This is a genomic window from Sandarakinorhabdus sp. (assembly GCF_987265915.1).
Genome location: NZ_OZ503948.1, coordinates 2306865 through 2422207, shown reverse-complemented (window position 1 = coordinate 2422207; position 115343 = coordinate 2306865). Strand labels below are relative to the sequence as shown.

99 protein-coding genes and 1 tRNA gene (2 of these 100 cut by a window edge) are annotated in these 115343 nt (G+C 65.1%); 44 read left to right on the top strand and 56 right to left on the bottom strand.

Annotated elements, in window-relative coordinates:
- From AC6UUM_RS11890 to AC6UUM_RS11815, 16 genes are all read left to right on the top strand, one after another.
- Positions 1-741 carry the 3' portion of a type VI secretion system protein TssA gene (locus AC6UUM_RS11890; RefSeq protein WP_500802492.1) on the top strand. It extends 441 nt beyond the left edge of the window, so only the last 741 of its 1182 coding nucleotides appear in the window; its start codon lies off the left edge, out of view; its stop codon occupies positions 739-741.
- Positions 742-807: 66 nt separating this feature from the next.
- Entirely contained in the window at positions 808-1317 is a 510-nt protein-coding gene (gene tssB, locus AC6UUM_RS11885) for a type VI secretion system contractile sheath small subunit (RefSeq protein WP_500802491.1), read from the top strand.
- A gap of 38 nt (positions 1318-1355) precedes the next feature.
- Positions 1356-2849: a type VI secretion system contractile sheath large subunit gene (tssC, locus tag AC6UUM_RS11880; protein WP_500802490.1), complete on the top strand. Its 1494-nt coding sequence runs from the start codon at positions 1356-1358 to the stop codon at positions 2847-2849.
- Between the two features lie 44 nt (positions 2850-2893).
- Positions 2894-3385, top strand: coding sequence for an Hcp family type VI secretion system effector (locus AC6UUM_RS11875; protein ID WP_500802489.1), 492 nt, complete (start codon positions 2894-2896; stop codon positions 3383-3385).
- Positions 3386-3544: 159 nt separating this feature from the next.
- Positions 3545-4258, top strand: a complete 714-nt coding sequence (locus tag AC6UUM_RS11870; protein WP_500802488.1) for a type VI secretion system accessory protein TagJ — start codon at positions 3545-3547, stop codon at positions 4256-4258.
- Between the two features lie 20 nt (positions 4259-4278).
- Positions 4279-4791, top strand: coding sequence for a type VI secretion system baseplate subunit TssE (locus AC6UUM_RS11865; protein WP_500802487.1), 513 nt, complete (start codon positions 4279-4281; stop codon positions 4789-4791).
- Positions 4788-6692, top strand: a complete 1905-nt coding sequence (gene tssF, locus AC6UUM_RS11860; protein ID WP_500802486.1) for a type VI secretion system baseplate subunit TssF — start codon at positions 4788-4790, stop codon at positions 6690-6692. Before AC6UUM_RS11865 ends, tssF begins: the two co-directional genes overlap by 4 nt.
- Entirely contained in the window at positions 6665-7771 is a 1107-nt protein-coding gene (gene tssG / locus AC6UUM_RS11855) for a type VI secretion system baseplate subunit TssG (RefSeq protein ID WP_500802485.1), read from the top strand. Before tssF ends, tssG begins: the two co-directional genes overlap by 28 nt.
- Positions 7768-10425, top strand: coding sequence for a type VI secretion system ATPase TssH (gene tssH, locus AC6UUM_RS11850; RefSeq protein ID WP_500802484.1), 2658 nt, complete (start codon positions 7768-7770; stop codon positions 10423-10425). The genes tssG and tssH overlap by 4 nt, the downstream gene beginning before the upstream one ends.
- The gene (locus AC6UUM_RS11845; protein ID WP_500802483.1) at positions 10422-10970 is read left to right on the top strand and encodes a hypothetical protein; all 549 of its coding nucleotides are present in this window, start codon (positions 10422-10424) and stop codon (positions 10968-10970) included. Before tssH ends, AC6UUM_RS11845 begins: the two co-directional genes overlap by 4 nt.
- Positions 10971-11055: 85 nt before the next feature.
- Complete coding sequence (gene tssK / locus AC6UUM_RS11840) at positions 11056-12390, top strand: type VI secretion system baseplate subunit TssK (protein ID WP_500802481.1); 1335 nt, start codon at positions 11056-11058, stop codon at positions 12388-12390.
- The gene (gene icmH / locus AC6UUM_RS11835; RefSeq protein WP_500802480.1) at positions 12387-13733 is read left to right on the top strand and encodes a type IVB secretion system protein IcmH/DotU; all 1347 of its coding nucleotides are present in this window, start codon (positions 12387-12389) and stop codon (positions 13731-13733) included. Before tssK ends, icmH begins: the two co-directional genes overlap by 4 nt.
- Before the next feature lie 5 nt (positions 13734-13738).
- Entirely contained in the window at positions 13739-17122 is a 3384-nt protein-coding gene (gene tssM, locus AC6UUM_RS11830; protein WP_500802479.1) for a type VI secretion system membrane subunit TssM, read from the top strand.
- Complete coding sequence (gene tagF / locus AC6UUM_RS11825) at positions 17122-17703, top strand: type VI secretion system-associated protein TagF (RefSeq protein WP_500802478.1); 582 nt, start codon at positions 17122-17124, stop codon at positions 17701-17703. The genes tssM and tagF overlap by 1 nt, the downstream gene beginning before the upstream one ends.
- Positions 17693-18436, top strand: coding sequence for a PP2C family protein-serine/threonine phosphatase (locus AC6UUM_RS11820; RefSeq protein ID WP_500802477.1), 744 nt, complete (start codon positions 17693-17695; stop codon positions 18434-18436). Before tagF ends, AC6UUM_RS11820 begins: the two co-directional genes overlap by 11 nt.
- On the top strand, positions 18433-20430 hold the full coding sequence (locus AC6UUM_RS11815) for a serine/threonine-protein kinase (protein WP_500802476.1): 1998 nt from the start codon (positions 18433-18435) through the stop codon (positions 20428-20430). The genes AC6UUM_RS11820 and AC6UUM_RS11815 overlap by 4 nt, the downstream gene beginning before the upstream one ends.
- Here AC6UUM_RS11815 and AC6UUM_RS11810 read toward each other — a convergent pair.
- From AC6UUM_RS11810 to AC6UUM_RS11795, 4 genes are read right to left on the bottom strand one after another with little or no spacing between them, the layout of a single operon-like run.
- Positions 20427-20714, bottom strand: a complete 288-nt coding sequence (locus tag AC6UUM_RS11810; protein ID WP_500802475.1) for a PAAR domain-containing protein — start codon at positions 20712-20714, stop codon at positions 20427-20429. The genes AC6UUM_RS11815 and AC6UUM_RS11810 overlap by 4 nt on opposite strands.
- 2 nt (positions 20715-20716) lie before the next feature.
- A complete protein-coding gene (gene tagH, locus AC6UUM_RS11805) occupies positions 20717-22285 on the bottom strand; it encodes a type VI secretion system-associated FHA domain protein TagH (RefSeq protein WP_500802474.1) in 1569 nt (522 codons plus the stop codon).
- A complete protein-coding gene (locus AC6UUM_RS11800) occupies positions 22282-22827 on the bottom strand; it encodes a DUF6931 family protein (protein WP_500802473.1) in 546 nt (181 codons plus the stop codon). Before AC6UUM_RS11800 ends, tagH begins: the two co-directional genes overlap by 4 nt.
- A gap of 35 nt (positions 22828-22862) precedes the next feature.
- A complete protein-coding gene (locus tag AC6UUM_RS11795) occupies positions 22863-24914 on the bottom strand; it encodes a type VI secretion system Vgr family protein (protein ID WP_500802472.1) in 2052 nt (683 codons plus the stop codon).
- A 130-nt stretch (positions 24915-25044) separates the two neighbouring features.
- Here AC6UUM_RS11795 and epmB point away from each other — a divergent pair, with 130 nt between their 5' ends.
- From epmB to AC6UUM_RS11775, 4 genes are all read left to right on the top strand, one after another.
- On the top strand, positions 25045-26100 hold the full coding sequence (gene epmB, locus AC6UUM_RS11790; RefSeq protein ID WP_500802471.1) for an EF-P beta-lysylation protein EpmB: 1056 nt from the start codon (positions 25045-25047) through the stop codon (positions 26098-26100).
- A 97-nt stretch (positions 26101-26197) separates the two neighbouring features.
- Positions 26198-26653: a glycine zipper 2TM domain-containing protein gene (locus tag AC6UUM_RS11785; RefSeq protein ID WP_500802470.1), complete on the top strand. Its 456-nt coding sequence runs from the start codon at positions 26198-26200 to the stop codon at positions 26651-26653.
- Between the two features lie 22 nt (positions 26654-26675).
- Positions 26676-27332, top strand: coding sequence for a glycine zipper 2TM domain-containing protein (locus tag AC6UUM_RS11780; protein WP_500802469.1), 657 nt, complete (start codon positions 26676-26678; stop codon positions 27330-27332).
- 92 nt (positions 27333-27424) lie between these two features.
- Entirely contained in the window at positions 27425-27922 is a 498-nt protein-coding gene (locus AC6UUM_RS11775; RefSeq protein WP_500802468.1) for a Dps family protein, read from the top strand.
- 6 nt (positions 27923-27928) lie between these two features.
- Here AC6UUM_RS11775 and AC6UUM_RS11770 read toward each other — a convergent pair whose 3' ends face one another.
- The 10 genes from AC6UUM_RS11770 to AC6UUM_RS11725 form a co-directional block, all read right to left on the bottom strand.
- The gene (locus AC6UUM_RS11770; RefSeq protein WP_500802467.1) at positions 27929-28555 is read right to left on the bottom strand and encodes a DUF1345 domain-containing protein; all 627 of its coding nucleotides are present in this window, start codon (positions 28553-28555) and stop codon (positions 27929-27931) included.
- Positions 28552-29727 (bottom strand): Na+/H+ antiporter NhaA, encoded by a 1176-nt coding sequence (gene nhaA, locus AC6UUM_RS11765; protein ID WP_500802466.1) that lies wholly within the window; start codon positions 29725-29727, stop codon positions 28552-28554. Before nhaA ends, AC6UUM_RS11770 begins: the two co-directional genes overlap by 4 nt.
- Before the next feature lie 61 nt (positions 29728-29788).
- The gene (rfbB, locus tag AC6UUM_RS11760; RefSeq protein WP_500802465.1) at positions 29789-30883 is read right to left on the bottom strand and encodes a dTDP-glucose 4,6-dehydratase; all 1095 of its coding nucleotides are present in this window, start codon (positions 30881-30883) and stop codon (positions 29789-29791) included.
- On the bottom strand, positions 30880-31743 hold the full coding sequence (gene rfbD / locus AC6UUM_RS11755; RefSeq protein ID WP_500802464.1) for a dTDP-4-dehydrorhamnose reductase: 864 nt from the start codon (positions 31741-31743) through the stop codon (positions 30880-30882). Before rfbD ends, rfbB begins: the two co-directional genes overlap by 4 nt.
- Positions 31740-32285: a dTDP-4-dehydrorhamnose 3,5-epimerase gene (gene rfbC / locus AC6UUM_RS11750; RefSeq protein WP_500802463.1), complete on the bottom strand. Its 546-nt coding sequence runs from the start codon at positions 32283-32285 to the stop codon at positions 31740-31742. Before rfbC ends, rfbD begins: the two co-directional genes overlap by 4 nt.
- Positions 32282-33157 (bottom strand): glucose-1-phosphate thymidylyltransferase RfbA, encoded by an 876-nt coding sequence (gene rfbA / locus AC6UUM_RS11745; RefSeq protein ID WP_500802462.1) that lies wholly within the window; start codon positions 33155-33157, stop codon positions 32282-32284. Before rfbA ends, rfbC begins: the two co-directional genes overlap by 4 nt.
- Positions 33158-33264: 107 nt before the next feature.
- On the bottom strand, positions 33265-34275 hold the full coding sequence (locus tag AC6UUM_RS11740; protein WP_500802461.1) for a hypothetical protein: 1011 nt from the start codon (positions 34273-34275) through the stop codon (positions 33265-33267).
- 148 nt (positions 34276-34423) lie between these two features.
- Positions 34424-35539: a glycosyltransferase family 2 protein gene (locus tag AC6UUM_RS11735; RefSeq protein WP_500802460.1), complete on the bottom strand. Its 1116-nt coding sequence runs from the start codon at positions 35537-35539 to the stop codon at positions 34424-34426.
- A gap of 2 nt (positions 35540-35541) precedes the next feature.
- Positions 35542-36480, bottom strand: coding sequence for a glycosyltransferase family 2 protein (locus AC6UUM_RS11730; protein WP_500802459.1), 939 nt, complete (start codon positions 36478-36480; stop codon positions 35542-35544).
- 167 nt (positions 36481-36647) lie between these two features.
- On the bottom strand, positions 36648-38318 hold the full coding sequence (locus AC6UUM_RS11725) for an AAA family ATPase (protein ID WP_500802458.1): 1671 nt from the start codon (positions 38316-38318) through the stop codon (positions 36648-36650).
- A gap of 34 nt (positions 38319-38352) precedes the next feature.
- Between AC6UUM_RS11725 and AC6UUM_RS11720 the strand changes: the two genes are divergently transcribed.
- The 6 genes from AC6UUM_RS11720 (at position 38353) to epsI (ending at position 44510) form a co-directional block, all read left to right on the top strand.
- Positions 38353-39732 (top strand): hypothetical protein, encoded by a 1380-nt coding sequence (locus AC6UUM_RS11720; protein WP_500802457.1) that lies wholly within the window; start codon positions 38353-38355, stop codon positions 39730-39732.
- On the top strand, positions 39732-40505 hold the full coding sequence (locus AC6UUM_RS11715) for a polysaccharide biosynthesis/export family protein (RefSeq protein WP_500802456.1): 774 nt from the start codon (positions 39732-39734) through the stop codon (positions 40503-40505). Before AC6UUM_RS11720 ends, AC6UUM_RS11715 begins: the two co-directional genes overlap by 1 nt.
- A 73-nt stretch (positions 40506-40578) precedes the next feature.
- Positions 40579-41973 carry a Wzz/FepE/Etk N-terminal domain-containing protein gene (locus AC6UUM_RS11710; protein ID WP_500802455.1) on the top strand — a complete coding sequence of 465 codons (1395 nt, stop codon included), beginning with the start codon at positions 40579-40581 and terminating at the stop codon, positions 41971-41973.
- The gene (locus AC6UUM_RS11705; protein WP_500802454.1) at positions 41970-42911 is read left to right on the top strand and encodes a hypothetical protein; all 942 of its coding nucleotides are present in this window, start codon (positions 41970-41972) and stop codon (positions 42909-42911) included. Before AC6UUM_RS11710 ends, AC6UUM_RS11705 begins: the two co-directional genes overlap by 4 nt.
- Entirely contained in the window at positions 42901-43815 is a 915-nt protein-coding gene (gene xrtV / locus AC6UUM_RS11700; RefSeq protein ID WP_500802453.1) for an exosortase V, read from the top strand. The genes AC6UUM_RS11705 and xrtV overlap by 11 nt, the downstream gene beginning before the upstream one ends.
- Positions 43812-44510 (top strand): exosortase-associated protein EpsI, V-type, encoded by a 699-nt coding sequence (gene epsI / locus AC6UUM_RS11695; RefSeq protein ID WP_500802452.1) that lies wholly within the window; start codon positions 43812-43814, stop codon positions 44508-44510. Before xrtV ends, epsI begins: the two co-directional genes overlap by 4 nt.
- 32 nt (positions 44511-44542) lie before the next feature.
- On the opposite strand, the gene AC6UUM_RS11690 is transcribed toward epsI, so the two are convergent.
- Entirely contained in the window at positions 44543-44800 is a 258-nt protein-coding gene (locus AC6UUM_RS11690; RefSeq protein WP_500802451.1) for an XrtV sorting system accessory protein, read from the bottom strand.
- 185 nt (positions 44801-44985) lie between these two features.
- Between AC6UUM_RS11690 and AC6UUM_RS11685 the strand changes: the two genes are divergently transcribed.
- The 3 genes from AC6UUM_RS11685 (at position 44986) to AC6UUM_RS11675 (ending at position 55734) form a co-directional block, all read left to right on the top strand.
- Complete coding sequence (locus AC6UUM_RS11685) at positions 44986-46386, top strand: undecaprenyl-phosphate glucose phosphotransferase (protein ID WP_500802450.1); 1401 nt, start codon at positions 44986-44988, stop codon at positions 46384-46386.
- A 187-nt stretch (positions 46387-46573) separates the two neighbouring features.
- A complete protein-coding gene (locus AC6UUM_RS11680) occupies positions 46574-52081 on the top strand; it encodes an AMP-binding protein (RefSeq protein ID WP_500802449.1) in 5508 nt (1835 codons plus the stop codon).
- A 5-nt stretch (positions 52082-52086) separates the two neighbouring features.
- Positions 52087-55734: an SDR family NAD(P)-dependent oxidoreductase gene (locus AC6UUM_RS11675; RefSeq protein ID WP_500802448.1), complete on the top strand. Its 3648-nt coding sequence runs from the start codon at positions 52087-52089 to the stop codon at positions 55732-55734.
- Between the two features lie 21 nt (positions 55735-55755).
- On the opposite strand, the gene AC6UUM_RS11670 is transcribed toward AC6UUM_RS11675, so the two are convergent.
- From AC6UUM_RS11670 to rpmF, 6 genes are all read right to left on the bottom strand, one after another.
- Positions 55756-56478 carry a ParA family protein gene (locus AC6UUM_RS11670; protein ID WP_500802447.1) on the bottom strand — a complete coding sequence of 241 codons (723 nt, stop codon included), beginning with the start codon at positions 56476-56478 and terminating at the stop codon, positions 55756-55758.
- Positions 56479-56485: 7 nt separating this feature from the next.
- Positions 56486-56845 carry a MerR family transcriptional regulator gene (locus AC6UUM_RS11665; RefSeq protein WP_500802446.1) on the bottom strand — a complete coding sequence of 120 codons (360 nt, stop codon included), beginning with the start codon at positions 56843-56845 and terminating at the stop codon, positions 56486-56488.
- An 8-nt stretch (positions 56846-56853) separates the two neighbouring features.
- Positions 56854-57159 carry an integration host factor subunit alpha gene (locus AC6UUM_RS11660; protein WP_500802445.1) on the bottom strand — a complete coding sequence of 102 codons (306 nt, stop codon included), beginning with the start codon at positions 57157-57159 and terminating at the stop codon, positions 56854-56856.
- Positions 57160-57299: 140 nt separating this feature from the next.
- On the bottom strand, positions 57300-58277 hold the full coding sequence (locus AC6UUM_RS11655; protein ID WP_500802444.1) for a beta-ketoacyl-ACP synthase III: 978 nt from the start codon (positions 58275-58277) through the stop codon (positions 57300-57302).
- Positions 58274-59335 carry a phosphate acyltransferase PlsX gene (plsX, locus tag AC6UUM_RS11650; protein ID WP_500802443.1) on the bottom strand — a complete coding sequence of 354 codons (1062 nt, stop codon included), beginning with the start codon at positions 59333-59335 and terminating at the stop codon, positions 58274-58276. The genes AC6UUM_RS11655 and plsX overlap by 4 nt, the downstream gene beginning before the upstream one ends.
- A 41-nt stretch (positions 59336-59376) precedes the next feature.
- The gene (gene rpmF, locus AC6UUM_RS11645) at positions 59377-59556 is read right to left on the bottom strand and encodes a 50S ribosomal protein L32 (protein ID WP_022680619.1); all 180 of its coding nucleotides are present in this window, start codon (positions 59554-59556) and stop codon (positions 59377-59379) included.
- A 248-nt stretch (positions 59557-59804) separates the two neighbouring features.
- Here rpmF and recN point away from each other — a divergent pair, with 248 nt between their 5' ends.
- From recN to AC6UUM_RS11630, 3 genes are read left to right on the top strand one after another with little or no spacing between them, the layout of a single operon-like run.
- Positions 59805-61457 (top strand): DNA repair protein RecN, encoded by a 1653-nt coding sequence (gene recN / locus AC6UUM_RS11640; protein WP_500802442.1) that lies wholly within the window; start codon positions 59805-59807, stop codon positions 61455-61457.
- Positions 61458-61460: 3 nt separating this feature from the next.
- Positions 61461-62786, top strand: coding sequence for a serine hydrolase domain-containing protein (locus tag AC6UUM_RS11635; protein ID WP_500802441.1), 1326 nt, complete (start codon positions 61461-61463; stop codon positions 62784-62786).
- A complete protein-coding gene (locus AC6UUM_RS11630) occupies positions 62783-63211 on the top strand; it encodes a DoxX family protein (protein ID WP_500802440.1) in 429 nt (142 codons plus the stop codon). The genes AC6UUM_RS11635 and AC6UUM_RS11630 overlap by 4 nt, the downstream gene beginning before the upstream one ends.
- Here AC6UUM_RS11630 and AC6UUM_RS11625 read toward each other — a convergent pair.
- Both AC6UUM_RS11625 and AC6UUM_RS11620 read right to left on the bottom strand, forming a co-directional pair.
- A complete protein-coding gene (locus AC6UUM_RS11625; RefSeq protein ID WP_500802439.1) occupies positions 63184-63519 on the bottom strand; it encodes a hypothetical protein in 336 nt (111 codons plus the stop codon). The two genes, AC6UUM_RS11630 and AC6UUM_RS11625, sit on opposite strands and share 28 nt — an antisense overlap.
- A gap of 35 nt (positions 63520-63554) precedes the next feature.
- Positions 63555-64175, bottom strand: coding sequence for a TetR/AcrR family transcriptional regulator (locus tag AC6UUM_RS11620; protein WP_500802438.1), 621 nt, complete (start codon positions 64173-64175; stop codon positions 63555-63557).
- A 164-nt stretch (positions 64176-64339) separates the two neighbouring features.
- Between AC6UUM_RS11620 and AC6UUM_RS11615 the strand changes: the two genes are divergently transcribed.
- The 3 genes from AC6UUM_RS11615 to AC6UUM_RS11605 all read left to right on the top strand — a co-directional run bounded on the left by AC6UUM_RS11615 (position 64340) and on the right by AC6UUM_RS11605 (position 69113).
- On the top strand, positions 64340-66667 hold the full coding sequence (locus tag AC6UUM_RS11615) for a TonB-dependent receptor (protein ID WP_500802437.1): 2328 nt from the start codon (positions 64340-64342) through the stop codon (positions 66665-66667).
- A 79-nt stretch (positions 66668-66746) separates the two neighbouring features.
- On the top strand, positions 66747-68825 hold the full coding sequence (gene ligA, locus AC6UUM_RS11610; RefSeq protein WP_500802436.1) for an NAD-dependent DNA ligase LigA: 2079 nt from the start codon (positions 66747-66749) through the stop codon (positions 68823-68825).
- 129 nt (positions 68826-68954) lie between these two features.
- Positions 68955-69113, top strand: a complete 159-nt coding sequence (locus tag AC6UUM_RS11605; protein WP_500802435.1) for a hypothetical protein — start codon at positions 68955-68957, stop codon at positions 69111-69113.
- Between the two features lie 28 nt (positions 69114-69141).
- On the opposite strand, the gene AC6UUM_RS11600 is transcribed toward AC6UUM_RS11605, so the two are convergent.
- From AC6UUM_RS11600 to AC6UUM_RS11575, 6 genes are all read right to left on the bottom strand, one after another.
- Positions 69142-70059 carry a 50S ribosomal protein L11 methyltransferase gene (locus AC6UUM_RS11600; RefSeq protein WP_500802434.1) on the bottom strand — a complete coding sequence of 306 codons (918 nt, stop codon included), beginning with the start codon at positions 70057-70059 and terminating at the stop codon, positions 69142-69144.
- Positions 70056-71150 (bottom strand): ATP phosphoribosyltransferase regulatory subunit, encoded by a 1095-nt coding sequence (locus AC6UUM_RS11595; protein ID WP_500802433.1) that lies wholly within the window; start codon positions 71148-71150, stop codon positions 70056-70058. Before AC6UUM_RS11595 ends, AC6UUM_RS11600 begins: the two co-directional genes overlap by 4 nt.
- Positions 71151-71410: 260 nt before the next feature.
- Positions 71411-72991 carry a phosphoglycerate dehydrogenase gene (serA, locus tag AC6UUM_RS11590; RefSeq protein ID WP_500802432.1) on the bottom strand — a complete coding sequence of 527 codons (1581 nt, stop codon included), beginning with the start codon at positions 72989-72991 and terminating at the stop codon, positions 71411-71413.
- Between the two features lie 138 nt (positions 72992-73129).
- Positions 73130-74251: a phosphoserine transaminase gene (locus tag AC6UUM_RS11585; RefSeq protein WP_500802431.1), complete on the bottom strand. Its 1122-nt coding sequence runs from the start codon at positions 74249-74251 to the stop codon at positions 73130-73132.
- A 207-nt stretch (positions 74252-74458) separates the two neighbouring features.
- Positions 74459-75322 (bottom strand): class A beta-lactamase, encoded by an 864-nt coding sequence (gene bla / locus AC6UUM_RS11580; RefSeq protein WP_500802430.1) that lies wholly within the window; start codon positions 75320-75322, stop codon positions 74459-74461.
- Position 75323: 1 nt separating this feature from the next.
- Entirely contained in the window at positions 75324-76652 is a 1329-nt protein-coding gene (locus AC6UUM_RS11575; RefSeq protein ID WP_500802429.1) for an APC family permease, read from the bottom strand.
- A gap of 87 nt (positions 76653-76739) precedes the next feature.
- On the opposite strand from AC6UUM_RS11575, the gene AC6UUM_RS11570 reads away from it, so the two are divergent.
- Together AC6UUM_RS11570 and AC6UUM_RS11565 are read left to right on the top strand one after the other, a co-directional pair.
- Entirely contained in the window at positions 76740-77540 is an 801-nt protein-coding gene (locus tag AC6UUM_RS11570; RefSeq protein ID WP_500802428.1) for an SDR family NAD(P)-dependent oxidoreductase, read from the top strand.
- A 68-nt stretch (positions 77541-77608) separates the two neighbouring features.
- Positions 77609-78460, top strand: a complete 852-nt coding sequence (locus tag AC6UUM_RS11565) for an LOG family protein (protein ID WP_500802427.1) — start codon at positions 77609-77611, stop codon at positions 78458-78460.
- Between the two features lie 24 nt (positions 78461-78484).
- Here AC6UUM_RS11565 and AC6UUM_RS11560 read toward each other — a convergent pair whose 3' ends face one another.
- Together AC6UUM_RS11560 and AC6UUM_RS11555 are read right to left on the bottom strand one after the other, a co-directional pair.
- The gene (locus tag AC6UUM_RS11560; protein ID WP_500804961.1) at positions 78485-79561 is read right to left on the bottom strand and encodes an NAD(P)-dependent alcohol dehydrogenase; all 1077 of its coding nucleotides are present in this window, start codon (positions 79559-79561) and stop codon (positions 78485-78487) included.
- Between the two features lie 268 nt (positions 79562-79829).
- Complete coding sequence (locus AC6UUM_RS11555) at positions 79830-80441, bottom strand: c-type cytochrome (RefSeq protein WP_500802426.1); 612 nt, start codon at positions 80439-80441, stop codon at positions 79830-79832.
- 133 nt (positions 80442-80574) lie between these two features.
- Here AC6UUM_RS11555 and AC6UUM_RS11550 point away from each other — a divergent pair, with 133 nt between their 5' ends.
- Positions 80575-81468 (top strand): prephenate dehydratase, encoded by an 894-nt coding sequence (locus tag AC6UUM_RS11550; protein WP_500802425.1) that lies wholly within the window; start codon positions 80575-80577, stop codon positions 81466-81468.
- On the opposite strand, the gene rsmD is transcribed toward AC6UUM_RS11550, so the two are convergent.
- Together rsmD and AC6UUM_RS11540 are read right to left on the bottom strand one after the other, a co-directional pair.
- A complete protein-coding gene (gene rsmD / locus AC6UUM_RS11545; protein WP_500802424.1) occupies positions 81465-82001 on the bottom strand; it encodes a 16S rRNA (guanine(966)-N(2))-methyltransferase RsmD in 537 nt (178 codons plus the stop codon). The genes AC6UUM_RS11550 and rsmD overlap by 4 nt on opposite strands.
- Positions 82001-82786: a pseudouridine synthase gene (locus tag AC6UUM_RS11540; RefSeq protein WP_500802423.1), complete on the bottom strand. Its 786-nt coding sequence runs from the start codon at positions 82784-82786 to the stop codon at positions 82001-82003. The genes rsmD and AC6UUM_RS11540 overlap by 1 nt, the downstream gene beginning before the upstream one ends.
- 573 nt (positions 82787-83359) lie before the next feature.
- On the opposite strand from AC6UUM_RS11540, the gene AC6UUM_RS11535 reads away from it, so the two are divergent.
- Positions 83360-83444, top strand: a tRNA-Leu gene (locus AC6UUM_RS11535).
- Between the two features lie 36 nt (positions 83445-83480).
- Here the strand turns inward: AC6UUM_RS11535 and AC6UUM_RS11530 are convergent.
- The 7 genes from AC6UUM_RS11530 to AC6UUM_RS11500 all read right to left on the bottom strand — a co-directional run bounded on the left by AC6UUM_RS11530 (position 83481) and on the right by AC6UUM_RS11500 (position 91490).
- Positions 83481-84161, bottom strand: a complete 681-nt coding sequence (locus AC6UUM_RS11530) for a response regulator (protein ID WP_500802422.1) — start codon at positions 84159-84161, stop codon at positions 83481-83483.
- Positions 84158-86812 carry a DUF4118 domain-containing protein gene (locus AC6UUM_RS11525; RefSeq protein ID WP_500802421.1) on the bottom strand — a complete coding sequence of 885 codons (2655 nt, stop codon included), beginning with the start codon at positions 86810-86812 and terminating at the stop codon, positions 84158-84160. The genes AC6UUM_RS11530 and AC6UUM_RS11525 overlap by 4 nt, the downstream gene beginning before the upstream one ends.
- Positions 86809-87387 carry a potassium-transporting ATPase subunit KdpC gene (kdpC, locus tag AC6UUM_RS11520; protein ID WP_500802420.1) on the bottom strand — a complete coding sequence of 193 codons (579 nt, stop codon included), beginning with the start codon at positions 87385-87387 and terminating at the stop codon, positions 86809-86811. The genes AC6UUM_RS11525 and kdpC overlap by 4 nt, the downstream gene beginning before the upstream one ends.
- Before the next feature lie 11 nt (positions 87388-87398).
- Positions 87399-89438, bottom strand: coding sequence for a potassium-transporting ATPase subunit KdpB (kdpB, locus tag AC6UUM_RS11515; protein WP_500802419.1), 2040 nt, complete (start codon positions 89436-89438; stop codon positions 87399-87401).
- Between the two features lie 11 nt (positions 89439-89449).
- Positions 89450-91153, bottom strand: a complete 1704-nt coding sequence (kdpA, locus tag AC6UUM_RS11510; RefSeq protein WP_500802418.1) for a potassium-transporting ATPase subunit KdpA — start codon at positions 91151-91153, stop codon at positions 89450-89452.
- A gap of 21 nt (positions 91154-91174) precedes the next feature.
- Positions 91175-91264: a K(+)-transporting ATPase subunit F gene (kdpF, locus tag AC6UUM_RS11505; protein WP_500802417.1), complete on the bottom strand. Its 90-nt coding sequence runs from the start codon at positions 91262-91264 to the stop codon at positions 91175-91177.
- Between the two features lie 97 nt (positions 91265-91361).
- Positions 91362-91490 carry a hypothetical protein gene (locus tag AC6UUM_RS11500; protein WP_500802416.1) on the bottom strand — a complete coding sequence of 43 codons (129 nt, stop codon included), beginning with the start codon at positions 91488-91490 and terminating at the stop codon, positions 91362-91364.
- A 173-nt stretch (positions 91491-91663) separates the two neighbouring features.
- Here AC6UUM_RS11500 and AC6UUM_RS11495 point away from each other — a divergent pair, with 173 nt between their 5' ends.
- Complete coding sequence (locus AC6UUM_RS11495; protein WP_500802415.1) at positions 91664-92587, top strand: ThuA domain-containing protein; 924 nt, start codon at positions 91664-91666, stop codon at positions 92585-92587.
- Between the two features lie 35 nt (positions 92588-92622).
- On the opposite strand, the gene AC6UUM_RS11490 is transcribed toward AC6UUM_RS11495, so the two are convergent.
- The 5 genes from AC6UUM_RS11490 to AC6UUM_RS11470 form a co-directional block, all read right to left on the bottom strand.
- Complete coding sequence (locus AC6UUM_RS11490) at positions 92623-94491, bottom strand: bifunctional sugar phosphate isomerase/epimerase/4-hydroxyphenylpyruvate dioxygenase family protein (protein WP_500802414.1); 1869 nt, start codon at positions 94489-94491, stop codon at positions 92623-92625.
- Between the two features lie 13 nt (positions 94492-94504).
- Positions 94505-95365, bottom strand: a complete 861-nt coding sequence (locus tag AC6UUM_RS11485) for a shikimate dehydrogenase (protein WP_500802413.1) — start codon at positions 95363-95365, stop codon at positions 94505-94507.
- 80 nt (positions 95366-95445) lie between these two features.
- The gene (locus tag AC6UUM_RS11480) at positions 95446-98433 is read right to left on the bottom strand and encodes a TonB-dependent receptor domain-containing protein (protein ID WP_500802412.1); all 2988 of its coding nucleotides are present in this window, start codon (positions 98431-98433) and stop codon (positions 95446-95448) included.
- A gap of 89 nt (positions 98434-98522) precedes the next feature.
- A complete protein-coding gene (locus AC6UUM_RS11475) occupies positions 98523-99800 on the bottom strand; it encodes an MFS transporter (protein WP_500802411.1) in 1278 nt (425 codons plus the stop codon).
- Positions 99800-100240: a type II 3-dehydroquinate dehydratase gene (locus AC6UUM_RS11470; RefSeq protein ID WP_500802410.1), complete on the bottom strand. Its 441-nt coding sequence runs from the start codon at positions 100238-100240 to the stop codon at positions 99800-99802. The genes AC6UUM_RS11475 and AC6UUM_RS11470 overlap by 1 nt, the downstream gene beginning before the upstream one ends.
- 127 nt (positions 100241-100367) lie before the next feature.
- Between AC6UUM_RS11470 and AC6UUM_RS11465 the strand changes: the two genes are divergently transcribed.
- Positions 100368-102389, top strand: coding sequence for a pyrroloquinoline quinone-dependent dehydrogenase (locus AC6UUM_RS11465; protein WP_500802409.1), 2022 nt, complete (start codon positions 100368-100370; stop codon positions 102387-102389).
- A gap of 216 nt (positions 102390-102605) precedes the next feature.
- On the opposite strand, the gene AC6UUM_RS11460 is transcribed toward AC6UUM_RS11465, so the two are convergent.
- The 10 genes from AC6UUM_RS11460 to AC6UUM_RS11415 all read right to left on the bottom strand — a co-directional run bounded on the left by AC6UUM_RS11460 (position 102606) and on the right by AC6UUM_RS11415 (position 111796).
- The gene (locus AC6UUM_RS11460) at positions 102606-102893 is read right to left on the bottom strand and encodes a c-type cytochrome (RefSeq protein WP_500802408.1); all 288 of its coding nucleotides are present in this window, start codon (positions 102891-102893) and stop codon (positions 102606-102608) included.
- The gene (locus AC6UUM_RS11455) at positions 102886-104466 is read right to left on the bottom strand and encodes a carboxylesterase/lipase family protein (RefSeq protein WP_500802407.1); all 1581 of its coding nucleotides are present in this window, start codon (positions 104464-104466) and stop codon (positions 102886-102888) included. The genes AC6UUM_RS11460 and AC6UUM_RS11455 overlap by 8 nt, the downstream gene beginning before the upstream one ends.
- Positions 104463-105491 (bottom strand): alpha/beta hydrolase fold domain-containing protein, encoded by a 1029-nt coding sequence (locus AC6UUM_RS11450; protein WP_500802406.1) that lies wholly within the window; start codon positions 105489-105491, stop codon positions 104463-104465. Before AC6UUM_RS11450 ends, AC6UUM_RS11455 begins: the two co-directional genes overlap by 4 nt.
- A 116-nt stretch (positions 105492-105607) precedes the next feature.
- The gene (locus AC6UUM_RS11445) at positions 105608-106279 is read right to left on the bottom strand and encodes a TetR/AcrR family transcriptional regulator (RefSeq protein WP_500802405.1); all 672 of its coding nucleotides are present in this window, start codon (positions 106277-106279) and stop codon (positions 105608-105610) included.
- A gap of 123 nt (positions 106280-106402) precedes the next feature.
- Positions 106403-107359 (bottom strand): Gfo/Idh/MocA family oxidoreductase, encoded by a 957-nt coding sequence (locus AC6UUM_RS11440; RefSeq protein WP_500802404.1) that lies wholly within the window; start codon positions 107357-107359, stop codon positions 106403-106405.
- Entirely contained in the window at positions 107356-108198 is an 843-nt protein-coding gene (locus AC6UUM_RS11435; protein WP_500802403.1) for a class III extradiol dioxygenase subunit beta, read from the bottom strand. Before AC6UUM_RS11435 ends, AC6UUM_RS11440 begins: the two co-directional genes overlap by 4 nt.
- Before the next feature lie 3 nt (positions 108199-108201).
- Entirely contained in the window at positions 108202-108606 is a 405-nt protein-coding gene (gene ligA / locus AC6UUM_RS11430) for a protocatechuate 4,5-dioxygenase subunit alpha (RefSeq protein WP_500802402.1), read from the bottom strand.
- The gene (locus AC6UUM_RS11425; RefSeq protein WP_500802401.1) at positions 108603-109637 is read right to left on the bottom strand and encodes an amidohydrolase family protein; all 1035 of its coding nucleotides are present in this window, start codon (positions 109635-109637) and stop codon (positions 108603-108605) included. Before AC6UUM_RS11425 ends, ligA (AC6UUM_RS11430) begins: the two co-directional genes overlap by 4 nt.
- On the bottom strand, positions 109634-110530 hold the full coding sequence (locus tag AC6UUM_RS11420) for a DUF1932 domain-containing protein (protein WP_500802400.1): 897 nt from the start codon (positions 110528-110530) through the stop codon (positions 109634-109636). Before AC6UUM_RS11420 ends, AC6UUM_RS11425 begins: the two co-directional genes overlap by 4 nt.
- Positions 110531-110596: 66 nt before the next feature.
- Positions 110597-111796 carry a LysR family transcriptional regulator gene (locus AC6UUM_RS11415; RefSeq protein ID WP_500802399.1) on the bottom strand — a complete coding sequence of 400 codons (1200 nt, stop codon included), beginning with the start codon at positions 111794-111796 and terminating at the stop codon, positions 110597-110599.
- Between the two features lie 99 nt (positions 111797-111895).
- On the opposite strand from AC6UUM_RS11415, the gene ligK reads away from it, so the two are divergent.
- Genes ligK through AC6UUM_RS11400 form a run of 3 tightly spaced genes read left to right on the top strand, consistent with a single transcriptional unit; the run spans position 111896 to position 114514 of the window.
- Positions 111896-112570: a 4-carboxy-4-hydroxy-2-oxoadipate aldolase/oxaloacetate decarboxylase gene (gene ligK / locus AC6UUM_RS11410; protein WP_500802398.1), complete on the top strand. Its 675-nt coding sequence runs from the start codon at positions 111896-111898 to the stop codon at positions 112568-112570.
- Positions 112563-113621, top strand: coding sequence for a 4-oxalomesaconate tautomerase (locus AC6UUM_RS11405; protein WP_500802397.1), 1059 nt, complete (start codon positions 112563-112565; stop codon positions 113619-113621). Before ligK ends, AC6UUM_RS11405 begins: the two co-directional genes overlap by 8 nt.
- Positions 113618-114514, top strand: a complete 897-nt coding sequence (locus AC6UUM_RS11400; protein ID WP_500802396.1) for an amidohydrolase family protein — start codon at positions 113618-113620, stop codon at positions 114512-114514. Before AC6UUM_RS11405 ends, AC6UUM_RS11400 begins: the two co-directional genes overlap by 4 nt.
- Before the next feature lie 12 nt (positions 114515-114526).
- Here AC6UUM_RS11400 and AC6UUM_RS11395 read toward each other — a convergent pair whose 3' ends face one another.
- On the bottom strand, positions 114527-115343 hold the 3' portion of the coding sequence (locus AC6UUM_RS11395; protein ID WP_500802395.1) for a transglutaminase-like domain-containing protein. Its footprint extends 32 nt past the window's final position; the window shows 817 of its 849 coding nt (coding positions 33-849); its start codon lies off the right edge, out of view; it ends in the stop codon at positions 114527-114529.

Here is a 115343-nt window from a genome sequence, read left to right as displayed (position 1 = left end):
GCGGCGACCGTCGAACTCGCCCTGGAACCGGTGAGTGCCTGGACCGAGGAAGACGACGAAAAACTGGAAGCACGTGTTTCCAGTGGCACGATCAATGCCACGGCAGCACGCAGCGCCAAGCTCAACCAGGAAACGGGCCGGCAATTGCGCGGCATCATGATCTGTCTGTCCGCGACTGAACGCCAGCGCGACGTGGATGCTGATTGTTTGCCAGAGGGCTTTGATGCGACGGCCGCGCGTCCGGCTGCGATCGCCTTGCGGTCCGCTGCGGTGGCGCGCCAGCAGCAATTGCAGGCCTTGTCTGACCAGATCTACACGCTGATCGATGTGTTCGAGCGCAAGATGGGCGATTCGCCCAGCCTTGGACCGGTGCTGAACCAGATCAAATCGACCATCGCCACCATCACGCGGTTTCTCGAGATTTTTCCTGATCCGGATGCGGTTTCGGATGCCGACGACCATGAAGATGCGGTTGCGGAGGATGGCGCGGCCGGCCCGGCCGGACCGGCGCCCACGCGGAAGCGCTTTTCCGGTGATACGCCGCAGTCGCGTGCCGAAGTGCAGATCGCGATCGATGCGATCGTGCGTTACTATACGGAAAACGAACCGACCAGCCCGGTGCCGTTGATGATGCGGCGGGTGCGCAACTGGGTCGAGATGGATTTCTACGCGCTGTTGGAAGAGATTTCGCCAGAAACAATTGGCGACGCGCGCCGGCTCTTGGCAATTGCTTCGGATTGACGCACACTCACCAATGCAGCCGGAGACGATTCCGGATTCAAGTCAGATGGTTAAGGGGGATTTTCGATGGCGCAGGACGGTCAGAAATTCATCAAGCGCAACCGCAGCCCGCGTGTGCATATTGAATATGAAGTGCAGACCTATGGTTCTGTCGAGAAAGTTGCCTTGCCGTTTGTGATGGGTGTGCTGGCCGATCTTTCCGGCAAGTCCGAAAAAGAAAAGAAGGAAATGGGCGAACGCGATTTCGTGAACGTCGATATGGACAATTTCGGTGAGTTTCAGAAATCCATTGCGCCCCGTGCCGCCTTCATGGCCGACAACACGCTGACCGGCGAAGGCAAGATCGCCGTCGACCTCACCTTCAACAGCATGAATGATTTCACGCCTGGCCGTGTTGCTGAATCTGTTCCGGCGACGGCCAAGTTGCTGGAAGCCCGGCGCGAGTTGTCCGATCTGCTGGCCTATATGGACGGCAAGGACAAGGCGCAGGACGTCATCGACCAGCTTTTGAAGAATCCGGATTTGCTGGGCACGCTGGCCGCCGAATCGAAGGCGCGTTCTGGCGGCGACGCCTGAACCTGGCCCATAAACCCGCGATTTTAGGATAAAGAGCCATGGCAAGTGATCCCAATGCCGTTCAGGGCGCCGCAGCAGCAGCGACCGAAGTCACGGTCGATGATTTTTCCAGTCTGCTGCAGAAGGAATTCAAGCCGCGCACCGATGAAGCCAAGTCGCGTGTCGAATCGGCGGTGCGCACGCTTGCCGAACAGGCATTGGCGGGCACCAATCTGGTGTCGGGCGATGTGATCGGCACCATCGAGAGCATGATTTCGGCGCTGGACCGCAAGCTGACCGAGCAGGTCAATGCGATCATCCATCACCCAGAATTCCAGGCGCTTGAAAGTGCATGGCGCGGCCTGCACTACACCGTGATGAATTCGGAAACGTCCACCGATCTGAAGATCAAGGTGATGAATGTTTCGAAGGAAGAGCTTCGCAAGATGTTCTCCAGCTATCGCGGTGCCGCCTGGGATCAGTCGCCACTGTTCAAGCGGGTCTATGAAGCGGAGTTCGGCCAACTCGGCGGGCAGCCCTATGGCTGTCTGGTCGGGGATTATTATTTCAGCCAGGTTCCGACCGATGTCGAAGTTCTGGAAGGCATGGCCAAGATCAGCAGCGCAGCGCATGCGCCCTTTATCTCGGGCACGTCGGCCACGCTGTTCGGCATGGATAGCTGGCAGGATCTCGCCAAGCCGCGCGATCTGGGCAAGATTTTCGACACGCCGGAATATGCCGCCTGGCGGTCGCTGCGGGCCAAGGATGACAGCCGCTACATCGCGCTGACCATGCCGCGCGTGCTGGCGCGCCGGCCTTATGGTGCCACGTCAGAGCCGGTGGAAGAATTCGCCTTTGAAGAAGACACGGCCGGTGACCACGACAAATATTCCTGGATGAATGCCGCCTATGGCATGGCGGTGCGCGTCAATGCGGCCTTCAAGGAATTTGGCTGGTGCACCCGCATCCGGGGTGTGCAATCCGGCGGCACGGTCGAAGGCTTGCCGGTGGCGATGTTCCCGACCGAGGATGGTGACACCGCGGTGAAATGCCCGACCGAGATCGCCATTTCGGACCGGCGCGAAGGCGAACTTTCGGCGGCCGGCCTGATCGGCCTGATCCACCGCAAGAACACCGACCAGGCGACGTTCATCGGCGCGCAGACCCTGCATCAGCCGAAGGAATATGTCGACAAGGGCGCCACCGCCAATGCCCGGCTTTCGGCGCGCCTGCCTTATCTGTTCACCAGCTGCCGCTTTGCGCATTATCTGAAGTGCATGGTGCGTGACTGGGTTGGCGGCACGCCGACGGCGGACCAGATGCAAGCCAAATTGACCAGCTGGATTTCGATGTATGTCGACATGATGCCGGAAATGTCCTCGGAAGAGGACAAGGCGCGCAAGCCGTTGAAGGCGGCGGGCATCACCATCGAGGAAGATGAGGAAAATCCGGGCTATTACCGGGCAAAGTTTGAGTTTGTGCCGCATTTCCAGATGGAAGGCATGGATATCAGCCTTGGCATGACTTCGGCGCTGCGTCAGGCTGGAAACTGATTACGTATCTGATCGGACGGCAAACCTAAAAAGGGAGACGACCAATGGCAATGGACATGTTTTTCAAGATTTCGGACGGGATCTCCGGCGAATCGATGGACAAGGAAAAGGGAACCGTTGGCGATATCAGCGTGTTGGCCTGGTCATGGGGCGCATCGCAGTCCGGCACCTTCCATCTTGGCAGCGGCGGCGGTGCCGGCAAGGCCAATGTGCAGGATCTGTCTTTCACCAAGTATATCGACAAGTCCTCCCCTCCGTTGCAGCTGGCCTGCCTGACCGGCAAGCATATCGGGACGGCTGTGCTCAGCGTCCGCAAGGCGGGCGACAAGCCCTATGTTTATCTGAAGATAACCCTGACCAAGGTGCTGGTCTCGTCGGTTTCCACCGGCGGATCGGGCGGTGAAGACCGGTTGACCGAGAACGTCACGCTCAATTTCGCCAAGGTGAAGGTCGAGTATTTCGTGCAGGGCGACAAGGGTGCCGTCAGCGCTGCCGGCGACTATACGTTCGACATCGAGGCCAACACGAAGAAGTGATGTGGCAGCGGGTGCCGGTCGATCCGGCACCCGCTTCTAAGCTTTTCGGCCGGTTGGCACTCATCTGTTTATGGTTGGGCGAGGGACGAGGCCATGGAAGCCGAAACGCTGCTGAAAAGTGGCGATATTGCAGGCGCTCGCGCTTCGCTCGCAGCGTTGTTGCGTCGTGAACCGGGCAACCCGCAGGCGCGGCAGTTTTTCTGGCAGCTGGTCGCCCTGCACGGCGAATGGGAAAAGGCTGGCAGCCAGCTGCAGGCGCTTGCCACTGCTGAACCCAAGGCCATGATGATGGCCGGCGTGTATAATCAGGCGCTGGCGGCCATGCTGGTTCGCGATGCCGTGTGGGCCGGGCGCGAACGTCCGCAATCGATCGTCGGCAGCGAACCCTGGGTGGAAGGGCTGCTCGACGGCCTGCATGCCACCACCATGCAACGCCCCGATGCCGAAGCGCGCGTCGCCGCTGCACTGGACGCCGCGCCGGCCAGCAGTGGCAGCCTGAATGGCACGCCCTTTGCCTGGATCGCCGATGCCGATCAGCGTTTCGGGCCGATGATGGAAGTGATCGTCGGCGATCAATATGGATTTTTGCCGTTTGCCGCCGTGCGCAAGGTGGTGGCCAAGGGGCCGGAGGATCTGCGCGATCTGATCTGGCTGTCGGCCGATATCGAATTGCGCTCCGGTCAGACCTCGGCGGCGATGCTGCCGGTCACCTATCCGGGCACCGGCGCCAGTGGCCAGGCCCCGCTGCTGCTGGCGCGGGCCACCGATTGGCGCGACCAGGGTGGCATCGAAGTCGGCCTTGGCCAGCATCTTCTCACCAGCGATGATCCGGAAGTCGGGCTCCTGGAACTGCGCCAGTTGACGATCGACTGAGGGGGGGAAGGACACCGGCCATGCGTGATGAACGGCCGTTGAAGCCATCCGTGCTGGACAAGTTGATTGCCCATCTCGGCCGCGTGAAAGGTGATGGCAGTCGCGACACGGCGCCCTGTTACATCGCGCCGGTCGAACAATTTGGTGAACGCGAATTGCGCCAGGTGGTGATCCGTGATGTCGCCTGGATCATCAATGATATCAATTTTGCCACCGCGGTGCCGATCGATGATTATCCCGAAATCGCGACCTCGGTGCTCAACCAGGGTGTGCCCGATCTTACCGCGTTGCAGGTGGTGCGCTCCAGCCTGCAGCGCCGATCGCACGATCTGACCACGGCGCTGCATGCGTTCGAACCGCGACTGGTGCCATCGACGGTGCAGGTGGAATATGACACCAGTGACGTGCAGAATGAAAACAAGGTCCGCTTTTCCATTCGGGGTGAATTGCGTGGCGCCATCGACATGCGTCACGTCGAGCTGAAGACAGCGGTGACGCTCGATTCCGGTGAAGTCGAGGTGACGGCGGCATGAGTGCCACCGACCCGCGGCTGCTTTCGGCCTACAACCGCGAATTATTGTATCTGCGCCGCCGCGCCGGCGAATTTGCCGAAGACAACCCGCAGGTTGCCGGCATGCTGGGGCTGGATGCCCCAACCGATCCTGATCCCCATGTCGAACGGTTGATGGAAGGCGTTGCATATCTGAACGCGCGGGTGCGCGTGAAGATGGAAGAGGAATTTCCGCGCTTTACCCAATCGCTGCTGGAGGCGCTGTACCCGCACTATCTGGCACCAACCCCGGCCATGGGCATCATCGCACTCACCCCGATGGCGGGCGATGCGACGCCGCCGACTGGTGTGTTGCATCCGCGCGGATCGACGCTGATCGCAACGCTCACCGGCGACATGACGGAACCGGTGCAGTTCACCACCGGGCAGGATGTGATGCTGCTGCCGCTGAAGCTGATGGCGCTGGAATATCTGCCGACGCGCGCTGCCATCGCCGCGGCCTGCGGGGAGGCGCTAGGCGAAGCCGGGCTGCGCTTTCGGATCGAGGCAACCTCTGCGGCCCCCTTGTCGGCGTTGACCATCGATCGGCTGCCGCTTTTTCTGGGCGGCGGCGGCGATGTGCCGGGCTTGCTCTATCAGCAATTGCTGGCGGATAATCTGGGCGTACGGCTGGTGGCCCCCGATCGTGGCCGCCGGCAAGCCTGGTTCGAAGCCGCGGGCCCGCCGGTGCCGATGGGTTTTGATCCCGAACAGGCGCTGTTGCCCGATGAGGCCCGCAGCTTTGGTGGCTATCGCCTGTTGGCAGAATATTTCGCCATGCCGCAGAAATTCCGTTTCGTCTGCCTGACCGGGCTGGCGCGCGGCTTTGCGCGGGCCGATCGCGCGCTGGATGTGGTGATTCCGCTGCGCCGCGCGGTGCCACAACTGGCAGCGGCGGTGGCCGATGATTCGTTGCAGCCCTTTGTCACGCCGGTGATCAACTTGTTCGAAAAGCGGTTTGATCGCGTGCTGGTCGATCATCGCCAGGCCGAACATATCGTGCTGCCCGATCGCACCGCCGCGCTCGACTTCGAAGTCTATCGTCTGGATAGCGTGACCGGTTATGGCGACGAAGATCTGATCGGCACGCCGGCCTTGCCGCTCTATGCCCGCCGGGTCGAGCGCGGCGCGCGGCCGCTTTATTACACATTGCGGCGGCGGTTGCGGCGGTTGACCGAGGCCGAAAGCCGCCGCCGGCGCGAAGGCGATTATATCGGCACCGAAACCTGGATCAGCCTGACATCGCCGGGCGATGCGACTCTGGCGGCGGGCGTGCAGGAACTGGGCGCCCGTGGCCTGGTGACCAATCGCGCGCTTGCCACAAGGCTGCGCCCCGGTGCGGCGATCCTCAACCTGACGATGATGGACATGAAGGCGATTCATGGCATCGACTTGTTGATTGGGCCAACGCGGCCGCACCCGCCGATGGGGCTGGTCGATTCGGGCTGGCGCATTGTCAGCCATCTGGCACCTGGCCGGGATGGGTTCGTGCGCACCGATGGCTCTGCAGATGCCCTTGCTGATCATCTCAGCCTGTATCTGCGCGATGAATCGCCGGCGATGCGCCGCGAGATCCAGGGATTGACCGGGCTCACCTCGCGGCTGGTGACGCGGCGCGCGACCGGCAGCAACCGGTTGGCTTTCCTGCGCGGGCAGCGGTTGACGCTGGAATTGGCGTGGAACAGCTATGAAGCCGGCACCGCTTATCTGTTTTCCACGGTGGTGGCGCGCTTCTTGGCGGATTTCGCCACTATCAACAGCTTTGCCGAATGCGAGGTGAAGGCTGACAATGGCCTGAGCTGGAACTGGCGGCATTGGGAGGGCCTGGCAGCGGCCATGGGCAGCGGGGAGGGGGCATGGACGGGCCGTCGACCGACGATCTGAGCCGCTTGTTCGCTGAACTGGCTGCCGATCCGGAGCGTTGGGATTTCTTTGCCGCCGTTGCGGCCGTGGAAGCCGCCGATCCGGAACGACCGCGCGTGGGCGACGCATTTGAACCCGCGCAGGAAGCCATTGATCTGGCCCATGTCGCCGATTTCAGCTTTCCGCGGACCACCATTGCCGGCTGGCAAGCCGACGGGCGGCGGCCGATCCTGTGGTCGCGCCACCTCGGGCTGACCGGACCGATGGGGCCGCTGCCCAGCCACCTCACCGAAATCGCCTTTTATGAACGCGCGCGGCGCGGCCCGAAGCCGTTCAACCAGTTTCTGTCGCTGCTGGGCGCGCGGCCGTTGCAGTTCTTCTATCGCGCCTGGGCCAATGCCCGCCCTGTCGCCAATGCCACGCGGCCGGCGGACGATCGCTTCGCCGGCTATCTGGGCGCTGTTGCGGGCGCCACCGCGCTGAGCTTTCTGGCACCAACATCGCGCCCGGCCATGGGCGATGGTGCCAGCTTCGATGATTGGCGGCGCTTGCCCTACGGCGGCCACCTGGCCGCACTGCGGTCGCCGATGGCGATCGGGTCGTTGCTGTCGGAGCTGCTGCGTCGCCAGGTCACGGTGCGGGAAGCGGTGGGCCGCTGGCGAGAGGTGCCCGTGGAACAGCGCACCCGGCTGGGCCGCGCCGATGCCGTGCTCGGTCGCGGTGCCACGTTGGGCGGCCGGTTCTGGAGCGTGGAATATGATGTTGCCTTCGCCATCCGGGCGCGATCGATGGCCGATCTGGAGGATCTGCTGCCCGGCGGGCGCAGCCACCAGTTGCTTGCCGAAGCGGCGAGGGCGGCCTTGCCGCATCATGTGAACTGGCGGGCGCATGTCGCCATTGCCGAACATCTGATCCGCCCGGCCGCGCTTGGGCATGGGAAAGGCGGCGCCAAGGGCATGGCCCTGGGCGGCGGCACGCGGTTGGGCTGGACCAGCTGGATGGCGCCGCGCGGCCGTGCACGCCTGCGCCGCGACCTGACGATTCACGAACGCAGCATGCCGATGTCCGAAGGGATCGGCGAACCAAAGGAAGCAACATGACCGAAATCAGCCGGGCCGCCCTGTTTGGCCGACTTGCCCCCAGCGCTCTCAAAGCGATCGAGACTGCCTTTGGCTTCTGCAAGCTGCGCGGCAACCCCTATGTCGAAGTGGTGCATTGGCTGCACACGCTCAACGCCGATCCCAAGGGTGATCTTGCCGCGATACGCGCGCATTTCGGCCTGGATGAAGGCCAATTGGCGCGCGACACGGTGGCCGCGCTGGACAAGCTGCCGCGCGGCGCCTCCAGCGTTTCAGATCTGTCGTCGCATGTCGAGGAAGCTGTTGAGAAAGGCTGGCTTTATGCCAGCCTGATGTTCAACGCCGGCAAGGTGCGCAGCGGCCATCTGCTGTTCGCCATGTTGAAGACGCCCAATCTGAAGAATGTGCTGACCGGCGTGTCGAACGAGTATCGTAAGATCGATGCCGACAAGCTGGCCGCCGGCTTTGCCAGCATCACCGGAGCGAGCAGCGAAGCAAGTGAAGCGGGCGGGCTTGCCACCACCGGCGGCGGTGGCGGCGGTGACGGCGAACCTGGGCTGGAGCCGGCGCAGGAAGGATCGGCGCTGGCCAAGTTCAGCGTTGACCTGACGGCCAAGGCTCGCAGCGGCGAGATTGACAAGATCGTCGGCCGCGACGCCGAAATCCGCCAGGTGGTCGATATCCTGCTGCGCCGCCGGCAGAACAACCCGATCCTGACCGGGGAGGCCGGGGTCGGCAAGACGGCGGTGGTGGAAGGCTTTGCCCGCCGGATCGCCGACGGCGATGTGCCGCCGCAACTGAAGAATGTCACGCTGCGCAGCCTCGACATCGGGCTGTTGCAGGCCGGCGCCAGCGTGAAGGGCGAGTTCGAAAAGCGGCTGCGCCAGGTGATCGACGAGGTGGAGGCCGCCACCAGCCCGGTGATCCTGTTCATCGATGAAGCCCACACGCTGATCGGCGCCGGCGGCGCGGCCGGCACCGGCGATGCCGCCAATCTGTTGAAACCGGCGCTCGCGCGCGGCAAGCTGCGCACCATCGCCGCCACCACCTGGGCCGAATATCGGCTGTATTTCGAAAAGGATCCGGCGCTCACCCGCCGTTTCCAGACGGTGAACGTGGGCGAACCGGAAACCGACAAGGCCATCGCCATGTTGCGCAGTGTGTCGGACGCCATGGTCAAGCACCACCAGGTCATCGTGCTGGATGAAGCGCTGGAAGCGGCAGTGAAGCTGTCGCAGCGCTATATCCCGGCACGCCAGCTGCCTGACAAGGCGGTGAGCCTGCTCGACACGGCCTGCGCGCGCGTCTCGGTGAGCCAGCACGCTACGCCGGCACCGGTGGAAGATCGCCTGCGCCGGGTCGAACTGCTGGAGGTGGAGCGCGAGATCGCCGTGCGCGAAGCCGGCAGTGGGCTGGCCAGCCCCAAGCGCATCGGGGAAGTCGATGAAGCCCTGGTCGAGGCCCGCGCCGCCCTGGCCGAAGCGACGGCCAAATGGGAGGCCGAGAAGGCTGCGGTGGCCGCCGTGATCGCTGCCCGCACCGCGCGTGCCGATGCCGCCGAGAAAGGCGAGGAAAACGAGGCGCATGACACGGCGCTGCATGCCGCCATGGCCGATGTCGAGACCGCGCAGGGCGATGCGCCGATGGTGTTTGCCCAGGTCGATGCCAATGCGGTCGCGGCCGTGGTCGGCGATTGGACCGGGGTTCCGGTCGGCCGCATGGTCAAGAACGAGATCGCCGGCGTGCTGACCATGGCCGATGGCCTGAAGAAGCGGGTGATCGGCCAGGATCATGCTATGGAAGCCATTACCAAGCGCATCCAGACCAGCCGCGCCAAGCTCGACAATCCCAACAAGCCGGTGGGCGTGTTCATGCTGTGCGGGCCGTCGGGCGTCGGCAAGACCGAGACGGCGCACGCGCTGGCCGAGATGATGTATGCTGGGGACGACAGCATGATCATCATCAACATGAGCGAGTTTCAAGAGGCGCATACCGTCTCGACGCTGAAAGGTGCGCCGGCCGGTTATGTCGGCTATGGCCAGGGTGGTGTGCTCACCGAAGCGGTGCGGCGCCGGCCCTATTCCATCGTGCTGCTCGATGAAGTCGAAAAGGCTCACCCGGATGTCCACGAGATGTTCTTCCAGGTGTTCGACAAAGGCTATATGGACGACAGCGAGGGCCGCTACATCGATTTCAAGAACACACTGATCCTGCTGACGTCGAATGTCGGCACTGATCTGATCATGGAATTGACCGCCGATCCCGAAACCGCGCCCGACACCGAGGCGCTGGCCAAGGCATTGCGCCCGGAACTGCTCAAGGTGTTCCCGCCCGCGCTGCTCGGCCGCCTGATTGTGCTGCCCTATTTCCCGCTTTCGCCGGAAATGCTGGGTGGCATCGTGCGCTTGCAACTGGGCCGCATCGTCAAGCGCGTGCGGGAAAACCACAAGATCGCCATGAATTACGATCAGTCGGTGGTCGATCACATCGTGTCCCGCTGCACCGAAATCGCCAGCGGCGGCCGCATGATCGACAATATCCTGACCAACGACATGCTGCCGACGCTGTCGACCGAACTGCTCGGCCGCATGGCGGATGGCGTGACGGTGGAGCGCATCGACGTGACTGCACCGGGGGATGCGCTGCATTATGATTTTGTGGGGGGATTACAATGACAAACTTTACGCAAGATGATCTGCGAATTGCCCTGAAATTTTCACCAGATCAAAAAATTCAGAAACTGGCGGATGAAGCTGAGGTCGTTTCTGGCTCTTGGAAAATTCTGGCTGCGACTGTCCAGTTGATGGAAGATGGACCCAGCGGTGGCTCAGCTGTAATGTTTGCTGCCAATAAATCGGTTGCCATAGCAGGCGTGGCAGGATCTGCCAGTGGAGGCCAAGGAGTAAGGATCGCTACATTTGTGGCTGGCGCGATGCTTGCAACTGCAGAAATGGGTATCGAAGGTGCTAAGGTGATGAAAGAAGTTTCGTCCCCAGCAAAGTTTGGCGTTTTTGTAACACTCAAGACCGCAGAAAAAGTCATCGGAGCTGCTGGTCTTGCGGATAAGCACAAGTGTCAACTTGCAATTGCATCTTTAGTTGCTACCGGCGGACTCGCCGGTCTTTCCTGCGTTGCCACAGTTGGAGCCATGTGTATGTTTGGCGCAGCCGGGGTGGCGCTAGAGCTTTACAACACCTACCGTCAATGCGAACTCCCATGAATGGATCACAGACTCTGAGAATGACACTTGATAATAGCTCTGCTTCCTCCGACGTTGCCGGTCGGCAGGTGGGGGGTAAAGTGACGTGACGCATCCTGTCTGGTCTGAAGGTCTGTTCCTGCGGCCGCAGCATCTGCAACTGTCTGGTGATGCGGCTGCGGCTGCGTTGCATGCGCGATTTGCCGGCGCTGTTGCTCACCCCTGGGGGCTGATCGAACTCACGCTCGATGAGGATCTCGCCAGCGGCGCGCAGGTCGGGGTGCGTCGGTTGGTGGCAGTGATGCCCGATGGCGAAGTGGTCGCGGTCCCCGGCAGCCTGCCGCCGCCTCCACCCTTCGATGTCGATGATCAGGTGCGCGGCGATATCGTCTATCTCACCCTGCCGGCGCGGCAGGATGGGGCCGTGGTCTATACCCGGCCCGACAGCGCTGATGCCAATGTCACCCGCTATCTGGTCGCCGAACGCGAAGTCGTTGACCAGGCCGATCCCGATCGCAACGCCGAACTGATTGAAATCGCGCTGCCCAACCTGCATTTCGGCATCGATGCGGCCGATCTTGCCGGGCGCACCCGCATCGGCATTGCCCGCATCCGCGAACGGGTTGGCCGCAAGATCATCTGGGATGAAAACTATATCCCGCCGGTACTCGATATCCGGGCGTCGCCGACATTGGCCGGCTTTCTGGTCGATATTCTGGGCCGTCTCGAACAGCGGCAAGACGAATTGTCTATGCGCGCGGTCGAAGGTGCCGATGGCGGCAGCGAGACCTTTGCCGCCTATCTGCTGCTGCAACTGCTCAACCGCTGGCAGCCCGAACTCAAACATCTGCAACGTCTGGAACGGGTTCATCCCGAGCGCCTGTTCACCGGGTTCGTTTCCTTCGCCGGCGAACTCGCTACCTTCACCCGCGCCGATCGCCGCCCCGGCGATTTTCCGACCTATGATCACGAGGATCTGGAAGCCTGCTTCAAGCCGGTGGTCGATGCATTGCGCGCGGGCCTCTCCACCGAATTCAGCCGTTCCGCGGTGCAGCTTGAACTCAAGCTGATTCAGCCTGGTGCCTATGTGTCCACCATTACCGATCGCGGCCTTTATGATCAGGGGCGTTTCTATCTGGCCGTTTCAACGCGCCGGCCCGCCGAGGACGTGCGCCGTGCGCTGCCGTCGGTGACCAAGATCGGCGCCGTCACCAAGATGCAGCAGTTGGTGCAGGCGGCGCTGCCCGGCGTGCCGCTGGCCCCGGTGGCGGCACCGCCCAGCCAGATCCGCGCCATGGCCGGTTATGTCTATTTTGAACTTGATCGCAGCCATCCCGATTGGAAAGACTTTGCCACGGCGCCGGCATTGGGCTTGTATATCGCTGGGGAATGGCCTGATCTTGCCATGGAATTGTGGTGCGTGCGGAGGACAACGCGATGAGCGGGGAAAAGACCGTGTTTCGCCCATCGCCGCTGGCTGCGGCGCAAGGTGGCGGCACGCCGCCGCCACCGCCACCCTCTGGCGGCGGTGGCCCACCGTCGGGCGGCGCCCCGCCACCGCGATCCTGGGCGGCCGACGATGTGCCGGCGATCGATGTGCCGATGCGGGTGCGCAACCTGCTCACCGCCGCTGCGGCCCGGCTGCTGGCGCTGGCCGCCGCCGTGCAGGCGGATCGTCAGGTCAATGATGTCGCCGCGCTGCGCGCCCGTGCCGGCGAAGAGGCCAAGGCGTTTGAGAAACTGCTGACGGGGATGAATCTGTCCGCCGAAGACAATGCCCGCGCGCGCTATGCTGCGCTCGCCACGGTCGATGACATTGTGCAGAATCTGCCCGGCGGCATGCAATCGGATTGGGCGCGATCGAGCCTTGTTGTGCAAAGTTTCGGCCAGGCCTTTGGCGGCGACCAGTTCTTCACCATCCTCGATACGATGTTGCAGCGCCCAGCGGCAAATCTCGACATGCTGGAACTATATCACGCCTGCCTGGCCGTGGGCTTTCTGGGCCGCGCCCGGATTGCGCCGGATGGCCGCCAACAGGTTGATGGCCGCATGTCGGCCATCCACAACGCGCTGTCCGGCATCAGGCCGCGCCCGGAAACCGATCTGGTGCCGCAATGGCAGGGCAAGCCCACGCCGATGCCGCGAGTCGGCTGGCTGGTGCGCGCCGTATTGGCCGCCGCTGCCGCTGCCGCGCTGCTGCTGATCATTTTCTTGGTGCTGAAACTGTGGCTGGACAGCCGTGATGAACCGGCCCGCACGGCACTGCGGCCCTTGCCGCCGATCGTTGCCGGCCGCATTGATCGGCTGGGCGCCGATGTGCCGCAACAGCAATCCACCCAGTTGGAACGCATCAGGGCCCGGCTGCGCAATCCGTGCATCGAGGCGCGCGATGATGGCGCCACCATAAGGCTGATCATTTCCGCTTGCCCCGGGCTGCAATCGGGCATGTTCACGGCCGGCGCGTCGCTGCTGGCGCTGGACTATGTGCCGTTGATCGAAGATGCCGGACGCGCGCTGGCGCCGGAATCAGGCCCTATCGCCGTGGTCGCCCACACCGACAGTGATCCGATCCGCGGCGCGCTGGCCGCATCCTATCCGGACAATCTGGCGCTCAGCCAGGCGCGCGCCGAAGATGTCGTCTCGCTGCTGGCGCCGCTGGTTGGCGATGCGGCGCGATTGTCGGCCGAAGGGCGCGGCGATCAGGAACCGGTGGATCGTGCCGACACACCGGAGGCCAAGGCGCTGAACCGGCGCGTCGAACTCGTGCTGCCGCGGAGCGAATGATGGCCATGATTCGCAAGATATTCGGCAATTGGTGGGTGCTGGCGGTGGGTTCCGCCGTGCTGATCAGCATCGTGCTGTTCCTGGTGTGCGGGCCGCTGATCGCATCGGCGCTGTTCCTGCGCTGGTGGCTGATCGCGCTGGTCTGGCTGGTGCTGGCTGGCGCTGTCGGCTGGCGCCTGTGGCGGCGGCGCAAGGCCGATGCAGCCTTGACCGAAGCCATCGCCAAGCCCGCCGATCTCGAAGGCGACGCGATGGCCGCCAAGATGCGCGCCGCGCTCGATCGGGTGAAGGCCGACGGGAAAGGCGCGCTCTATGCCAAGCCCTGGTATGTGATCATCGGGCCGCCTGGCTCTGGCAAGACGACGCTGATCCAGAAAAGCGGGCTGCGCCTGCTGAATGACGAAGCGGCGGCCGGCGTGGGCGGCACTCGCAATTGCGATTGGTGGTTTGCCGATGAAGCCGTGCTGATCGACACGGCCGGGCGCTATACCAGCCAGGACAGCAGCGCGAACGCCGATGCACAAGGCTGGCGCAAGTTTCTGGGCACACTCAAGAAAGCCCGGCCGCTGCAACCCTTGAACGGCGTGATCGTCGCCATCGGCCTCGATGAACTCGGCAAGGCCGGCGCCGAAGCGCTCGACAAGCATGTGGTGACTCTGCGCGCCCGCATTGCCGAACTGTCGCGCGAACTCGGCCTGGAATTGCCGGTCTATGTGCTGTTCACCAAGGCCGATCTGCTCGTCGGCTTCACGGAGTTTTTCGACGATCTGTCGGTGGAAGGCCGGCGTTCGGTTGTGGGCCATACGCTGGCCTTCGGGCCGGATCGCCCGACCATGGCCAGCCTGGCCGCCGGCTATGACGATGCCGTGCAGGCGCTGGCCGATCGGCTGCCGTCGCGGTTGCAAGCCGAAGGCGATCCGGTGCGCCGCGGTGCCGCCTTCACCGTGCCGGCGCGCTTCATCGATTTGCGGTCGCGGCTGATCCGGCTGCTCGATGGCGTGTTCGGCAGTGGCGCTGCGGCCACGCCGCATGCGGCAACTGCGCGGTTGCGCGGCTTTTATTTCACCAGCGGGGTGCAGCAGGGCACACCGTTCGATCGCCTGCTCGGCAGCCTGTCGAGTGCGATCGGGCAGGGCCAGCGCGCCCGGCCGTCCAATCCGCGCGCCTTTTTCGTCAATCGCCTGCTCGCCGAAGTGATCATCCCGGAAGCCGGCCTGGCCGGACCTGATCTGGCGCGGCGCAAGCGGGTGCGCAATCTGCAGATCGCGGCGGGTGTTGCCGGCGGGCTGGTCGTTCTCGGTCTGGCGGGCGCGATGATTGCCAGCTTTGTCAGCAACCGTGGCGGCCAGGATTCAACGCTGGTGGCGGCCGATGGCATGAAGTCATTGCAGGCCAATCTCGATCCGGGTGATCGGGTGGCCTTGTCGGCTTCGCTGGCCGAACCGCTCGATCTGCTCGACGCATTGCGCGATAAATTGCCTTATGGCGTCACCCCGGCAGCCGCTCCGCCGCTTGGCCAGCGTTTTGGCCTTTATCGTACCGCGCTGGCCGATGAATCGGCGCGTGCCTATCGCGATGGCTTGCAGCGCTATCTGTTGCCGCGCCTGATCGTTGCGGCCGAAAGCGCCTTGCGCGCTGCTGGTGATGATCCGGTGGCGGTGTATGAACCGCTGAAGGTCTATCTGATGCTGGGCAACCGCGCCGGGGCCAAGCGTGATGATGCCTATGTGTTGCAATGGCTCGAAGCCGATCTGGTGGCACGGGCCTTTCCCGGTGAGGAAAATGCCCCGACGCGCCAGCGCATCCTCGCCCATGCGCGGGCGCTGCTGGCCGATGAAGGCCGCTTTGGCCGGCAATTGACCGGCGCCCTGCTCGATGGCCCGCTGGTGACGGCGACGCAGGGCATTGTCGCGGCGATGACCCCCGAACAGCGCGCTTTGGCGCTGATGAAGCAGCAAGTGACGGGCCAGGCCTGGCGCATGGTCGGCAATGCCCTGCTGCCTGGCGAGGCGCAGGCCTTTGCCAATCCGGCCGAGCTGGAAGCACTGTCGGTGCCGTCCATCTTCACCAAGGCGGGTTTCCAGGCGGGCTTTGTCGGCAATTTGGCTACCATCCGGGCCGCGCTGGATCGCGACAGCTGGATGCTGGGCAGCAGCGCCGCCGCCCAGGTGCCGTTGAATATGGAGCAGCTGGGCGCGCTTTATGCCGATGAATATTCGCGCCGCTGGAAGGCCGTGCTGCAGGCGCCGCAGCCCGGCGATTATGCGCAAGACACCACGGCGCTGGCGCGGCTGGCCAACAAGGGGTCCTCACCGCTGAAGAAGATCAGCGACCAGGTGGTGGCCAATGTCATCGGCCTGTCGCCAAAGCTGGCGGCGCCGACCGTGCCGGGCGGCGTGCTGGGCCAGGCCGCCGGCAAGGCGCTGGCAGCCGAAGCCGGGCGCGGTGCGGCGGCAACCGCGGCACGCATGATCGAAGCCAATTTCCAGGGCCTGCGCGACTATGCCGGCGGGCCGACGCCGCAGATTGGCCAGCTGCTGGATGCGCTGGGCCGCTACCAACTGGCCTTGGCGCAGGCCAAGGTGGCTGGTGGCGGTGGCGGCGGTGGTGCTGGGGCAATCGCGGCGGCGGCGGCCGAGCTGCAGGTGGCGGCGCAGAATGCCAGCGCAGGCGCGCCGGAACTGGGCGCTTTCGTGGCGCAAGTGGCGAGCGGATCGAGCAACGCCGCGGAAACGCAGCGCACCACTGAATTGCGTGGGGCTTATGCAGCTACGGTAGCGGCAGATTGTGCGCGTGTGTTTGGCGAAGGCTATCCATTCGGCACCGGTGCCGATCTGGCCCCGGCCGATGTCAGCCGCGCGGCCGCGCAAATGGCGGGCTTCGCGCGGGACACGCTGGGCAGCTATCTGGTGCGCCCGGCCGGAAACAAGCCGTGGACCTGGGTCGCCGAACCCACTGTGCGCAGTTTCCGCGCCACATCGGCGCGGCAGTTCCAGCGTGCCAGCGATGCCGAAGCGTTGATGGGCGGCAATCTGGTGCTGCGGGTCAGCGCGGTGCCGGGCATCAAGGGCGGCGTGCGGCTGCGCGTCGGCGGCGCCCCGATGGATCTGATGCCGGGCAATCCGCCGGAACGCTTCGGCTGGTCCGCGGCCGGTTCGCAGATTGCCGAGCTGGCGCCCTTGCAGGGCGGCAGTGCGCCGAGCTTGCGCGAGGAAGGGCCGTGGTCGCTGTTCCGCCTGTTGGCCAAGGGCCGCAAGCAGTTGCTGGGCGCCGGCCGTTACCGCTTTGCCTATGGTGCTGACGCCGCCATTGACGTCGAAGTCGTTGCCGGCCCGGATCCCTTTGCTGCCGATGGCGTGTTCGCGCTGCGGTGCCCGGCGGCGTTGTGATGCTGACGGGCCTTTACGGCAAATTGCCGGCGCACGGCGATTTTATCTGGCGCGGCTGGCCCGATGCGCTGGTGGCACGCATCGATGCCTGGCTGACCGATGGAGTCGCCATGCTGCGCGCCCGGTTGGGTGAAGAGGGCTTTGGCCAGGCCATGCAATCGGCGCCATTGTGGCATTGCTGGCTGGCGCTCGACGGGGAATGGGGCGTGCACGGGGTGGTGACTCCCACTGTCGATTCAGCGGGGCGGCTGTTCCTGCTGCTCGCAGGTGTGGCTGGCCCGCCGGTGGCGGTGTGGGCGGTTGCCAGCCAGCAACCGGGCTTTGCCGCTGCCGCCGAAGCGGCGGCCTATGATGCGCTGGCCGGCGAACTCGATGCCGATGCCCTGCACGCGCGGTTGGCAGATTCAATGCCGGCCGGTGACGGAGTCGGCCACTTTCTGGCATCGCTGTCGTGCCCGACCGGCAGCGCGTTCTGGGTGCCCAATCCCGCGGCTGGCCCGCCGGTGGCGTTGCCTGCCGCAACGCTGGATGCCATGACTCTCGGGCGTTTGGTGGAAGGAGGCTTGCGCGATGCGGCTTAGATACAAATCCGCTGTGCGAAGCCATCCCGGCCTTGTGCGCAGCGTGAATGAAGACATGGCGTTGGGCCGCGATGATGGCGCGTTGTGGATGGTCGCCGATGGCATGGGCGGCCACGCCCATGGCGATTGGGCCTCGCAAACGCTCGCCAGCCATCTGGCGGCGGTCGATCTGGCGGTGCCGCTGCCCGAACGCGGCCCCGCCATATTGGCGGCGCTGCACGCCGGCAATACCGCCATCGTGGAGGCTGCGACCCGCGCCGGCAGCCAGATGGGCACCACGGCCGTGCTGTTGCATCTGGAAGGCCAGGATGTGCTGTGCCTGTGGGTGGGCGACAGCCGCGCCTATCGGTTTCGCAGGGGGGAATTGCAGCAATTGACCCGCGATCACAGCGTGGTGCAGGAATTGATCGACCGCGGCATTCTTGATGCCGCCGAAGCCGAGACCCATCCGATGGCGCATGTGCTGTCACGCGCAGTTGGTACGGAGGCGCAGTTGCGCACGGAATCGGTGCACGAACTGGCCCAGCCTGGTGATCAATATCTGTTGTGCAGTGACGGGCTGACCAAGGTTATCCCCGATGCGGAGATTGCCCAGATGCTGCGCCTGCCCACCATTGACAGCGTGGCCGACCGGTTGATTGCCGAAACCCTGGCGCGTGGCGCGCCCGATAATGTTACGGTGATCCTGGTGTCTGTGGAAGAAGTGACTGAATTGATGCGGACCGAGGCATGAGCACCGACCTGCCCCCCAACAGTGGCACCCCGGAAGACGGCGAGCCCGATGCGGTGACCCCGCAGCCGCCAGCGGCGTCGCCGGGCGGCGAGCGCACGGTGATCGCGTCTCCCGAAGCCTTGGCCGCAGCGCTGCGCGAGCAAGGTGTTTCGGCGCCGCCTGCCGTTTTGGTACCCCCGGATTCCACTCCTCCGGCTTCGACACCGGCGCCCGATCCGTTTGCCAGCAGCTATGCCCAGCCGCCCGTTGATCGACCGCCACCACCGCCGACCATCATCAGCAACTTCGCGAGCAATCAGGATCAGTTGATCGGTGTGCAGCTGAACGATCTGTTCGAAGTGGTGCGCTTCATCGCCGAAGGTGGCATGGGCCGGGTGTATGAAGGCCGCAACATCGCGTCGGGCGAACAGGTGGCGATCAAGGTCATCCTGTCGCAATATGCCGCCGATGATCAGTTCATGGCGCTGTTCCGCCGTGAAGCCAGTGCGCTGGAAAAGATTGGGCATGACGCGCTGGTGAAATATCGCGCCCTGGCCTTCGATCGCGGCCGTGGCGTCAATTATCTCGCCATTGAATACGTCAATGGCCCGTCGATGGCGCACGTGCTGAATGGCGAACCCGCCGATCCGGCCCTGGTGCGCCGGGTGCTGCGCCGGTTGGCGCTGGGCCTGCACGCCGCCCACGAGGCCGGGGTGATCCATCGGGATCTGTCGCCCGACAATGTGCTGCTGCCTGGCGGCAATATCGATCGTTGCAAGATCATCGATTTCGGCATCGCCAAAGACAATAATCCCGGCCAGAAAAGCGTGGTGGGGGAGGCATTCGCCGGCAAGTTCGGCTATGCCGCGCCCGAGGTGTTCGGTAAATATGGCCGCCGCGTCGGCGCCTGGACCGACATTTACAGCCTGGGCCTGGTGATCGCGGCGCTGGCGCGCGGTGCGCCGGTGGAAATGGGCGTGACCATCGTCGATGCCCTGGAAGCGCGCGAAACAGTGCCCGATCTGTCGGGCATTTCCGCTGATCTGCTGCCGATCATCACCAAGATGCTGGCCCCCGATCCCGCCGATCGCTTCCAGACCATGGAAGAGGTGGCCGAGGCCGCTGATCCGCGTGGCACCCAGTTCATGGCCAGCTCCCCGAACGGCTCGGCGCCTGCCGCTGCCGCGCCGGCGTTCGTCAAAGCCGAAGCAGTCGCCGCCCCAGCCGACAAGCCCAAGGGCAAATTGCCGATCCCGGCCCTGGCGGCGGTGGCGGCGATAGTGATCGGCGGAGGTGCGTGGCTTGCCTTGTCTGGCCCCAAGGCGCCGGCGCCGGGCAGCGGTGCCGTGCCCGCAGGGACCGAAGCCGCTGGTGCGCAAGCGGTCACCATCGCGGCGAATTGGGCAACATCGGCGCCGCAGGTGTTCGCGGCGCTGGGCCAGTTGCGCTGCGCCGATGTGCGTATTGATGGTTTGCCACAATCCGGCCGGGTACGATTGACCGGGTGGCGGGCGTCGTCCACGACTGTACCGGCCAGAGTTGGCGGCTGGCAGTTGGACAGCAGCGGCGTTGCACCGGTTTCCGCGCCGTCGGCACAGGCCTGCCGGGTGGCGGATTCGATCCGCGCTGCGGCCGCTGCCAGCCCCGATACGCGCTTCCGCATGCCGGGCAGTCAGATACTGAACCTGTCCAGCCTGCCCAGCGGTTCAACAGCAGGTGACGTGCAGGTCGATTTGCATGTGACTGATCGGCCGCCGGGGCGGTTGCTGATGTCGTCCATTGACGATCGTGCAACCACAACGAAAGGCCTTGTGGTTTCTGGTGACCTGGATGAGTATGGCTTGAATCTCAGTGCGATCGACTTCGAGCGCAAGCCGGGTCGTTATCTGCTTGTGCTTGCGGCTGCACCGCAATCCTTGCCGGAGGTAACGGCCGCAGGAGCGCCGGCGTCCTTCGCTACCGCCTGCCGCAACAATGCCTGCCAGCTCACCAGCGGGTGGATCGAGGTCCGCTAACCGCCGATCATCACCGTCGGCAGGCCGAGCACGATGGTACCGCCGTGCGCGGTTGAATCGCCGATGCGGGCCGCCGGCAGCATGCCGACGAGCACGGTACCACTGCCCTTGACGATCACGTCGGGTGGGCCAACGCACACGCACATGTCGGTCACCCGCGCCTGCGGCAGCATGCCGGTCAACACCGTGAAGCAGCCCAGCACGATCGGCCCGCCCACATGTGGCACCACGCCGGTCACCATCGGGCAGACATGCATGTCGGTGATGCGCGATGCGGGTGGCATTATCAGTCCTTCTTCACATTGCGTTCGTAAGCCGTGCGGAAGTGGCGCGCGAACAGATCAAGATAGGCCGCATCGCTTTCGGCGGCGAGCGCGCGATATTCGGTTTCGAACGCCCGCCATAGCGCGGCTTCCTTGGCGCCGGGCAGGATGCCGCCGCGTCCCTGGGCGCGTGCTTTGATGGCTTCGGGCGAGAAACGCTGCACTGTTGCGGCCAGGGCCTCCTGCATCGCTGCCAGCATTGCCACTTCGTGAGCTTGCAGGTCCTCGAACGCGCCTTGCACCGCCTGCGTTCCCCCCAGGAAACCGCGATCGGGTTCACCCACCAACTGTCGCAGCGCCTGTTCGGGCACGCGCGTCCATTTCAGCGGATTGTTGCCCTGCGCCTGGAAGCGTGTCACCTGCGCGCCCACGCCGAACTGGTGGCGCACGCGGGTGCGGGCATCGAGCAGCCGGATCAGCCCATCGGTGGCCTGACGCAGCAAGCGCCCGGCGGCTTCGAGCACCTGGGTCGCCGACACACCCTCCATATCGCCCGGCTTCAACCCGGCAGCGGCAAGAAACTGCGCATAGGCTTGCCCGCCATCACTGCCTGGCGTTGCTTGGCTCGCCGGGGCCTGACTGACTGGTGCGGAAGCCAAGGCCGGTGTAGCCGCCGGTGCAGGCTCCACCGCGGTCGTGGCCGCGGCGCCGAAATCGATGGTGTCGAAGGCGTGCAGCTTGGCCCAGGGATTGTCGGCTGGCGGCGCAGCAGCGGGGGCAGGTGGCGCGAACGTCGGTGCGCCGCCGCCCACCCCGAACGGATCGGGTGCGTTGCCGCTGGCCACGCCGAACGGATTGCCGAAGGATGGCGCAGCGGGCGCGGGCATGGCGCTCGGAAACGCGGCTGCTGCCGGCGCCGGGGCTGACAGGCCAAATGGATCGATTGCCGGCGCCGCTGCCGGCATGGGCGGTGCCGCACCCGGTGCCAGGCCGAACGGGTTGGGCCGCGGCGCGGCATTGCCGGTCAGGCCGAACGGGTCGGCGGCTGGCGCACCAGCGGCCATGCCGAACGGATCAGGCGCTGCAGCGACGGGTGGCGGTGGGGCAAATCCCGCCATCAACGGATCATTGCTGGTCTGGAACAGCGGCTTGGCAGCCTCACGGCCGAACTGGCGCGCATCGATGGGCGCGCTGCCGCCGCCGGCCACCGCCAGCCAATCCAGCCCGGCGCTGGCCTCGAAGCCGCCGCTGCCATTTTGGCCGCCCCTGCTGCTGCTGCCCCCCAGCGCCACCCGCACTTCATAACTGGCGATGCGGATCAGATCCCCGTCACGCAGCACATACGGCGCGTTCAAGCGCTGGTTGCCGCCGTTGACAAATGTGCCGTTGGTCGATCGGTCGTTGAGCACATATTGGCCATCGACGAAATCGATGTCGCAATGCAGCGAAGAGACGATGTTGCGCGGATCGGGCAGCGTCCAATCGGCATGCGCGGCACGACCGATCGACAGGCCATGTTCGTTGAGCGCCATCACCACGGGATCGCCCGAGGTCAGGCTGGCGACATTTTCGATGGTAAGCGTGCAAGTCATGCCGGCGTATCAACTCCGGCGGCCATCGCCTCGGCGGCGGCAAGCGCGGTATCGAGCCGCGGCGCAAGATTGATCGGATCATCATCCAAGGCCGCCAAGATGACCGCGCCGGCCAGGGCCTGGCCGAATGCCGATGGTGGCGCCGCCACTGCCTGTTCCTGCGTGGCCGGCCCCAGGCTGCCGCCGGTCAGGAACACGGCCAGGCATGCACAGCCTTCCGCCGATTCAAAGCCAACGGTGTCGCCCGCGTCAAACGCCAGGCGGCGGTTGTTGTCGGATGGTTCGGCCAGCCACCGATTCACGGCCTTGCGCGCCGCCAGCCGCCGCGCCTGGCTGGTCGGTGCCATGGAGCCAAGGCACTGCGCCAGCCAGCGGACGCCATCCAGCCGCTGCAGGCAATGCGCGATGAAATGGGTCGCCTCGATGGCATCGCGTTCACGAAGTTGCGCGAACGCCTCGGCCGGCGGCAGTTCCAGCATGTCTTCAAGTTGCGCATTGTCGCCGGCCAGTGCCGAAACCTGTCCGGCCCGGGTCCATTTCACCCGGGGCCAAGGGCGTGCAGGAGCGGTGCTGGCCATCAGTTGATCATCACCATCGCGCCCTTCACGATGTGAAGTGCGGTGGCTTTCTGCATCATCAGCAAGCCCTTGCTCTGATACATGACGTTGGCTTCGATCTTGATCATCATGCCCTTGATCGTCACGCCCGATTGATCGATCTTGATGCTGCTGCTGCCCACTTTCAGCTCGATCGATTGCAGCGCTTCGGTTTTCTGTTTGCCCAGATCGAGCTTGATGTTGCGATTTCCCATCTTCAACCGCAGCTTGTCACTGCCCATGCCAAGCTCGGCATCACGATTGCCCATCTTGATTTTCAGCGAGTCATTGCCCTGTTCCAGCGTTTCCTTGCGGTTGCCGCTCTGGATGGTCAGTGTTTCATCGCTCTTGATGGTGGTCGTGCGCTTGCCGGTCTTCACCGACAGGGTCTCGTTGCCCTTGTCGATCGTGGTGGTGCGGTTGCCTTCCTTGATGTCGCGGGTCTCATCGCCCTTCAGCACCAGGGTTTTCAGATCCTTCTGCGCCTGGACCGAGAAGACTTCCTTGTTCTTGCTGTCGTCCAGACGGATTTCATTGAAGCCGCCACCGCCCTTGGTGCTGTTGGTGCGGATGCCCTGCAACGGATTGGCCGTAGCGGTGCCAAAGGCCGGCAGATTGGATTCATTGTAAACCGATCCGGTCACCAGCGGCCGATCAGGATCACCGTTCAGAAATTCCACTACCACTTCGTGGCCAATGCGCGGGATCATGAACGCGCCAAAGCCGCCGCCAGCGCTCATCTGGGCAACGCGCACCCAAAGGCTGCGTTCGTGCACCTGACCGCCGCCGTCATAGCCCTGAATGTCCCAGAAGAATTTTACCTTGATGCGGCCATATTTGTCGGTGTGGATTTCTTCGCCAGGCGGGCCGACGACCACACCGGTTTGTGGGCCGCCAATGCGCGGCATCGGCGTTTTGCGGGCTGGCCGGAACGGATGACGCGCCGGCATCATTTCCAGTTCGACGCGCATATCCTCGTCTCCGCCGCCGCCGGATCGATAGTCCGACGCCCGATACATATGACGGCTGCCGACGATCAGATATTCCTGATCCGCGTTGAAGCTTTTGCCCGCCTCGCTTTCATCGAAGGCGACCTTCAGCTTGCGGCCGACCGCGGCGGCGAACACATCGCCTTCGCCATGGCTGCGCGCCATGTCGGCGCGATCGGCCTCCAGGCGCACGCCGGCATAACGCTCCCCACGACTCATACCCGGCTTGTCATAATTGGCGGGATATTCAAAGCGTTCTGCAATATTGCCTGACACGTCCGGCGCCTGGCCACTGCGCCAGCGCGTTGCCCCGGAACCGACATTGCTCAACTGCTTCTGCTTCTTCATCACCGTGGTCGGTGCGGTAAAGTCATAATCATCGACGGTATAGGCGGTCGGGCCAAACCGGCGATGCTCACGCAACGACCACAGCACGGCTTCCTTGCCGTCGGGTTTGCCGCTGTGCAGCCGCACCGTGCCGGGGGTGCCCGCCGTATGGGCCGCCGGCGCATCGACTGCGACCAGCGTATGGCTGCCTTCCTGGTGATCGAAGAAATAATATATGCCTTCGCGTTCCATGTGTCGGGAAACGAAATCGAAATCGCTTTCATCATATTGCACGCGATATTCGATCGCCTCATAGGATGCCGAAAGTGTCTGTTTCTGGGATGGCAGCATGGACACAAGATTGGGCATGGTGCGCTTGTAGTGGATTTTGGATATCCGGTTCAGCGATTTCAGATATTGTGACGGACGCACGACCAGCCGGTAGATATAGTCCTGCCCGTCATTGTCGCGGCCGATTTCGACATATTCACACAAGATGCCATGAAAGCTGCGCGACACATGCGGCTTGCCCTTGAAGGTAATGCTGACCGGCTTGGCAAGGCAGGGATGCAGATCGATCGGCCCGCCGCGGGCCACAACCTCCGCCTCGATCACGAAAAGTTCAGACAGGCGCTCGACCGCGGTCATTCCCACCAGCAGCAGCCCGCGATCAGGCGTGGTGTTGATCTTGCCGATGCGATCACTGTCAGACGCCATGTTACTGCCTCCTCGCCGGCCGAATATTGTCATAGCACAGGGGCAAAGGCTGGCAACAGCGCCACAGATCGGTCATTTCCGGGAAATCGCCACTTGCCGGGCCGACGTCGAGCCGCCAAACGCCAACAGGATGACGATGCTGGCATTTCCCCAATCCGCCCCCCAACCCTCTCCCCAACCCTCCGACGATCCGGCATTCGGCCCTGACGATTGGCAGGTGCAGGCGCGTGCCGCCCGGATCAAGACCATAGATCTGCTCGCCCGTTCGGGATTATCGCCAGCCGATTTTCCGGCCGGGGTAATTGCCGATCCCGAATTTCCGGTGATGGTGCCGCCGCATTTTCTTGGCCTGATCCGGCCGGGTGATCCCGCCGATCCGTTGCTGTTGCAAGTGCTGGCGCGCGGTGAGGAGGCCTGGCCGCAGCCCGAACGCCGTACCGATCCGCTGTCCGAAGCGGATTTCCGCGCTGCGCCCGGCCTCCTGCAGAAATATCGCAGCCGCGCGTTGCTGATGGCCAGCGGGTCATGCGCCATCCATTGCCGTTACTGTTTTCGCCGTCATACGGATTATGGTGCCACCATGCTGACCCGCGCGCGGGAGGCGGAGGCGCTAGCGGTCATCGCCGCCGATCCCGCCATCGACGAGGTGATCCTGTCTGGCGGTGATCCGCTGAATTTGCCCGATGCCCGGCTGGCGGCGCTGGTGGCCGCGATTGCTGCCATCCCGCACATCACCACCCTGCGTCTGCACAGCCGCACCCTGGTGGCCATTCCGGCGCGTGTCACCGATGCCCTGTTGGCACTGCTGGCGGGCACGCGCTTGCAGGTGGTGATCGTCATCCACAGCAACCACGCCCACGAACTGCCGGAAAACGGGGCGGCGGCCCTCGCGCGGTTGCGCGAGGCGGGGGTGATGCTGCTCAACCAGTCGGTGTTGCTGGCACGAGTGAACGACACGGCCGAAACCATCGCTACGCATTGCCGGCGGCTCTTTGCCTGTGGCGTGCTGCCCTATTACATGCACCTCACCGATCCCGTCGCCGGGGCGGCGCATTTTGATGTGAGCGAAGCCGAAGCCCGCCGGATCGAAGCGCAGTTGCGGGCGCTGCTGCCGGGCTATCTGGTGCCACGCTTTGTGCGCGAAGTGCCTGGCGAGGCAGCGAAGACACCGTTGTGGGCGTTGTAATACTGCTCACGAACATGAACCGGGTATAACAAGTCCGTTCAGGCTTCCGGCATCCGTCATGTGCGAATCAGGTCTCATCAACCCGAGGAGACCCAAGATGCGCAGCCAGATCACCACCGCAATGCTTGCCAGTATTGGCCCACTGCTTCTGGGTCTGGCCGCCCCTGCTGCGGCCCAGTGGCATGATGCGCCGCAACAATCCCATGGCTGGAATGACCAGCGCGGATGGGATGATCGCGGCCGGGACAATCGCGGCTGGCGCAATCAGGGCTGGAACGATCGTCAGTCCGGCGGGTTGTACAATCAGGGCCGTTACAATCAGGGCCAGTATGACCAGCGCGGGTACAACCAGAACGGGAATGGCCGCCAGGATGCCGGCTGGTGCCGGCGCAGCGACGGCACCACGGGCACGCTGATTGGCGCCGGGGTTGGTGGCGTGATCGGCAATCAGGTCGCGCGCCGCGGCGACAAGACCCTGGGCACCGTGGCCGGTGCCATCGTCGGCGGCTTGCTCGGTCGCAGCATCGATTCCGGCCGCACGGTGTGCCGCTGAATATCAACCAAGGAGATACGCAATGACGAAACTTCCGATTCTGATGCTGGCCGGCCTGATGGCCGCCGCCGCGGTGACCACCCCGGCGCTGGCCTGGGATGGCCCGAACGAACGCCGTGAAGACCGCCGCGATGTGTCGCGCGCTGCCCAACGCCTGCAGGATGAACGTCGCGACCTGTTTCGCGCCGAACAGCGCGGCAACCCGCGCGAGATCCGCCAGGAACGCCGCGAACTGCAGCGGGCGCAACGTGAATTCCAACGCGAGCGCGCCGACCTGGCCAACAACCGCTATGGCAACCAGCGCTATGGCAACCAGGGTTATGGCAATCCCCGCTATGCCTATGGTCAGCCGAGCTACAACCAAGGCAATGGCCCTGGCTGGCAGCAGGATGGCTGGCGCCAGAATGGCTGGCACGCCGAGCAATTCTACCGCCCGGGCGGCAATTACCGCCCGGTCACGCTCGGCCGCAACGAGCCGGTATGGCGCGGTTACGACAATCGTTACTATTGTCGGCGCAGTGACGGCACCACAGGCCTGATCATCGGCGGCCTGGCCGGCGGCGCACTGGGCAATGTGATCGCACCGGGCGGCTCCAAGCTGCTGGGCAGCATCATCGGCGGCGGCCTGGGGGCCGTGGTTGGCAACAGCATCGATCGCGGCCAGGTCGTCTGCCAGTAACAGTCCCAAGAAAAGCGATGGCGTCCATCGGGAATTCCCGTTGGACGCCAACCGCGATTTTGCGGCATTGTCACATCAAAGGAGAACCCCCGATGGCCAAGAAGAAGCTCATTCCCACCGATGCCGGCATCGATCTCGGCATGCCGGATGCCGATCGGCGCGCCATTGCCGCCGGCCTGTCGCGCCTCCTTGCCGATACCTACACGCTGTATCTGAAGACGCACAATTTCCACTGGAACGTCACCGGCCCGCAGTTCAATTCGCTGCACCTGATGTTCGAGGGCCAATATACCGAACTGGCGCTGGCGGTGGACCTGATTGCCGAACGCATCCGCGCGCTGGGCGAACCGGCGCCGGGCAGCTATTCGGCCTATGCCGCGCTGTCCACCATCAAGGAAGCCAGCGGCGTGCCCGAAGCATCCGAGATGGTTCGCATTCTGGCCGAAGATCAGCTGGCGGTGGTGCGCACCGCGCGCAGCATCTTCCCGGTCGCCGACGATGCCCACGATGAACCGACCTGCGATCTGCTCACGCAGCGCATGCAGGTGCATGAAAAGACCGCGTGGATGCTGCGTTCAACGCTGGGTTGATGGCGCTCAGGCCAGCGCGCTGGCCACCAGGCTTACCGTCAGGGCGATCACCGCGATATTGAATGCGAACGCCAGCAACGCGTGAGCCAAGACCAGCCGGCGCAAGGACCGCGCGGTGATCACCACGTCGGAAACCTGGAAGGTCATGCCGACCGTGAACGCGAAATAGAGGAAATCGCCAAAATCCGGGTGGCCATCGTCACCCGGAAACACCAGCCCACCGCCGATGGTCTTGCCGGCTGGCCGATAATAGAGGTTCATGTAGTGCAAGGAAAACAGGCTGTTGGCGAACAGCCAGGCTAGGCCAAGTGATCCGGCGGCCAGCAGGAGGCTGCCCGGATCATGGGCGCCACTGCGCAGTTCCGCAGTCAGGGCGATAAGAACAACGGCCAGAACCAGCATCGCCATGACGCGCGGCACGGCATGGCCCGGTTCGGCCGCACCAGCGCGCAGCATGGCCGGGGTTGCGGTGCGCATCCGCACCGAAAGCGCCAGCAGAAAGCCGATCACTGCGCCATCAAAGGCCAGCAGCAGCGCCGCTTCATGGGCGATCAGACGCACCAAGACCGCCAGCAGCAGCGCCATCAGGCTGGCGAAGGCGGCATAATGCGGGAAGCGCTTCAGCCAGCTCATGCTGATCGCCGGCTGCCCGCCAGCACGACAACGCCGGCCAATGCCGCGATCACGCTGCCGGCGATGATGCCCAGCTTGGCGGCGCTGTCTTGCGCACTGCCTTCGCCAAAGGCCAACCCGGCGATGAACAGGCTCATGGTGAAACCGATGCCACACAGCAGGGACAGACCCCAAATCTGCCTTGTGGTGGCACCGGCCGGCATGGTCACGGCGCCCGTGCGCACCAGCGCCAAGATGGCGCCGAAAATGCCGATCTGCTTGCCCAGCACCAGCCCGGCGACAACGCCAATTACCAGCGGATCGAGCGCGGCCGACAGCGTCAACCCGCGCACATCGACACCGGCGTTGAAGAAGCCGAACAGCGGCACGATCCCAAATGCCACCACCGGCGCCAGCGCGTGCTCGACGCGCAGCAGCGGGCTGTCCTCATGCTCCGGCATGGCTGGGCTGTGCCTGATCGGCAGGGCCAGCGCGACGACCACGCCAGCCAGCGTGGCATGCAGCCCTGACAGATAGACTGCCACCCACAGCGCCGCCCCCACCAGCAGATAAGGCCATACCGCAGCCACGTTGCGGGCATTCAGCAACGCCAGCACGGCGCACACGGCTGCGGCCGCCGCCAGGGCCGCAACCTCGACGCCGACTGTGTAAACGGCGGCAATCACGACGATCGCCCCCAGATCATCGATCACGGCAATCGCGGTCAGCAGCAGTTTCAGGCTGCCCGGCACGCGTTTTCCGAGCAAGGCCAGCACGCCCAGCGCAAAGGCGATATCGGTCGCAGTGGGGATCGCCCAGCCGTTGCTGTTGGCCGGCATGCCGCGATTGACCGCCAGGAACACCAGGGCCGGCACCGCCATGCCCGCCATCGCTGCGACGCCGGGCAGGATGCGGCGCGGCCAGGTGGCCATTTCGCCATCGACGAATTCGCGTTTGATCTCGCAGCCGACCAGCAGGAAAAACAGCGCCATCAGCGCATCATTGATCCAGTGCAGCAGGCTGAGCGGGCCAAGCTCCAGATGCTGGAGATGGAAATAATCTGCCGACAGTGCGGAATTGGCGATCAGCATGGCGATCGCAGCGGCGGCCATCAGCACATAGCCGCCGCCTGCTTGGCTGGCGAGCAGCCGCCGTATGACTGTCAGGCGCAAGCGGGGGGTGAGACGGGGCATGCCCCTGATTAACAGGGGGGCACACCGGGCAAAAGCAAAACCGGCGATTCAGGCAGCCGCTTCAGTTTCGGGCGGCATAGTTGGTCGCCACCCAGTCGCGATAGCTGCCGTCCATGATGGCCCGCCACCAGCCTTCGTTGGCCAGATACCAGCCAAGCGTGGCGGCAAAGCCCTGCTCGAACGTCCGCGCCGGGGCATAGCCCAGTTCATTGCGGGCCTTGGTTTCATCAATGGCATAGCGGCGATCATGGCCGGGCCGGTCCGTCACGAACGTCTTCAGACTGGCGGTGGGCAGGCCCTTGGCCGCCGGTGCGTCGGGGAAGCGTGCCGCCAGCGCCGGATCGGCCGCGAACGCCGCATCGACCGCCGCACACAGCGTGTCGATCACGGTCAGGTTCGGCAGTTCGGCGCCACCACCGATATTGTAGGTTTCGCCGACCCGGCCGCGCGCCAGGCAGGCCTCGATGCCGCGGCAATGATCTTCGACATGCAGCCAGTCGCGCACCTGCTGCCCATCGCCATAGATCGGCAGCGGCCGGCCGTGCAGCGCATTGATCAGGAACAGCGGGATCAGCTTTTCGGGGAATTGATAGGGGCCATAATTGTTCGAACAATTGCTGGTGACCGTATCCAGCCCGTAGGTGTGGTGCCAGGCGCGCACCAGATGGTCGCTGGCCGCCTTGCTCGCCGAATAGGGGCTGTTGGGGGCATAGGCCGTCGTCTCGCTGAACGCCGGATCATTGGGGCCGAGCGTGCCATAGACTTCATCGGTGGAGACATGGTGGAAACGGTGCGGCCGGCCGCTGCCTGCCAGCCACACGCTGCGCGCTGCGGTCAGCAGGCTGAGCGTGCCGAGCACATTGGTGTCGACAAACGCCGCCGGGCCATGGATCGAGCGGTCAACATGGCTTTCGGCGGCGAAATGCACGATGGTATCGACGGCATGATCGCCGAGTAGCCGTTCGACCAGCGCAGTATCGCGGATATCACCGTGCGCGAACACCACATCATCCAGCCCCGCCAGATTGGCGCGGTTGCCGGCATAGGTGAGGGCATCGAGCACGATGATGCCATCGCCGGCATGATGCTGCCGCCAGTAATGCACGAAATTGGCACCGATGAAGCCGGCCCCGCCGGTAACGAGCAAATTGGTCATGCGGCCTTGTCTTTCGCAATCTCGTGCAGGCAATCAATCAATTCGTGGCGCCAGTGCCGCGCCGGGCCGGTGATCGCCCAGCTGCTGGCCTTGTCGAGCACGCTCCACGCCGGGCGGCGTGCCGGGGTGGGATAGTCCTCCGTGCGGATCGGGATCACCGGCACGGCCCGCGTCAGCAGGCCCAGCGCCAGTGCCTCATCCTGGATGGCGACGGCAAAATCATGCCAGCTCGCCACGCCGGCATCGGTCCAATGGAAGATGCCGCTGTGCGCCTGCAGGGCCCAGATGGCGCGGGCCAGGCTGGCGGCGTGAGTGGGCGAACCGATCTGGTCGCCGACAACGCGCAGCTCGTCGCGGGTCGCCATCAGGCGCAGCATGGTGTGCACGAAATTATTGCCGGTCGCCGCATAGACCCACGCGGTCCGGATGATCAGCGGTGCCGGATGCAGCGCCTGGGCAGCGCGTTCGCCGGCCAATTTGGTGCGGCCATAGGCGCTGGCCGGGGCCGGCACGGTATCGGGCGCATAAGGCCGGAAGGCCTCGCCATCGAAGACATAATCGGTGGAGACCTGGACGAACCGCGCGCCGGCGGCAGCGGCGGCACTGGCCAGATGGCCGACCGCGGTGGCGTTGACTGCCAGCGCCGCCTCTTCTTCGGCTTCGGCCTTGTCCACTGCCGTCCAGGCGGCGGCATTGATCACCAGATCCGGGCGGGCGGCGGCGACCACCGCGGCCACCTGATCAGGGTTGCAGATGTCGAACTCAGCCTCCGGCGGCGCGACCAGCGTGACGCCGGCCGGCACGCTGGCGCCAAGCGCGCGGCCCAATTGGCCGCCGCTGCCGGCCACCAGCACCCTCACGCGAAAATCTCCGCATCGGCCAGCAACGGCGCCACCGCGTCCTTGCCAGACAGCAAGGGAACAGTGCCGGTGTCGGGCCAGGTGATGCCAATCGCGGGGTCATCCCAACGGATGCCGCGGTCGCTGCCGGCGTCATAGAGGCTTGTGCACTTGTACACGAAGTCGGCGACCTCGCTCAGCACCACGAAACCATGGGCAAAGCCGGGCGGGATATAGAGCATGTGGTGATTGCTGTCCGACAGCTCATAGCCGACCCACTGGCCAAAATGCGGCGACGACCGGCGGATATCGACGGCGACATCAAACACCGCGCCGCGCGTCACCCGCACCAATTTGCCCTGCGGATTGACCATTTGATAATGCAGGCCACGCAGCACACCGCGCGCCGACCGGCTGTGATTGTCCTGCACGAACGCCAGATCGAGGCCGGCCGCTGCGAAGCTGTTGGCGTTCCAGCTTTCCAGGAAAAAGCCGCGGGCATCGCCGAACACCTTGGGTTCAATCAGCAAGACGCCGGGCAGGGCGGTTTCGGTCAGCTTCACCGGCCATGCTCCAGTTGTTCGAGCAGATATTCGCCATAGCCGGATTTGCGCAGCGGTTCGGCGATGCGCGCCAACTGTTCGGCATCGATGAAGCCCTTGCGCCAGGCGATTTCCTCCGGGCAGCAGATCTTCAGGCCCTGGCGCTCTTCGACGATGCGCACATACAGCGCCGCATCCAGCAGCGAACCATGGGTGCCGGTGTCCAGCCAGGCAAAGCCACGGCCCATCAGCTCGACATCGAGCGTGCCGGCTTCAAGATAGAGCCGGTTCAAATCGGTGATTTCCAGTTCGCCGCGCGGCGAAGGCTTCAGGTCACGCGCCATCGCGACTGCATTGCCATCATAGAAATACAGGCCGGTCACAGCGAAATTGCTTTTGGGCTGAGCGGGTTTTTCCTCGATGGTCAGCGCGCGGCCACTGCCATCGAACGACACCACGCCATAGGAGCGCGCATCCTTGACATAATAGCCGAACACAGTGGCGCCGTTGTCGCGCGCATCGGCCCTGGCCAGCAGTTCCGGCAGGCCGTGGCCATAAAAAATGTTATCCCCCAGGATCAGCACCGACGGATCATTGCCAACGAAATCAGCGCCGATGTGATAGGCCTGTGCCAGGCCTTCCGGGCGCGGCTGCTGGGCATATTGAATGTTGAGTCCCCATTGGCTGCCATCGCCGAGCAGGCCGTGGAAAGCCGACGCATCGGCCGGCGTGGTGATGATCAGGATATCGCGCACGCCGGCCAGCATCAGCACCGACAACGGATAATAGATCATCGGCTTGTCATAGACCGGCATCAACTGCTTCGAAACCGGCTTGGTCAGCGGATACAACCGCGTCCCCGAACCACCTGCCAGAATGATCCCGCGGCGCATATTCAATCCTTCGATCCTGTTGCCACCCGGCACTGGCGGCACTGGCCGGCCAACGCTGCCCGGATCATACGACCCGGGGCGTGGCCCTTCCGGCGACGGTTATCTCTTCACTTTGCCGCTGGCGCAGCGGCGGGTGCTGCGGCAGCAGCCGGTGACTTGGCCGCTGGCTTGGCGCCACCAGCTTGGGCCCGCGCATCCTCTGCAGCCTTCTGCTTGGCAAGGGCCGTTGCCTGCTTGTCGAGCTGGGCGGCGATCTTCTCGGGCGTGTCGAGGCCGTTGGCGTAGGTGATCTTGCCTTTGACCGCTTCGCGCAACTTGGTGAGCTCGGCCTGAAGACGGCGGGCGATTTCCTTGCGCTCGATCAACTGCTGGGCATAGGCGATGGCACGTTCACCGATGAACGGTTCCACCTTCATGTTGCTGACCACGTTGACGTAAACGATCGGTGACGGCGCGCCGGCTGGTTGATCGGTGAACATGAACGGTTCGCCGTTCGGGCCACGCGCCATGCGGATGACTTCCGTGCTCAGCCGCGGATCAAGGATGAGCGTATCGAGCTGCTGCGGCGCGCGGCGATATTCGATGTTGGCATCGAGCAGCACACGCTCCACCGCCTGCATCGATTTGGCTTCCCTAAGTGGCAATGCGGCGAAATTGCGTGGCTGCAGGAACTGGATCTGATCCAGGGTGAGGATGCGGCGATCACCGAAGATCGTCGGATTTTCCTCGACGAATTTCTGAGCCTGTTCGCGCGGCGTTTCTGCCACCTTGCCCGCCACTTCGGCCTGCAACGCCTGCACCAGCAGATTTTCGTCGTTGCGGGTCTTGGCGAGCACGAACTGCGGCGATTGATCGAGCTTGCGGTTGCGGGCTTCTTGGGCAAGCATCTTGCGTTCGATCACGCGGGCGAGACCAACGGCTTCGACCAGCTTGCGCGGGGCGCCCTGCGCCTGCGCGCCCAGCGAGGAAATTTCCTGGTTTACTTCATGAATGGTCACATCGCGGCCATCGATCTGGGCCACGACCTGGCCATCGGGCTTGTCACCATCCTTGGAACAGCCGGCCAGCAAGGCAGTGGTCGCAGCCATCACCAACAGCGATGCGCGTTGCATGTTCATCCCAAAGTCTCCTCTTGTCGTCCGCGCCTGGCCTTGCCGGGCAGCGATTCATTCTCGTCTCTTGCCGTTGCCGAAGCCACAGTCAATGCCCGCATCGTGGCAATAGGGGCCGCAACAGGAGCAGCATCAGCCACGCACCGGGAACATTTCATGGTTTCAAGCCCAGCGCTGCGCGGGCGATGGCGGCAGCATGCTGCGGCTGGCGGCGCAGCAGGCGCCGGACCATGATTGCCCAACTCAACAGCCAGTGCCAGGGCCAGAGCAGCCGATAAAAGCGCCAGATGAACTTGAGGCGAGAGCGGGTGAGCCAATAGTAGGAGAAAGCGCTGCGGCCAGCGTTGCTGTTGGGGGAGCCAATGGATGCCCCCGCCTTGTGAAACATCCGGGCACCGTGCGCGAAGGCGACAGTGAAGCGCTCATCGCCGAGGCGCTCGTTGCGGGTGGCCCAGTCGATCTCTTCGAAATAGAGGAAATAATCCTCTGCCATCGGGCCGACCCTTTGCAGAAAAGGCCTGCTGACCGCGAGGCTGGCACCGATGATGAAATCGGTGGCATCGCAGACCTCTTGCGGGTTGAAGCTGTTGAGCAGTGGCTCGTCCCCGCCGAGCGGCCGGCCAGCGCCAGTAAAGCGATTGAAACTGTAGCCGCCGAGGACCTGGAGGTGATCCGGCTTCCAATACTGGCAAACGATGGTGCCGCACATGCCGATTCGGGCGGTGGCACGCATCCGGGTGACGATCGCGGCGGCACAATCAGGCATGACAACCGTGTCGTTGTTGAGCAGCCAGAAATATTCCAGACGCGGATCAGCCAAAAGGTGGCGCAGGCCTAGGTTGTTGCCGCCGGCAAAGCCGAGATTATCGGGCGAGGCAATGAGGGTGAGCCGGGGGATCGGGTCGGTGCCGATGTCTTCCGGGCCGAGGCGCGCGATGGAAATGGGCTTGGCCACCGGCGGCGAAGACAGCGCGGCAAGGTCGCGCGAGGCAGCAGTGGCCGGGCGATTGCCGGCAGCCCAGGCCATAATCTGATCGGCCGAATCATCGCCGGAACCGTTTTCAACGACGACGACCTTCATCGGGATGCTGGAGCGCAGCAGGCTTTCGAGGCATTCGAGCGTGTCTTCCACGCCGCGGAAATTGACGATGACGACGCCAAGCATGGGCGGGCCGCGCAGCGCGGGATCGAGCGCATCCGCCGATTGCAAACGCAAACCCGCCTGGCGAAGGCGGGAACCAGTGGGCGGCGGGGTGGCGGACGATTCCATTGTCAACGGTTCCAACCAGTGACGGCTGCGGGACCGATACGGCCCACAAGGGCCAGCATACGCCAGCAGCGATACCAGCGGCTGCCGAACAGCACGCCAAGGCCGCGCAGCCGGTTGCCGGGGCCGCCGAGCCGGCGATCGAACAGCATGTGGCGCGCATCGATCAGCGGTGAACCAGCGATCTTGAGCACCAGCCAAAACCAGCGCCATTGCGATTGACCCCCGGCATTATGTTCATGCCAGGCGTGGCTGACCAGCCGATCCCATTTGCGGTTCAGGGCGGCGACATCGGCGCGAGGCGGGTGCAGCACCTGCATGTCGGCTCGGTAGGTAAGCGTGAGTCCGAGCGCGTGGGCGCGGCGGCCCCAGTCCACATCTTCAGCAATCGCAATGCCGCCGAACGGGCCAACAGCATCAAAAGCGCTGCGCGGCATGGCAAGATTGGCGGTGACAGAGAAGTTCCGTGTGCGGATGTACATCTGCTGCCGGAAGCTGAAGACGGTTTCAAAGGCCTCGACCCCGGTCAGGTGGCTGGGATTGGTGACCGCGATGTCAACCGCGCCGCCAGCGATCTGTCCGCTGGCCGCGGCGGCATGGGCGGCCGCAAGCCAGCCGGGGCGCGCGCGGCAATCGGCATCGATGAAGGCGAGCAGCGGTGCGCGGGCAGCCGCCACGCCGGTGTTGCGGGCAAGGCCGGGGCCCGGGCGCGGATCGGCCAGAAAGCGCACGGTGGGGAATGCCGCGACAACGGCGTCCATCGATACCTTGGAGCCATTGTCCACGACGATGATCTCGAACGGGCCGGCGGGCAGATCCTGTTCGACGACCGACGCCAGGCACAAGCCAAGACAGTCCGGCGTGTTGAGATGGGGGATGATGACAGAGATCACCGGCGTGGGGCCGGCGGATCGGGCATTGTTGTTCATGACAGGGCTGTCCATGACGGGGCTCTTCATGACAGGGCCAAGGCCGCCGGGGCAAACAGGCTGCGCAGCGGCTGGCTTGCGTGGTCGTTGTGCCGATGCCCGCGCATGCCGATCTTTCTTGCCGATCCCAAAAACACGCCTATCCCCCTGCGTCGCTGCCTTGGCCTCTCCCTCATGCCGGCTTATGACAGTCCCAGCCGGCCCATCGCTGCGGAGATGATCAGCAAGGCCGCAACCCCCGGATATCCAAAGCGGAAATGCGGATCGCCGGGGCCTTCACGCCGTTCAAGCAGATCGACGTTGTTTACGAACAGCTTGAGATCACGTTCGATCACCAGCGGCGTCAATGCACCGCCCATTTCGGAATACACATCGTCAACCGTGAACCAGCCATCTGCCGAGTTCCCGGCGCGGGCCGCAGCAACCAGCAAGTCCCAGTGGGCGCGTGCCTCTTCGCGGGACAGATTGGCTTGCACACGGCGCGGCAAGCTGGCCTGCCAATCGCTGATCACCCGCTCAATGGCGCTGTTGGCATCGGCTTCGCTCACCCGATCTCGGCCGGCGTTGATGGCGTTGATGCCGGCTTGGTGGCCCAGCAAGCGCACCAGATAAGGCGACCCGGCCGACATGCTTGTTATCATCGACACGGCATCTTCGCCGAAGCGAATGTCAGCGGCCCGCTCGCCCAAGCGCAGCAGGTCCAGCACTTCTTCGGGCGTCATCGGCCGCATCGGCAAGCCGGCAACGTTGCGTCGGATCGACGGCGCATAACCGATGAGTTCATCCAGGTTGAGCGCAACCCCGGTGATCACCAGCTGCACACGCGCAGCGCGATCGGACAGGTTCTTGATCAATTCGGCAACTTCGCGGCGGAAGTTCGGATCCACCACGCGATCATATTCGTCCAGGATCACCAGCACCCGCGTCCCGACAACCCCAGCCAGGATATCGGCCAGTTCGCGAGCGCCGTAATCGCCCGGCGGCAGCATCGAATCGAAATTTCCTCCCTTTTCGGCTTCGCTGGAATTGGGCAGCACCGTCGAGTGGTAGATGGTCGGGATCAGCGCCAGCACACTGCGGAACATGTCGGGGAAAACCGCAGCCGTGCCGCAGCTGGCATAGATGACATGGTAGCGCGCCTCGCGGGCCGTCTGTGTGAACACGTGGGCAAGGCTGGTCTTGCCGATGCCGCGCTCACCATAGATCACCACATGAACCCGCTGTTCCTCGATGGCGTTGATCAACTGGGCCATCGCCTCGTGGCGGCCGGCAAAGCCCTCGCGGGCGGTGACTGGCTGGGACGCACCTAAGGAGTCACGCAAGGCCAGCCTGCGGCGGGCCAATATGCTTGTGGTATCGCTTTCGACATCATCAGACGCGCTTGCGATAAACTTGGGCAGCATCGGACCAGGCTCAAAGTCTGTCTGGCGCCACAAGGCTTTTTCGGATGTCAACTGGTCGTCGCCGGGCGGCAGGCCGTCACCGGCCGTGTAAGGCAGTGGCAACGCCATGGGATCCAGAAACCGGGTCGTGGCCGTGTCCGTGGTTTCAAGCGTATCCGAACCTGCGCTGTCGTCGGCACCGCTCCGCAATTTGCGCTTCCAGATCATCACCACCTCTGTACCTGCACAAGACATCAACCGTTCGCGTGCACGCTCGGTGCCGTTTACGGCATTGCGTGCGGAACAGTTTCGCTCTGCGTCGTGCCTCTGCCACGAAGTCCGGCGTGAAGCGAGGGTCAAATCGGCCACTATCAGGCCGAATCGTGCGAAAAGCCGGATTGCCGGCGCATGCACGGTTGCCGGTTGGCCTGCCGGCGTGTAGCAGGCGGCGATTGAAGCTTGGCTGGCCAAGGACGTGAATTGGTTGGCAAGATGCAAGCAAGGAATGACGACCGCAATGGCGCATGAGGCAATTGGTGTGGCGTGGCAGCAGTCACCTGACAAGGCGGCCTTTGTTATGGTCATGGCCAGCTTGTCTGTTGCTGCGATCGCTGCCCAGCCTGCCACCGCACAAATCAATCCCTATGTGCAGAAACCCAGCCAAATTGGCAGTGACAGCGACGACAGCCCTGTGCGGTCCGGCGCCAGAGTGCCCGGCCTTCTCGGCTTCGGCGGGCGCGGCCTTGCGGTTGTGGCGTCGATGAGCAGCCGATATGACAACAATCTGTCGCGGCTGCAGCTGGCTGATGACGGCATGCGGTTCCAGCCGCAGGTTTCGGCCAGTTACGGCCTCGGCGGCAACCGTCTTGGCCTGTTTGCGGCCGGCAGCTATGGTCGCGACATCGTGCGCGGCAACCAGCTGATCCGGGGCGGCGATCGCAGCAGTCTTTCGGGCGGCCTGGATTTTGCTTTGGCCAGATGTTCTGGCGAACTCGGGGGATCGTTCCGCAAGAGCTTGAACTTGCGCAGTGACGCCTCGCTCTTCGGTGCCTTTCAGCAACAGGCGGTAACCGCGGGCGTTGCCGCCAATTGCCGGATCGGCCGCGCGCTGTCGGTAAACGCCGGCATCAGCCGGAGCGACGACAAGAATACCGGGGTCAGCAGCCAGGCGCTGAATTCCGAACGTCTGGATTATTCGGCCGGCCTTACCTTCAACGCCAACCGACTTGGCGAGCTTTCGCTCGGTGGCGCAATCGCCGATTCCAAATTTCCGGGCAGATTTGTCGTAACCCCCAATGGCACCGTCGAGGACGGATTCAGGCAGCGATCGCTGCGGATTGGTGTCTCCAAGGCGATCGGGACCCGGATTACGGTGGCGCTGGGCGCTTCGGTGATCGATAACAAGCCGGGCACGCCATCAGCGGTGATCATCGTGGATGGGTTGCCGCAGATTGTCGATCGGACCGGGTTCAACGGCCTTGGCTATGATGGCACGGTTGATGTCAACTTGTCTTCGCGGCTTTCCCTGCAGTTCACGGCTGATCGCAATGTCAATTCCAGCCCCTTTGTTGGTGCATTGCTCACCGTCAACAATTCGTATTTGGCGTCGGCAACCGCCCGGCTTGGCCAGTATAGTGTTACAACCGGCGCCCGATTCAGCCAAACCCGGTTTCAGGGCGGCTTCGTGTCGCAATTTGATCCGACGCCGCGCCGGGCGGATCGCTTCCAGTCCTACTTCCTCAATTTCGGTGGGCGGATCGGCCAGCGACTGCGTGCCAGCGTGGAAGTGAACCATACGAGGCGGATTTCGAACCCGGCAGCGCTCAGTTTCACCTCAACAGGCGCCGGTATCAATCTCAGTGTCGCATTTGGAAGGGGTAGTTGATGATTAACAAGCTCAAGATGGCGATGCTTGCTGCTGCGTTTGCGGTGGGCGCCCAGGCGCAGGACGCTGGATACCAGGGTTACCGGCTTGGGCCGGACGACACGGTTCAGGTGATTGTCTATGGTCAGGCAGAATTCAATGTCAGCACCCGTGTGAAGCACGATGGCACGATCGTGATGCCCTTGATCGGCATTGTGAAGGCCGAAGGTGAAACCAATATCAGCCTGGCACGGCAGATCACCGACAAGCTGGTGGCCGGCGGTTTTCTCAAATCGCCTTTGGTCAACATCGAAGTCGGTGCTTATGTGTCACGTTCGGTAAATGTTGCCGGCAATGTCGGCCAATCGGGCATCTATCCGCTCGATCGTCCGTATCATGCCCTGGAGATTTTGTTGAAGGCAGGCTGGGTGCGGGTGGACGCGGCGAATTTTGTCTATCTGCGCCGCACTGGCCAGCCGGTCCGCACTTTGCAGGTGGACGATCTGGTGAAGGGGGAGCGTGACAGTGATCCGCTGCTGGTGCCGGGCGATACGTTGTTCGTTCCGCCGGCTGAGACATTCTTCATCTATGGCGCAATCAACGGCCCAGGGATGAAGGCGATCTTGCCGGGGATGACCATCCGCCAGGCCGTCGCGCTTTCGGGCGGCGTGTCAGCTTCGGGCAATGCCAACAAGGTTGGATTGATTCGCGGTAATGCCAAGGAAATTGACGCCGATCTGTCACAGAAGGTGCTGAATGGCGACATTCTGGTCATCAAGGAGCGGTTGTTCTGATTCGTGGATTGAAGGGCGCAGCGCCGGCGGATCCGGGATGTTGCCCAACATTAACAAAGGCTGACAACAGGCGATGAGTATCATTCAATTGCTTCGTATCCTGATGGCCCGTCGATGGGTCGTCTTGATCGCGGTATTCCTGTCGCTGACCGTTGCGGTTGCGGTGGGCCTGATCCTGCCTGCCCGTTATCCTGCCAGTGCGCGCGTGCTGATGGACAATTTCAAGCCTGACCCGGTGACCGGCGCGGTGATCAGTGGCAATGGTTTTCGCCAATTCATCAGCACGCAGCTGGAATTGATCAAGGATTATCGCATTGCTGGTGAAGCCGTTGACCGCCTTGGCTTGACCGGCAACGCCGCCTTGCTGGCCGATTGGCAGGCTGAAACCGGTGGCTATGGCGATTTCCGTCGCTGGCTTGCGGACCGGATTGTCAGAAGCGTGACCGTGAATGTTGTCGAGGGCAGCAACATCATGGAAATCAGCTATGAGGCCAGCAACCCCGAAGTTGCCCGCCGCACGGTGAACGCGCTGCGTGATTCCTATATCGTCAACAGCCTGAAATTCCGCACGGACAGTGCCGGGCGCACCGCGGAATGGTATCGCGAACAAGCCAATCGCGCTTTGCGGGCGCTCGAAACCGCCGAGACGGCCAAGAACCAGTTCGAACAGGAAAACGGCATCGTGATGACGGCTGAAGGCGAGGTCGAAACGGTTCGTCTTGCCAGTCTGCAAGCGGCTCTGACTGCTGCCCGCAGCAACCAGGGCTTGCAACAGTTCGAAGCCATGCGCCAGGCAACGGCATCAAGCCTGGTCGATCAGCTCAAGCTCCAGCTGCTGACGTTGAACGACCAGATCGAACAGGCCTCGGAAAGGCTGGGCAACCAGCACCCGACCTATCTCGGCCTGCTCGCGCGGCGCACTGAACTCACGCGCCAACTGGCGCGCGAACAATCCGGTGCGCGTGCAGCGGGTGCGGCTCAGCTTGGCGCAACCAGCAGCGGGATTGCGCAGTTGGAAGCGCAATATGCCACCCAGCGCGCCAAGGTGTTTGCCATGAAGGACAAGCTTGATCGCCTGACCCAGCTGGTCAGCGAAGTGGCCCTGCGCCGGCAGCAATATGAACAGTCAGCCAAGCGAACCAGCGAATTGCAGCTGGAAGCCAATGTGGCGGATTCCGGCCTGATCGTGCTGGGTGATGCGACGGTTTCCAATTCACCGTCGTTCCCGGTCTGGCCGCTGATCATTGGTTTGGCGTTGGGGGCCGGGCTTGCGCTGGGCGTGGTGATGGCGATGATCATCGAATTGCTGAACCGGCGCGTGCGGGGCGGCGAGGATCTGGCCTTTGCCGCGCGCGTGCCGGTGTTCACCGTGATTGCGGATCGGCGTCGTCCCGAATGGCAGCAGGGGCTCAAGCGCATACTGAATAGACGGGGTCGTAATGCGCCTGGTTGGCAGCCGGCCCAATGATTGGTGAACCGATGGACAATGTCGAAAGCGAAGTGCAGGCGGTCGAGGCCGAGATCGCTGGCAGCGTCGTGTCTGGCGGTGGCTACACCTCGAACACGCGCTATGATGCGCCGATCCGCGATGTTCTGACCCGGTTGGGCTATCTGACCGAGGACCAGGCGGCACGCGTGGCTGGCCATGCCGGCGACCGCGCGCTGGATTTCGATCAGGCCGCACTGGAATTGGGTTACATCACCACCGAAGATCTCGATCGTGCGCGTGAACAACTGATTACCAGCATGGCGTTGCAGGATGTGGCGCGCCGTCCGGTTTCGGATGAACTGGTCGTATTGTCCGATCCGGCGTCGGTGCGGGCGGAATCGATCCGCATGCTGCGCACGCAGGTGATCGCCCAACATATCAAGAACGGCCGCCGCGGCCTTGCGGTGGTGGGTTCGGCCGATGGCCATGGCTGTTCGTGGGTGGCGGCCAATCTTGCCGTCGCGATGTCACAGGTCGGCTTCAAGATCTTGCTGGTTGATGCCAATATGCGCAGCCCGCGCCAGGATCAGATCTTCGGCCTTGATCCCAACGCGCCGGGCCTGTCCAATTTCCTGTCGTTGCAGGTGGCCCGACCGGAACGTGTGGTGAATGCCAATATCCTGCCCGGATTGGCACTGATCACCGCCGGCCCGCCAACCAGCCGTCCGCAGGAATTGCTGTCGGGCAACCGCTTTCGCGACGGGGTCAACGCGTTGCTCCGCGAATATGATCTGGTGCTGTTCGATACCCCGGCCGCCAATACCAGCGCCGATGCGCTCAATATCGGTGCCGCTGCGGCTTACGCCCTGATCGTCGGTCGGGCGAACCATAGTTTTTACAAAGATATCAGCACGATGGCCGATCAGTTGGCGGCGGCGCGCTGCGCAGTGGTTGGCGCGGTGCTGAATGAATTCTGAACCCGCACATCGCGCTGCTATGGCGAACACGGCACCCGTGCCCAGCCTCGATTGGCGGCGGTTCCTGACCGAGCAATGGCCTTTGGCGATTGGTATGGCGGCCATTGCCGGGCCGACAATCGTCAGCCTGGGCCAGGGGCCATGGCAAGAGGAATCCGGCGTTCACGGCATCATCGTGCTGGTCACCGGCATCTGGCTGGTGCTGCGCCGGTGGAGCGATATCGTGGCCATGCGGTCCCCTGGGCAACCGCTGATCACTGCGGCCATCCTGGCCGTTGCACTCCCGCTCTATGTGGCCGGCCGGGCGTTTGAATTCATCAGCATCGAAGCTGCCGCGCTGCTGCTGGCGATGGTGGCTGTGATGCAGCAATATTGGGGAATGGCGGTGCTGCGCCTGCTTTGGTTCCCGATCCTGTATCTGGGCTTTGTCGTGCCGATCCCCGGATGGCTGCTTGATACGGTGACACTGCCGCTGAAAGAGCTGGTGTCGGAACTGGTCACGGGCGGTCTGGCGAATTTGGGGTATCCGGTTGGGCGGCTTGGGGTAACCTTGTATATCGGGTCCTACCAATTGCTGGTGGAAGATGCCTGCGCCGGGTTGAATTCGCTTGTCAGCCTTTCGGCCATCGGCCTGTTTTATGTCTACTTGATCCGCGGGTCCAACCCGGTCTACTCGCTGTTGCTGTTGGCAATGGTCATTCCCATTGCCATCGCGGCCAACTGCGTGCGTGTGTCTGCGTTGGTGTTGATCACATATTATCTCGGCAACGCCATGGCGCAGGGATATCTTCACAACTTTGCTGGTATGGTGACCTTTGTGTCCGCCCTGCTGTTCATCTTCCTCCTCGATTGGCTGCTCACGCCGCTGCGCAATTCCTTGGAACGTCGGAGCATTGCCGCATGACGCGCCCCAGCCGCCGCGACGTTCTGATGGGGGGGGCGCTGCTGGCCGGAGCCGGCGCCGCGTTTGCGATGACGCCGCGCGGTCGGCTGAGCCTGATGCTTCCCGGGCACCAACTTGAAACGATCATTCCGAAGCAACTGGGACTGTGGACCTACGCACCAAGCGGCGGGATCGTGTTGCCACGGGACGAAGGTGGCCTTTCGGCAAAGCTTTATGGTCAGGTGCTCAGCCGCGTCTATTTCTCGCCATCACGACTGCCGGTGGTGCTGGTGATCGCTTACGGGGAAGTGCAGAACGACCTGCTTCAGCTGCATCGCCCGGAGGTCTGCTATTCAGCCGTCGGATTCGATATTTCGGAAACGCTGCGCACCGATATCTCGCTGGCACCGGGTGTGAACATGCCGGCGCGGCAACTGGTGGCGCGCAATGACGAACGGGTGGAAACCATCACCTATTGGACCCGCATCGGGGATGATCTACCCACAAGCGGCACCGAACAGCGTCTTGCCAAGCTAGGCCAGCAGCTCGACGGCTATATATCTGACGGCATATTGGTGCGCATGTCCTGCCCAGTGGCACCGACGCCAGCGGTTCGGGAGCAGTTGGCCGAATTTGCGCGTGCCATCGTGGCCGGCCTGCCGGTTGCCGATCGTCCGGCCTTGTTGGGGCGGCCACTGGCCGCGCGCATCGCATGAACAGCGCAGGCCAATGGCAGCGGCGCGCGCGATCAGCCCTGGTTGAAGGGTTGCAGCACACGCCAGATGAAGGCGATCGTGGCGGCGAACAGTGCGATCGCACCGGCATGCAGCAGCATTTCGCCAGACTTCAAGGCTTCGTTGCCAATGAAATTTGTGGCGGCACAGCCGACCGCTGCAACCAGATACTGCCAAAGATGGTCACGCGGTTCGCCCTGGCTGCGTTGCAGAAACAACACGATCAGCCCGGCAAACGTCATGACGGTGAGCCAATCGTAGGGCGTTTCCATTTCGTTTACTCCTTTGCGTCGCGCTATATAGCAAGTTACGACGTCCGCACCATGTTGTTTGCGCCAGCACAAAAAATCCGTGGATGGATGCCACGCGCCGCCTTGGTGCGCCTGACATGAATTCGCAACATCCCCTGCGGGCGCCAGATATGCCCTCGTTGCGGGTTGCCACCAAGGGGCCCGGCATGCCGCTTGGGGCGGCCATCTTGCTGGTGCGCGCGCTGGAATTTCTGGTGGTCGGCTTGGCTGGCGTGCTGCTGGTGTGGTTCGGGGCATTCGAACTCGAAGGCGACACGGCCATTTATGGCCGTGTCGCCTTGATCGCGGCGCTGGCGTTTGCCGTTCTTGCGGAAAGCCTGGGCGCCTATGATATCGAAGCGCAGTTTTCGCTGCGTCAGGGCTGGCGCCGTGTGATCGTCGCCTGGGCGATGACGGCCCTGTTCCTGATCACAATGGGCTATCTGCTGAAGGCGTCGGACTCGGTCTCGCGCGCTTGGGCGATCGGCTGGTTCCTGTCCGGCGGCGCATCGTTGCTGCTGGCACGCGCCTTGGCGACAATGTGGGTGCGCCGCTTGAAGAACAACGGTACGTTCAACGAACGGGTGGCCATTTTCGGGGCTGGCCCGCAAGGCGTGCGATTTGCCGAATATGTTCAGGCCCATGATCGCCTTACCATCTCCCTGATTGGCATGTTCGACGATCGCAAGGCCGATCGGTTGCCGGTAGAGGTGGCCGGCGTGCCCCTGCTCGGCAATCTTTCGACCCTGATCGGCATGATCCGCGAAGGATTGATCGATCAGGTGGTGGTGGCCCTGCCGTGGGCCGCCGAACGCCGCTTGCAGGATGTGGTCAGCCGCCTCGCGCTGACGCCGGTAAAGGTGCGACTGGCGCCCGATCTTGTCAGCTTCACCTTCGCACGCCGCCCGGTGGTCATCCTGGGTGATGTGCCGGTGATGACGCTGTTCGACAGGCCGATAACCGGCATGTCGGCGATCATGAAGGATCTCGAAGACAAGGTGCTGACCGGCATCATCCTGGCGCTGATCTGGCCGGTGCTGCTTGCGATTGCCGTCGCCGTGCGTCTCGATTCGCCCGGGCCCATCCTGTTCCGGCAGCCGCGCGAAGGCTTCAACAACCGCCCATTCAATTGCTACAAGTTCCGGACAATGTATCACAACCGTCTGGAATACAAAAATATCACCCAGGCCAGTCGCGATGATCCGCGCGTGACCAGGGTGGGCCGCATCCTGCGTCGCACCAGCCTTGATGAACTGCCACAGCTGTTCAATGTGGTCACGGGGGACATGTCGCTGGTTGGTCCACGGCCGCACGCGCCGTCCACGCGCGCTGGCGGCCGGCTGTTTTCGGATGTCGTGCAAAGCTATGCCGCCCGCCACAAGGTGAAGCCCGGCATCACCGGCTGGGCGCAGGTGTGCGGCTGGCGCGGCGAAACGGACACCGAAGAGAAACTGGTCAAGCGCTTCGAGCACGATCTCTACTATATCGAGAACTGGTCGCTGTGGCTTGACCTGTACATCCTGCTGCGGACGGTGGGGGCGGTGCTGCTGCCGCGCAATGCCTTTTGATGCTGCGAACGTTTCGGCAGGACCCTGGCCCATCCCCAGCAGGACAATCTGTCGCAGCACTGAATATGTCCGTTCTTGACTAGGCAGGGACATAATATTTCACTAGAGCCCGGCTCAATCAAAATTTCCTGTCCGTTTGCGGGCGCCAGTGGCGTCCGTCTGACGGCCGGCAGAAGGCAGACCGACCATGTATGATCCCGCCGCTCCGTTTCGCCCGCCCGTGCCGGCGCCGCAGTTCAACCCGGTGCGCGATCGCGCCGATTGGGATGCGATGCGCGCCCAAGTGCTGGCCGACCCCGGCGCCTTTCATGGCAAGATCGCGGCACGCAACCTGCACTGGCTGGTTGACGTGGCGGGCCGCCCGGCCTGGCTGACCCGCAGCGCCGATGGCCAGTGGGCCGGCTGGGACGCCGAAACCGCGGCACCGGTGTCGGCCGATCTGCCGGCAGATTTTGCACCGTGGGACCGGGCCTTCAATGCCGATGACGCGCCGAATTTCCGCTGGTTCGAAGGCGGCCGTACCAACGCAGCGTTCAATGAGCTCGATCGCCACGTGCTGGCCGGCCATGGCAGCGAAGCGGCGTTCATTTTCGAAGGGGATCGCTGGGATCTGGCGGCCGACAATGGCCGCGGCGCGCCGGTCGATTGTGTCACCGTCTCGCGGCGGCAGTTGCTGCTGGAAGCGGCGAAATGTGCGGTTGCGTTGCAGCGGCTCGGCCTGAAGGCTGGTGACCGCATCGCGCTGAACATGCCCAATATCCCGGCGCAACTATACTGGACCGAAGCAGCCAAGCGCATCGGTGTGATCTACACGCCGGTGTTCGGCGGCTTTTCCGACAAGACATTGTCGGATCGCATTCACGATGCCGGCGCGCGCATCGTCATCACCGCCGATGGCGGCTATCGCAACGCGCAGGTGGTGCCGTTCAAGACAGCGTACACCGATCCCGCGCTCGACAATTATGTGCCGGTCGATGTGGCCTTGCGGTTGCTGCGCGAACGGCTTGATGCTGGCGATCTCGGCCTGATTGATCCCACCCGTGACGCCATGGTCGGCATCGTCACCGCGTCGCTGAAGGGCGAAGTGACGGTCGAGCGCGGCGACGTGATGCGCGGTCTGGGCCGCGCGCTGGCCGAACTGGGCAAGGAAGCCCTGGTCGATGCGGCACAGTCCGCTCGCATCCGCATCGCCATTGCCGAAGCCCTGGTTTCCACCCCGCCGCGCGTCGAAGCCGTGATTGTCGCCACCCATGTGCAGGTGCCCGATATCGTCTGGCGCGATCGCGATGTGTGGGGCCATGATCTCACCAACGTCGCGCTGGCCGAGATCCTGGCCGCTGCCGGCCTGCCCGATGAAGCCGCGCTGCATGCGCTGGACGACAATGGCTTCGTGAAGGCGATCTGGGCGGCGTCGAAGCCGCTGCCGGTCGATGCCGAATTCCCGCTGTTCTTCATCTACACCTCCGGCTCCACCGGCAAGCCCAAGGGCGTCGTGCATGTCCACGGCGGCTATGCCAGCGGCATCATGGAAACGATGAAGGTCGCCTTTGATGCGCGGCCGGGTGATGTGATGTTCGTCGTGGCTGATCCGGGCTGGATCACCGGCCAGAGCTACATGATCGCCGCCTCGCTGCTCAGCCGTGTCACCACCGTGCTGGCCGAAGGCTCGCCGGTGTTCCCGCATGCCGGGCGCTTTGCCGCGATGATCGAGCAGCATGGCGTCACCATTTTCAAGGCCGGTGTCACCTTCCTGAAGGCGGTGATGACCGATCCGCAGAATCTGAAGGACATCGAGGCTTATGATCTTTCGGGTCTGCGCGTCGCCACCTTCTGCGCCGAACCGTGCTCGCCGCCGGTGCAGGCGTTCGGGATGGAGCATCTGACGTCGCAATATATCAACAGCTATTGGGCGACCGAGCATGGCGGCATCGCCTGGACGCATTTCTATGGCAACGGCGATTTTCCGCTCGCGGCCGATGCCCGCACCTTCCCGCTGCCGTGGATCGTTGGCGATGTGTGGGTGGAGGACGAAGCCGGCGACCGCCAAGCGCGCGTGCTGCTGAACCGCGCTGGCAGTGAAGGCGTCAACTGGCGCAAGGCCAGCCGCGACGAGAAGGGCGAAATCATCATTGCCGCGCCCTATCCCTATCTGGCGCGAACCGTTTGGGGCGATGCCGGCAATTTCCGCGTGGAAGACGGTCGCGTGGTCGGCGGCTGGGCCGGTGATGCCGGCCGCTGGCGCGATGGCTATTGGGGCCGCTGGCAGGGTGTGTGGGCCTATACCCAGGGCGATTTCGCCGTGCAGGGCGACGATGACGGCTTCTCGCTGCATGGCCGCAGCGATGACGTGATCAACGTGTCCGGCCACCGCATGGGCACCGAGGAAATCGAAGGCGCCATCCTGCGCGACAAGGCATTGAATCCGGAAAGCCCGGTCGGCAATGTGCTGGTGGTCGGCGCGCCGCACCGCGAAAAGGGCCTGACCCCGCTCGCCTTCATCACGCCGGCGCCGGGCCAGATCATCACCCGCGATGATGAACGCCGCCTCGCCGATCTGGTGCGCAGCGAAAAGGGTGCCGTGGCGGTGCCCGGTGATTTCATCACGGTAAGCCAGTTCCCGGAAACCCGCAGCGGCAAATATATGCGCCGCATGGTCCGCGCGCTGGTGGAAGGCACCCCGATCGGTGACGTCACCACGCTGAAGAATCCGGAAAGCCTGGATGAGCTGCGCCGCGTGATCAGCGCCTGGGAGCGCAAGCAGCGCCTGTCGGCCGATCAGGACATTTTCGATCGCTATCGTTATTTCCGCATTCAATACAATACGGTGGCGCCCGGCAAGAAGGTGGCGACGGTGTTCATCACCAACCCGCCGGTCAACGCGCTGAACGAACGCGCCATCGATGAACTTGTGATCGTCGTCGAGCATCTGTCGCGGCGTGACGATGTGGCTGCCGTGGTGTTCACCGGCGACGGCACCGCCAGCTTTGTGGCTGGTGCCGACATCCGCCAGTTCCTCGATGAAATCCACACCGTCGAAGAAGCCCGCGTGCTGCCGGCCAACGCGCAATTGGCGTTCGGCAAGATCGAGCAGATGGGCAAGCCTTGCGTCGCGGCCATTCAGGGCGTCGCCCTTGGTGGCGGCATGGAATTCGCGCTGGCCTGCCATTATCGCGTGGCCGAAGCCCATGCGCGCTTTGGCCAGCCGGAAATCCGCCTGCGCCTGCTGCCCGGCTATGGCGGCACGCAGCGCCTGCCGCGCTTGCTCGCTGATCGCCGCGGCCATGAAGGTCTGCTCGATGCGCTCGATCTGATCCTGGGCGGGCGCAGTGTCGATGCCGATGCGGCGCTGACCATGGGCGCGGTCGATGCCGTGGCTGATGGTTCCACCGACGCGCTCAGCCTGGCCCATGCGGCGGTGCGCGAATATGTGCGGTTGGGCGATACCAGCCATCTGGGCCGCGCCTGGGCGGAACGCCGCAAGGCGGCCAAGTCCGTGTGGCAGCAACCCGGCCATGTCGATCTGGACGAAGCGCTGGCCGACGATTTCGTGCAGCGCATCCTGCGCCAACTCGATTGGGCCGGTCGCGGCCGCGCTGGTGAGCGCGCCATCGCCGCCATCCGCACCGGTTGGGATCAGGGCATGGCCGCCGGCCTTGCCCGCGAAGCCGAGGAATTCGCGCAAGCCGTGGTCGATCCGCAGGGCGGCAAGACCGGCATCCGCCTGTTCATGGACAAGAAGGCGCCGCCGCTCCCCGTTCGCCGCAACGGTGTGCACATCGCCGCCGAGTTCGAGGCCCGCGCCGAGCATCTGGAAGCGGCTGGCGATCTGCTGCCGATCGGTGCGCCCTTCTTCCCCGGCGTCACGCCGATCCCCGGCCATCAATATGGCTTCGGCATCGCGCGTGATCCCGATACCGGCGCGCCGCAGTTCGGCCCGCCGGCCAGCCACGAAAAGCCGCTGATCGTGCCGGTGCCGCAGCCGGAGCCCAATGAGGCGCTCGTTTATCTGCTCACCTCGGAAGTCAACTTCAACGATATCTGGGCATTGACCGGCATTCCGGTGTCGCCGTTCGACAATCACGAAGAAGATGTGCAGCTCACGGGTTCGGGCGGTCTGGCGCTGGTCGCGGCCCTGGGCAGCGAAGTGCGCGGGCAGGGCCGGGTCAAGGTCGGCGATCTGGTAGCGGTCTATTCCGGCACCTCCGATCTGCTGTCCCCACAGGCGGGCCGCGATCCGATGTATGCCGATTTCGCCATCCAGGGTTATGAAACCAAATCGGGCAGCCACGCGCAGTTCCTGACGGTGCAGGCGCCGCAGCTGCACGGCGTGCCCGGCGATCTGACGCTGGAACAGGCCGGCTCCTATATCCTCAATCTCGGCACCATCTGGCGCTGCCTGTTCACCACGCTGGAAATCGTCGGCGGCAAGACCATCTTCATCGAAGGCTCCGCCACCGGCACCGGCCTGGATGCGCTGAAATCCGCCAAGTCCAGCGGTTTGCTGGTCACTGGTCTCGTCTCCAGCCCGGCGCGCGCCGAATTCGTGAAGGGCAAGGGTGCGGTGGGTTCGCTCGATCGTACCGATCCGCGCTTCAAGAGCCTGTTCACCTCGGTCCCTGACGGCACGAAGGCGGATTGGGCCGCCTGGGAACAAGCTGGCGAGGCGCTGGTGGCCGAATACAAGGCGATGAACGGCGGCAAGCTGGCGGATTACGCCGTCAGCCACGCCGGCGAAACCGCGTTCCCGCGCTCGTTTCAGCTGCTTGCCGATGGCGGCAAGTTGGCCTTCTATGGGGCCTCGTCGGGCTATCACCTCAGCTTCATGGGCAAGCAGGGCGGCTCCGATCCGGTGACCATGCTGGCCCGCGCCGGTGCGCGCGGCGGCGAAGCGGTGCTGATCTTCTACGGCCCCGGCACGCGCACGCTCGCCGATGAAACCGGCCTGGAAATGATCGAGGCCACGCGCGCCCTGGGTTGCCGCATCGTGGTGGTCACCAACACCGATGGCCAGCGCGAGTTCATCCTGTCGCTGGGTTTTGAAGATGCGGTGGCCGGCGTCGTCAGCCTGGAAGGCATCAAGCGGCGCGAAGGCGGCAATTTCGATTGGCCCGATACCATGCCGCGCCTGCCGGTGGCGCGCGACGACATCGAAACCTTCCGCGAAGCGGTGCGCCAGTTCCAGGACAAGACGCTGAAGCCCTTCGGCAATGCCGTTGGCAAGCTGCTGCGGTCGCCGGACAATCCGCGCGGCAACCCAGATATCGTGCTGGAACGTGCCGCGCAGGATACGCTGGGGGTGACCACGGCGATGGTGAAGCCCTTCACCGGTCGCGTCGTTTATTGCGAGGACATGGCCGGGCAGCGCTATAATTTCTATGCGCCGCAGGTGTGGACGCGCCAGCGCCGCATCGTGATGCCGACGGCAGAGATCCGCGGCACCCACCTCTGCAATGCCTATGAAGTCACCCGCATGAACGACATGATCGCGGCCAGCATCCTGGACGTGACCGAACCGACCGTGGTGCCGTGGGAGGGCCTGCCTGAAGCCCACCAGGCGATGTGGGACAACCGCCACACTGGCGCGACCTATATCGTCAACCACGCGCTGCCGGCGATGGGCCTGCGCGGCAAGGATGAACTCTACGAAGCCTGGGCGTCGCTGAGCGCTGGCCAGAATGGGGAGCAGGGGGAATGAACGCCATGACCAAGACCAAAGGCGGCAAGCCCGTTCCCGAAACGCAAGGCGATCGCCCCGGCCGTCTGGCCGGCAAGGTCGCGCTGATCACTGGCGCGGCCGGCAATCTGGGCGGCAGCATCGTGCGCCGTTACCTGAACGAAGGTGCCACCGTCGTGATGTCGGGCCGTGATGCCACGCGCACCATGGCAGCGCTGGAAGCGGCGCTGGCCGATACCGGCGCCGATCCGGCCAACGCCAGCATCGTCACCATGGACGGGGCCGACATCGAATCCGTGCGCGCCGGTATTGCCGAAGTGGTCGCTCGCCACGGCCGCATCGATGTGCTGGTCAACAATGCCGGTTCGGCTGGCCCCAAGCAAGTGCTGGGCCATCTGCCGCTGCTGCCGGGCGAGCTGGACGGCACGCCTGACACCGAGACGGTGGGCGACGCCGCCCGCAACATCATGGTGGTGGCCTGGAATCTCGTGCGCGCCGCTGCCTCGGCGATGGGCGAGGGCGGCAGCATCATCAATGTCTCCACCATCTTCAGCCGCACCGATTATTTCGGCCGCGCCGCCTATACGGTGCCCAAGGCTGCGCTCAACATCCTGTCCAAGGGCCTGGCGCGCGAGCTTGGCGTCCGCGGTATCCGCGTCAACCAACTCTATCCCGGCCCGATCGCATCCGAACGCATCCGCACCGTGTTTGCGGCGATGGACAAATTGAAGGGCGACGAAGCCGGCAGCACCGCCAATCACTTCTTCAACCTGATGGCACTGGAACGCAGCGTTGGTGGCGAGCCCAAGGCCAAGACCTTCCCGACTCCGGCCGACATCGCAAATGCCTGCGTGTTCCTGGGCTCGGACGAATCCGCCGCCTTTGCCGCCCATGATTTCGAAGTCACCCACGGCATGGCCGTGCCGCTGGAATCAAAGAGCGAATTCCTGCACCGGCCCGATTTGCGCGCCATTGATGGCACCGGCCACAATATCCTGATCAGCGCCGGCAATCAGCTTGACGACGCGCTGGCGATGGCCGGGCTGTTTGCCGGGCAGGGCGCGAAGGTGTTGGTGGGCTTCCACGCGCAGGCCGCGCTGGATGATGCGATGGAGCGGCTGCCGGCCGGTGTGGTGGCGGCGCGCTTCCCGCGTCACGATCACGGTACCATGGACGAAGCGCTGGCCGAATTCACCGCCAACAGCGGCCCGATCGACAGCGCCGTGATCCTGCCGACGCGTGGGCCCGGCTATTTCACCGGGGCATTGGCCGAGGCCGGTGATGCCTTTGTCGAACGCTTCGTTGACGATGAGCTGGAAGGCTCGATCGCGGTTGCCCGCACGCTGGATCGTTATTGGCAGGCCCCGCACGATCTGCCCGGCGATCCGCGCGTGCTGTTCGTCACCAATCCCGATGATGGCGCTGGCAATGGCTGGGCCGATGTCGGCCGCGCCGCCATCGAGGAACTGCTGCGCGTGTGGCGCGACGAAGCCCGCGTGGCGCTGGAACAGGCGCGGTCCCCACGTGCCGTGTGGGGCAATCAGATCGTGCGGTTCGGCAATGCCGAGCCGGAGAATGGCGATTTCGCCGCCGGCCATGCCGCCCGCCTGCTGATGGGGGGCCGCCGGATCGAACCGATCAACCTGTATATCCCGGCCAGCATTGCCAAGGCCACTGGCGCCCGCCGCGCCCTGGCCGGCACCGCCGAGAACATCACCGGGCTCCATTTGGGCAAGGTGGCGCTGATCACCGGCGGTTCGGCCGGCATCGGCGGCGCACTGGCGCGGCTGCTGGCGCTGGCCGGCGCCAAGGTGATGATGGTGGCGCGCCGAGCCTCCGAACTGGATGCCGCGCGGGAGCGTATCGTTGGCGAACTGCAGGATATCGGCTTTGCCGGCGTCGAACGCCGCGTGCGCACGCTGGCCAATATCGATGTGGCCGACATGGAATCCCTGCAGCATGCGGTCGATGAAACCGTGCGTGCCTTTGGCCGCATCGATTATCTGATCAACAATGCCGGCGTGTCGGGTGCCGAGGAAATGGCGGTGGACATGGACATCGCCGCCTTCCGCCACACCCAGTTTGCCAACCTCATCTCCAACTATGCGCTGATGCACATGGTGGTGCCGATGATGCGGGCGCAAGGCTCAGGCTATATCCTCAACGTCTCCAGCTATTTCGGCGGTGAGAAGTTCCTGGCGGTGTCGTATCCCAATCGCACCGATTATGCCGTGTCCAAGGCCGGGCAGCGGGCGATGGTCGAGTCCATGGCGCGCCACCTGGGACCGCAAATCCAGATCAACGCCATTGCGCCGGGCCCGGTGGATGGCGACCGGCTCGCGGGCCTGGGCGGCAAGCCCGGCCTGTTCGAACGGCGCGGGCGGCTGATCCTGGAAAACAAGCGGCTAAATGCCGTGCACGCTGCGGTGATCAAGTCGGTGCGTGCCGGCGGATCGGTGGCGCAGATTCTCGCACGACTGGCGCGCAACGATTCGGTGCAATTGAGCCACGACAAGTCCAATCCGCAGCCGCTGCGCGATCTGGCCCTGGCCTGCGCCCGCGAAGGCGACGAAAGCTGCTGCTGGGATCGGTTCATCCTCACCCCGCCGCTGGCGGCCAAGCTGCTGAAGCGGCTGCGGCTGGGCGGCTGGTTGATCGGCACTGATTGGCAGACCCGCGCAGCGGCAGACTGGCTGCTGCGCGTGCCGCCCGATGATGTGCCGTGGCTGCCGGTGGCGCAGATCGGCCGCGAAGCCGCCAAGGTGCGCGGCGGGGTGCTGTCGCAACTGCATCTCGGCAAGATGCCGACCGAAACCGAAGTGGCGCAGGCAACCGTGTTCTTCCTCGCCGACCGCGCCGTTTCAGGCGAGACCTTCATGCCGTCGGGCGGTCTCAACGTCGAACGCTCGCACACCGAGCGCGAATTGTTCGGCAGCCCCAAGGCGGAACGGTTGGCGCAGATGGGCGGCAAGACGGTGTGGCTGGTCGGCGAACATCTCGCTGACTATCTCGGCGCCGCGGCCCAGGGCTTCCTCGATTGTGACGTGGCGCGCGTGGTGCTGATCACCGCAACCGCCGCCGGTGCCGACGCCATCCGTCACCATATCGGCCAGGGCAGCGATCGCGTGGACACGCTGGTGATCGATGGCGACATCGAGGCTGCACTCGACACGGCGCTGGCCAACTGGGGCCATCCCACCACCATCGTTTCGACGCCGCTGAAGCCCTTGCCGGATCAACTGTTCGATGCCGATCGTCCGCTGGATGGCGACGGCTTTGCCGATGTGGTGGACAGCAACCTTACCCATCATTTCCGCATCGCGCGCAAGGTGTCGCTGTTCGATGATTGCCAGCTGGTGCTGGTGTCGCCGGATGTGCCGATGGGGGAAGGGGCCAAGGGTGCCTTTGCGCTGGCCAATTTCGTCAAGACGACGCTGCACGCCTTCACCGCGACGATTGCGGTGGAGAACGAGCGGCTGGTGCACGAAGTGGCGGTAAACCAGATCAACCTCACCCGGCGGGTGCGTTCGGAAGAGCCGAAGAACAGCGCCGAACATGAAGAAGAAGTGCGCCGCTTCGCCCGCGCCGTGCTGCTGGCCGGCGCGCCGCTGCCGGATGCCGAGGACAGCCGTTACCGCAGCCGCATCTATCGCGGCATGTCGTTGACGGTGTGATGATGGGGGAGCGGTGGCTGGCTAACCGGCCAGCCGGCGCTCCACATCGGCCCACAGGCCGCTGACCGCACGCGCGGCCGGGCTGCCCGGACCGGCCAATATGGGCCGGCGGCTTGCGGCCATCGCCTCGATCGCGCTGGCATAGGGAATCACCGGCCAGCCAGGCTGGGCCGCCATCGCCGTCTTGTGCAGCGATTTGCGGCGATCGGCGAGGCTGAACACCGGCATCAGCGGCGGCGGATTTCTCATTTCTTCGGCAAGATGCGCCTGTAACTGCGCCAGCGCGCGCGTGGACAGCGGCGATGGCACTACCGGCACCAGGATCAGATCGGCTGCTCGAAACATCTGATCGGCCAGCTCGGTCAGGCCAGGGGGGCAATCGAGGATGACGCGATCATAGCGCTCCTCCAGCGGCTTCAGCGCCCTCTTCAGCCATTTCTCACTGTCCTGCCCAGCCAGATCGGCCTCCAGCCGGCGCAACGAGCGATCGGCGGGCAGCACATCCAGGTTGGGCCAGGCGGTCGTCTGGATCAGATCGTCCAGCGTGCCGTCGCCCAGGCGCTTGCGGGCCTTGGCGCCGCCGCGCGGTTCCACTTGCAGCAACCAACTGGCTGCCCCCTGTGGATCGAGATCGACCAACAGCGTCCGCCGGCCCGATATGGTTGCCGCGGCATGGGCAAGATTAACCGCCAGCGCCGTCTTGCCGACTCCGCCTTTGGCACTGAACAGGGCAAGAACCCGCATCTGGCGCTCAGGCCGCCAACGCCGCAGCCAGCCGATCGCGGATGGCTTGCAGGGCCTGCCGGTCAGCGGCCAGAGGAGATGCAGCCGCAGGCGCGGGGGGATCGATCCGGGCGGCCGGCGGCGCGGTCTTCGCCTCCAGCGCCAGCGCGGCGCCGCGGATGGTCAGGCCCTGATCGTGCAGCAGGGCCTTGATCTGCCGCAGCAGCGCCATGTCGGCCGGCCGGTAGTAACGCCGGCCGCCGGCCCGCTTCATCGGCTGCAATTGCCCGAAGCGCGTCTCCCAGAAACGCAGCACATGCGCCGGAACGCCGATATCGTCAGCGGCTTCAGAAATGGTGCGGAATGCGCTGTCCGATTTTTCGGCCACGATTGCAATCAGCTGCGGTTGATGGCTTCGCGCAGCAACTGGCTGGGCCGGAAGGTCAGCACGGTGCGCGGTTCGATCGGTACTTCCACGCCGGTCTTTGGGTTGCGCCCCACGCGCAAACCCTTGTCCCGCAACACGAAGCTGCCGAAGCTGGAAATCTTCACATTATGGCCGGCGACCAGCTCCGCGCTGATCCGGTCCAGCACCTGTTCGACCAGATCGGCCGATTCGGTGCGTGACAATCCGATTTCGCGATGCACAGCGTCGGCCAAATCGGCCCGCGTCACGCTCCCGGCGGCAGGTGTGCTGGTCATTCATCCCCCCTATGCCGCACACGTGCGACGTTGCAACTCGTGACAAAACACACCCTGTTTAACCTACAGTTTACGCAGCTTTTGCCGATTCGCCACAAGATAGTGCACGCGCCCGGCCATGCCGCCAGCGTCCGCGCCGCCTACCAGCGTACCGCTGCGGCCCCCCAGGTAAAGCCGCCGCCCATCGCCTCCAGCAGCAACAGATCGCCCGGCTGGATTCGCCCGTCGCGCACCGCTGTATCGAGCGCCAACGGCACCGAAGCTGCCGAGGTGTTGGCATGGCGATCGACGGTGACCACCACCTTGTCTGGCGACAGGTCGAGCTTGCGCGCCGTTGCCTCCAAAATCCGCAGATTGGCCTGATGCGGCACCACCCAGGCGACATCGGCCGGGGTGAGGCCCGTGGCTCCCAGCACTTCGCCCATCACGCTGGCCAGATTGACCACGGCGTGCCGGAACACCTCGCGGCCCTTCATGCGCAGATGGCCGGTGGTACCCGTAGAACCGGGGCCGCCATCAACAAAGAGCAGATCATTGTAGCGGCCATCGCTGTGCAGGCGGCTGGCCAGCACGCCGCGATCGGCATTGCCACCGCTTTGCGCATGCGCCTCCAGCACGACCGCGCCGGCGCCGTCGCCGAACAGCACCGCTGTGGCACGATCTTCCCAATCCAGCAGGCGGGAGAAGGTTTCGGCTCCGATCACCAGCGCGCGCGAATACACGCCGCTCACCAGCAGGGCATCGGCCACGGTGAGCGCATAGAGAAAGCCGGAGCAGACCGCGCCAACATCGAAGGCGACGCCGCGGGTCATGCCCAGTTTGTGCTGAATCACCGTGGCGACCGCTGGGAAGGTCTGATCCGGCGTTGCGGTGGCCACCACGACCAGATCGATATCGCTGGCGCTCAACCCGGCGGCTTCGAGCGCATTGCGGGCAGCCGCCGCGCCGAGATCGGAGGTAAATTCGCCTTCTGCCGCAATATGGCGGCGGCGGATGCCGGTGCGCTCGACGATCCAGGCATCGGAGGTGTCGAGCCGGGCGGCCAGATCATTATTGCTCAAAATGGTTTGCGGCAGATAGCTGCCGGTGCCGATGATGACGGAGCGCCACGTGCTCATGCTGCGTCAGGCTCCGGCTGATGATCGCGCGCCTTGGCGATGCCGGCCAGATCGGCGCTGATCCGGTGACCGACATCATCCAGCACAAGATCGTGAGCCACGCCGATGGCATTGGCCAGGCCGCGTGCGTTGGCGCTGCCGTGGCTTTTGACGACCAGACCGTTCAGGCCCAGAAACACCGCGCCATTATGGGCATTGGGATCGAGATGCGCGCGCAACGATTCCAGCGCACCGCGCGCAATGAAATACCCCAGCCGGCCCCAGATCGACGATCGGAAGGCATTGCCGAGCAGGCCCGTGACCAGCCGGCTGGTGCCTTCAGCGGTTTTCAGCGCGATATTGCCGGAAAATCCGTCGGTCACCACCACATCGATGTCGCCGGTGCCGATCTTGTCACCCTCCACGAAGCCGACGAACTGCATGGGCAGCGTGGCGGTGCGCAGGATGCCCGCAGCCTTGCGGATCTGTTCAGTGCCCTTCAGCTCTTCTTCGCCAATGTTGAGCAGCCCGACACGCGGCCGCTCCAGCCCCAGCACGGTCCGCGCAAAGGCCGCGCCCATCACCGCGAACTGCACGAGATTATCGGCATCGCATTCGGTGTTGGCGCCCAGATCGAGCATCACCGATTCGGATTTCAAGGTGGGCAGCAGCGCCGCCAGGGCCGGGCGATCGATGCCGGGCATGGTGCGCAATCCGAACAATGCCATCGCCATCAGCGCGCCGGTGTTGCCGGCCGAAACGGCGGCCTGGGCCTCGCCGCGCTTCACGGCATCGATGGCCGCGCCCATGGATGTGGTGCGGGCGCGGCGCAGCGCGTGCGCCGGCTTGTCGGTCATCCGCACGACATCTTCGCTGTGGATGATGCGCGCGCGCGCGGCCAGACGCGGCCAACGCACCAGTTCTGCGGCAATGTCAGCGTCGCGGCCGTGCAGCAGGAACGAAAGACGGGGATAACGCTCGGCAGCGATATCAGCAGCCGCCACGGCAGCGGCGACGCCGGCTTCGCCGCTCATCACATCCAGTGCGATCACCGGGCCAGGGTTGGGTGAGCCGGTCATGAAGTCTGGACGGGCTGCAAACGCCTGGATCGGGCCTGAAATCAGGCTTCGACAGCGACGACTTCGCGGCCGTTGTAGAAGCCGCACGCGCCGCACAGATTGTGCGGCAGCTTCAGCTCACCGCAGTTCGGGCATTCCTGAAACTGGGTTGCGGTCAACGCATGGTGGCTGCGACGCATGTTGCGGCGGGAAGGCGAGGTCTTGCGCTTGGGAACGGCCATGAGGCACCTGTATCCATCATTGAAACGGGCAATTTCCGCCAGCCGATGCACACTTGCCCGTTTTTGTGGCGACCGCTCAAAAAGGTCGGAACAAACCCGCATCGGAAGACGAATGAAGCGGCGGGGTATAGGCGAATTTCGGGCAGTTGCAAGCAGGGATTGGTGTGACGCCCCTCGCAGCCGTTACTGGACCCTGGTTCAAAATATGCGCTCGCACGGCCCCGGGGCAATCGGCTAACAATGGCCGCGTGCTTACCGCTCTGGCCATTCACAATGTCGTGCTGATCGAGGCTTTGGCCATCGATGTGGCGCAAGGGCTCGTCGTGCTGACCGGAGAGACGGGGGCCGGCAAATCCATTCTGCTTGACGCCGTGGGCCTGGTGCTCGGCAACCGGGCCGATGCCGGGCTGGTGCGCAGCGGTGCGGATGCCGCACGGGTGGTGGCGGAATTCGATCTGCCGGCCGCGCATCCGGCCCATGCGCTGCTCAGTGAAAACGGGCTTGAGGTGGACGGGCCGATCATCCTGCGCCGGCAGGTGAAAGCCGACGGCGGCAGTCGCGCCTTTGTCAACGATCAACCGGTGTCGGCTGCCTTGTTGAAGGAATTGGGCGGCCTGCTCGTGGAAATCCATGGCCAGCACGATGAACGCGGCCTGCTCAGCGCGCGCGGACACCGCAGCCTGCTCGATCTGTTCGGAGCGCTGGCACCGCAACTGGCCGCAACCCGCAGCGCGTGGGCGGCGTGGCGGATGGCGCAAGATCATGCAGCGGCGGCGCGCGAACGCCTGGCCGCCGATCAGCGGGATCGCGAATGGCTGGATCACGCGGTTGCCGAACTGGCGGCGCTCAACGCTGAGCCCGGCGAGGAAGCCGAACTGGCCCTCGCGCGCGCTGCCATGCAAAAGGGCGCGCGGCTGGCCGACGATCTCACCACCGTCGCCGATCAACTGGCGAGCGGCAGTTCGGCCCTGGCCCAGGCGGCGCGCCGGCTGGACCGTATTGCCGGTGAACATGCGCTGCTGGCGGTAGCGCTCGAATCGCTGGATCGGGCGCTGGTGGAGGCGGGCGAGGCCGAGAGCCAGCTGGCGGGGGCCACAGCCGCGCTCGATGCCGATCCGGCCCGGCTGGAACAGGTGGAGACACGATTGTTCGAGCTGCGGGCGCTGGCCCGCAAGCACAAGGTGGAGGCCGATGCGCTGCCGGCACTGGCGCAAACCCTGCAAGCCCGGGCTGCGGCGCTGGTGGCGGGCGAGGACGCGCTGCTGGGCCTGGATGCCGAAGTGGCCAGCACCCATTCCGCCTACGCCCGGGCGGCAACCGCGCTGGGCAAGGTGCGCCGGGATGCCGCGGCGCGGCTGGATGCAGCGGTAGCGGACGAGCTCAAACCGCTGAAGCTGGATTCTGCCCGGTTCCGCACCCGTATCACGCCGCTGGCCGAGCCTGAATGGGGTCCGGAGGGCTGCGAACGCGCCGAATTCGAGATCGCTACCAATCCCGGTGCCGATTTTGCGCCGCTGATCAAGATCGCCAGCGGCGGCGAGCTTTCGCGCTTCATCCTTGCCTTGAAGGTGGCGCTCGCCAGCGCCGGCAGTGCCGGCACGATGATCTTTGACGAGATTGATCGCGGCGTCGGCGGTGCGGTGGCTTCGGCGATCGGCGAACGGCTGGCGCGGCTGGCGGGCGGCGCGCAGGTGCTGGTGGTGACGCACAGCCCGCAGGTCGCGGCGCGTGGGCTGAGCCATTGGCGCATCGAAAAGGCCAGCGACGGCCAAAGCGCGCGCACCAAATTGACCTGGCTTGATGCCAGCGCCCGAAAAGAAGAGATTGCTCGCATGTTGTCGGGCGCAGATGTTACCCCGGAAGCGCGAGCGCAGGCCGGGCGCCTTTTGGAAGGGAACTGAACGATGCAGAATGTTGATCGCCGTCAGATGTTGCAGGCCGTTGCGCTGGCCGCTCTTGGCGCCGCCGGCGGGGCCGGCCCGGCTGCGGCGCAATTGCCACTTCGCCGGCTGGCGCCGCTGCGCCACGATGCGGTGCAGGGCCTGATCGACAATTATGTTGCGCAAGGCCGGGTGCCGGGCGCGGTGGTGGCGCTGGTCGAACCCGGCCGCCACAAGCCGGTGTTTGTCTCAGCCGGGGTTACGGCCTTTGGCGGCACCACCAAGGCCACGCCCGATACATTGTGGCGGCTGTATTCCATGTCGAAACCGATCACCGCCATGGCCATCATGCAGCGCGTGGCCACCGGCGAATTGAAGCTGGATCAGCCGATCGCCGAAATCATGCCCGAATTTCGCGACATGAAAGTGGCGATCGATCCGGCCAAGGGCCTGGAATCGCGGCCCGCCGCCCGCCCGATCACCATCCGCCACCTGCTGACGCACACGGCCGGTTTTTCGTATTCGATCAACGGCAACGGCCCGTTGGAACGGGAATACAAGCGCATTGGCATCCAGCCTGGCAGCGTGCCGGCCTTCCTGCAACCCGGCGAAGGCGCGTTGCCGGATCTGCAAGTGATGGCGACGGCGCTGGCCGGCCTGCCGCTGGCGCTCGATCCCGGCACGGCGTGGAAATATTCGGTCGGCCTTGATGTCGCCGGCGCGTTGCTGGAGCGCCTGACCGGCATGAGCTTTGACAAGGTGCTGGAACAGCAGATCTTCGGGCCGCTCGGCATGGCGGATACCGGCTTCTGGGCGAGGGACAAGCCGCGGCTGGCGGCCAATTATCTGTGGACGGCGCCCGGCACGACCACGGTGCTGACCAAGCCGCTCCCCATTTCGGTGCTGGAAAAGGATGGCTTCACCACGCGGCCGAAACTGCTGTCGGGCGGCGGCGGGCTGGTGGGTTCGGCGCGCGATTATGCCCGCTTCGCGCAGTTCGTGCTGAACGAAGGCGAATTCGAAGGCCGCACCATCCTGCCGCGCGGCACCGCCCGGTTGGCGACCAGCAATCTGATGCCGCCCGGCGTGTTTTTCGATGGCAGCAACGGCTTTGGCGCCGGGGGCCGGGTGACCTTGTTCGATTCGCGCGGGCTTGGCGGCAGCGCCAGCGGTTGGGGCGGCAGCACGGCCGATGCCTATGGCTGGGGCGGCGCGGCCGGCACCTTGTTCATGACCGATCGCGTGCGGCAGTTCGGCGTGGTGCTGATGCTGCAAACGATGGCGGATTCGCGGCTGAAGCGGGATGTCGATCTGGCGGCCGCGCTGGCCGCCGATGCCGAAGGCCGGTGAACCGGGAAAGCCTGGTTCGCCGTATCGCCCGCCTCGTGCTGACTCTGGCCTATCTGGCTGTCGGCATCGTCCATCTGCGCAGCCCGCAAGGGTTCCTGCCGATCGTGCCTGATTGGGTGCCTTACCCGCGTGAAGTGGTGCTGGCCACCGGCGTCGCGGAGATTGCCGGCGCCATCGGCCTGATGATCCCGCGCCTGCGTCGCGCCGCGGCTTGGGGGCTGGCGGCCTATGCGGTGTGCGTGTTCCCGGCCAACATCAAGCATGCCATCGAAGGCATTGTCATTTCAGGACAAGTGCTGGGCTGGGGCTATCATGCCCCGCGTTTGGCTGCGCAGCCAGTGATTGTGTGGTGGGCATTGTGGGCCGGCGGCATCACCGATTGGCCGTGGCGCAGCCGTCAGCGTAGCCACGACCACATCAGGTAAATCTCGGCTGCAACAAAAAAGCAGCCAAAGATCAACTTGTTCCTCCGCGCCAGCCATTCCGGCAGATAGATGTCGAAATTGGCGGCCAGATTGTTGCCGTGGCGTTCGGCAATAGCGGTCAGCGGGCAGCGCCAACCATTGACCGCCAGCACGGCAACTTCGCCCCAAACCAGCAGGCTCAGCCCCACAGCCACGCTGAAATGACCCGTAGCCGCGGCCGGCGCGATGCCTGTGATGGCCGCCACGAAAATGACCCAAATGATGGTGTGGAGCAGACGGATGCGCTTCAATTGTTCGGCATCTGTCACGCGCTACCCCTCGCACGCCATCCCATGCGTGTCGATCAGCGGTGTCGTATGCCTTCGCTGATCAGATCGGCGGCGACCGCCGCCACCTGTTCCGGCGCAATGCTTTCGTCCCACACACCAAAGCGCAGGCCCAGAAACACATTCATGCCCATGATGGCCCAGGCCCGCACCGTCATGTCGCCATCGGCCACCTCGCCGCGCCCGAAGGCGGCCGTCAACGAGGTGGCATAGCCTTCCGCCACATCGACATAGTGGCGGCGATAGGCGTCTTCGGCCACGAACGCACTTTCATCGATAATCCGGTACAGCGCCTTGTGGGTGCGCACGAACTGCAGGAAGGCCGCGATGCCGGCGCGTTCGCCTGACAATCGATCAGGCGCGGCCAGGATGTGCGGCACCACATGTTCGCGCACCTGCCGGCTCATGTCGGCCACCAACGCGCGGAACACCGCCAGCTTGCTGTCGAAATATGTGTAGAAGCTGCCAATGGCCACGCCGGCGCGCTGGGCGATGCGGGCGATGCTGCCGTCGTGATAGCCGCGCTCGCCGAATTCCTCCGCTGCTGCATCGAGGATCAGGCGCAGCGTGCGTTGGCCGCGCGCGGTGCGCGGTGCCTTTGCAGAGGCTTTGCCTGGCGAGTGTGGCGCGGCAGTCACAGCGGGTTCCCAATCCCTTTGCGCAACGCCGGCCGGGCCGGGTGCGTGATCATCCGTAGTTGAATACTGGTTCAGGTTTCAGTATTGCATCAGCAAAGCAGACACAAGCCCGGCCAGCGCCGCCTCTTGCCGCGCCGATCGGGCCCTGATGGGGAGAAGACCAAATGATCCTGCACGCCCGCACCCGCAATATCCTGCTGGCCAGCGCCAGCTTGATGGCCGCCATCCCGGCCGCCGCCCAGCAACCAACCGCCGCCGCCGTTGCGGACGCCGCCGCCAGCGATGCCGTGGAAGCCTCTGAAATCGTGGTGTCGGCGCGCCGCCGTGACGAACGCCTGATCGACGTGCCGGTCGCCGTGACTGCCTTCAGCCCGCTTGAACTGCAGAAGTTCCAGGCCGTCGATCTGTCCGGCCTGCAAGGCGCAGCGCCCAATCTCAACATCGTGCAGGGCCGCGGTTCGGCCGCCAGCGCCAACATCTTCATCCGCGGCCTCGGCCAGCCCGATGCGCTGCAAACCTTTGATCCGGCCGTGGGCATCTATGTTGATGGCGTCTATTTCAGCCGCATCCAGGGCGCCTTGCTCGGCCTGTCCGACGTGGAACGCATCGAAGTGCTGCGTGGCCCGCAGGGCACACTCTATGGCAAGAATACCACGGGTGGCGCGATTTCGATTGTCTCGCGCAAGCCGGATTACACCACCGCCCATGTCCAGGCGTCGGCGCTCTATGGCAGCTACAACCAGATCCTGCTCAACGGCTATGCCTCGGCGCCGCTGATCGCCGATCGTCTGGCCGTGTCGCTGGCCGCGCAATATGACAAGCGCGACGGCCTCGTCACCGATCCGCGCACCGGGCGCGAATACAACGACCGCGATTCGGTGACCGTGCGCGGCATCGTGCGCGCCAAGCCGCTCGATAATCTGGAAATTCTGCTCTCCGGCGATTACAACCGCCAGCGCAATGCCCTCACGCTGGGCTATGCCACCGCGAACCTGACGCAGACCGATTTCGTCACCGGCCCGCGCACGCTGGTGCCGGCGGCGCCTTATGGTGTGTACAATTACCAGGCGTCCACCAGCTTCCGCGGCAATGAAGGCCAGCGCCTCGATCATTGGGGCGCGAGCCTGACGGCGAATTGGAACTTGTCCGATGCGATCACGTTGTCGAGCATAACCGCCTGGCGCAAGCTCGATCCGGATCTGTTCATCGACATCGATGCCACCCAGGCCGAGCTGGGCGATGTGTTCGTTGGCGTCAACCAGCGCCAGTTCAGCCAGGAACTGCAGCTGAAATGGAACACCGATCGCTTTTCCGGCGTGTTCGGCCTTTTCTACCTGAACGAGAACATCACCTCGCATCAGGAAGCCTATGCCGATGATCTGTTCACGCTGTTTGGCGGGCCGATCAGCTTCACCCGCCTGATCGACGACGCGCAGAATACCAAGAGCTATGCCGCGTTCGGGCAGGCGACTTACAAGTTCACCGACCGGCTGAGCATCACCGGCGGCCTGCGCTACACCCACGAAGAGCGCCGCTATGATCGGTTCACCACCACCCAATCGTCATTTGCGGCGCTGAACAACATCAGCTTCCGCTTCCCCGGCAACCTGCCGGCGCCGTTGAACCTCGACAACAAGGCCGAATTCAACGCCTGGACGCCGAGCGTCACGCTGTCGTTCAAGCCGTCGGACGACACCACCCTCTATGCCTCGGCCTCGCGCGGCTTCAAATCGGGCGGCTTCAACGGCCGCGCCAATTCGACCGCCGATCTCACCCTGGTGGTGGGCGGGGTTCCGACGCTGGTGACGCGCTTCAACCCGGAAACCGTGTGGACCTATGAAACCGGCGCCAAGGGCAGCTTCCTTGATGGCCGCGTCTATCTGTCGGGCAACGTGTTCTACAGCGATTTCAGGGATTTCCAGGCGCGGGTTGGCGGCGGCACCCTTGGCGCCACCGGCGTGTTCCCGGTGCTGAACGCCGGGCGCATGTCGATCTGGGGCGTCGAACTGGAAGCGGTGGTCAAGCCGACCAAGCATTGGAACGTCAAGGCCAGCCTCGGCTATCTCGATGCACAATATGAAGAGTTCAACGACGGACGCCGCGCACCCGCTTTCAGCTGCAATCCCACCGGTACCCAGGTAACCTGCCAGCCGGCCTTCGCGCCGCCGATCAGTTTCACGCTGGCCACCGACTACCGCATTCCGGTCGGTGCCGGCACGCTGAGCTTTGGCGGCGATGCCCGCTTCATCGACAAGCATTTCCTGTCGGTGGACAACCGCCCGGCGCTGACCGAGCCAGGTTACTGGCTGGTCAACGGCTTCGTGCGCTTCGACGCCGGCAGCGGCCGCTGGTATCTGCAGGGCGGCGTGAAGAATCTGACCAAGACGCTGTATCGCACCGACGGCCAGGAATTCTCGTCGGTCGGCAATATCCAGACGGTCTATTACGGCGACCCGCGTACCTTCAATGCGATGGTGGGCTTCAAGTTTTAAGCCGGCCCGATCCGGGCGGGAAGGGGGCGGCCGCAGGGCCGCCCTTTTTTTGCCTGCCTGCCGCTGATAAGTGAACGGGATGACCGGATCGCCGCCCCAAGCCCTGACCGAAGCGCAAGCTGCCGCTGAGCTGGCGCGGCTGGCCGAAGAGATCGCTCGGCACAGCAGCGCCTATTATCAAGAGGATGCGCCGAAGATTTCAGATGCAGACTATGATGCGCTGGTGCAGCGCAACGTTGCCATCGAAGCGGCATTTCCGCAACTGGCCCGCGCCGATTCCCCCAGCATCAAGGTCGGCGCCAAGGCCGCGTCCGGCTTTGCCAAGATCAGCCATGCGAAGCCCATGCTCAGCCTGGACAATGTATTCAGCGATGTTGAAGCAGGCGAGTTCGTCGCCCGCGTCCGCCGCTTTCTGGACCTGCCGGAGGACGCCGACGTGCGGCTGCGCGCCGAGGCCAAGATTGATGGCCTGAGTTGTGCGCTGCGCTTTGAAGACGGAAGGCTGGTGCATGCCGCGACGCGCGGCGATGGCATGGTCGGTGAAGAGGTGACCAAGAATCTCGCTGCCGTGACCGGCCTTGTGCACGAATTGCCCGGGTCTGCACCATCGGTCACCGAAATCCGCGGTGAGGTGTACATGACCAAGTCCGGCTTTGCGGCGCTCAATGCCCGTCAGGCCGAATCGGCGGCCAAGATATTTGCCAACCCGCGCAATGCCGCCGCCGGGTCGCTGCGCCAGCTCGATCCCGCCATCAGCGCCAGCCGGCCGCTGGCCTTCATCGTCCACGGCTGGGGCGAGATGAGCAGCCTGCCCGGCACTACCCAGAGCGGGATGATGGCCGTCATCGCCGACTGGGGCTTTGACACCGGCAGCTTGGCGCTGGGCGATGCGACCATCGACGCATGCCTGGCCTTCACCGCTGATCTGGAGCGCCGCCGCGCCGATCTGCCGTTCGACATCGACGGCGTGGTTTACAAGGTCGAGCGGCTGGATTGGCAGGAGCAGTTGGGCCAGGTGGCGCGGGCACCGCGCTGGGCGGTTGCGCACAAATTCCCCGCCGAACAGGCCGAAACGCAGCTGGAGGCCATCGACATCCAGGTCGGCCGCACCGGCGCGTTGACGCCGGTCGCGCGGCTGGCGCCGGTGACAGTGGGCGGCGTCGTGGTCACCAATGCGACGCTGCACAATGAGGATGAGATTGCCCGGCTGGATGTGCGGGTGGGGGATCGGGTGCGGGTGCAGCGGGCCGGGGACGTGATCCCGCAGGTGGTGAGCGTGGTGCCATCGGATAGCCCGCGCGGCGCGCCGTTCGTTATGCGCGACACCTGCCCGGTGTGCGGATCGCATGCGGTGCGCGAGGAGGATGGCGCGGTGCGGCGCTGCACCGGCGGCCTGACCTGCCCGGCGCAGCGGCACGAACGGCTGCGCCACTTCGTCAGCCGCAGCGCGCTCGATATCGAGGGGCTGGGCACGGAGCGGCTGGAATTGTTCGCAGCGCAAGGCCTGATCGTGCAGCCCGGTGATATATTCCGGTTGCGGGACCAGCGCGATGCGCTGCTGGCGCTGCCGGGCTTCAAGGAAAAGTCGGTCGACAAGTTGCTGGCCGCCATCGACGAGCGCCGCAGCGTCAGCCTCGACCGTTTCCTGTTCGCCCTGGGCATCCGCCATGTCGGGGAGACGACTGCGCGGGATCTGGCGCGGGCGTTCGGCAGTGCGGAGGCGGTGGCCGATGCGGCCAGGGGCGACAATGCCACCAATTTGTTCAGTGCGGTCAAGGGCATTGGCAGCGTGGTGGCCGAAGCCCTGATCGATTTCTTTGCTGAACCGCACAATCAGGATACGCTGGCTGATCTGCTGGGGCAGGTGTCGCCCACGCCGCTGCCGCCGATCCAGCAGACCGGCCTGTCGGGCAAGACCATCGTGTTCACCGGTGCGCTGGAAAAATTCACCCGCGACGAAGCCGAAGCCGAAGCCGAAGCGCTGGGAGCGAAGGTGTCGGGCAGCGTTTCGGCCAAGACCAGTATCTTGGTCGCCGGGCCGGGGGCGGGATCGAAATTGGCCAAGGCGCAGGCGCTGGGCGTGACCGTGCTGGATGAAGATGGCTGGCTGGCCTTGGTGGCGGAGATGGGGACAGGGGAGTCAGACACGACCGCCTAGATCGGAAGTTGCATGCAAAAATTGCATGGCTGGGGTCAAGTCTGCTGCACTGCACAATCAAACTGAGTCGGACTAAATAGTCTCCTGTCAGCCGGAAATGGTTCCGGTGACAAACAGGAGCGTACCCCAATGAAGGTCATCCCGACTGAATTTGAACCGCAGGTGCGCGTTGTGACCACTGGCGAAGCCCAGGCCATCGACCGCCCCCTGCAATCCATTCGTCTGCGTCGCCGCCGCGTGATGCTGAATGGGTTCACCACGGCCGTCCCGCTGTTCCACGCTGCCTGAGGCGCGTCGAACAGGGGGCAACCCCATCTTAACGCAGCATTTTCCTTGCCAAGACCAGGCAGGGCCATTCGCTGACCAAATCTATCGCGCCGGCCGGGATCATCCCGTGCCGGCGATAGGCATTGGCAACCGCGCGCTGTTGTGACCCCAGCAGCCCGGCAAGCACCAGATGCCCGCCGGGTGCGATCACCGCCGAAAGGTCGCGCGCCAAAGCGATCAGCGGCGCCGCCAGAATATTGGCCAGCACCAGATCATAGGGCGCCCGCCGCCGCAGGATCGGGGCGTGCACACCGGCTGCAACCGCCAGAGCGATGCGCCCAGCGCATGCACCTGCGACAAATTGGTTGTGCGCCAAATTCTCCGCCGCCACGTCGATGGCGATCGGATCATTGTCGGATGCCACCACGCGCGCGCCGCGATTGGCGCGCGCTGCGGCCATGCCCAGCACGCCGGTGCCGGTGCCGATATCAGCGATGTTGCGATAGCGGTGCGCCCCATTCTTCCTGATTTTCCCGAGCCGCACCAGCGCATGCAGGCAACCGTGCGTGGTGGCATGCTGGCCGGTGCCGAATGCCAGCCCGGCTTCGATCTGCAGCGCCCAGTCGCCGGGGCGGATGGCGTCGCGGTGATCTTGCGTGTGCACCAGAAAACGCCCGGCGCGCACCGGCTCCAGCCCACGCTGCGACAGCGTCGTCCAGTCGGCCTCGGCCAGTTCGGCGACCGCAATATCCTGTGCGGACGGGAAAAAGCCGCTGACCAATGCAACGGCCGCCGCATCGGGCGCTTCGTTGAAATAGGCGGTCAACAGCCAGTCATCGGGCTGCGCCGGGTCCGGCTCCTCGACATTCAGGGTCGGTGCGTCCTCGAGCAGATCGGCCAGATCAGGGAGATGCGGCAAGCGTTCCGCGTCGGCGCGGTTGCAGCGCAGCGTGAGGGTCCAGCTCATGCCGGCTGCACGGCGCCATTGGCCCAGACATGGCTGCAGCGCATCGCCGCCGCATCCTCATCCGCCAGCGCCGCCACGGTGATCCAACCATCGCGGCGCAGTTGGGCGGCAACCATGGCATCCGTGCCCGCCGGCAGCAGCACGCGGCGCGGCGCCTCCTGGCCAAGCCCGAGATCGACCAGCCCATCGACATAGAGCGAAAAGCCCACCGCCGCTTCGGTTTGGCCGGCGGGGTGCATCACCTGATAGGCACCGCCGCGGCCGACTTCGGCCATCAGCCCGGTGCCGAACAACGAAAAGCCCAACCAGGTCTGATATTCAAAGCCGTGGCGTTCGGTCGGATCGAGCGTGACGGTGACGCCGCCCAGGCCCGCCGCCAGCGCCGCGATGGCATCGAGACGGTTCAGCACCGCATCGGGCAGATCGATCTGCTTCAGCGCCGCAAGGGCTTGCGCGACCGGCCCGGCAGCAGCGATCAGCGGCACATAGGCATCGGCGCCGGCGCTGCGCAGCGCGCCGATATCCTTGCCATCCAGCCAGGCCTGCACCTGCGCCAGCGAGGCGCGACCCATCGGCCAGCCGGCGGCGGCCAGATCGGCCACCAGCGTCGGCATGGTGAGATCGACCGAAAGTCCCGCAAGCCCGGTGGCGGACAGCGCTTCGATGGCGAGGCTCAGCACCTCGGCCACAGCCGCGCTGCCGTCGCTGCCGATCAGTTCGGCGCCGGCCTGGGTGCGTTCGCGTTCGGGGCTGAGTTGATCGCCGCGCACGCGCAACACCGGCCCGGCATACATCAGCCGCAGCGGCCGCGCCGCGCTGGCAAGGCGGGTGACGGCGATGCGGCCGACCTGGCCGGTGATGTCGCTGCGCAGCGCCAGCGTGTGTTGCGAAACCGGATCGGTGAAGCGCAGGCGTTCCCGGCTGCTGCCACTGGCGAGGCTGGTTTCATATTCCGCTAGCGGTGGCGCGACGCGTTCATAGCCTTGCGCGGCACAGCAATCGGTAAGCGTGCGCACCAGATTGGCAAGCGCTTGCGCCTGCGGCGGCAAGCGATCCCGCAAGCCTTCGGGGAGGAGGCCAAAACTGGTCATGGGTGGCGGGTTAGCGGCTCAGGCAGGGGGCGGCAAGGGCTTCCCCAGGGGCAAGGCTGCTGATGTGCATCCTCATTACAGGAACAAGTCATGCTGGCGCAGGCCAGCATCCATGGCGGGGCAGGGGCTGGTTGCGCGTGATGGCTCCCGGCGGGGCGGTGGATGCTGGCCTGCGCCAGCATGACTTGGTTCTTGTGAGATATTGTGTTTCCCGCTTCGATTCCTCCGCTCCTCTCCTTGCAGGGTAGGAGCGGAGAAGATCACACAAACGCCAAGCCGCTCGCCACCTTCACGCCGGGCAGGGCGCGGATGGTGGTGAGCAGATCGGCCGGGATCGGGCTGTCCACGGAGAGCAGCAGCACGGCCTCCCCACCGGAATCGCGGCGGCCAAGGTGGAAGGTGCCGATGTTGACACCGGCGCTGCCCAGCGCGGAACCCAGCCGGCCGATGAAGCCCGGTTTGTCTTCGTTGACGATATACAACATGTCGCCGGCCAGATCGGCCTCCACTGTGATGCCGAAAATCTCGGTCAGGCGCGGCTTGGACATGCCGAACAAAGTGCCGGCCACGGTGCGCGGGCCATTGGCGGTCTGCACCGTTACCCGCAGCAGCGTGTTGTAATCGGTGTCGCGTTCGTGGCGCACCTCGGCAATCTCGATCTCGCGCTCGCGCGCCAGAAAGGGGGCGTTGACCATGTTGACCGTGTCGCTGTGCACGCGCATCAGGCCCGCCAGCACGGCGGCCGTGATCGGCTTGATGTTCAGCTGCGCGGCGGCACCTTCCACTTCGACGCGGACGGAGCGGATGCCCTCCTTGTCCAACTGGCCGACCAGGCTGCCCAGCCGTTCGGCCAGCGCCATGTAGGGCTTGAGGCGCGGGGCTTCCTCGGCGCTCAAGGACGGCATGTTGAGCGCGTTGGTGACGCCGCCGGTGAGCAGGAAGTCCGAAAGCTGTTCCGCCACCTGGATGGCGACGTTGACCTGCGCTTCGTCGGTGCTGGCCCCCAGATGCGGCGTGGAGATGAAGTTTGGCGTGCCGAACAGCGGCGAAGCCTTGGCGGGTTCTTCGGCGAACACATCGAGCGCGGCGCCCGCGATGTGCCCACTGTCGAGCAGCTCCTTCAACGCCACTTCATCGATCAGGCCGCCACGGGCGCAATTGACGATGCGGATGCCGGGCTTGGTCTTCAGCAGATTTTCACGGCTGAGGATGTTGCGGGTGCTGTCGGTCAAGGGCGTGTGGAGGCTGATGAAATCGGCCTGGGCCAGCAACTCGTCGAGCGTGACCTTGGTGACGCCCATATGCTCGGCACGTTCCGGCGTGAGGAAGGGATCATAGGCGATCACCTTCATCTTCAAGCCGAGCGCGCGATCGGCGACGATGCTGCCGATGTTGCCGGCGCCGATCAGGCCCAACGTCTTGGCGGTGACTTCGACGCCCATGAAGCGGTTCTTTTCCCACTTGCCGGCCTGGGTGGACGCGTCCGCCTCCGGCAGTTGCCGGGCAAGGGCGAAAATCAGCGCGATGGCATGTTCGGCAGTGGTGATGCTGTTGCCGAACGGCGTGTTCATCACCACGACGCCGCGCGCCGAGGCGGCCGGGATATCGACGTTATCGACACCGATGCCGGCGCGGCCGACGACCTTCAGATTGGTGGCGGCGGCGAGCACCTCCTTGGTCACCTTGGTGGAGGAGCGGATGGCTAGGCCATCATAGTTGCCGATGATCTTGATCAGCTCGTCCTTGGACAGGCCGGTGATTTCATCGACTTCCAGGCCGCGGGCGCGGAAGATTTCGGCAGCCTTGGGGGACATTTGGTCGGAAATGAGGACTTTGGGCATGGGGGAGCTTCCTTTTTCTGCTCCCCTCCCGCATGCGGGAGGGGCCGGGGGTGGGTCTGGCCACCTGGCGAATTCAATGGTGTCGGGCGGTGAGCTTTTTCCCACCCCCAGCCCCTCCCGCAAGCGGGAGGGGAGCCGTCAGGTCGTGACCTGCGCGTAGGCCCAGTCGAGCCAGCCGGTCAGCGCCACCACATCAGCAGTGTCGACCGTCGCGCCGCACCAGATGCGCAGGCCCGGCGGGGCATCGCGATAGGCGCCGATGTCGTAGGCGGCCTTTTCCTTTTCGAGGAGCGACACGATCGCCTTCACCTGATCTTCGGGCAGGCCGGGCAACACCAGGCAGACGCTGGTGTTGGAGCGGCTGGCGGGATCGGCGGCGAGATGTTCCACCCACGGCGTTCGCTGCACCCAGGCATCGAGCGCGGCGGCATTGGCATCGGCGCGGGCCATCAGCGCGGCCAGGCCGCCGATGCCGTTCGCCCATTCAAGCGCATCGATATAATCTTCGACGGCCAGCATCGATGGCGTGTTGATGGTTTCGCCGGCAAACACGCCTTCGGTGAGCTTGCCCTTGGCAACGAGGCGGAAGATCTTTGGCAACGGCCAGGCCGGGGTGTAGCTTTCCAGCCGCTCGACCGCGCGGGGACCCAGGATCAGCATGCCGTGGCCGCCTTCGCCGCCGAGCACTTTCTGCCAGCTGTAGGTCAGCACGTCGCACTTCGCCCAATCAACGCCTTGCGCAAACACGGCGCTGGTGGCGTCGGCAAAGGTCAGGCCTTCGCGGGCGTCGGGCACCCAGGCATAATCGGGCACGCGCACGCCGGATGTGGTGCCGTTGGCGGTAAACAGCACATCATGGCTGAAATCGACTGCAGCCAGATCGGGCAGTTCGCCATAAGGCGCGGTGATGACGGTCGGGTTCAGTTTCAACTGCTTGACCGCATCAGTCACCCAGCCTTCACCAAAGCTTTCCCAGGCGAGCGCGGTGACGGGGCGGGCGCCCAGCATCGTCCACATCGCCATTTCATAGGCGCCGGTGTCGGACGCCGGCACGATGGCGATGCGGTGCGTATCGGGCACACCCAATATGTCACGCGTCAAGGTGATGGCATGTTGCAGCCGCGCCTTGCCGAGCTTGGACCGGTGCGAGCGGCCGAGCGATTCGGTTGCGAGTTGTTGGGGAGTCCAGCCAGGACGCTTGGCGCAGGGGCCGGACGAAAAATGGGGCCGCGCCGGAAGCGCGGTAGGTTTCGCAGTCATATTCTCTCCTCACAGAGAGCGCGCGCCGCGTTGGGACGGCGTGGCCCGCTGCCGGGGATAGGGATTAACGGCAGGGGGTCAAGCGAATTCGGGTTTTGGCTCTTGTGGTGCGGCCCACCCCCGGCCCCTCCCGCAGGCGGGAGGGGAGACGTTCGCGCTTGGTCGATCTGCTCCCCTCCCGCTTGCGGGAGGGGCTGGGGGTGGGTTTCAGCCCAGCGACTCGACGATCGCCCGGCCCAGCGGCACGAACTGACGGTTGCGTTCTTCCAGTTCGGTTTTTGCCGCAAACAGATAAGCGGCCAGCCAGATCGGCGGACGATTTGGCGGCGTGATGATCGAAACGATGTTGCGCGCGTGCCAGCTACCGGCGCCGGTCTTGTTGGCTTCGGCCCAGCCCGGCGGCAGCGCGGCGCGGATCATGGTGTCGGCGGTGCGGCTGGCGGCCATCCACGCCCGCAGTTGCGCGCGGTTCGCGGCGTTCAGCGGCCCGGCCGTGAGCAAGCGCTGGCAGGTGGCAAGCATTGCGGCGGGCGTGGTGGTGTCGCGCGGGTCGCCGGGCACCTCGTTGTTCATCTCTGGCTCGTTGCGGTCTAGCCGGGTGGTGGAGTCCCCCAGGCTGCGCAGCCAGGCGGTCATCGCCGCCGGGCCGCCGACCCGCGCCAGCGCCAGATTGGCCGCCGGATTGTCGGACAGCACCACCATGGCCTCGGCCATTTCCAGCAGGCTCGCGCTGCCGCCGATGCGCGGCCGGGTGAAGGGGGCCGGGTTCAGCATGTCGGCCGCCGTTACGGGCAGGCGATCCTGCATGGTCCACAGCCCGGTTTGTGCGCCTTGCAGCAGGCGGGCGGCGAGCAGCAGCTTGAAGGTTGAGCACAGGGGGAAACGCTGGTCGGCGCGGTGCATGAAGCGCGCGCCGGTGGCGGAGTCGAACAGAGCGATGCCGATCGGGCCGCCGGCGGCGCGCTCAATGCCTGGTATGGCGCGGCGCAACGGGGCGAAGCGGTCTGCCGCCAGTTCGGGCGCTGCCAGCAGTGGCAGGCTGGAAACGAGCAGGCGGCGGGTGATCAGCATCCTAATCCTCGATTGTGTTCAGCATCGGCGCATGGCCGGCGGCGCGGCGTACATGCCATGCGCCCCACGCCAGCGCAAAGGTGCCGCCGATCAATATCAGCGACGGCCGCCCGGTTTCGCTGTCGTTCCAAAAGCTTTGCACCGCCGCCAGGGTGAACAGCAGCGCCATCACAGGGATCAGCGGGTGCGCCGGCGCCTTCCACAGCGAGGCTTCGCGGCGCTGGCGGGCAATCAGCAGCGCGATGGCGACCAGCACATAATCGGCGACATTCCCGCTGGTCAGGATCAGCAGCCAGCGTTCGCCCAGCCCGATGGTGGCGGCCGACGCCACGGTGATCAGCAAGGTTGCCCCCCACGGCGCCTGCGTGCGCGGCGACACGCGCGCCGCCAGCCGGCCGAGCGCGCCCGGCAACACGCCATCGCGGCCCATGGCATAGACCAGCCGGCCAAAGGCCATGATGGTGACGATCTGCGCGTTGAACACCGCGGCGATTACGCCGGCCGATACCGCCTGCGCCACCGCCGGGCTGGCCTGGGCATCCAGAAAGGCCGCGATCGGCGTTTCGGATTGGAACAGCGCCGGGTTGACCGCCAGCGCCGGCACCAGCAGCAGCATCGGCGCCGCGATGGTGAAGGCGCAGATGGCGCCAGCGCGCGCGGTGAGGTTCCCCAGCGCCGCACGGCCGCCGCTGACTTCCTCGGCGAAATACAGCATGTAATTGGCGCCGCCGCTCCAGAACAACCCGCCAAGCGCGGCGATGCCGAACAGGCTCCAATCGATGTTGGCCGGCAGCAACAGCGGCAGCAGCGGCACGGCTGGTGCGGTGGCGGCCACCCAGCTGAGGATGGCCAGCGCCAGCAGCTCCACGCCCAGGAACATGCCGGTCACCAGCGCCGAGGTGCGGATGTTGAGCATGGCAATGCCGGCGGCCAGCGCCAGGCTGATCAGCGCCACCGGCACGGTGGGCAGTTCCGGCCCCAACACCTTCAGATAACCCGCCAGCCCCAGCGCGGTATAGGCGTTCAGGGGCAGCGCCGTCAGGATGGTCATGAACATATAGCCATGCGCAACCCCCGGCCCGATCAGCCGGGCGAGCCCGGGATAAATGCCGCCAGCCCCCGGTTGCCGCACGCCCAGTTCGGCATAAAGCAGCGCAAACAGCGCCGCGAGCAAGCCGCCGACCAGAAAGGCCAGGGCCGCCGTGGTGCCCGACAGGTGCAGCATGCCCGACCCGCCAACGAACACCGACAAGACGGGGGAGGCGGCAGACAGCACCAGCAGCAGGACGGCACCCGGCGACAATGCGCGTTCAAGCGATGCTTCGGCCAACCCCGCGCTCCTCCCTGGGTTGACGTCGCATTGGCGATGGCGTCTCGTCAATGCGCGATTGCCGGAGACTGTATCGGGAGTGAGAGCATGATCGATTGGATGGGCCAACAGGTGCTGATCACCGGTGCGGCCAGCGGGATCGGGCGGGCGCTGGCCGTGGCCCTGGCGGCGCGCGGTGCCCACGTGACCGGGGCTGACGTCAATGCGGCCGGCGTCGCCGAGACCGCGGCCCTGTGCGGCGGGGACGCACTGACCATCGATCTGGCCGATGGCGCGGCCGGTGTACACGCCGTGGAACGGCTGGTCGAGCGCCATGGCCGGCTCGATGCCGTGTTCGCCAATGCCGGGATCGGCTATACCCGCCGCCTGCTGAAGGCCAATCTGGACGATCCGGGCCTGGCGCGGCTGTGGGAAATCAACATGGTGGGGCCGACCAGGTTGGCGCAGGCGCTGGTCACGGCGGCCGAAGCCGGCGGCTGGCGCGCGCGGCTGGTGATCACCGGATCGGAAAACAGCCTGTCGCTGCCACCCTCCATCCAGAATTTCGGTAACGGCCTCTATGCAGCCTCAAAACACGGCGTGCTGATTTTGGCCGAATGGCTGGCCACCGAATGTCGCAACGCCGGCAAGCCGATGGACGTGCACATGCTGCTGCCCGGCGGCGTCTATACCGGGCTCACATCCGCCGGGCTGGGGCCTGATCCGGCGAACTGGCCGGCCGATATGGGCATCATCCTGCCGGAACGGGCGGCGGCGCTTTGTCTGGCCGGGCTGGATCTGGGCCTCTTCTATATTCCCACCCATGGGCATCTGATCGACGACATGGCCGCCCGTCAGCAGGGGGTGGCGGCGGCCACCGCGGCGCTGGGCCTGCAACAAAGCGCGTGACAAGCGCGCGCCGCGCGCCTACCGCCGCCCGCCGTTCGTCTGCCCCGTGACTGTTGAGAAGGCCATCCATGACTCCCCCACCCATCACGCCCAGCATCTTCCCCAGCGCCGAAGCCGACGCGCGGCGCGGCAACACCCCCACCGCAGTGCCGCAAACCGAGCATCCCGCCTATCGGTTGGCGTTTCAGGATGATGAATTCCTGCTGCGCGCCGATCTGCGCCCGGTGCGCTTTCAGCTGGAGCTGCTGAAGACCGAATTGCTGCTGGCCGAAGCCGGCATCACATCCACCTTCGTCTTCTATGGCTCGGCACGCATCCCATCCCCGGAGGAGGCGCCGGCGCTGATGGCGGCGGCGACCACGCCCGAACAACAGGCCGTGGCGCAGCGGCTGGCGGACAAGGCGCGATATTATGACGTCGCGCGCGAACTGGCCCGGCTGGTCTCCAGCGACTGCAAGGATGGCGAGCGCTGCTTCACCATATGCTCAGGCGGCGGGCCATCGATCATGGAAGCCGCCAACCGCGGCGCCTGGGAAGAGGGTGCGCCGTCCGTGGGCCTGAACATCGTGCTGCCGCACGAACAGGTGCCCAACCCCTATGTGACACCCGGCCTGTCGGTGCAGTTCCATTATTTCGCCTTGCGCAAGATGCACTTCCTGATGCGCGCCAAGGCGGTGGCCGTGTTCCCCGGTGGCTTCGGCACGTTCGACGAATTCTTCGAATTGCTCACCCTGGTGCAAACCGGCAAGGTCGCCCCGCTGCCGATCTTGCTTTACGGCCGCGACTTCTGGAACCGGGTGGTGAATTTCGAGGCGCTGGCGGAAGAAGGCGTGATCGCGCCGGATGATCTCAAGCTGTTCCACTTCGTCGAAACGGCAGAAGAAGGCTGGGCCATCGTTAAGGCGCACTACGGATTGTGAGGCCAGCGGCCTCAAGACAGTGCCTCACGCCGTCTTGCGGTTGACCACATCCCCGCGCGTCGGCGCGTCCAGTTGCTTGCGGGTCGGCCCGGCGCCTTGGCGCTCGGCTTTCAAGGACGCCATGTCGATCACGTGCCGAAACCGCACATCCTTGGCCTTGATGCGGGCGAAGGCGTCGTTGATCGCGGCCATTTCGATCATCTGGATTTCTGGCCTGATGCCGTGTTCGGCGCACAGATCCAGCACCGCCTGCGTATCGGATATGCCGCCGATCAACGAACCGGCCACGCTGATCCGGTTGAACACCAGCGGCCCCGGGTTGAAGGCGGCGAACTCCATCATGTTGCCGACGACGATCAAGGTCGATCCCGGCCGCATGAAGGCGAGATAATCGGCAAGATCATGCGGATAGGGAATGGTATCGATCATCATGTCCAGCGACAGCGCCGCCGCCGCGACGTCTGCCGCGTCATCCATCACCACCACTTCGTGGGCGCCCAGCGCCTTGACGGCATCGGCCTTGTCCGCCGAGGTGGTGAACGCGATCACGGTGGCGCCCATCGCCTTGCCGATCTGGATGGCCATGTGCCCAAGCCCGCCGATCCCGGCGACGCCAAGGGTCTGGCCCGGCTTCAGGCCGAAATGCTTCATCGGCGAATAGGTCGTCACGCCGGCACACAGGATCGGCGCAGCCTGCGCGGGTTCGATCACGCCCGGTATGCGGAGCACGAACTCCTCCCGCACCGTGATGCTGTCGCTGTAGCCGCCATAGCTGTTGCTGCCGTTCGGCAGCTTGGGGCCGTTGTAGGTGAAGGTGGCGCTCATCGGCCCGGAACAATATTGCTCCTCCCCAGCGACGCAGGCCGCGCACACCAGGCAACTGTTGACCATGCAGCCGACCCCGACCGTATCGCCAACTGCGAACTTCGCCGCGCCTTCGCCGATTCGGGCGACCGTGCCGACGATCTCGTGACCGGGAACACAGGGCCAGATCGTGTTGCCCCAATCACCGGTGCATTGGTGGATATCGGAATGGCAGACGCCGCAAAATGCGATGTCGATCTCGACCTCCCCGGCCCGTAGCGGCTCGCGATCGAACATCACCGGTTGAAGCCTTTGATCTGCGCTGAGGGCGCCATAGCCGATGACGGTCATGGGGGTTCTTTCTGCTGTTGAGCTTGACAGCAGGAGAACGCGCCGGGGTGGCTTTGGATGCCGGAGAGTGGAAATAAGCAGGCTGATCCAGCCTGGAAGCCCATCCGCATCGCAGCATCGCCCGCACCGGCAGGTCCGTCTTCCCGGAGCAGCGCGCACGAAAAAGGCGCGGCGGCCACATCTGGCCGCCGCGCCCGCATTCCGGGTGATGCGCTTACTTGGCGGCTGCGTCGGCAGCCGGTGCTGCTTCGGCCGGAGCCGCTGCTTCCGCAGCTTCCTCGGTCGGGGCGGCCGGCAGCGGCAGCGGGCTGGCGCTTTGGGTGTTGAGCCAGGCGATGACGGCGGCGCGGTCTTCGGGCTTGCTGATGCCGGCGAAGCTCATCTTGTTGCCGGGCATGAAGTTTTTCGGGCTCTTCAGCCAGGCCCACAGATGATCGAAATCCCACTTGTCGCCGCTCTTGCCGGCCAACGCCTCGGAATAGCTGAAGCCGGGGTGGCTGGCGATTGGGCGGCCGACGACGCCATACAGGGCCGGGCCGGTGCCGTTGCTGCCGCCGGCCGCCGCGTTGTGGCAGGCGCCGCACTTCTTGAACACCGCTTCGCCCTTGGCGACATCGGCAGACGCCAGATAGAAGGCGGCGGGCTTTTCGGTTTCGGCTGCAGCGGCGCCTTCGGCGGGGGCTTCTTCAACGCCGGCCACTTCATAGCCGGGCTTTTCCGGCAAATGGCGGGCAAACATCATGTCGCTGGCGATCGACACGCCCAACAGGGCGACCAGGCCGGCGAGCAGGCCGCCAAAAATCTTGTTCCACTCGAAACTGTCCACGTCGCGGCTCCAATCGTGCAGGCCGGCGAAAAGGCATCAACCCAAGCGGCCCCGGATGGCGCACCGATTAGGGGGTTGCACCGCCGCCCGCAAGCATTTGCTTGTTGCAGCGCACTATCATATCCACCGGCGAATGAGCAGCAGCTATCCTCCATTGGCTCAGGCCTTAGTCGATACGATGGTCAGCGCCGCCGCTGGCGCGCCGGATCGCGCCGTCGCGTTCCAGGGCGCGCCGGGCGCCTATAGCCATCAGGCGGTGCGCGAAGCGTTCCCCGGTGGCCTGCCGCTGCCCTGCGCCGGATTTGAAGATGCCATCGAGGCGGTGCAGACCGGCCGCGCCGGCTGTGCAGTGATCCCCATCGAAAACAGCCTGCACGGCCGCGTCGCCGACATGCATTTCCTGCTGCCCGAATCGGGCCTGTCGATCATTGGCGAACATTTCGTGCGGGTGCGGCACTGCCTGTTGGGTTTGGCCGACAAGGCGCGCTTGAGCGAAGTAAAGAGCCATCCGCAGGCGCTGGGCCAGGTCCGCCGGCATTTGCGCAGCCTCGGCATCGCGCCGGTGCAATTTTTCGACACGGCCGCCGCTGCGGCTGCGGTGGCAGGTGACGGCGACGCCAGCGTGGGCGCCATCGCTTCGCGGCTGGCCGGGGAGCTATACGGGCTGAACATCCTGGCCGAGGGCATCGAGGACGCCGATCACAACACCACGCGCTTTGTGGTGTTGTCGCGTGATGCCGTGCTGCCGGCCGCCGACGTGCCGGTGATGACCAGCTTCAATTTCGAAGTGCGCAGCGTGCCGGCGGCATTGTTCAAGGCGCTGGGTGGCTTTGCAACCAATGGCGTCAACATGACCAAGCTCGAATCCTATCTGCGTGACGGCAAATTTGCGCAGGCGGAATTTTATGCGGAAATCGAGGGCGGCCCGCACGACCCGGCGGTCGCACGGGCGCTGGAGGAACTGGAATATTTCACCAATTGGGTGCGGGTGATCGGCACCTATCCGAAGGCGCGGGATCGTGGTTAGTCAGGCGCTCGCAGCAAGCGCACGCGCGCTTTCCCGAAGCGGCGATCCACCAGCACCTCCCAGTCCAGCGCCAGTTCTTCCTTGGCGGATGTTTCCACGCTGACCAGCGCGGCAGGCGCGATCCATCCCTTGCCATGCAGATGCGCCAGTGCCGGTTCGGCAAACCCCGATTCATAGGGTGGATCGAGAAACACCACATGATGGGCGCGCGCTGCGGTGCCCAGGCTGGAAACGGGGGATTGGCGCAAATCGCCGGCATAGTTCATGCCCGCCAGATTGGCCTTGATGGCGCGCACGGCGGCGGCATCATTGTCAATGAAACAGGCCCGCGCCGCGCCGCGCGACAGCGCCTCAAGCCCGAGCGCGCCGGTGCCGGCAAACACATCGAGCACGTCCAGCCCTTCGAAGCTGCCGAGCCGGCTGGTGAGCATCGAGAAGATTGCCTCGCGGGCGCGGTCGCTGGTTGGACGGGTGGATTCGCCTTGGGGCGCTACAATGGCGCGACCCCGCCAACGGCCGGAAATGATGCGCATTATTTCTTCGCGGGTTTCAGAGGCTTCAACAACGCCATAAGCGCCTGGACATCGGCTTGTGGAATCTCATCGGCGCCGCGCGGCGGCAGATCATCCAGGCCGATCGGGCCATAGGCCACCCGGATCAGCCGGTTGACCTGCAAACCGATATGTTCGAGCACGCGGCGCACTTCGCGATTCTTGCCTTCGCGGATGGTGACGATCAGCCAGAGATTATGGCCGGTCTTGCGCTCGATATCGGCGAGCACCGGGCCATAATGCATGCCATCGATGGTGGCGCCATCGGCCAGGCTTTCCAGCGCGGCCTGGGTGACTTCGCCAAAGGCGCGCACCCGATAGACGCGCGGGATATTGGAGGACGGCAGTTCGAGTGCACGCTTCAGCTCGCCATCGGTGGTGAGCAGCAGCAGGCCTTCAGTGTTCATGTCGAGCCGGCCGACCGGCACGACGCGCGGCAGATCGGGCGGCAAGATGTCCATGATGGTCGGGCGGCCGGCGGGATCGCGCGCCGCGGTGAGGAAGCCGGCCGGCTTGTGGAAGCGATAGAGGCGGGTCGGCGCGATGCCGGCCACCGCCTGGCCATCCACCGTCACGCCGCGCAGACTTGTGATGTTGAGCGCCGGCGAGGTGAGTTTGGCGCCATCGATCTCGATGCGGCCTTCGGCGATCATCCGTTCGATATCGCGGCGCGAGGCGACGCCGGCGCGGGCCAGCGCTTTGGCGATGCGCTGCGGCGCGACTTCGGTGAGGCGTTCGGGCGGCGGCGCGCGTTTGACGCGCGGCACGGCTTCGGCGGCCGGGCCAGGCTTGCCGGTGCGGCCAAGGTGAGCGTTGGGGCGGGCGCCGGGTCGCGGATCACCGTCGGTGCGGGCACGGCGTTGCGGGCGCGGATCACCCTCAGTGCGTGGACCGCGCGGCGAGCGGGAATCCCCATCGGCACGTGGACCGCGCGGCGGGCGCGCATCACGGGGAGGGCGGGCTTCGCCGACCGGGTGCCCGTTACGCGCCGAGCGCGTATCACCAACGCTGCGCGGGCCCCGCGGCGGGCGATCGCTCGGTGGTGCGCGATCGTCGAAATCGATGAAGCGGTTGCCCTGCGATGGCCGCCCGCGCGGGCCGGAGGGCGTGCCGGCGCGACGAGGGTCTGCACCCGAATCGGCGCGCGGTGGGCCGGATCGTGATCCGGTGGGCGGGCGGGTGCCAGCAGGGGCACCATTGCGGGGGCCAGTCGGTTTGCGGGGTGGTCGCATCGCCACCCAATGCGCCGCACCTGCCGCGCTGTCCAGAGCAGCAAGCTGTTCGAGCCCCATTGCAAACCCATTGCTCTGGCCCTTGCCATGCGCTAACGCCGCCCGGCCGCCCCTGTGGTGAAATTGGTAGACGCGTCCGACTCAAAATCGGATGGAGAAATCCGTGCTGGTTCGATTCCGGCCAGGGGCACCATCATTTCTTGCGCGATGTCGCCGAATCGAAGGCCGATTATTCGGCGCAAAGGCGATAGCCGATGCCGGTTTCGTTGCGGATCAGCACGGGCCGGGCCGGATCAGCCTCCAGTTTCTGGCGCAGATTCCGCACGACGATGCGCAGATATTCCATCGGCGGATCGGTCACATCAGGCCACACCGCGCCAAGCAGCGCCTTGTGGGTGACGACGCGGCCGGGGCTGCGGGCGAGCGCGGCCAGCACATCATGTTCCTTCCGGGTCAGGTGCACCTCCGTGCCGGCGCGGCAGACGATGTGGCCAACCATGTCGATGCTGATCGCGCCGATCTCGACCAGGGTTGCGGCGTGCGCGGCAGTGGTGCGCTGGCGCAGCGCGGTGCGGATGCGGGCCAGCAATTCCTCGCTGTCGAACGGCTTGGTGACATAATCATCGGCGCCCAGATCGAGCGCGGTAACCTTTTCGGTCGTCGCATCACGCGCCGATACGATGATCACCGCCAGCCCCCTGGCCTTCAACAGCGGCACCAGTTCCAACCCGTCGCGATCCGGCAGCCCCAGATCAAGCAGCACCAGATCGGGCCGTTCGGCATTGGCGAACAGCATCGCCTCGCGGGCATTTTCGGCCTCACGCACCTGCATCCCGGCGCGTTCCAGCGCGGCGCGTGCCAGCCGGCGGATGGCGGCTTCGTCGTCGACCACCAGGATGCGCGCGCTCATAGCATCGCCTCTGCCGGGGCGCACACCAGCAGATCGGCCGGCATGTGCAAGGTGAAAACCGCGCCGCTGTCGCCATCACTGCGGTTGGCGGCGGTCACCCGGATTCGCATCGCATCGCCAAAGCCCTTGACGATGGCCAGGCCCAAGCCGGTGCCACCGGGCGCGCGATCATTGCCTTGCAGTCGGCGAAACGCCGTGAACGGATCGATGCCGACGGGCAGGCCGGGGCCGCTGTCGGTGATCGCCAGATCGAGCCCATCGGGACGGCGCGTCGCGGTGATCGCCAGCGCGGTGCCGGCGGCAGCATAACGCCCGGCATTGTCGAGCAGATTGATCAGCATGTGGTGGAACAATCGAGGATCGAGGCGCACCAGCGGCAGATCGGGCCGCACATCCAGCGCGATTTTCCGGTCACCCAGCGCATGGCTGGTGTCGTGCACGGCCGCCGCAATGGCATCGGTCAGGTCGGTCGGTTCGGGTGAGGGGCTGAGCGCGCCGGCCTCGACCCGCGCCATGTCGAGCAGATTGGCGACGAAGCGTTTCAGCCGCTCGGCTTCGGCGCGCACCGTGGCGATCAGCATCGGGGTGGCGCCGCGCTCCAGCTCGGCCGCGGCCGCCTGGATGATGGTCAGCGGGGTGCGTAGATCATGCGCCACCGATTGCAGCAAGGTGGCGCGCAGCCGGTCGCGTTCCTCCACCCGGGCCAGCGCGCGCGCTTCGCCGGCCAGCCGGGCGCGGTCCAGCGCCAACGCCGCCTGATCGATGAGCCCGGCCAGCAACGCCAGCTGGGACGCCGGCACCGGATCGCGGCCATCGTCGCGGCGCAGGCCGATCACCGCAATGGGACCGGCGCCGCCGATCAGCGGCCGGAACAGCCAGTCGCTGGCGGTCAGGGTGGCGCTGCCGTGGCCGGCGACCTCGCCGCGGTCCAGCGCCCAGCTGGCGGCGGCCTGCGCCATGGTGTCCAGCCTGATGTCGGGCTCGCTGGCGGCGAGCAATGTCGGGCCGCCGGCACCCGGCCCGGCCAGCAGCACCTGGCAATCGAACTGGCGGGCAAATTCGGATGCGATGGCAAGGGCCAGTGCCATATCATCATCAATGCGGGTGAGCCGGCGCAGGAACCCGGCCAGCACGGCGTTGTCGCGCGCACTGGCAGCGGCCAGATCGGCCTGGGCGCGGATGCGGCTGGCCAACTGGCTGGTCACCACCGCCACGCCGAGCAGCACCGCCACCGCCAGCCAGTTTTCCGGATCGGCAATGGTGAGCGTGTGGAGCGGCGGCAGGAAGAAGAAATTGAACGCCAGCGCTGATGCTGCCCCGGCGAGCAGGCCGGGACGCAAGCCGAACAGGCTGGCCGCGGCCATGACGGGGAGCATGTAAAGCAGGGACACGTTGGCGATGCCGAGGCCGGATTGCAGAGCCACGCCCAGCACGGTGGCGGCGGCCACCATCAGCAGCGACCATCCCCAGCTGGCGAGCGGTATGGTCGCGACGCTCCGCGCCGGGCGGCGATCCGGTACGGCCTCGGCCATTGGCACCACATTCACCGCGATACCTGGCGTTTCGCGCACCAGATGATCGACCAGTGATCCGTTGCGCAATTTGAACCACCAGCTGCGCGGCGCTTTGCCCACGATGATCTGAGTGGTGCGGGTGTGCACGGCGTGCGCCTTGATGCCCGCCAAGATGTCGGGCGCCGGCACGTGCGCGATTTCGGCGCCCAATTGCGTCGCCAGCGCCAGTGCCGCCGCCAGATGGCCCAAGGCGCCAGAGCTGGCGCCGGCGCTGGCGGGGGTCACCACATGCAGCGCCGTCCACGGTGCGCGCGCGGCATCGGCGAGCCGCTTGGCGACGCGCACCAGGCTTTCGCTGCCCGGATGATCCGATACGGCCACCAGGATGCGTTCCGAAACCGGCCACTGGCCGGGCAGGCCAAGGCCGCGCACCAGATCGAGCATCTGCGCATCGACCGATTGTGCCGCGCGGCGCAGCGCCAGTTCGCGCAGCGCCGACAGATTGGCCGGCGAAAAGAAATGCGCCAACGCGCGGGAGGCTTCGGCCGGCACATAGACCTTGCCGTCCTTGAGGCGCTGGATCAGCTCATCGGGCGGCAGATCGACGACCTGCAATTCGGCTGCTTCCAGCACGCGATCCGGCACGGTTTCGCGCACCCGCACCCGGGTGAAGCTGGCCACCACATCGTTCAGGCTTTCGACATGCTGGATGTTGAGCGTGGAAAACACATCGATGCCAGCGCTCAACAGTTCCTCGACATCCTGCCAGCGTTTGGGGTGGCGGCTGCCCGGTGCATTGCTGTGTGCCAGTTCATCGACCAGCACCAGCGCCGGCCGGCGCGCGAGAATGGCATCGATGTCCATCTCGGTGAGGGTGCCGCCCTGCCAGTCGATGCGGCGCAGTGGCACCTGCTCCAGCCCGGCCAGCATCGCCATCGTATCGGCGCGGCCGTGGGTTTCGACAACGCCGGCGACCACATCGCTGCCGGCGGCAGCGCGCGCGCGGGCTTCGCCGAGCATTTCGAACGTCTTGCCGACGCCGGGCGCGGCCCCCAGGAAGATCTTCAACCGGCCGCGGCCTTCGCGCTGGGCGGTTTTCAGCAGCGCATCAGGATCTGGGGCGGGCGCGTCGGTCACTGGCCAAGTTTATCCAGTTCGCGATTGAGGGCCAGCACATTGACCACCGGATCGCCGGCGATGCCGAGGCTGGGGTTTTCGATTGACGCCTCCACCAGCGCCCGCACGCGCTGTTCTGACAGGCTGCGTGCGGCGGCGATGCGCGGCACCTGCGCCAGCGCGGCGGCTGGCGACAGATGCGGATCGAGGCCGGAGCCCGAAGCCGTCACCCGGTCAGCCGCCACCGGGCCGGTTTCGCCAGCGGCGCGCAGTGCGGCGATATCGGCGGCGACGCGGTCATGCAGGGCCTGCGCGCCCGGCCCGAGATTGGACCCGGCGCTGGCCATGGCATCATGGCCGCTGCCCGCCGCCGATGGCCGGCCGTGGAAATAGCCGGCCCTGGCAAAACCCTGGCCGATCAATTCGGAGCCGATAACGCGGCCGTTTTCGGTGATCAGACTGCCCCTCGCCTGATGCGGGAACAGGCCTTGTGCGACGCCGGTGACCAGCGCCGGATAGGCCAGGCCGGTAATGGCGAACATCGCCAGCCCGAGAACAAGCGCCGGGCGCAGCGCGGAGGTGAGATCATTGCGCATGGAAAGCTCTTTCAAACGAGGGAGAGGCCATTGACGACCAGATCGATCGCCTTGATGCCGATGAACGGCGCGATCAGGCCGCCCAGGCCATAGATGGCGAGGTTGCGCTTCAGCAGCGCCGCAGCCCCGACCGGGCGATAGGGGACGCCCTTCAGCGCCAGCGGCACCAGCGCCGGGATGATGACCGCGTTGAAGATGATGGCCGACAATATGGCGCTTTCCGGGCTGCCCAGCCGCATCAGATTGAGCGCGTCCAGCCCAGGGTAGAGCACCACGAAGATCGCCGGCAGGATGGCAAAATATTTGGCGACATCGTTGGCGATGGAGAAGGTCGTCAGGCTGCCGCGCGTCATCAGCAATTGTTTGCCCAGGCCGACCACCTCGATCAGCTTGGTGGGATCGCTGTCGAGATCGACCATGTTGCCGGCCTCGCGCGCCGCCTGCGTGCCGGTGTTCATCGCCACGCCGACATCGGCCTGCGCCAACGCCGGCGCATCGTTGGTGCCATCGCCGCACATCGCGACCAATTTGCCGGCCGCCTGCTCGCGGCGGATATAGGCCAATTTGTCTTCCGGTGTGGCTTCGGCCAAGAAATCATCGACGCCGGCTTCGGCCGCGATGGCAGCGGCGGTGAGCGGGTTGTCGCCAGTGATCATCACGGTTTTCAGGCCCATGCGCCGCAATTCGCCAAAGCGTGTCCGAATGCCGGCTTTCACCACATCCTTCAGGAACACCGCCCCCATCAGCCGGCCGTCATCGATCACCGCCAGCGGCGTGCCGCCGGCGCGGGCGATCTCGTCGGTGATGCGCTTCAGTTCGGTGGCCGCGGCGGTGGTGGCCAGATCGGGGTGCGCCTTCAACATGGCATCCACCGCGCCCTTGCGCACTGCGCGGCCCTCCACAGACACGCCCGACATGCGGGTTTGGGCGGTGAACGGGATGATTTCGGCGCCGTCGGGCAGGGTGGTCGTGATGCCCTGTTCGCGGGCCAGCGTGACGATGGAGCGGCCTTCAGGCGTTTCGTCGGCCAGGCTGGCGAGGCAAGCGGCTTCGGCCAGTTCGGCATCGGAAATACCGGCCAGCGCGCGGAACTGGCTGGCGGCGCGGTCGCCAACTGTGATCGTGCCGGTCTTGTCGAGCAGCAGCACGTCGATATCACCAGCGGCTTCGACGGCGCGGCCGGATTTGGCCAGCACATTGAAACGGATCAGCCGATCCATGCCCGAAATGCCGATGGCCGACAGCAGCCCGGCGATGGTGGTGGGGATCAAGGTGATGAACAGCGCCGCCAGCAGCGCCACCGGCACGCTGCCGCCGGCATAGGAGGCAAAGGCCGGCACCGTCGCCACGGCGATCAGGAAGATGATGGTCAGGCCGACAAGCAATATGGTGAGCGCGATCTCGTTGGGGGTTTTCTGGCGCTTGGCGCCTTCGACCAGCGCGATCATGCGATCGAGGAAACCCTGGCCCGGTTCGGCCGTCACACGCACCCGCACCCAATCGGAAATCACGCGGGTGCCGGCCGTCACCGCGCTGCGGTCGCCGCCAGCTTCACGGATGACGGGCGCGCTTTCACCGGTGATGGCGGCTTCGTTGACGCTGGCGACGCCAGCCACGACTTCGCCATCGGCGGGGATCAAATCGCCGGTTTCCACCAGTACCAGATCACCGCTGCGCAATTCGCTGGCCGGCACCATCGCCCAGGCCTGCGCCAGCGCGCCGTCGCTGCCGGCCAATCGCTTGGCCTTCAATTCGGCCTTGGTGGCGCGCAGCGAAGCCGCTTGCGCCTTGCCACGGCCTTCCGCCAGCGCCTCGGCGAAATTGCCGAACAGCACGGTCAGCCACAGCCAGACGATCAATTGCAGCCGGAAGCCGAGGCCGAGGCCATCATCGGCGACGAACAGCAGCAGTGTGAGCAGCAGAGCGACCACGGCCGTAGTGAACATCACCGGGTTGCGCCACAGCGTCGCCGGGTTGAGCTTGGCGAACGCCTGCGCCGCTGCGGGCAGCAGCAGTTCGCCGGCAAACATCGATTGTTGAGCGCGCGCCATCGTCAGGTCTTTCAGAACAATTGGCCGGCGGCGACGGCTTGCGCGTCCGCGACCGGACCCAGCACCAGCGCCGGCAGGAAGGTAAGGCCGCCCAGGATGAGCACCACACCGGCCAGCAGGCCGATCCACAGCGGCCCAGTGGTCGGGAAGGCGCCCGGCCCCGGCGGCACGCGGCGGCGGCTTGCCAGCGAACCCGCAATGGCCAGCACCGGCACGATGATGAAGAAGCGCCCCAGCCACATCGCGACGCTCAGCAGGCCGTTGTAGAACGGTGTGCCGGCGGTGAGGCCGGCAAAGGCCGAGCCGTTGTTGGCGGTGGCGCTGGTGAAGGCATAAAGGATTTCCGAGAAGCCATGCGGCCCCTTGTTGAGCGGGCCAGCGAGGCCAGCAGGCAGCACCGTCGCCAGTGCCGTGCCGCCCAGGATCAGCAGCGGCAGCACGGCGATCGCCAGCACCGCCAGCTTGACCTCGCGCGCCTCCACCTTCTTGCCGACATATTCCGGACTGCGGCCGACCATCAGCCCGGCGATGAACACGGCCAGCAAGGCGAACAACAGCATGCCATAGAGGCCAGCGCCGACACCGCCGACGATCACCTCGCCCAGTTCCATGTTGAGGATCGGCACCAGGCCGCCGAGCGCGGTGAAGCTGTCGTGCATGGCATTCACCGCACCGCAACTGGCCGCCGTGGTGACCACGGCGAACAGGGCGGAGGCGGCAATGCCGAAGCGGGCCTCCTTGCCCTCCATATTGCCGCCGGCCACCCCGAGACTGTGCAGCACCGGATTGCCAGCCGCCTCGGCCCAATAGGTGACGCCCACCGCCGCGAGGAACAGCACGCCCATCGCGGCCAGGATCGCCCATCCCTGGCGCTCATCGCCGACGGCGCGCCCGAAGCAGATGGTGAGGCCGACGCCGATCACGAAGATCGACAGCATCTGCACCAGATTGGTGATGGCGCTGGGATTTTCGAACGGGTGGGCACTATTGGCATTGAAAAAGCCGCCGCCATTGGTGCCGAGCATCTTGATGGCTTCCTGGGACGCCACCGGCCCCAGCGCGATCTTCTGCGTCGCGCCTTCCAGCGTGGTGGCCACCACCTGCGCATCCCATGTCTGCGGCACGCCGCTTGCCACCAGCCAGACAGCATAGACCAGGCTGATCGGCAGCAGCAGATAGAGGGTGACGCGGGTGAGATCGCCCCAGAAATTGCCGATACCCACCGCCTGCGTGCGCGCAAAGCCGCGGATCAGCGCGAACGCCACGGCAAGGCCGGTGGCGGCCGAAAGGAAATTATGCGGCGCCAGCGCCAGCATCTGCGACAGGTTCGACAGCGTGGATTCGCCGCCATACCATTGCCAGTTGGTGTTGGTGACAAAGGCAATAGCAATGTTCATCGCGCCATCGGCTCCCACGCCAGCCCGATCAAGCTGGTTGAGCGGCAACAGGCCCTGCGCGCGCAATATGGCATAGGTGAACATGCAAGTGATCAGCTGGAAGGCCAGCAAGTGCAGTGCATAGCGCCGCCAGCCCATATCGGCCGCCGGATCGATGCCGGCGAGTCGATAGAGGCCGCGTTCGGCCGGGGCCAGCCAGCGCAAGGGGGCCGGTGCGCGGCCGTCCAGCAACGCAAACAGCCAAAGGCCCATCGGCCGCGCCAACAGGCCGAGAACGGCGGTAAAGCCCAGGATCAGGGCCCAGCCTTGCCAGGTCATCGCAGATACTTTCTTGCAAGATCAGAAGCGCTCGGGCCGCAGCAGCGCGACCACGAGATAGATGAGCAGGCCCAGCGCCGTGGCACTGGCAAGCAGGAGATCGATGCTCATGGCTCACCCGCCCCGCCGCACAGGCGCAGCCAGGCGAGGGTGAGCGCGAACAGGCCGGCCAGCAGCCCCGGCCAGACAAGATCGCCCATCATCCCGCTCAACCCAGCACACGCAGGCACATGGCGACCAGGGCGACAGGCAGCATCGTCGCCCCGCAGAACAAGGCGATCCCGGCATTTGATCTGGCCGGAATACGGGCTTCGAGGCGTTGATAGCGGGTGTTCATGGCGGCAGTCCCTTTGGGTTCGACAGACATGCCAATGCGCCCCCGGCCCATAAGGAAACGAGGGCGTTGCCCCCATCCGGGCGTTAGTTCTGCGTAAAGTCGGGCAGGGGGTTTGGTTGCCATGCGCTGGGGTTTCATGTACGAACTGGTACAAACATTGGGGAGTGAGCGGCATGAAATTGGCACGCGCGATCATCTTGCTTGGGCTGTTGGCGGCGACGTCTGTGACGGCCCAGCCGGCGCCCGCGCCACCGGCCGCTGCTCCGGCCGGCCCGCCGCGCGGCTATCGCGATCCCTATGCCGACAAGAAGCGCCTGCTGATCATCGCCGATCTGTCCACCGGCAACCAATCGGCGCACATCGGATCAAGCCATGCCGTGTCGGTGATCGAGCAGCTCGGCCGCAAATCCGGCGCTTATGTGGCGATCATCCGCACCGACACCGATCTGGTGACGAAGGGCGAGGTGTGGGGCACCGGCGCCTATGCGAAGGGCGGGCCAAAACAGGCGCGCGGGCGCAATCTCGATTATTTTGATGCCGTATTATTCTATACCAATGGCGAGACGCGGCTGACGCCTGAGCAGAAGCAGGATCTGCTCGATTTTGTCGCCAAGGATGGCAAGGGCTTCATCGGCGTCCACACCGCCACCGTCACTGCGCCGAGCTGGACGGAATATCAGACGATGATCGGCGGCAGTTTCGACAATCACCCCTGGGGCGTCACCAAGGCCAAGATCATCGTCGAGCGCCCGGATTTCCCGGCGATGCAGCAATTGCAAACCGGCGCCGAGCTGGAGGATGAACATTATCAGATGCTGGCCGAGCCCTACAGCCGCGCCAATGTCGATGTGCTGGCCCGGCTCGACACGCGCGGGCTCGATCTGACGCTGCCTGGCGTGCACCGCAAGGATGGCGATTTCCCGGTGGCGTGGATCAAGTCCTACGGGAAAGGCCGGGTGTTTTATTCGGGGCTGGGCCACCCGGATGCGGCCTGGGATGATCTGCGCGTGCAGACGCTGTTTCTGGAAGGCATCAAGTGGGCGATCAATGGCGGGCAGACGCCAAGGCCGCACCCGATGACGCCGGTGCCGCAGTAATTTCCCTCTCCCTTGAGGGGAGAGGGGGTCTGAGCCTATTCCACCACCGGCTTGAACCGCGCCTGCGCCGCCAGCCTTATCACCGCGTTGGCCGCGCCATAGCCGGCATAGGCGCGGCGCTCGACAATCTCGAAAAACACCCGGCGGCCGAAGGCGCGGCTGTAGAGTTGCAGATATTCGGCCTCGCCATCGCGATCATAGAGGATGTTGTGAGCACGCAGCTTGCTCACCAGCGCCGGATCGAGGCCGAACCGCGCTTCGATATCGTCGTAATAATTCTCCGGAATCGCCAGCACGGCCAAACCATTGGCCGCGGCAGCGCGGGCAGCGGCGAAGATATCCGGGCAGGCAAAGGCGATATGCTGCACGCCGGCGCCGAAATAATGCTGGACGAAGCGGGATGACAACGTCTGCGAACCTTGGCTGCCGTTCAAAGTGATGCGCACGCCCTTGCCGGCCGACTCCACCGCCTGGCTGTACACCAGCCCCAGTGTGTCGGCGATTTCGACCTGCGCGGTCTTCGCCATATCGAACAGGGTCAGATAAAACAGCTGCCAGCTGAGGAATTCCTCGTGGGTCATCGTCTGCGCGATATGATCGACGTGCGTAAGGCCGAGCGGGATTGTGGCAGCGGCTTCGAGCGCATCCGGAAATTCATGCGCCCACACCGTATCTTCATGACCGGCGGCGATCAGGTGCAACAGACTGCCGCCCACGCCGCGCACGCCGGGCAGCGGCAGTTCATCCGGCCCGACCGCCTGTTCAAAGCGCGGCACGCCCAGCGCTTCGGCACGGGCCAGCGCGCCGGGCACATCATTCACCACCAGGCCGATGGCGCACACCGATGCGCCGTGCAAAATGTCGAAACTGTGGGCAAAGCCTTCGGGTTCGCAATTGACGACGATGTTGATGTCGCCCTGGCACCAGCGCACCACATCCTTGCGGCGATGCCGGGCAGTGGCGGCAAAGCCCAGCGCGCCGAGCATGTGCCCCAGCGCCGCGGCTTCGGCATGGCTGGCGGCAAATTCGATGAAGGCGATGCGTTCGCTGGCCACAGGGGGCGGCATCACCGGCGCCATTCCGCTGCGCGGCCGGCGCGCCACCTGATCTTGCAAGGCCAGCAACGACCGCTGGCCATCGCTGGCGACGCCGCTCGCCGATCCGGCGCGGAAGCGATCGTTGAAGATTTCGAGGCTCCACCAGCCGTCATAGCCGGTGCGCCAGATGGCCTCGGCCCAATCGGCCACGGGGAAATCCCCTTGGCCGGGCATGCAGCGGAAATGCCGGCTCCATTGCAGCAGGTCCATTTCCATGCGCGGCGCGTCGGCCACCTGCACCAGGAACAGTTTTTCGGGCCTGATGTCGCCAATGCTGCTGGATGGGATGCGGCGGGCCAGCGAATGGAAACTGTCGAGGATCAGGCCAAGGGCGGGATGGTCGCAATCGCGTACCAGCGCCCAGGCGTCGCGATGATCGTTGATGTGCTGGCCCCAGGCCAGGGCTTCATAACCCACCCGCAGGCCACGACTTTGGGCGCGCTCGCCGGCCTCCCACAGATCGGCGATGATGCGCGCGCGGTCTGCCAGCGCCAGCGGCGAACAGTTGGAACACAGCAGCAGCAGCGGCGCGCCGAGTTCGGCCATCACGTCATACTTGCGCTCCAGCCGCTCGAAGGCGCGCATCCGCTGCGCTTCGGGCATGCCCTCCAGATCGCGGAACGGCTGGAACAAGGTGATGGCGAGGCCAAGATCGGCAGCAAGCCGCGCCACATCGCGCGGCCGGCCGGGGAAAGTGAGCAGATCGGTTTCGAAAATCTCGACACCGGCAAAGCCGGCGGCGGCCACCGCAGCGAGCTTCTGTTCGAGGGTGCCGCTGATCGAGACGGTGGCGATCGAGGTCTGCATCGCCGCCTGGCCTTTACCCGCTTTGCGCAGGCGCGAAGCAGGTGAAGCTGGATTGCATGCGCCGGTGATCGGCGGCATGGCCGGTGAACAGGCTGAACGCAGCCGCCGCCTGGCCCACCGCCATGGCGCTGCCATTGATCACCGTGCAGCCGCGCCGCCGGCTTTCGGCGATCAGGGCGGTTTCCAGCGGGAAATAGACGATGTCGGTCACCCAGAGGTGCGGCCCCAGCGCGTCGACCGGCACCGGCAGGCCCGGCAATTTGGCCATGCCCATCGGCGTAGCGTTCACCAGGCCGTCGGCATTGGCCAGCGCCCTCGATAGATCGCCGCCCACATTGATGTCGCGGCCGGGGAACTGCTGGCGCAAGCGATCGGCCAAAATTTCGGCACGGGCTTGCTCGACGTCGAACAGGCGCAGCGCCGCCACACCGTGCAGCATCAGCGCCTGCGCCGTGGCAGCGCCGGCACCGCCGGCCCCCACTTGCACAACCCTGCCAAACGGCCGTTCGCCCAGGCCCGTGGCCAGCGCATCGCCAAAGCCGATGATGTCGGTGTTGTGGCCGGTGGTGCGGCCATCGCGGAAGACGATCGTGTTCACCGCACCCACGGCGGCAGCCTGCGGGGACAGTTCATCGAGCAAGCCCAATACCGTCTGCTTGTAGGGGTAGGTGACGTTGCAGCCGGCAGCCCCGAGCGTGCGCAACGCCGCCAGCAGTTGCGGCAACTGGGCCTCCCCCCAGCCGCGGCTGGTGAAGTCGAACAGCATGTACAGCAGGCGCAACCCCTGGGCGTTGGCTTCGCGCTCGTGCAGCCACGGCGAGCGCGAGGCACCGATGTCGCGGCCGATCAGTCCAACCAGGAAAGCGGCCCCCACTACGGAGGCATTGTCTGCCGACGCCCTGCCTGCGTTGTCGATACCGTCCACGCCGTTTGCCCCGCGCCTGCCGTTGTTGATCAGAACCGGGTCCGCACGCCGATGCTGATCACCCGGAGGATCGGGTTGCCAGCGAACGTGTCATAGCCCTGCGCATTGTTGTAGAAGGGCGGTTTGACGTTGAACAGGTTCTGCGCGTCGATGAACACTTCGCCATCCTTCATCCAGCCTTCCGGCAAAGTATAGGCGAAGTGGGCATCGAAGGTGGTGTAAGGCTTGACCGGATCGCCGCCAGCCCCGGTCGGCACGCCGCCCACCGACACCACCGGATTGATGGCATTGCCGCTGAAGTTCTTGTAACCGCCGGTGTGGTTGATGAACAGATCAGCTGCGAAATCACCGACCTTCACGCCGACATCGCCGCGCAGATCGAGCTTGATCGACGGGAATGTGCCGTTGAAGCCGGTGGTGCCCAGCACGGAGAAGGTCGGGCCGCCGCCGAAGTTCTGATCGAACTTGGTTTTCAGCGACATCGCCGCACCCACGCTGAAGCTGCCCCAATCGGTGGTGTGGCTGTAGCGTGCGTCGGCATCGATGCCCTGCACCTTCAGGTTCAGCACGTTGCGCTGGCGGAAGTCGTAAACATAATAGGTGGTGCCCGGAATGGTGGTGGTCAGCGGCCGGTTGCCGACGATTTCCGCAATCTGCGCCGGCGTGGCGCCGGTCGGGAACACCCGCAACAAGGATTGCAGGCCGGTGATGTTCACCGCCGAACCCGACACCGGTGCCGTCACGCCGCCAGTGAATTCATTGTTCCAGAAGGTGGCAGACACACGCAAGCCCGGCGCGAAGCTGGGGGTGAAATCCACGCCCAGCGCCCAGCTGGTGCCCTTTTGCGCCACCAATTCATTGTTGCCGCCATTGATCTGCAGGCCCTGGATGGTGGGCGTGCCGATCGTGCAGGTGGTGGTGGTGCACGACACGCCGGGGATGGTGTTGACACCGGCGTAGGCCGCAATCGGCACAGCCAGGTTGGTCGGGCCGCCGGCGACCGAAGTTTCGGCGGTGGTGCCGCGGCCATCCGCGCCAAAGCTGGTGAGCGCCGGCGCCACGAAGCTCTTGGACCAGTTGCCGCGCACGCGGATGCCGCGCACCGGTTCCCAGTTCACCGCGATCTTGGGATTGGTGGTGGAACCGAAATCCGAATAATCATCGATGCGGCCGGCCAGATTCAGGTCCAGCTTGTAGATGCCGGGGATCTCCTGTTCCGGGCCCACGAACGGCAGCAGCACTTCGGCATAGGCCGCCTTCACGTTGCGGCGATAATCGAGATTGATCGTCGTCGAACCGCTGCTGGCCGGGCCGGTGCCGTTGGGGAAGGCGGCATTCTGGCGAATGGTGTAGCCGATATACTCGCCGCCCACGGCGACCTGTGCGGCACCGCCGGGCAGATCGAACAGGTCACCGGCAACCTGCATCCGGTAATTCTGGATGCCCTGGCGGGTGAAGCGATAGGTGGTGGTGTCGGTCAGACGCGCGCGCACGGCGGACGACGTGCGATTGGCCGAACCGGAATTCCACACGTCAAGCGCGTTGGCGGCAGTGAGCGGCAATTGCGTGACGATCACGCCGGTGGCCGGCACCGAAATCGTCGTCAGGCTGCCGCCCTGGTTGGTGGTGCCATTCAAAGCCAGCAGCGCCGCCGACTGGTTGAGACGGCCGGTATCGCGCACGAAGCTGCTCGACGTGCCGATCAGGGCGAGGGCGGAGATGGCCCATTTGTCGCTCAGCTCATATTCGGCGCGGGTGTTGATGAAGAAATGCTCTTCGCCGGAATTGATCTCGGCGCCCGGCCCGAGCAGCTGATCGCCGGAGAAGCGCACCTGCTGGCTGGTCGAGGTCTGGCCCGGCATCGCGACATAGAAGGGGTTGATCTGCCCCGCACCGCCGGTTGGCGTAGCGCCGGGGCCGAACACGGTGGCGAGCACAGCACCGCCGCCAGTGCCGCCCTGACCGCGCGAAACCTGCTGATTGTTCTTGCGGTTGGAATAGAGGATGTCGCTGCCCAGGGTCAGCTTGTCACCAACCTTCTGTTCGACCTTCATCATCACATTGTGGCGGCGCTCTTCCGGCAGCTGATCCGTCAGCTGGTTGATGTCGCAGAAGGCGTTGGACTGGGCGTTGGACACCGGGTTGCCATAGCTGCCGCCGGCAAAGCGGAAGATGTTGGTGGTGCCGCCCGGCTGCACGCTGGCCGGATCGCAGTTGAAGCTGGCGAAATTGGCGCGGTTCTGGGCGGTGGCGGTGCTGAGGTCCAGCCCGGCATCGGTGGCGCGCTGGCGCTGATCGGCAGCGAGGAACGGCCGGCTCGGGGTCTTCAGACGCGAACGATCGGAATAATTGTAGCCGACCGTCACCCAGCCGCTGTCCCAGCTGGTGCCGGCGACGAAGCCGGCCTGATAGGTGCGATAATCATCGCCGAAGCCGATCTGGCCCGAGGTCTGGATGCCATCGAACTTGCGGCGGGTGATGAAGTTGATGACGCCGGCAACCGCGTCGGAGCCATAGATCGACGACGCGCCTTCGGCGAGCACTTCGACGCGCTCGATCATGGTGACCGGCACCATGTTGGGATCGCCCAGGCTGTGGTTGACGCCCGACAGCGGGATGCGATGGCCATCGATGATGTTGAGCGTGGAGTTGGACGCCGAGCCGCCGAGACCATGGATGGTCGGCGCGTTGGTGCCGCTCTGCGACGCCGAGTTAAACGAACCCTGGCCCGCCGAACCGAGCCCGACAACGGCCGGCACCGAGCGCAGGATCTGCTGCACGGTCTGCGCGTTGGTCTTTTCAATGGCTTCGGAGGTGACGCTGATCAGGTTGGAGCCGACCGGTGCGACGCCCTTCAGGCTGGACCCGGTGACGACGATTTCGGCTGCTTCTTCCGGTTCGGCAGCAGTGCCTGCGGCCTGATCGCCAGCGACCTGCGCGGCGAGCGGAGTGGCGGAAATGGCCATGGCCAGCGCCATGACGGAAACATGCGGCAACAGCCGTGCAGACGAAACCATGATCTTCTCCCCTGGATTGATTTCTTGATTATGAACCAACTGGTCCGTCCATATGCGAAACGAAGGATGGGCGTCAAGTTTGGCTCAAGTCAGTCGAGCGTCACCCGCACCACCGGCCCGACCACAACGACATAGGCCAGCGCGCCGACCAGGCCCAATGTGGCGATATAGGCCAGCGCCGCATAGAAACTGCCCGTGGCATCGACGGTGAAGCCGATCACCAGCGGCGTGACGATGCCGGCCAGATTCGCGCACAGGCTGAACAACCCGCCGGTGACACCCACAGCCTCTTTCGGGGCCACGTCGGTGATCAGCGTCCAGCCGAGATTGACCATGCCCTGGCCAAAGAAGGCGAGGGACATGATGGCGATCACCATGTCATTGCTGTCGGTGAAATTGGCGGCGACCATGGTGGAGGTGAGCAGCAGGCCGACAATGATCGGCAACTTGCGGCCCAGCGTCGCCGATCCGGTGCGGCGAATCAGCCAGTCCGACACTTGCCCGCCAACCAGCACGCCCACCGATGCCGCCAGATAGGGCAGGGCGGCGGCCCAGCCGGATTTCAGGAAATCCATGCCGCGCTCATCGGCCAGATAGGACGGAAACCAGGTGAGGAAGAACACCAGGGTGGAGTTGCCGCAGAACTGCCCGATGGAGGCGCCGAGCACCTGGCGCTTGCGCATCAGCTGGCCGAGCATGGACCAGCTGAAGGGCGGTGCGGTGCCGGTGGAAAGCCCACCGCCAGCGCGGATATAATCAAGTTCGGCCGCATTGGCCTTGCTGTCGAGCGGTTCGCGGTAAAGCAGAAACCAGATGCCAGCGAAGACCACGCCGATGCCGCCGACCAGCCAGAACAGCGATCGCCAGCCCCAGGTGCCGACGATCCAGCCCAGCACCGGAATCAGCAGGCCCAGCCCGACATATTGGCCGACGGCATAGACGCTGTTGGCCCGCGCACGTTCGCCTTGCGGGAACCAGCTCGCCAAAACCCGACTGTTCGCCGGGAAGCACGGCAATTCAGCCAGGCCCAGCGTCAGCCGCGACGCCAGCAGGCCGGCGATGCCGCTGGCAAAGCCGTGCAGCGCGGTCGCGATCGACCAGAACGCCAGCGAGAATCCATAGGTCAATTTGGTGCCGAAGCGATCGAGCACATAGCCGCCCGGCACTTGCGCCAGCGCATAGGTCCAGGAAAAGGCCGAGAAAATCAGGCCCATCACGGCCGGGCTGATCTCCAGCTCGGCGGTGAGCGCCGGCTTGGCAACGCCCAGCACGGAACGATCGAGATAGTTGAGCATGGTGGCGCAACTGATCAGCGCCAGGATGCCGAGCCGCACCCGGCTGGCTTGTTGCCCAGGTTTAGGGGCCATCAGCGCAGCGCCCAGCGGCGGGCCAGTTCGCGCACGGCGAGGCCATAGCCAGCCACGCCCAGGCCGGAGATGATGCCGGTGACCACCTGGGTCATGATCGATTTGCTGCGCCATTCCGCCTCGCGGCGGTGGATGTTGGAAATATGCACTTCGATCACCGGGCAATCGACCATCTTCAGCGCATCGAGCACCGGATAGGCGGCATAGGTGAAGGCCGCCGGGTTGATGGCGATGCCGATCTGGCCGCGCCGGGCGGCCTGCACCCATTCGACCATTTCATGTTCGTTGTTGGTCTGCCTGAAGATCAGCGGCAGGTCGCCGGCTGCGGCGCGGCACAGCGCCTCGACATCGGCCAGCGTGTCGCGGCCATAGATTTCGGGCTCCCGCTCACCGAGCAGGTTGAGATTGGGCCCGTTCAACACATGAATTGCTGCGGTCATCTGATCATCCCCGATAGGCCGGCTGCCGCTTTCCCTGTTGCCCAGCGCAAGGCTGCCGGCAAGGGGTTGCGATCTTTCCGCCCCCTGTGTACGAACTGGTACATATAAAGATGGGGAAGGGTTGGCAATGCGCCAGATGGCACGATTGGTGGCAAGTGCAGCGGCCTGTGGCCTGATCGGCACGGCCGCACTGGCGCAAACGACCGCCCCCGCCGCTGGTGATTGGCCCACCTATGGCCGCGACAAGGGCGGCCAGCGCCATTCGCCGTTGACCGACATCACCGCCGGCAATGTTGCCAGCCTGGTGCCGGCCTGGACCTATCACATGCGCCCCGCCTCTGCCGATGCAGCGCCGGACGCGGCGGCCACTGCGCAGCGCGCCGCCGAAGGGGTTGGGCCGCCGCCCGGTGCACCTCAAGCTGGTGCACCTGGGGGCGGGGGTGCCTTCACCCGGCAGCGCAGCCGGTTTGCCGGATCGCAGGCCACGCCGCTGATCATCGACGGCGTGCTCTATACCACTACGCCCTATGGCAAGGTGGTGGCGCTGGAGCCTGACACAGGCCGCGAACTCTGGGCAGCGACCATCCCCGGACCCGGCCAGCCGAGCGTGCGCGGTGTCGAATATTGGCCGGGGGACGGCAATGTGGGGCCGCGCCTGTTCTTCGGCACGCGCGACGGCCGGCTGATGGCACTGGAGGCGCGCACTGGCCAGCCGGCGGCCGAATTCGGCAACAATGGCGTCGTTGAAATGAAGACGCCCGACGTGCTGAACGGCCTGGAGGTGCGCCAATATGGCATGACCTCGCCGCCGATCGTCTGGAATAATCTGGTCATAACCGGGGCGGCCGTGCAGGAATTTCCGCCGCGCGGCGCGGCTGGCGATGTGCGCGCCTGGGATGCGCGCACCGGCAAAATGGTGTGGAGCTTCCACAGCGTACCGCGCCCCGGTGAGCCCTATCGCGAAACGTGGGGGAAAGATTGGGCGGGCAAGGACGCATCCGGCAAGGACGGCGCCGAAGCCCGGTCCGGCACCAATGTCTGGGGCTTCCTCACCGTCGATACGGCGCGCGGCATCGTCTATATGCCATTCGCCGCGCCCAGCTTTGATCGCTTCGGCGGCGACCGGCCCGGCGACAATCTGTTCAGCACCACCCTGGTCGCTGCCGATGCAGCCACTGGCAAGCGGCTGTGGCATTATCAGGTGGTGCGCCACGACATCTGGGACAATGATCTGCAGGCGCCGCCGCTGCTGTTCGATGTGAAGAAGGGCGGCAAGACCATCCCGGCCGTGGCGATCATGTCGAAAAACAGCCTGGTGTTCATCCTCGATCGCACCACCGGCAAGCCGATCTTTGCCGTGAAGGACCAGAAGTTCCCGAAGAGCAATGTGCCCGGCGAAGTCACCGCGCCGACCCAACCGATCCCGCAGGTGACGCCGCCGCTGTCCCGCACCAGTTTCACCATGGCCGATGTCGCCGATGTGACGCCTGAGCTGAAGCAGAAATGCACTGACTGGATCACCTCGAACAAGATGGTGTCGGGCGGCCTCTATGTACCTGTCGGCTTCAATGAAGTGACGATCAGCTTCCCCGGCCTGCAGGGCGGTGCCAACTGGGGCGGCGGCACTTTTGCGGCCGATCGCGGTTATATCATCGTCAACACGTCGGAACTCGGCCAGGTGACGGCGCTGGTGCCATCGAAGGGCCCGCTGCCCGTCGAGCGCGGTCCGGTGAGCGGCCGCTTCCAGCTGCCGGGCTCCAAATTGATGTGCCAGCAGCCGCCATGGGGGAAACTCTCCGCCATCGACACGCGCACCGGCAAGATCGCCTGGGCGGTGCCGCTCGGCGTCACCGACGAACTGCCGGCCGGCAAGCAATTGACCGGGCGGCCCAACATCGGCGGGCCGATCAGCACGGCGAGCGGCCTGACCTTCATCGGCGCCAGCGACGATGGCCGCTTCCGCGCCTTCGACAGCGCCACCGGCAAGCTGCTGTGGGAATATCGCCTGCCCGCCGCCGCGCACGCCACGCCGGTCACCTATCGCGGCAAGGACGGCCGGCAATATGTGGCGATCACGGCGACGGGCGGCAGCTTCCTCGACAGTCCGCTGGCCAGTGATGTGGTGATGGCGTTCGCATTGCCGAAGTGAAGCCGGCCCGCAGGCCTGTCCTACATGGCCCGATCCTGTCATGATGGCTGTGCGTTGGATTGTTGCCGGCGCGGATTTCTTGTTTCTTGTGTCGAAACAAGGCCGAACCCCGCCGGATTCGTCAAATGTGTCAAAACTGAAGACCGGTTTTCGCGATCCGGCAGCTCTTTGAAAATCAAAGCGACTGTAACGGGTCCGACCCGAAAGCGATCCTGTTCAAGGTGCGAAATTCGTGCCGAGATAGGCGGCGATGGCCTCATATTCGGCGTCGCTGATATCGGCGCCGCGGCCGATCATCTGGTCGATGGCCTGTTCCCAGGCAGCGCGGTCGCGGCGTTGGCCGACGATGATGGTGACCGGGTGGCAGGTGGCGCATTTGGCCCCGACCAGTTCGCGGCCAGGCCCGGCCGGCAGCAGCGACAGATCGGGCGCCGGTGCCTGCGCTGCCGCGACGCTGATCGCAGTGGCGGTAAGCAGGGGCAGGGCGAGCAGGAGCTTAATCACGGGGCCGGTTCGCCTGCATTGCCCGCGGCGGGGCGGGGGTGGGGCTCAGCGCATTTACCAGCGCGGCGCGCGGCCAATCGATGGGCTTCGACTGCAAATCCAGCCACATCAGCCTGGGCTTGGCCGGGTCGAACGCCGGCCAGGCCGCATCCGGGGCCTCGCCGCGGGCAAAGCGCACCAGCATGTCCGACATCTGCTCGCCAAGCGCCCGATCCGCCGCCGTCCAGTTCCGCGTGGTGCGGAACAGGTTCAAACTATCCTGCGTCTGGAACCAATATGGCACATCACCGGTGTGATAGGCGCCGGCCGTCGCCGCATCATGATCGGCAAAGCTGATGCCGTCGGCATAGGGCTGGCGGCGGGCAAACAGCCAGACATAGGCCGGCGCGCCGGATTTTGCCTGTGCCGTCGCCCAGCGCATCACTTGCTGGCCGATGCTCATGTCGCGCTGCAAATCGTTGGAAGCGCGGGTTAGATCGGCGTCGCTGGCCGGTGCATAGCTGGCCAGCACCGCATCGGCCTGCGCACCAAAACGCGCGCGCACCGCGGTTTCATATTCGGCTTTGCTGGCGATGGTGCCAAGGCCGCCATTGCCTTCATCACGGGTGAAGCCGATCAACACCGGCACCTTGCTCTGGCCGCCGGCGGCAAAGGTGGCGGCGGCATCGCCGGTGATCACCCGACCATCGATGATGGTGGCGTCACGCTGCACCCCGGCACTGCCGGCCAGGATGCGATCGCTCGGCAGATCGCGCATGGCTTCGATATCGGCGGCGCCCAGCGCCTTCTGCACGGCCAGGCCCTGTTGTTCGGCTTCGGCAAGGCCGACCCCGCCGCGTGGCCGCCATGGGCTGCCGCTCATGCCGACAACCCGGTGAAACAGGCCTTTTGCCAGCGGCGAGATCTGCAGCATCGCAACCGACATCGATCCCGCCGATTGGCCGGCGATGGTGACATTGCCGGGGTCGCCGCCAAAGGCCGCGATGTTGCGCTTCACCCATTCCAGACCGGCAATCTGGTCCATCAGGCCATAATTGCCGCTGTGGCCGCCGCCTTCTCGGGTCAGTTCGGGGTGGGCGAGGAAGCCCAGCGGCCCGACGCGATAGGCGATGTTGACCTGCACAACGCCCTTCTTGGCCAGTTCGGCGCCGGAATAATTGGCCATCGATGTGGAGCCGACATTGAAGGCGCCGCCATAGATCCACACCACCACTGGCCAGGCCTTGCCGGCGGGCGGGCTGCCCGGCGGCGCCCACACATTGAGATAGAGGCAATCTTCCGACACGGCTTCGTTGCCGAAATAATGGTTCATGGTGCGGCCGCGGCCCGGTTGCGGGCACATCGGCGCTGGCATCGTGGCGGCGCGGGTGCCGGCCCAGCGCGCGGCCGGCTGCGGCGGTTTCCAGCGCAATTCGCGCACCGGCGGCGCGGCGAACGGCACGCCCATCCAGGCCTTCACACCGCCTGCAATGGTGGCGCCGGCAATCGTGCCGCTTTCGACGGTCACCTGCTGAGCCGCCGCCGGTGCAGCGGCAAGCAACAGGGCGAGGGTGATACGGGCCAGACCGATCATTTGCGTCCTCCAAACTGGGCGTGGAAGAAATCGAACGTGGCGTTCACCGCCGTCATGGTGGCGGCATGGGTGGTGGCAGCGTCGCGGCCGATGAAGCTGTGGTCCACCGCCGGGATGTAGATGGCACTCACCGGGACGCCCAGGGCCTTCAGCTTGGCCTCTGCCAGATGGGATTGTTCCACCGGCACCGTGCGGTCTTCCGTGCCGTGGATCAGCAGGAACGGCGGGCTTTGCCGGCTGAAGAAGGTGGCCGGGCTGGCATTGGCAACCCGATCGGCCGGGCAGGTGGCAGGTGTGCAGCGCAACAGCTGGTTCTCCGCGGCCGGCGCACCGGGCTGGGCCTGCCGGGCCAAAATCGGCGCAAAATCGAACACGCCATACCAGATGGCGGCGGCCTGCACGCAGGTATCGCCCGCCGGAAGGGCCGGCTGGCCAGCGCGCGGGGCGGGATCAAAGCTGGTGTCCCGGCAACTGGTGGCCGCCAGTGCCGCGATATGCCCGCCCGCCGAGCCGCCCCAGACGGCAATACGCTGCGGATCGATGCCATAGCGCGCGGCATTGGCCTTCAGGAAGCGGATGGCCGCGCGCACATCCTGCAACTGTGCCGGATGCGGGGCTTCGGCCGCCAGGCGATATTCAAGGCTGGCAACCACGAAGCCTTCGCCGGCCAGTTTCGCCAATGCCGCCGGGAAATCCTGGATGGCCCCGGCCGCCCGCGTGTTGCCTGCTACCCAGCCGCCGCCATGGACATAGATGATCAGCGGCTTCGGGCCGGCGCCGGGCTTGTGATAAAGATCGAGCGTGATCGGGCGATAGCCGACGGGCGTGGAGAAGGGCACATCGGCAAGCGCGGTGATGCCGCCGGGAAAGGCCAGGGCGCGATCGGGCATGGCATCGCCCAGTGCCGGGCCGGCGCCGGCCGTGGCCAGATCGCGCGGCACGCCCGGTTGCTGGGCCGAAACCTGCCCCGATGCCAGAGGCGCCCCGGCAAGGGCCAGCAGGGCACACATCACCAACGGTCGCATGAGAACCTCCCCAAATCATTATATTAACTGGTTCGTCCATAATCGGGCCGGCGGCAGGGCGCAAGCGGTGGCTGCAGCCAGTCGTTTGGCTGGATCGACCGGTTCAGGCGGGCGCTTCAGGCGGGCGGGCGAACCGCCGCCAGCACCGTGGCCACGATGGCAGCGCGGCGGCGGGCAATGGTTTCGGTTTCCGACATGTCCACGCCAAAGATTGTCCTAATCGTGTAGCGGTTTGACACGACATAAAAGCACAAGGATGAGATTTGCAGATGCAGTTCGAGGGCATCAAGCCCGGTGCGGAACACGCCTTCGGCCACGCCCTTGTCGATGATCGCCTGCATCGATGCCACCACGCGGCTGTTGCGGTCGCGGATGCCTTCGACGCTCCCGAGATGTTCTGCGCGGTGGATATTCTCGTTCATCACCATCCGCACAAATTCGGGGTGGAGAATATGGTAATCCAGCGTGTGTTCGATATGGGCCTGCAGGGCCGCCAGGGCCGGCAAATCCTCGAAATGGCGGTCGGCCTCGGCTTCGCGGATACCGGCATAATTCTGCTCGAGCACGGCGCGGTACAGTTCTTCCTTGCTGCCGAAATAATAGTAGATCATCCGCTTTGAACTGCGGGTCCGTTCGGCGATTTCGTCGATGCGGGCGCCCGCCAGGCCCTTGTCGGCAAATTCGGTGGCGGCCACGCGCAGGATATCGGCCCGGGTTGCATCCGCATCGTTGCTGCGGCCCTTGTGGGCGTCTGCTTCGGCGATCTGTTTTTTTGGTTGTTCGACCATGGCCTTAGTTAGCGGCTTCTAGCTGGCCAGCGCAAGCGTGTCGCATGGCCTGACTGTTTCGGCTGGTCAGGTGCGCTCCGTATCGATCCCGGCATCGGCAGCAGCCGGATATCGACTGTTGGATTACATGAGTTGCTGTTCCAGCATATGCAACGTCCGATAGCAGGGCAGCACCTGGTCCACGCTGGCGTTCGGCGCGCGGCCTTCGCGGATGGCGGCGATAAATTCGCGATCCTGCAATTCGATGCCGTTCATCGACACATCCACCGCGCTCACATCGATGCGTTCATCCTTGCCGGTGAACAAATCATCATAGCGCGCCAGATAGGTGCCGGTGGTGCCGATGTAGCGAAAGAAGGTGCCGAGCGGGCCATCATTGTTGAAGCTGAGCGACAGGGTGCAGATGGCGCCGCCGGCCGATTTCAGCTGAATGGACATGTCCATGGCAATGCCCAGTTCCGGGTGCAGCGGCCCGGCCAAAACGTTCGCCGCCACGATCGGCTCGCCGGTCTGGTAGGCAAACAGATCGACCGTGTGGGCAGCGTGGTGCCACAGCAGATGATCGGTCCAGCTGCGCGGGTCGCCCTTGGCATTCATGTTGCGGCGGCGGAAGAAATAGGTCTGCACGTCCATCTGCTGGATGGCGAAATCGCTGGCGGCGATGCGATTGTGCACCCATTGGTGGCTGGGGTTGAAGCGGCGAGTGTGGCCGACCATGCAGACGAGGCCGGTCTTCTGCTGCATCGCCAGCACCGCTTCGGCATCGGCGAGGCTGTCGGCGAGCGGGATTTCCACTTCGACATGGCGGCCTGATGCCATGCATTGCAACGCCTGCGCCGCGTGCATCTGGGTGGGTGTGCACAGGATCACTGCATCGACATCATCGCGGGCGAGCGTCTCGGCCAGATCGGTGCAGGCGTGGCCGATGCCATATTTGGCGGCGATGGCCTGTGTCGGTTCCAGCTGGCGGCCGACCAGCGAGGTGACACTGACGCCTTCGATCAACTTCAGCGCATCGAGATGCTTTTCGCCAAAGGCTCCGGCGCCGGCCAGCGCGACACGAACGGGTTTCAGGCTCATGGGGTGGGCTCCAGGACGATATGGCCGACGGCGGTGTTGGATGCCGGCACGTGATAATGGCGATGCAGGGCGCGCGTGGCATGGCCCAGCGCGCCGCGCATGATCAGCCACATCACCATTTCAATGCCTTCGCTGCCGGTTTCGCGCAGATATTCGATGTGCGGAATATGGCGCAGCGCGTCACTGTCGCCCACCAGCCCATCGAGGAAGCGATTGTCCCACTCGGCGTTGATCAGGCCGGCGCGCGGGCCCTGGATCTGGTGGCTCATGCCGCCGGTGCCCCACACCTGCACGTTCAGATCTTCGGGGAAGCTGGCGACGGCGCGGGCAATGGCTTCACCCAAAGCCCAGCAGCGGTTGCCCGATGGCGGCGGATAGGTGACGACATTCACTGCCAGTGGGATGACGCGCGCCGGCCATTCGGGCAGCGGGCCAAAGCAGGCCGAAAGCGGCACGGTCAGGCCATGATCAACTGTCATCTCATTGATAATCGTCATGTCGAATTCATCGAGGATCAGGCTCTGCGCGATGTGCCAGGCCAGATCGGGATGGCCGATCACATCCGGCACCGGGCGCGGCCCCCAGCCTTCATCGGCCGGTTTGAACCGTTCACCGCAGCCGATGGCGAAGGTCGGGATGATCTTCATATCGAAGGCCGAGGCGTGATCATTGTAGACGAGGATGATGACGTCGGGCTTCGTCTCGGCCAGCCATTGGCGGGTCCATTGATAACCGGCGAACACCGGCTGCCAATAGGCCTCTTCGGTCTTGCCCAAGTCCATGGCGACGCCGATGGCGGGCACATGGCTGGTGGCCAGGCCGTGGGTGATGCGGGCCATGGTTCAGCGCCCTTCGCGGATAGAGCGCACGCCGACCGGTGAACGGCCGCCGGCGATCATCATCGCCTGGTAATCAGCGACGCTCATGCCGGTCATGGTGCTCACCGCCTGCACGAACGACAGGCCATCGGTGGAGAAGATCTTGGCGAGGAAATAGATGTTGCCGCCCAGATCGAGCAGGCGGTTGTAATCTCGCGCCAGCACCGCGGCTTTCTGATCGTCGGTCAGCGACCAATCCGCCAGATAGGCGGCCTCGTCGGCCTTCCAGCGCGTGCGGTTTTCCGGCTGCATCAGGCTCATGCAGAACTGGTTGAGATGATATCCGGCGCGGGCGCGTTTCGTGGTGTAGACACGCGTGCCGGGAATATCGTCAAATTCGGCGAGATAGGCGTGGATGTCTTGTGTCACAGGCCGCGCGCCTTCAATTGCGCATCGAGGCGCGGGAACACCCGCCTCGCATTGCCCTCGAAGATCGCAGCGCGCGACTCTTCGTTGATCGGCAGGGCATCGACATAGCGTTTGGTATCATCGAAATACTGCCCGGTCGTCGGATCGATCCCGCGCACCGCGCCGACCATCTCGCTGCCGAACAGGATGTTTTTCGTATCGATCACTTCGGCCAGCAGGTTGATGCCCGGCTGGTGATAGACGCAGGTATCGAAGAACACATTGTCCATCAGATGATGGTCGAGCGCCGGCTTCTTCAGCATGTCGGCGAGGCCACGGAACCGCCCCCAATGATAGGGCACCGCGCCGCCGCCGTGCGGGATGATGAAGCGCAGGGTGGGAAAGCGCGCGAACAGATCGCCTTCCAGCAACTGCATGAAGGCGATGGTGTCGGCCGCCAGATAATAGGCGCCGGTGGCGTGCAGGGCCGGATTGCAGCTGCCCGACACGTGGATCATCGCCGGCACATCGAGTTCACACATCACTTCGTAGAACGGGAACCAGTAGGGATCGGTGAGCGGCGGATGCTTGAAGTGGCCGCCGCCCGGATCGGGATTGAGGTTGCAGCCGATGAAACCGAGCTGCTCCACACAGCGCCGCAACTCGGTGATCGAGGAGGCGAGATCGGCTTCCGGCGATTGCGGCAGCATGCACACTCCGGTGAACACGTCCGGATACAGCCCGACGACGCGGGCGATCAGATCATTGCAGGCGCGCGACCAGGGCACGGCCATCGTCTGATCGCCGACATGCGGGGCCATGGCACTGGCGCGCGGTGAGAAGATCGTCATGTCGGCGCCGCGCTCACGGATCAGCCGCAACTGGTTCTTCTCGATCGTCTCGCGGATATCGTCATCGCTGATCGCCGGGCAGGCCGGGCTGGGGATGCTGGCCTTGTAGGCGGCCTTCTGCGCCTCGCGCCACGCATCATGCGCTACCGGCGCCGTGGTGTAATGACCATGGCAATCGATCACCAAGGGTTTTCGGGTCATGCTGCGTTTCTTCCACGGTCTGCCCGGATGGCGTTTTCCTGGGCCAGGCCCTTATCAATGGTGGCAAGCCGCGCGGCCGCATCGGTGGCGGCCGGGATGTCGAGTTCGCCCAGCCGCTGCTGCCAGCCCTGGGTGGCGCTGGCCATGGCCGGGGGCACGCCCAGCGTTGCCAAGGTGGCGGCAACCTCGGCCATTTCCTCGGCGCGGCGGCGGCCATGGCTGGTCATGCGTTCCAGCCGATAGGCGAAATCCGCGGGCGCTGCTGGCCCCAAGGAGGCCAGGACCTGTTCCAGCACGCCGGCGCGGCTTGCGGCCACAGCACATTCGGCGGCCAGCGCCTCCATGCCCTTGATCATCACCGATCGGATCATCTTGATGGCGCTGGCCTGGCCGACGGCTTCGCCCACCACCGTCACCTCCGTGAACCCCAGAGTCGCCAGCGCCGCCGCGGCGTCGTGCGCGGCTGCGCCGGATACCAGCAGCGGCACGGCGCGCCGGGCCGGGTGCACCGGCGCCATCACCGCCACATCGGCATAATGCCCGCCGGCCGCGTTGATCGCGGCGGCGGCGGCCTGTTTTGTGGCCGGTGCGACGCTGTTCATGTCAAGATAGAGTGCGCCCGGTGTCAGCACCCGCGCCGCCTGGCGGGCCGCGACCAGCGCCTGACCCGCGGTGACCAGCGACAGGATCAGCCGGCCACCGGCCAGCGCATCGCCGAGCGTGGCGGCGCCATCGACATCCATGCGATCATAATCGGCACGCTTTTGCGCCCATTGCCCGGGCTCGTCGGTCTTGATGTCATAGGCGCTGATGGCCCAGATGCCGCGCGCTTCATCGCCGGCAAAGGCCATTGCGGCCTCGCCAAAGCCAATCATGCGAACAACGGGTTCCATGGCAGGTTCCATGGCCTTTGGATGCCTGCCACGCAGCAAGACTGCCAAATCGGTTTACCCAAGCCGTCATTCAAAAAACGGAAGTGGCTCTGTCTCGCTGATGCCGGCAACCGCTGCGATGCGGGCCAGAAAATCACGCTGCACCGGGCTGGGCCGCCAGCCATCGCGCAGCACCACCCCGATGCGGCGCGGCGGCAGCGGCAACGGTAGATCGAGCGCCGTCAGCAATCCCGCCGCCAGTTCGACCCTGACCTGATCGGGCGACAGCAGGGTCAGGCAATCGGTGGCCAGCAGCAGTTCGCGGATGGTCATCACCGATCCGCAGGCGATCGGGGCTGCAGGTACGTGCGCGCCGAACAGCGCCTGCCACTGCGCGGCCAACGGCGATCCGGGGCGGCCGATGATCCACGGATAATCCGCCAACGCCGCCAGCGTGGTGCCTTGCGACGCCAGCGGATGGCCGGCGCGGGCAATCACCGCCAGCCGATCATGGATCAGCGGCAGTTGCGCCAGATCGGCCGGTGCCGGTTCGCGCAGGGCGCCGATCATCAGATCGATGGCGCCGTCGCGCAGCTTTTCGACCAGATCGGCCCAGGCACCTTCGATCACTTCGGCCTGCATGCCCGGCCACGCCGGCAACAGCGCCGCCAGCGCTGCCGGCAGCAATCGGGCGCGCGACAAGGGCATGGCGCCGATTACCAGCCGGATCGGACCATCGGCGGGCATCAGGCTTTCCAGCCCGGCGCGATATTCGGCCGCCGCCAGCCGGAATTGGCGCGCCAGCACCCGGCCGGCCGCGGTGAGCGCCACACCGCGCCCGCGCCGTTCCACCAGATCATGCCCGGCCAGACGCTCGGTTTCGGCCACGGCCCGGTGCAGCGCCGGCTGTGACAGGCCCAGGCGCGCGGCGGCTTCGGCATAGCTGCCGGCTTCGGCCAGCGTGATGAAGGCGCGCAATTGTGCCATGCCGAGATGGTTGACCGGATTGAAGCCGCGGCGGTTGGCGCGTGCCAGCCCGGCCGCCAGCCGCGCTTCGGCCGCCACGATGCGATCAATCAACGCACTGCCCGCCGCTGTGGGCACCATGCCGCCCGGCAGCCGTTCGAACAGCCGCACCGCCAGCCGCGCCTCCAGTTGGGCCAGGCCTTGTGCCAGCGCCGGCTGGCTGATGCCGATGGTCGCCGCTGCTGCGCTTAGGCCGCCGCGCGCCGTCACCACCGGCAGGGCGCGCAGGTGACGAAGGTTCAGGGTGAACAGCAATTCCATCACCAGACTTAACCACAGCTTATGGCCAAGGTGCAAATCCGTCTTTGCCGTGGCAGGGGGCTTTGGCAGCGCGGGTGACAACATTTGCAGGAGCAGGGAATGGCAGGCATCGTGGTGCAGACAATCGAGCGGGCCGACCCCAACACCATCGCCGGGCTGGCGGCGGCCGGCGTGGCCACGGTGCACGAAGCGCAGGGGCGCACCGGGCTGCTGGCCCCGCGCATCCGGCCGATCTATGCCGGCGCGCGCATTTCGGGCAGTGCTGTCACCATCTCGGCGCCGCCGGGCGACAATTGGATGATCCATGTTGCCATCGAACAATTGCAGGCGGGCGACATCCTGGTGCTGGCGCCGACTTCGCCGTGCGAGGATGGCTATTTCGGCGATCTGCTCGCCACGTCGGCGCAGGTGCGTGGCTGCCAGGGGCTGGTGATCGATGCCGGTGTGCGCGATGTGCGCGATCTGCAGGCGATGGGCTTTCCGGTGTGGTCGCGGGCAGTGTTCGCGCAGGGCACGATCAAGGCGACATTGGGCAGCGTGAATGTGCCGATCGTCTGCGCCGGGGCGCTGGTCAACGCTGGTGACGTGATCGTTGCCGATGATGATGGCGTGTGCGTGGTGCCGCGCGGCACTGCAGATGCGGTGCTGGCCGCGGCGCAGGCGCGCGAGGCGGCCGAAACCGGCAAACGCGCGCGGCTGGCCAGCGGCGAGCTTGGCCTCGATATCTATGGCATGCGCGAGAAGCTGGCGGCACTGGGTCTCAAATATGTCTGATGGCGTTCGCTGCATGTGGATGCGCGGGGGCACATCGAAAGGCGGCTATTTCGTCGCTGATGATCTGCCTGCCGATGCGGCGGCGCGCGATGTGTTCCTGCTGCGGGTGATGGGATCACCGGACCCCCGCCAGATCGATGGCATGGGCGGCGCCGATCCGCTCACCTCCAAGGTCGCGGTGGTGCAGCGTTCTGTGCGTCCGGGGGTGGATGTCGATTATCTGTTCCTGCAAGTGTTCGTCGATCAGGCGATCGTCACTGACGCGCAGAATTGCGGGAATATCCTGGCGGGAGTCGGGCCCTTCGCGATCGAGCGCGGGCTGGTGGCAGCGCTCGATGGCATCACGCGGGTGACGATCTGGATGGAAAACACTGGCCAGGTCGCGGTGGCCGAGGTGCAAACGCCGGGCGGGCGGGTCTGCTATGCCGGTGATGCCGCCATCGATGGCGTGCCGGGAACGGCGGCTGCGATCCCGCTGCTGTTCCGCGATACCGCCGGCTCCAGCTGCGGCGCGTTGCTGCCCACCGGCCATGTGGTGGACATGGTGGCGGGCACGGCCGTCACGCTGATCGACAATGGCATGCCCTGCGTGGTGATTGCCGCAAGCGATCTGGGTGTGACCGGCCACGAAAGCCGCGAGATATTGGACGGCGATGCCGGACTGAAGGCCAGGCTGGAGGAAATCCGGCTGGCGGCTGGGCCGTTGATGAATCTTGGTGATGTGGCCCAGAAATCCGTGCCCAAGATGATGCTGGTGGCGCCGCCGGCGGGGCAGGGCCATCTCGCGGTGCGCAGCTTCATTCCGCACCGCTGCCATGCCAGCATCGGTGTGCTCGGCGCGGTCAGCGTGGCCACTGCGGCGCTGCTGCCCGGTAGCCCAGCCGCCACCGTGATCGCCGCGCTGCCGGATGGCCCCAACAAGACAATCGTGATCGAGCATCCCACCGGGGTCACCGAATGCGTGGTGTCGCTGGATGATACCGGCCACGTGATCGGCGCCGGCATGCTGCGCACGGCGCGCAAATTGATGGAAGGCGTGGTGTTCGCATGACCGCACGGATCAAGAGCTGGATCGACACGCCCTCGAATCCTGGCTTTGTGCCGCCGCCGGGCGCAGTCGATGCGCATTGCCATGTGTTTGGCCCGATGGCGCAATTCCCGTTCAGCCCGAAGGCCAAATATCTGCCCGAAGATGCCGGGCCCGATCAGCTGTTTGCGCTGCGCGACCGGTTGGGGCTGGCACGCAATGTGATCGTGCAGGCCAGTTGCCATGGTACCGACAATGCAGCGACCCTGCACGCCATCGCCGTTTCGGGCGGGCGCGCGCGCGGCGTGGCGGTGGTCGATCCCGGTATTTCGGATGCGGACCTGGATGCGCTGCACGCCGGCGGCATCCGCGGCATCCGCTTCAATTTCCTCAAGCGGCTGGTCGATGATGCGCCCAAGGACAAGTTCCTGGCGGTGGCGCAGCGCATCGTGCGGCTGGGCTGGCATGTGGTGGTTTATTTCGAGGCCGATAGCCTTGCCGAACTGCGGCCGTTCCTGGCGGCGCTGCCGGTGCCGATCGTGATCGATCACATGGGCCGCCCCGATGTGCGCCAGGGGCCGGATGGCGCCGACATGCAGGCCTTTCGCGCCCTGTTGAATTCACGGCCGGATATCTGGTTCAAGGCGACCTGTCCGGACCGGCTGGATGCCATCAAGGATGGCGGTGCCGGCGCACCGTGGCAGGCCTTTGCCGATGCCGTGGCGCCGCTGGTCGCGGATTATCCCAACCGCTGCCTGTGGGGCACCGATTGGCCCCATCCCAATATGGAGACCGAAATTCCCGATGATGGCGCGTTGATCGACATGATCCCACGCATCGCGCCGACGGCGGCGCTGCAACAGGCGTTGCTCGTTGACAATCCGATGCGGCTGTATTGGCCGGATGAACTGGGCTGAGAGCAGAGTGACTCAGGGCCGGGGCGGGTCGACCGGCTGCCAGTGCACCGGCACGTCGCCGGTCACTTCATAGGTCCACACAAAGAACCGATCCAGCTGGTGCGGCCCGAAGCTGTTGATCAGCGGCACGTCGGCGGCATCGCGGCCGCGCGCGATCACGATGCGGCCGATGCGGCGCCGGTTGTTGCGCGGATCGAAGGTGAACCAGCCACCCGCCAGATAGACCTCCATCCAGGCGCTGAAATCCATCGGATCGACAATGGGCACGCCGATATCGCCAAGATGGCCGTTCACATAGCGGGCCGGGATGTTGAGACAGCGGCACAGGGCGATGGCGAGGTGGGCATAATCGCGGCACACACCAACCCGGTTTTCCAGGGTTTCGAGCGCAGTGCGGGTGGCGCTGGCATTGCCATAATCAAAGCTGATGTGGCTGTGGACGAAATCGACCACTGCCTGCACCCGGTTCCAGCCCGGCGGGACGCTGCCAAAGCGGTCCCACGCGAACTGGCTGAGCCGATCGGTCTCGCAATAGCGACTGCCCATCAGATGGACGAGTGTAGCGGCCGGCAATTGCGCCACCGGCACTTCAGCGGCATCTGTGTGCCACGGATCGACAGGGTCTTCGCACGCCACGACCGCATCGCCCTCCAGCACCAGCGGGCCGGCGGGCGCCAGCAGGCGTTGGCAGCGGTTGCCGAACCCATCGGTATAGAAGGTGGCGGCCGTGGCGGAACTGTTGCGGCGCATTTCCACCAGCACACGGGCGCGATGCTGATCATCGCGCGGCGTCATCATCAGTACCATCGGGGTGGGCTGGGCGCAGTTG

Bases quoted from the DNA above. Each gene is read 5' to 3' on its own strand.
- rpmF (WP_022680619.1), bottom strand. From the start codon at position 59,556: ATGGCCGTTCCCAAGCGCAAGACCTCGCCTTCCCGCCGCAACATGCGT.
- AC6UUM_RS11655 (WP_500802444.1), bottom strand. From the start codon at position 58,277: ATGAGCACGTGGCGCTCCGTCATCATCGGCACCGGCAGCTATCTGCCG.
- bla (WP_500802430.1), bottom strand. From the start codon at position 75,322: ATGCTGATCACCCGCCGCCTGCTCGTTTCCAGCCTGCCACTGCTGGCA.
- tagF (WP_500802478.1), top strand. From the start codon at position 17,122: ATGCTGACGGGCCTTTACGGCAAATTGCCGGCGCACGGCGATTTTATC.
- AC6UUM_RS11705 (WP_500802454.1), top strand. From the start codon at position 41,970: ATGATTGGTGAACCGATGGACAATGTCGAAAGCGAAGTGCAGGCGGTC.
- AC6UUM_RS11595 (WP_500802433.1), bottom strand. From the start codon at position 71,150: ATGACCAGTTTTGGCCTCCTCCCCGAAGGCTTGCGGGATCGCTTGCCG.
- plsX (WP_500802443.1), bottom strand. From the start codon at position 59,335: ATGACCGGCTCACCCAACCCTGGCCCGGTGATCGCACTGGATGTGATG.
- ligK (WP_500802398.1), top strand. From the start codon at position 111,896: ATGGCAGGCATCGTGGTGCAGACAATCGAGCGGGCCGACCCCAACACC.
- AC6UUM_RS11445 (WP_500802405.1), bottom strand. From the start codon at position 106,279: ATGGTCGAACAACCAAAAAAACAGATCGCCGAAGCAGACGCCCACAAG.
- kdpF (WP_500802417.1), bottom strand. From the start codon at position 91,264: ATGAGCATCGATCTCCTGCTTGCCAGTGCCACGGCGCTGGGCCTGCTC.
- ligA (WP_500802436.1), top strand. From the start codon at position 66,747: ATGACCGGATCGCCGCCCCAAGCCCTGACCGAAGCGCAAGCTGCCGCT.
- AC6UUM_RS11845 (WP_500802483.1), top strand. From the start codon at position 10,422: ATGACAAACTTTACGCAAGATGATCTGCGAATTGCCCTGAAATTTTCA.
- AC6UUM_RS11865 (WP_500802487.1), top strand. From the start codon at position 4,279: ATGCGTGATGAACGGCCGTTGAAGCCATCCGTGCTGGACAAGTTGATT.
- AC6UUM_RS11500 (WP_500802416.1), bottom strand. From the start codon at position 91,490: ATGAACACCCGCTATCAACGCCTCGAAGCCCGTATTCCGGCCAGATCA.
- AC6UUM_RS11635 (WP_500802441.1), top strand. From the start codon at position 61,461: ATGCAGAATGTTGATCGCCGTCAGATGTTGCAGGCCGTTGCGCTGGCC.
- AC6UUM_RS11450 (WP_500802406.1), bottom strand. From the start codon at position 105,491: ATGCGACCGTTGGTGATGTGTGCCCTGCTGGCCCTTGCCGGGGCGCCT.
- tssM (WP_500802479.1), top strand. From the start codon at position 13,739: ATGATTCGCAAGATATTCGGCAATTGGTGGGTGCTGGCGGTGGGTTCC.
- AC6UUM_RS11605 (WP_500802435.1), top strand. From the start codon at position 68,955: ATGAAGGTCATCCCGACTGAATTTGAACCGCAGGTGCGCGTTGTGACC.
- AC6UUM_RS11680 (WP_500802449.1), top strand. From the start codon at position 46,574: ATGTATGATCCCGCCGCTCCGTTTCGCCCGCCCGTGCCGGCGCCGCAG.
- AC6UUM_RS11495 (WP_500802415.1), top strand. From the start codon at position 91,664: ATGAAATTGGCACGCGCGATCATCTTGCTTGGGCTGTTGGCGGCGACG.
- AC6UUM_RS11670 (WP_500802447.1), bottom strand. From the start codon at position 56,478: ATGCGGGTTCTTGCCCTGTTCAGTGCCAAAGGCGGAGTCGGCAAGACG.
- AC6UUM_RS11815 (WP_500802476.1), top strand. From the start codon at position 18,433: ATGAGCACCGACCTGCCCCCCAACAGTGGCACCCCGGAAGACGGCGAG.
- icmH (WP_500802480.1), top strand. From the start codon at position 12,387: ATGAGCGGGGAAAAGACCGTGTTTCGCCCATCGCCGCTGGCTGCGGCG.
- AC6UUM_RS11465 (WP_500802409.1), top strand. From the start codon at position 100,368: ATGCGCCAGATGGCACGATTGGTGGCAAGTGCAGCGGCCTGTGGCCTG.
- serA (WP_500802432.1), bottom strand. From the start codon at position 72,991: ATGCCCAAAGTCCTCATTTCCGACCAAATGTCCCCCAAGGCTGCCGAA.
- xrtV (WP_500802453.1), top strand. From the start codon at position 42,901: ATGAATTCTGAACCCGCACATCGCGCTGCTATGGCGAACACGGCACCC.
- AC6UUM_RS11400 (WP_500802396.1), top strand. From the start codon at position 113,618: ATGACCGCACGGATCAAGAGCTGGATCGACACGCCCTCGAATCCTGGC.
- AC6UUM_RS11560 (WP_500804961.1), bottom strand. From the start codon at position 79,561: ATGTTCGATCGCGAGCCGCTACGGGCCGGGGAGGTCGAGATCGACATC.
- AC6UUM_RS11530 (WP_500802422.1), bottom strand. From the start codon at position 84,161: ATGAGCGCGCGCATCCTGGTGGTCGACGACGAAGCCGCCATCCGCCGG.
- rsmD (WP_500802424.1), bottom strand. From the start codon at position 82,001: ATGCGCATCATTTCCGGCCGTTGGCGGGGTCGCGCCATTGTAGCGCCC.
- tssB (WP_500802491.1), top strand. From the start codon at position 808: ATGGCGCAGGACGGTCAGAAATTCATCAAGCGCAACCGCAGCCCGCGT.
- epmB (WP_500802471.1), top strand. From the start codon at position 25,045: ATGACGATGCTGGCATTTCCCCAATCCGCCCCCCAACCCTCTCCCCAA.
- AC6UUM_RS11480 (WP_500802412.1), bottom strand. From the start codon at position 98,433: ATGGTTTCGTCTGCACGGCTGTTGCCGCATGTTTCCGTCATGGCGCTG.
- AC6UUM_RS11875 (WP_500802489.1), top strand. From the start codon at position 2,894: ATGGCAATGGACATGTTTTTCAAGATTTCGGACGGGATCTCCGGCGAA.
- AC6UUM_RS11565 (WP_500802427.1), top strand. From the start codon at position 77,609: ATGACTCCCCCACCCATCACGCCCAGCATCTTCCCCAGCGCCGAAGCC.
- tagH (WP_500802474.1), bottom strand. From the start codon at position 22,285: ATGACTTGCACGCTTACCATCGAAAATGTCGCCAGCCTGACCTCGGGC.
- AC6UUM_RS11475 (WP_500802411.1), bottom strand. From the start codon at position 99,800: ATGGCCCCTAAACCTGGGCAACAAGCCAGCCGGGTGCGGCTCGGCATC.
- AC6UUM_RS11420 (WP_500802400.1), bottom strand. From the start codon at position 110,530: ATGGAACCCGTTGTTCGCATGATTGGCTTTGGCGAGGCCGCAATGGCC.
- AC6UUM_RS11810 (WP_500802475.1), bottom strand. From the start codon at position 20,714: ATGCCACCCGCATCGCGCATCACCGACATGCATGTCTGCCCGATGGTG.
- AC6UUM_RS11440 (WP_500802404.1), bottom strand. From the start codon at position 107,359: ATGAGCCTGAAACCCGTTCGTGTCGCGCTGGCCGGCGCCGGAGCCTTT.
- AC6UUM_RS11425 (WP_500802401.1), bottom strand. From the start codon at position 109,637: ATGACCCGAAAACCCTTGGTGATCGATTGCCATGGTCATTACACCACG.
- AC6UUM_RS11740 (WP_500802461.1), bottom strand. From the start codon at position 34,275: ATGAACATGCAACGCGCATCGCTGTTGGTGATGGCTGCGACCACTGCC.
- AC6UUM_RS11720 (WP_500802457.1), top strand. From the start codon at position 38,353: ATGACGACCGCAATGGCGCATGAGGCAATTGGTGTGGCGTGGCAGCAG.
- tssH (WP_500802484.1), top strand. From the start codon at position 7,768: ATGACCGAAATCAGCCGGGCCGCCCTGTTTGGCCGACTTGCCCCCAGC.
- AC6UUM_RS11435 (WP_500802403.1), bottom strand. From the start codon at position 108,198: ATGGCCCGCATCACCCACGGCCTGGCCACCAGCCATGTGCCCGCCATC.
- AC6UUM_RS11660 (WP_500802445.1), bottom strand. From the start codon at position 57,159: ATGACCAGCACACCTGCCGCCGGGAGCGTGACGCGGGCCGATTTGGCC.
- kdpB (WP_500802419.1), bottom strand. From the start codon at position 89,438: ATGGCGCGCGCTCAACAATCGATGTTTGCCGGCGAACTGCTGCTGCCC.
- AC6UUM_RS11600 (WP_500802434.1), bottom strand. From the start codon at position 70,059: ATGAGCTGGACCCTCACGCTGCGCTGCAACCGCGCCGACGCGGAACGC.
- AC6UUM_RS11470 (WP_500802410.1), bottom strand. From the start codon at position 100,240: ATGACCGCAGCAATTCATGTGTTGAACGGGCCCAATCTCAACCTGCTC.
- tssF (WP_500802486.1), top strand. From the start codon at position 4,788: ATGAGTGCCACCGACCCGCGGCTGCTTTCGGCCTACAACCGCGAATTA.
- AC6UUM_RS11710 (WP_500802455.1), top strand. From the start codon at position 40,579: ATGAGTATCATTCAATTGCTTCGTATCCTGATGGCCCGTCGATGGGTC.
- nhaA (WP_500802466.1), bottom strand. From the start codon at position 29,727: ATGCCCCGTCTCACCCCCCGCTTGCGCCTGACAGTCATACGGCGGCTG.
- AC6UUM_RS11490 (WP_500802414.1), bottom strand. From the start codon at position 94,491: ATGCAGACCTCGATCGCCACCGTCTCGATCAGCGGCACCCTCGAACAG.
- AC6UUM_RS11715 (WP_500802456.1), top strand. From the start codon at position 39,732: ATGATTAACAAGCTCAAGATGGCGATGCTTGCTGCTGCGTTTGCGGTG.
- AC6UUM_RS11795 (WP_500802472.1), bottom strand. From the start codon at position 24,914: ATGGCGTCTGACAGTGATCGCATCGGCAAGATCAACACCACGCCTGAT.
- AC6UUM_RS11820 (WP_500802477.1), top strand. From the start codon at position 17,693: ATGCGGCTTAGATACAAATCCGCTGTGCGAAGCCATCCCGGCCTTGTG.
- kdpC (WP_500802420.1), bottom strand. From the start codon at position 87,387: ATGCGCAATGATCTCACCTCCGCGCTGCGCCCGGCGCTTGTTCTCGGG.
- AC6UUM_RS11780 (WP_500802469.1), top strand. From the start codon at position 26,676: ATGACGAAACTTCCGATTCTGATGCTGGCCGGCCTGATGGCCGCCGCC.
- AC6UUM_RS11415 (WP_500802399.1), bottom strand. From the start codon at position 111,796: ATGGAATTGCTGTTCACCCTGAACCTTCGTCACCTGCGCGCCCTGCCG.
- AC6UUM_RS11730 (WP_500802459.1), bottom strand. From the start codon at position 36,480: ATGGACAGCCCTGTCATGAACAACAATGCCCGATCCGCCGGCCCCACG.
- AC6UUM_RS11770 (WP_500802467.1), bottom strand. From the start codon at position 28,555: ATGAGCTGGCTGAAGCGCTTCCCGCATTATGCCGCCTTCGCCAGCCTG.
- AC6UUM_RS11785 (WP_500802470.1), top strand. From the start codon at position 26,198: ATGCGCAGCCAGATCACCACCGCAATGCTTGCCAGTATTGGCCCACTG.
- tssC (WP_500802490.1), top strand. From the start codon at position 1,356: ATGGCAAGTGATCCCAATGCCGTTCAGGGCGCCGCAGCAGCAGCGACC.
- AC6UUM_RS11735 (WP_500802460.1), bottom strand. From the start codon at position 35,539: ATGGAATCGTCCGCCACCCCGCCGCCCACTGGTTCCCGCCTTCGCCAG.
- epsI (WP_500802452.1), top strand. From the start codon at position 43,812: ATGACGCGCCCCAGCCGCCGCGACGTTCTGATGGGGGGGGCGCTGCTG.
- kdpA (WP_500802418.1), bottom strand. From the start codon at position 91,153: ATGACCTGGCAAGGCTGGGCCCTGATCCTGGGCTTTACCGCCGTTCTC.
- AC6UUM_RS11685 (WP_500802450.1), top strand. From the start codon at position 44,986: ATGCCGCTTGGGGCGGCCATCTTGCTGGTGCGCGCGCTGGAATTTCTG.
- AC6UUM_RS11675 (WP_500802448.1), top strand. From the start codon at position 52,087: ATGACCAAGACCAAAGGCGGCAAGCCCGTTCCCGAAACGCAAGGCGAT.
- AC6UUM_RS11775 (WP_500802468.1), top strand. From the start codon at position 27,425: ATGGCCAAGAAGAAGCTCATTCCCACCGATGCCGGCATCGATCTCGGC.
- rfbB (WP_500802465.1), bottom strand. From the start codon at position 30,883: ATGACCAATTTGCTCGTTACCGGCGGGGCCGGCTTCATCGGTGCCAAT.
- rfbA (WP_500802462.1), bottom strand. From the start codon at position 33,157: ATGCGCCGCGGGATCATTCTGGCAGGTGGTTCGGGGACGCGGTTGTAT.
- AC6UUM_RS11570 (WP_500802428.1), top strand. From the start codon at position 76,740: ATGATCGATTGGATGGGCCAACAGGTGCTGATCACCGGTGCGGCCAGC.
- AC6UUM_RS11690 (WP_500802451.1), bottom strand. From the start codon at position 44,800: ATGGAAACGCCCTACGATTGGCTCACCGTCATGACGTTTGCCGGGCTG.
- tssG (WP_500802485.1), top strand. From the start codon at position 6,665: ATGGACGGGCCGTCGACCGACGATCTGAGCCGCTTGTTCGCTGAACTG.
- AC6UUM_RS11455 (WP_500802407.1), bottom strand. From the start codon at position 104,466: ATGATCGGTCTGGCCCGTATCACCCTCGCCCTGTTGCTTGCCGCTGCA.
- AC6UUM_RS11585 (WP_500802431.1), bottom strand. From the start codon at position 74,251: ATGACTGCGAAACCTACCGCGCTTCCGGCGCGGCCCCATTTTTCGTCC.
- AC6UUM_RS11615 (WP_500802437.1), top strand. From the start codon at position 64,340: ATGATCCTGCACGCCCGCACCCGCAATATCCTGCTGGCCAGCGCCAGC.
- AC6UUM_RS11550 (WP_500802425.1), top strand. From the start codon at position 80,575: ATGAGCAGCAGCTATCCTCCATTGGCTCAGGCCTTAGTCGATACGATG.
- AC6UUM_RS11405 (WP_500802397.1), top strand. From the start codon at position 112,563: ATGTCTGATGGCGTTCGCTGCATGTGGATGCGCGGGGGCACATCGAAA.